Below are 108,633 nucleotides of genomic sequence, written 5' to 3' on the forward strand. Positions count from 1 at the left end.
GCTCTAGAGCGCGAGGGTTTCGAGGTCCACGGAATCGGCCATGGCCTGGGCGCCTCTGTCATTGAGATGCATGCCATCACCGCCGTCCAGCGCGGGATGGATGTAGTCGGGGGCCGCGGGATTCTCAACGGCGCGAGCCACATCGAAGACCGCGTCGAACGCATCGGTGGTACGGATCCAGTCGTTCACCTCACGCCGGGCGGCCAGGCCCGCAGGCGTACTGATCCCCGGGTAGGCGGCGCCCGCGAAGGGACCGATGGTGGCACCCAGAATCTTCAGATCGGCCGCGTGGGCGCGGTGGGCCAGGGCCGTGAAGCCCTCGATCAGGGCACCGGCGGTAGCGGGAGGCTCACCGAGCATGCCGGGCAGGCCAAGATCGTTGATACCGAAGTGCACCAGCACATGGGTCAGGCCGGGAACCGAGAGCACGTCGCGGTCGAAGCGTGCCAGCGCGTGCTCGCCGACCTCGTCTGTCAGAAGGCGGTTTCCGGCGATGCCCTGGTTGACGACCCACCCCCGCTGCAGGCGCCGGTTGAGGAAGTCCACAGAGCGGTTGTTCGCGCCGATGGTGGAGCCGACCCCCTCGAACCAGGAGTCGCCGAACGCCACGGCGATCGCGGTGTCGTCCGGGGCGAGCACGTCGACGCCCGAGACGTAGAACCGGGCGTCCACCGGCTCGGCCTCGGAGAGTGCGGCGGAGGTGACGTGGTTGCCGCTCACGATGTGCGCGGTCTGCATGGGTTTGTGGGAGGAGGTGGCCAGGCCGGTCTCCTGGGGGAGGTAGAGGCTGAGGACCAGGTCGGCGCCGGAGGCGACGGACAGATCCATCGGGTCACTGGTGGCTTCTTGGCCGGGTGGGATGGTGAGGTTTTTGACGCCGTCGAAGGTGAGGGTGGCCTGTCCGTGCTCGGTGGCGGCCGTCGCGGCGGCGATGGTCAGGGGGGTGCGGCCGTAGCGGTTTGTCAGGTGTATTCGGAGGCGTTCTCCGCCGCCGGCCATGTAAAGCACCTGACGTACCGTCTGGTCGGCGAAGCCGCGCGGTTGGGTGAGCTGGATCTGCTCGTAGGGACTGATCACGGCCGTACGGAAACCGGCTGTCCAGATCATGCTCATTCCATTCGTTGCCATGGGGGATGTCGCCGCTCAGGCGGGGGTCAGTATGGTCTTTCCGGCCAGTCGTCCGGCGGCGGCCTCGTCGTGGACGGCGGCCAGGTCGGCCAGGGGACGCCGCTCGGCCACCTCGATCTTCAACTCGCCGGCGTCGACGCGGGTGACCAGTTCGGTGAGCTGGGTGGCGTCGCTGCGCGTGAGCACCCGCACCGTCCGCACCCCGCGCCCGGCGTCGTCGGGGCCGGGGGTGGTGGTGCTGACGAAGACCGCGCCGTCGGCGACCAGGTCGACCAGCCGCGCGGTCTCCTGCGGACTGGTGGTAGCAAGGTTCAGCACCACGTCGAATCGCTGTCCGGCCACCGCCTCCAGAACGGGGGTGGAGGTGTAGTCGATGATCCGATCCGCGCCGTAGGAGCGGATGCGGTCGAGGCTGCGCGCACTGGCGGTCGCGGTCACACTGGCACCGGCCCGCTTGGCGAGCTGAACCGCGTATCCGCCGACCGCGCCGCCCGCGCCGTTGACCAGCACCGACTGCCCCGCCTTCACCTCGGCATGCTCGAACAGCGCCTGCCAGGCCGTCAGGCCGGACGACGGCAGCGCCGCGGCGTCCGCGAGGTCGACCGTGCGCGGGGCGGCGGCCAGGATCTCGGCCGGGGCGGAGACGTACTCGGCGGCGGCACCGGGTGCGGTCATCGGCAGGAACGCCACCACCGCGTCTCCGGCCTGCCAGCCGCTGACCCCCTCGCCGACCTCGGTGATGACGCCGGCCACGTCGATGTTCGGAATGTGCGGGAAGGTCACCGGAAACACCTCCCGCAGGAAACCGGCGCGGATCACGGCGTCCACCGGGTTGAACGGGGTGCCGGCGACCTGCACCACCACCTGCCCCGCTCCCGCCACCGGACGGTCGGCGTCCTCGTAGACCAGGACGTCGCTGTCTCCGTAGGAGTGGTAACGCACTGCCTTCATGATCTCTCCTCGCTCGATGCTTTGGAATTGAAGCATGTGGCGACAGTAACTTGCTTCAACTTCAAAGCAATACCCATCGGACGAGTGACCTTCCTCACAGTGCTTTGAATTCGAACATATACGGTGGGGGCATGACCGACACCCGCCCCGCCCCCGACGCCGACGCCGGTCAGGCGCTCGATCCCCAGCAGCTGGGGGCCTACTTTGTGCTCATGGAAGCCGTCAGCCTGCTCCAGCACCAGGTCGAACAGCAGCTACGTACCGAGGGCGACATCAGCTACGTGCAGTTCCAGCTCCTGGCCCGCCTCGCTCACGCGCCCGGCCACCTGACCATGACGCAGCTGGCCGACGGCGTCGTCTACAGCCGTAGCGGCCTGACCTACCAGGCCGGCCTGCTGGAAAAGGCCGGTCTCATCACTCGCGGCCCCAGCCCCGACGACGAGCGCGCCACCCTGGTCGCCATCACCGGAAACGGCCGGGCTCTCTTGGACAGCGTTCTGCCCGGCCATATCCAGGTCACCCGCAGCCTGCTGTTCGACCCCCTGACCGGCGACGACCTGCACCACCTCGGCGACATCATGACCCGCGTCCGCGACCACATGCGCACCCAGCCACCCCGCTCCGCCGCCCCCCGCAAACGCCGCCCCAGCTCGACGCAGGCCTGAACCGGAATCCCAACCCGGCGCGTCCTTGTCTCGGAGAGCGTTACGGTCGCGTCATGCATGATGTCCGGATGATGAGGATCGAGACGCCGTGGGGGCCCTGGGAAGCTGCGCCGCTTGGCGAGGTCGTCGCGCTGATGCGCGGGCTGGCCGTGCCGTGGTGGGTGAGTGGCGGGTACGCGATCGAGCTGGCTGTGGGCCATTCGTATCGCGAGCACGGGGACGTGGATCTCGCACTGCTGCGTCGGGATCAGCTCGCCGTCCGGCGGCTGCTGGACGGCTGGGATGTTCATGCCGCGGTCGTGGCCGGGACGCTGCTGCCGTGGACGCTGGACGAGGTGCTGCCCGAGCAGGCGCACGACATCTGGGTGCGCGAGCATCCGGACGGGCCATGGCGGTTTCAGCTCATGCTGGACGAGGCCGATGGGGAAGAATGGATCTATCGGCGTGACCCTCGGATCCGCCGCCCGCTGGCCGGGCTGACCATCGAAGACGACGGTTTCCACCGGCTTGCCCCAGAGGTTCAACTGCTTTACAAGGCCACGGACACGCGGCCGAAGGACGAGGCCGATTTCGAGGCGGTTCTCCCGCTGCTGAGCGACGAGCAACGGCGCTGGCTGGACGAGGCGCTGGAGATCGAACACACCGCACATCCCTGGCGCGAGCGCCTGAACCACCCCGGCTGCGACATTCCGGCGGCGCCATGATCCATGAGTTGGACTGCGACGGCAGCGGATCCCCCTGGTGGCGAGCAGCACTTCGATGCTCTCCTCTACAGCAAGGACCTGGGTGTTACCGCATTCCCCGGCTGGACCCGTCAGCGGTCCAGCGGGTTGGCCTCGATGCGCTCGGCGACGCCCGCGTGGACGAACGCGGGCTCCCAGACTGTCCGGTTTCCGCTCCGCCTGATCCCTGAAGCACGCGGCGAACACCGCGCCTGGAAATTACGGACCGGTGGTCCCGGGATCACGGCTTGCGCGCCACCGCGCCATACGCGTCAATCGGCTCGGCGTCGCCGACGTCTGCCCGCCAAAGAGTGATCGGCGCCAGCCCGGGGTCCACCATCTCCAGTCCCTCGAAGTACTGGCCGATCTCCTCCAGACTGCGCAGGTTGTAGGGGACGGCTCCGGTTTCCGCGAGCTTCTCACCACCCTCGTTAACGGCCTCGCCGGTGTCGGTGCTGTCCCATGCCACCAGGTAACTGCCGGAGGGGACCTCCGCCATCACCCGCGCCACGATGGAACGCAACTCGTCGAAGTCGGCGACGTAGCCGAGCACGCCCATGAACATGACCACGATCGGCTTGGTGAAGTCGAGCACGTTACGAGCATCGGCGATGATCACGTCCGGGTCGTGCAGATCGGCGTCCACGTAGGTGGTCACCCCCTCGGGGGTGGTGTTGACCAGCAGCGCGCGGGCGTGCGCCAGCACCAGCGGGTCGTTGTCGACGTAGACGATGCGGGACTCGGGCACGTGCCGCTGAGCGATCTCATGGGTGTTCTGCATCGTCGGCAGCCCCGTGCCGATGTCGAGGAACTGATGCATCCCGACCTCACCGGCCAGGAAGCTCACCGCACGGATAAGGAACTGACGCGACTCCTTGGCCGTCGTGACGATATCCGGATATACCTCGGCGACCGCATCCCCGGCCGCACGGTCCACCGCGTAGTTGTCCTTGCCGCCCATCCAGTAATTCCAGATCCGCGCCGCATGCGGTACGTCAAACCGGATCTCGGACGCTGACCCTGCGCGCGGGTTATACGGCCCATCAGTCATGTTCAGGCTCCATATATAACGATCATGGGAAACGCAAAGGATCATACACTTTGCTCATATTTCAGGATGGAATTTCCCCATTCGCCGCATCTACGGTCCCGAGAAGGAAGCTCTCGGCGTCCTTGCGATCGACATCGAACTCCTTGACCCGCCAACCGGCCACCGGCACAATCCCGCCTGAGTCAGGGCGGGGTGCCGGCGGCGGACTCCACGAGCCGGGCGGCCAGGGCCCTGACCTCCTCGCGCAGTTCGTCCGGGGTGATCACGGTGAACGGCCAGCCGAGGCCGGCCAGCATCTGTGCCATCCCGTCCAGTCGCTCGGCCCTGGTGGTCAGCAGCACCCCGTCGGGGGTCTCGGCCAGCCTCGCCGCCGAGGCCGGAACCCGCCTGGCCGCCTCCTCCAGGGTGACGGTCAGCAGCACCTTCACCTCATGCCGGTACGGCACCGCCGACAACGACCCGACCACGTGCGCCACCGGGTCGAAGCCGTCGGGGGCGTCGAACACCCGCTCGGTGCGCGCGGCGCTCGCCACCCGATCGACCCGGAAGGTCCGTACCTCCCCGCTGTCATGGTCGAAGCCGGCGACATACCAGCGCCCGGCGTGGAAGACGAGGCCGTAGGGGTCCAGGTCACGCTCGGAGGCGTCTCCGCGCCAGGACCGGTAGGTCAGCCGTAGGGTGACCCGGTTCCGGGCGGCGTCGGCGAGCGCGAGCAGCGGCCCGGCCTGCGGCGCGCTCGCCCGCGTCACGGCCCCGGTGTGGCCCAGCGTCGCCGGCACCGCGTCGACGCGCTCGCGCAGCGGCCCCGGGAGCACCCGCTGGATCTTGGCCAGCGCGCTCTCGGTCGCCGTCTCCCCCACCGCCAGCCCGGTCCGCCGTCCGGCCATCAGCCCCAGCACCACGGCCGTGGCCTCGTCGTCGGTGAGCATGAGCGGCGGCAGCTTGTAGCCGGGCAGGAGGCGGTAACCGCCGTAGCGGCCCCGCTCGGCCTCCACGGGCACCCCGATCTCCGACAGCCTCACCGCGTAGCGGCGCACCGTCCGCTCGTCGACCTCCAGCCGGGCGGCGAGCTCCGGACCGGTCAGGCCGGGGGCGGCCTGCAGCAACTCCAGCAGCGCGAGCACTCGGGTGACGGTCATCAAAGATCCTCAAAAATCAGGGCCGATTCTGTCCGGATTCAATTTTAGGGTAAAGCCAAGCGACAGAGGAGAGATCGAAAAATGAGCACATATGTTCTGGTCCCCGGCTTCTGGCTCGGTGCGTGGGCCTGGGAGAAGGTCGCCCGGCCGCTGCGCGAGGCCGGTCACGACGTCCACGCGGTGACCCTCACCGGACTCGGTGACCGGGTGCACCTGGCCGGGCCCGGCGTTGACCTGGAGACCCACATCCAGGACATCGTCAACGTCATCGTCTTCGCGGATCTGCACGAGGTGATCCTCGTCGGCCACAGCGGAGCGGGCACCCCGATCACGGGAGTGGCCGACCGGATCCCCGAGCGCGTCGCCCGAGTGGTCTACGTCGACAGCGGCCCACCGGCCGAAGGCATGACCCAGATGGACCTCAACGAGCCCGATTGGCAGGCCTTCATCGAGCGGCGGGTCGCCGAGCAGGGCGAGGGGAAGGGCTACCCGCTCATCTCCTGGGAGGAGCAGGAGCGGGCCGGGGCCAGTCTGGAGGGCCTTGGCGAGGCCGAGCGCGCGTGGTTCGCCTCCCGCGCGACGCCCCAGCCGTACGGCACCATGACCCAGCCGCTGATCCTCACGGGCGGCGCGGACAAGCTGCCCAAAACGCTCATAGCGTGCTCGTTCCCACTGGAGCAGGTCCACGCCATGATCGCCGCCGGCCATCCTTTCTTCGCGGCGCTCGCCGGACCGGAGTGGAGTTTCGACGCGGTGCCCACCGGCCATTGGCCGATGTTCTCCAAGCCCGCGGAGACCGCGGCCGCTCTCGCCGCGCTGTCGGGCTGAACTCCGGCGGTCGAGTGCCGGGAGGGAGCGCGGTCCGTCCGCCCTCCCTCCCGGTCCGGCGCCTGTCGTTCCGTTGCGCCGGATGCGTCTCATCCCCGGAGACGTGCGGGAATCCTCCGCCCGGGCCCGGCGCTTGGTCCGCACACTTCATCCCTGGAGACGGGCAGAAATCCCCCGCCCGCTCGGCACCTGCCGTCCGGCTGTGCCGGCCGTCACCCACAAGCAGTTCATCATTGTGTAATGACATGACTACTTAGAGTTACTAGGATGACGGAGGATCGGTCAGGGACGACAGCGAACGGATTCGAGGGGCCACAGTGAGAGCAAACGTTCAGAGGGCACGCGTCGCAGCGGCGGCGGCCGCCATCGGGCTTCTGTGCGCGGGGTTCAGCGCGCCGGCGCAAGCGGAGCCGAATTCCTCCGCCGAGCGGTCCGCGGCGCTGCAGCGCGCGGACGAGAACTGCGGGAACGGCGAGATCTGCTTCTGGCACGACAGAAACTACTCGGGCACCCCTTGGCGCTGGACGCCCGGGAGCGGCTATCGCGACATGCCGTCCAACCTGCACGACCACGTCTACTCGTTCAAAGCGAACGCCTCCGGCTGCTTCATCGACTGGAATCCACAGGAGAAGCGCGCGGTAAGCAACGGCGACTACGCCAAGGCCTACGACACCAACTTCGGCAAGAGGATCGACGCCGTGGGTCCCACCTGCTGATCGAGCCGACGACCCGATCGGGTGGGCATCCCCACCCGGTCAGAGGGCGACCGGTGACCTTCGCCGCGCCACGGGGGCCGTGGCCGGTCAGGATTGTCCATCGTCGCCGACGAACACAAGAGCGTCGTCGCGCATTGTAGTTATTCATGTGCTTAAAGTGATATGGCCTGGTCGGACGCCATCGCGACTCCCACGCACCAGCACGTGCCGGGGACAGATGGCGTGCCGATGCCGGGGACACACGCCACCGGCCCATGTCACACCACGTGCCGGGGCCCAGCGCCAAGACAGAGGAGCCCCTTATGTCCCGTATATACCGCGCCGCTCTGGCCACGGCCACCACAGCCGCCGCGATCGCCATTCCATTCGCCCTCACGCCCGCCGCCCACGCCGACATTCCACCAGCCCACTACAAATGTGCCGGCGGACCGGTCCCCGGACCGGGATTCACCGTCGACCGCCTCGAGCCCGTGGTCAAGGGAAGCGAGTGCACGGTCAATCCTCGTGGCACGGCGAACGTCATCGGCTTCAGCTCCAAGCGCTCCCCCGTCTACAAATGCGCCTCGGTCCAGTTCCCCAGCAAACTCGGCATGGTCATGGGCCAGTCCTGCAGAAGGCTGCGCTGAACCTCACCGCTCCCACCCCGGCGAGCGGCACGCCGAGCGTCCGCCCGGACCACCCGTGAACGGCTTCCCCTCCAGCGGCCGTCTCGGGCCTTCTCCCCGCGGGCGCCTTATGGATGACCATGATCGAAATACCGTAGGCGTCGATCGGCTCGCTGGAGAACGGTAACGATCCGCCGGGCGGACGGTGGCCGCCCGGCGATTACCCACAATGGCCGGCTCTGAGCCGGACCGCCCGGGGATCGCCAGACGGTCAGGGGATCGACATGCGGCCAGAGAGTGCACGGGCGGTCAGGGGATCACAGGTGGTCGGCGAGGTGCTCGGGCGGTCAGGAAATCGTGTGCGGCCGGAAAGTCGCGCGGGCGGTCAGGGGACGAGGAGCGGCTGCCGGTCGTCCTGCGTGATCCATCCGCGGGTCGCCTCGAAGGTCCTCTGCGCGATCAGCTTCTGACCCGCCTCGTTGGGGTGGAAGTAGTCCCATTTGCTGAGGTGGCCCAGCGTGAACGACTGGTTGAACACGGCGTTGCCGTCGGACCTGCAGGCTGGGCCGTACGCGGCGCAGACCCTGGCGAGGGCGGCGTTGTAGGCGGCGATCCGGCCTCGCACGCGGTCGCGCCGCGCCCGGTCGGCGGCGGACGTCGAGGCGGGTTTGGCCAGCATGGTGGGGCAGATGTGCCCGACGGCCCAGAACCCGCGCGCTATCACGTCGTTCTTGCCGACCCGCCACAGCCGCTTGACGTCGGGGATGCTCGCCACGAACACCTTGCCGCCGGGCCGCCCGGTCCGGAACAGCGACAGGGCCTCGTACATCCGCCTCTCGTAGACGTTCACGGGGGTCATCAGGCGCTCTTCGGACACGCAGGCGTCCTGGGCGCCGATCAGGATCGTCACGTAGTCCGCGCCGCGGGCGACCGCCTTCGCGACCTGCCCGGCGAGGTCGGCGCTGGTCGCTCCGGGGACGGCGAAGTTCAGGTTGTGACCGGAGATGATCTGGTCCAGGCTCCGCAGCTTCAGGTAGTGGCTCTGGACGAACGAATGGTCACCCGTCGACCAGGAGCGCGAGGGGCAGGGGACGTACCAGCCGCAGGCGTTGAATCCGGCACTGATCGAGTCTCCGAGCGCCGCCATGATCACCGGCCGCCACGGCTGGGTCGTGGTGCTCCCGACGGGGGTCGCCAAGGTGGCCGTAAGCGCCGTCACCCCTGTGAAAACGGTCACAGTCCTACGGAACGTGGCGCTTGTGAATGCGGTCACAGTCCTGCGAAGCATGGCACCTCCGGCTGAGAGATCACGTCTGCTTCGGATGTATCACCGCAGGACAGCGCCGTGCGCTCCATTGACCGAGTGCCTTGGTTTTCTTGACAGAACGTGGCGGCTGTGCTGGTTCAGGGGCCATCGTCGAACACGTTCAGTTTCCCGCGTAGGGTGGCGGAGGTGAGTGTTGCGCTCGGATTGACCCGTCCCCTCGTGGTGAGAACCACCCTCGTCGGCGACCCCGGCGACCTGTTCGCTCAACTGCCCGAAACCGCCCCTTATGCCTGGATCAGGCATGGTGAGGGGCTGGTCGCCTGGGGCGAGGCCGCACGTGTGACCGTGCCGCCGGGTCCCGGGCGCTTCGACTGGGCTCGCGACTGGCTGTCGACCATCTTCGGTGAGGCCAGCGTCGACGACGACGTACGGACCCCCGGCTCGGGACCGGTCGCCTTCGGCTCATTCACCTTCGACCCGGAGTCCCGCGGTTCCGTCCTCGTCGTGCCCCAGACGATCCTCGCCCGCCGCGACGGCCGCGCCTGGCTGACCACCATCGGCGAAGAACGGCTCGACCTGGTCACCCCGCTCCGCGACCCCGGCAGGATCCGGTACGGCGACGGCAGCCTGACCGCCCCCGAGTGGGAGCACGCCGTGGCCCGGGCCGTCCGGCGGATCAGGTCGGGCCGCCTGGAGAAGACCGTGCTCGCCCGCGACCTGACCGCCACCGCGGAGCGGACGATCGACGTCCGTCTGCTGCTGACCCGCCTGGCCCGCCGCTACCCCGACTGCTACACCTTCTCCTGCGCCGGCCTGATCGGCGCCACCCCCGAGCTGCTGGTACGGCACACCGGGGAGATGATCGAGTCCCTGGTCCTGGCCGGCACGACCCCCAGGGGCACCAGCCGGGCCGACGACATGGCGCGCGGCGCGGCTCTGTTCGCCTCGGCGAAGGATCGTTACGAGCACACCTGCGCGGTGGAGTCGGTGCGCGAGGCGCTGAGCCCGCTCTGCTCCGAGCTGAAGATCCCCGAGGAGCCCGAGCTCCTGATGCTGCCGAACGTCCAGCATCTGGCCAGCCCCGTGACCGGGCGGCTCTCCGCCGGGGCCTCGGTCCTGGACGTGGTGGCGGCCATGCACCCGACCGCCGCCGTCGGCGGCACGCCCACCGAGGCCGCGCTCGACGTCATCCGCGAACTGGAGGGCATGGACCGCGCCGGTTACGCCGGTCCGGTCGGCTGGATCGACGCCCGGGGCGACGGCGAGTGGGGCATCGCGCTGCGCTGCGCCCAGATCGAGGGTCCCCGGGCCCGGCTGTTCGCCGGCTGCGGCATCATGGGCGACTCCGATCCGGCCTCCGAGCTCGCCGAGGCCCAGGCCAAGCTCCGCGTGATGCAGTACGCCCTGGAAGGCTGACCTCCGCGTGACGCGGCATGCCCGGGGCTGACTTCGTGTGACGCGGCACACCCTGGGTCCGGCCTCGCGTGACGCGGCATGCCTTGGGGCCGGCCTCGCATGACGCGGCACGCCCCGGGGCCGGTTTCGCGCGGACGTAGTCGTCCTGAAGGACGGCCTTCCCGTGATGTGACAGTCGCGACATGCCCTGGAAGGCCGACCTTCACAAGGACCGCGCCGACCGGGGCAAATGCCCGAATCCCTACCCGCGGCTGTTGGTCACCCGGCACATGGGCGTACCCTCGCAAGGGCAATACATCGGACATTTCCCGCAAGAAAATCAAAACTTTCTTCTGCTCGACGTTCTTTCTTTCGTCGCCGCGCAGCCGGCCCGCTTGCCAGGGAGAGGAAGATCATGGCCTTACTGACCACCGCCCGCCTCACGGTGCGCGACTGGAGTCCCGACGACGCCACCGAGGCCCTGACCGTCTACGGCGCGCCAGAGGTCACCCGGTGGCTGTCCCCGGCGATGACACAGATCAATGACGAACAGGCGATGCGGACCACGCTCGAGTCGTGGCTGGGCCTCCGCGACGCCCTGATCCCCCCGCTGGGCCGCTGGGCGATCGTCCGCACCTCCGACCAACAGGTCGTCGGCGGTCTCTCCCTGAGATACCTGCCGCCGGACGAGGAGGACATCGAGATCGGCTGGCAGCTCGCCCCCGGCGCCTGGGGGAACGGCTACGCCACCGAGGCCGCCCGGGCCCTGGCCGGGTGGGCGTTCTCCATCGGCGCCCACGAGCTCGTCGCGGTCGTCCGGGTGAACAACGAGCGCGGCGCCGGCACGGCCAAACGCATCGGCATGCAGTGGGTGGGCGAGACGGACAAGTACTACGAGACCCATCTCAACGTCTACCGGCTCTGGCCCAGCGACCTCACCGCCGCCGAAGCGGCCGACACGCTCAAGCTCTGACCTCGAAGACCTCGAAGACCTCGGAGCTGTCGGAGCTGTCGGAGCTGTCGGAACCACCATCGGAAGCCGTCAGGAACCGCCGATGGGAAGCTTCCGGCCGACACTTCGCCGGCCGGAAGCCGTCACCAACCGCCGACCGGAAACTTTCGGTCGGGAACCGTCACGGACCGCCGGCCAGATGCTTTCGGCCGGGAACCGTCACGAATCGTCAGCTGGAGGCTTTCGACCGGGAACCGCCGGCCGGGAGCCGTCAGGAGCCGAGGTAACGCAGCACGGCCAGGACCCGCCGGCTGTAGCCGGTGACGTGCAGGAGCCCGAGTTTGTCGAAGATGGCGTTGACGTGCTTCTCGACGGCACTCTGGGAGACGTGGAGCCGCTCGGCCACGGAGGCGTTGGTGCAGCCCTGCGCCATGTGGTCGAGCACGTCGCGCTCCCGGGGAGTGAGGCGGCTCAGCGGGTCGACGTGGGTGGTGCGGGCGAGGAGCTGCCGCACCACCTCGGGGTCGAAGGCCGCTCCCCCGGCGCCGACCCGGTCGAGCGCGTCGAGGAAGTCGGCGACCTGGGCCACCCGGTCCTTGAGCAGATAGCCCACCCCGTCCACGTCACCGCTCATCAGCTCGGTGGCGTAGTGCTTCTCGACATACTGCGACAGGACCAGCACGCGCGTTCCCGGCCAGCGGCGCCGGATCTCCAGTGCCGCTCGCAGCCCCTCGTCGGTGTGGGTCGGCGGCATCCGGACGTCGGCGACCACGATGTCGGGCCGGTGCTCGGCCACCGCGTCGAGCAGCGCCTCGCCGTCGCCGACCGCGGCCGGGACGTCGTGCCCCTCCTCGACCAGCAGCCGGATCAGCCCCTCGCGCAGCAGCGTGGAGTCCTCCGCCAGGATCACCCGCACGGGAGCTCCGCGGTGATCGTGGTGGGCCCGCCGGTCGGGCTGTCCACCCGGAACCGGCCGTCCAGGGCGGCCACCCTGCGGGCCAGGCCGGACAGACCGCCGCCCGCGGGGTCGGCGCCCCCGCACCCGTCGTCCCGCGTCCGCACAATGATCACTGCGCCTTCCTTGAGGATCTCAACGGTGACCGCTCGGGCCCCCGCGTGCTTGGCGGCGTTCGTGACGGCCTCGCAGACCACGAAGTAGACCGCGGTCTCCACCTGCGTGGCGGGACGCTCCCCCAGGCCGTAACGGACCGTCACCGGCACCCCGGCCCGTTCCGCGACGGTGGCGAGGGCGTCCCTGAGGCCGAGGGAGTCCAGGCCGGTCGGGTAGACCCGCCAGGCCACGTCCCGCAGGTCGCCCAGCGCCTCCTGGGCCTCGTCGTGGGCCTGGCGGAGCAACTCACCGAGGAGTTCCGGCGAGCGGCCCCTGCGTGCGCGGCCGATCAGCATGGCCAGCGCGACCAGACGCTGCTGCACGCCGTCATGGAGATCGCGTTCGATGCGCCTGCGCTCCTGGTCGACGGCCGCCACGATGCCCGCGCGGGTCTCGGCCAGCTCGGTGATGCGGTGTTCGAGCAGCTCGGTGGGGCTCGGCCCGAGTGCCAGCCGGGCGACCCGCCGCTCCAGGGCCACGAGCCCGATGAATCCCATGATCTCCAGGAAGAGCAGGACCAGCCCGCCGACCAGGATGTAGAGCACCAGGAACGCGGTCGGCTCCATGTCGTCGAACGGCCTGCCCCGGCCCCACTGCCAGGCGAGCTGGACACCGAGTCCGGCCCCGAAGACCAGGAGCGTGAGCACCAGGCCGCCCAGCACTCCGATCGGCCAGCGCCTCGCCAGGTAGCGCAGCGCCCGTCGCCCGTCGTAGCCGGACACCTCCACCCCGCCGAACAGCCTCAGCCGTACGACCTCGGCGTCCACCAGCCGTACGGCCCCGGCCAGCACGCCCGGGCGCGCCCGGGGAACGAGCAGGAAGGGGCCCGCGAGGATCAGGAAGGCCAGCTCGGCCAGGGCCGCCGGAACCCCGAGCACGTGTCCGGCCAGCGCCCGGCAGGCCCTGATCACGACGCTCACGACCGCGCGTGGTACTTTCCCTTGCGCTGGTCCCTCAGCCGTATCACCACGAAGGCCACCACGGCGAGCACGACGATGCCCAGTACGACCTTGGACACGATCCCCATGTAGTTCTCGACCAGCGACCAGTTCTCCCCGAGCATGTATCCGGCCATCACGAAGGCCGTGTTCCAGATGAGGCTGCCCAGCGTGGTGAGGAGGGTGAACGTCATGATCGGCATGCGCTCGACCCCGGCCGGGATCGAGATGAGGCTCCGGAAGATGGGGATCATCCGGCCGAAGAAGACGGTCTTCCTGCCGTGTTTGGCGAACCAGGCCTCGGTTTTCTCGATGTCGGAGACCTTGACCAGCGGTAGCTTCGCCGCGATGGCCACCACCCTGTCCCGGCCCAGCAGCGCTCCCAGCCCGTAGAGCACCAGTGCGCCGATCACCGACCCCAGGGTGGTCCAGAGCACCGCGTCGAACAGGCTCATGCTCCCCTTGCTCGCGGTGAACCCGGCGAGCGGGAGGATCACTTCGCTCGGCAGGGGCGGGAACAGGTTCTCCAGCGCGATGGCCAATCCCGCCCCGGGAGCCCCGAGGGTCTCCATGAGGTTGATCGCCCATCCGGCGATCCCGTCGGCGGGGGGTGCACTCATACGCAAGGCGATTCCATCGGCAGTCAGTGAACTCATGGACACAAGGCTACGTAGATCCGCTTATAGCGCGAATGAGGATCACATCACGCCTGCCGCGGACGCACCCCAGCGTCCGGAGTGTGGAAAACCCCAGTACCCGCCAGAGCAGGAGGAAACCATCAGGTGGCACCCGGCCGGGCCGTACGCGGAATCCCGCGTACCCGTCGCCGGGGCAGGACCCGCGGTCCGTCCCCGCTCACCGGCGCCGGGCCAGGGGTTCGACCGATCGACGGGCACGGCCGGGCATGGGCCGATCCCTCCAGAAGGATCACGTTCTCCGGAGATAGAGCGTCTCGCCGGGCTCGACCACCGCGCGGCCCGCGGTCAGCGTGGCGATCCAACTGGGGAAGACGGGCAGGTCCGACTCACGCACCGCGACGCGGAAGCCGACCTCGGCGCCGTAGACGACCTCCCTGACCTCGTACCGCGAGGCATGCAGATCGTTCTCCAGCCGCCCCGCCTGGACGTGGTCCACGGTCACCGTCATGGCCTTCGCGGGCACCATCTCGACCAGGGGTGCGAGGTCCAGCGCCTTGCCGACCGATGAGCCGTACGCCCGGATCAGGCCTCCGGCGCCGAGTTTCACCCCGCCGAAGTAGCGCGTCACCACCGCCACCACGTCACCGAGCCCCCGGCGCAGCAGCGTCTCCAGCATCGGGGTTCCCGCGGTGCCGCCGGGCTCCCCGTCGTCGTCGGCCCGCTGGACCAGCCGGTCCCCGCCGATCACGTAGGCGGAGCAGTTGTGGCTGGCGTCGGCGTAGAGCTCCTTGCACTCGGCGACAAAGGCGCGCGCCTCCTCCTCGGAGGACACCGGCGCCAGGGTGCAGACGAATCGCGACCGCTTGATCTCGGTCTCATGCTCGGTGATGTCTTCCGGTGTTAGGTACGGCACAGCCATTTGGACAGGTTATCGGCCTGTCCGGACGGCCTTCCGCTCGAAAGCCGCGCGGAGAAAAAACCCTCCTGACCTGCGCCTTAGCCCATTCCCATCGGACTGGCCGTTTCTCCGGCCCGCAACCGGTCCCGGGCGGCACGGGCGGAACGCCCGGGTGGGCCACGCCGCACCATGCACCTCGCACAAGGCCTCGGTGGGGCGCTGCGCGTACGGTCCAGGACATGAGTTACCGAGTCGCCATGGACATCGGCGGTACCTTCACCGACGTGGTCCGCTATGACGAAAGGACCGGGGCCGTGGTGGCCTCCAAGGTCCCGAGCACTCCCGGCGACCTGGTCGAGGGTGTGTTCTCCGCGCTCGGGCAGGTCGTGGATGACCTGTCCGGGATCTCCCACTTCGTCCACGGCACCACCCAGGGTCTCAACGCGCTGCTGGAGCGCAAGGGCGGGCGGACGTTGCTGCTGAGCAGCCAGGGGGTCAGGGACGTCTACCAGATCGCCCGGGGCAACGGGGCCGAGGCGGTCGAGCGCTGCCGTAAACCCGAGTCCCTGGTGCCCAGGTCGGACGTCATGGAGATCGCCGGGCAGCTGGACACCCGCGGCGAGGAACTCATACCCCTGAACGAGGACGCCGTCCGCGCGGCCGCCCGGAGGGTCAGAAGCGAGCGGTTCGACGCGATCGCGGTCTGCCTGCTGTTCAGCCACGTCAACCCGGCCCACGAGATCCGCGTGAGGGAGATCCTCATCGAGGAGCTGGGCGAGGACGTGCTCGTCGTCCTGTCCCACGAGGTCGCCCGCGAATGGCGCGAGGCCGAGCGGACCTCCTCCGCCGTGCTGGAGGCCTACACGGGCCCCACGGTCCGCAACTACCTGGGCAGGGTCGAGGAACGGTCCGCCGAGTGCGGCCTGACGGTCCCCGTGCACGTCATGCAGTCCTCCGGTGGCCTGGTCACCGCCGACTACGCTATGCGGCGGCCCCTGCAGACCCTGCTGTCGGGCCCGGTGGGCGGCGCCATGGGCGGCGTCGCGGCGACCTGGCTCCTGGGCCGCGAGAACGCCATCTGCATGGACATGGGCGGCACCTCCTTCGATGTCTCCCTCGTGGTCGGCGGGCGTCCCGACATCAGCGCCGAGGCCCGCGTCGAGGGATTCCCCGTGCTGATGCCGATCGTGAACCTCCACACGATCGGCGCGGGCGGCGGCTCCATCGCCTACGCCGAGGCCGGGACCCTGCGGGTCGGCCCCGAGTCGGCGGGAGCCGTGCCCGGCCCCGCCTGCTACGGCCAGGGCGGCATCCAGCCGACCGTCACCGACGCCAACGTCGTGCTCGGCCGGATGGACCCCGCCTGGTTCGCGGGTGGGCTGATGTCCCTGAACGCCCGGGCGGCCAGTACGGCGATCTGCAACCTGGCGCGCGAGCTCCGCCTGGAGACACGCCAGATCGCCGAAGGCATCTGCAGCGTGGCCAACGCCAAGATGGCCCAGGCCATCCGGACCCTCACCGTCGAGCGCGGCGTCGAGGCTCGCGACTTCGCGCTGGTCGCCTTCGGCGGCGCGGGCGCGATGCACGCGGTCTTCATCGCCCGCGAGCTCGGCATCTCCGAGGTGATCGTCCCCCGGTTCCCCGGCGCGTTCTCCGCCTGGGGCATGCTGGAGGCCGATGTCCGCCGCGACCTCACCCACCCCTACTTCCGCGCGGGCGAGGATCTGAACTGCGCCGACATGTCGGCCCGGCTCCTGGAGCTGGAGGCCCGGACCCTCGATGCGCTGACCGGTCAGGGCGTGGAGGCCTCCCGGATGTGCGTCGAGGTCGCGGTGGACATGCGCTACGAGGGCCAGGACCACGCGCTGACCATCCCCCTGGACAGCGCGGACGAGCCCTGTGTCCCCGGTTTCCTCGACCGGATCACGGCCCGTCACGCCGAGGAGTACACCAGGCGGTACGGCTACACGGCCCCCGAGGTGCCGGTGGAGTTCGTGATGCTGCGCGGCACCGGCTTCGGCACCTTCCCCCGGGGGGTCTCCGCCGTCCTCGACTCCGAGCCGTGCGACGAGGCGCGGGTCGTACGGGATGTGGTCTTCGACGGTGAGGTGCACCCCACCCCGGTGCTGCGCCGCAGCGGCCTGCGCGGCGAGCTCGCCGGTCCGGCGATCGTGGTCGAGGAGACCGCGACCACGGTGATCCCCCCCGGCTGCCTGGCCTCGGTCGACGACAACGGATTCCTGATCATCAGGGTGTGCGATCAAAAATGACGATCGGGCCGGCTCCGTTGATCCGCGTCGACTCACATGATGCGGATCTACCCGACGGGCCGGGACCGGAGGACGTGGGCCGCCAGGTGAAGGGCCAGCCGGGTCCCCGGGTCGTCCACGTCGAAGCCCGCGGCGCGGATCCGCTCCAGGCGGGTGGTGACGGTGTTGCGGTGGACGCCGAGACGCTCGGCGGCGCGGGAGGCCCCGCCCTCGTCCAGGACGGCGGTGAGGGTCTCCAGCAGCGTCCCGTCGCGGTCCACGCTCAGCAGCGGGCCCAGGATCATCTGGGCCGGGGCGCGCAGGACACCACCCGGCAGGGCGGCCAGCAGCTTGGCCGGGCCCATCCGGTCGGCCCGCGCGACCACGCCGGCCGGGGAGACGAACGCCGCGGCCTCCGCTCCGAGCAGCGACTCATCCATGATGCCGAGATCGGGCACCTGAGCGCCGACCCCCGCCGCGCAGGGCATCGGCAGGGCGGCGAGGCACTCGGCCAGGCGGATGGCGAGCCGTTCGGGGGGCAGCGCCGACCATCCCGCCCAGCTCTCCTCCCGGCGCAGCACGGGTCCGGGCCCCACGGTCGCGGCGATGACCGATCCGATCATCTGCAGGTCGTCCAGGTCGGCGTCATGGGGCCGGATGGCGTAGGCGGTGAGCGGGCCGGCGACCGGCCAGCGGAGGGCGACCGCCCGCGCGAGCGTTCCGTCCCCGCTCGCCTCCAGATCCGCTTCCGGCGGCGTTCCCTGCGCCGCTCCCTGCGGCACCGCCCCTTCCCCGCCGTCCCCGATCCGCCCGTAGGGCGACGTCCGCGACGAGGCGAGGGTGAGCAGCCGGGTGGCGAGAGCCGACTGCAGGGCGACATCCCGCTCGGCGGCGAGCCGCTCGATGGCCGCCCACGCGATCAGCGGGGTGACCGCCAGCGCCAGAACGGCGTTCACCACCGACGGCCAGCCGGGAGACTGGAAGGAGCCGTGGGCCACGAGGATCGCCAGCGTGCCGCCGCTCGCGTCGGGGATGTCCACCTCCGCGAGCGAGGGCCCCTGAGCCCGGCGGCCCGCCAGATGCGAACCCCACGGGTCCAGCAGGGCCACCGCGTTCCCCTGCAGTTCGGAGTTGAGCACGCCGAGCACTCGCCGGGCAGAGGGCCCCGCCTCGGCCAGCCTGGTCGCGCAGCGGGCCACGAGCTGGGTCCTGGCCGCCTCGGGGCGGGCCGCCGCCGACGCCACCCGTACGGCTGTCACCAGCGGATCCTCATCCACGAAGATCAACGTCACGCCGAGCCGCTCGGCCAGTCCCGCGCCGGATCCGGCGCTCATTCCGGCCGACGACGCGATGACGCACGCGGCGGCCTGCTCCCAGGCTCTGCGCATGGCCATCTCCACCGCCCAGCCGCCGCTGGCGGCCTGGCCGACCAGCACCACCGCCGTGTGGGGCGGCACCGAACCAAGCGTCGCCAGATCGTCGACGATCCGGACCTGGCGCACCGGATTCTCCCCCGTGCCCCACATCCGGGCCCCGGCCAGCGGTCCCCCGTTGACCAGCTCGGCCACCGTGACCGGGACCTCCCAGTCCCGCCGCCCCCGCGACTCGATCACGGCTCCTCCCCCGGTCCTCTCACGCCGGGCCCGCCCGCCGTCACAACGGCACCCCGAACGCCCGCGGCCCGCCCAGTGCGATGCCCTCCTCGGTGTGCCACACCGGCGCCGCTCTCACCACCATGACCTCCACCTCCAGTCCCGGGGCCACCTTGTCGACGTCGACCACCATGCCGTCCACCGTCGAGATCATGCAGATCTGGTCGGGTGCCATGGCCACCATCGCCCCGTCTGCCAGGGCGAACACGATCTCATTGTGCGCCTCCAGGCGGATGAGCCTGCCGAGCCCCTCGCGCTCCTCGACCACGATGCTGGACGGCAGCGACGGCAGCGTCAGATCCATGCCGTGCCCGGTGCTGCTCTCCACCGCGACGATCCGGCCCCTGCACAGGGTCCGCACGCCGTACGGCGCGGCGACGGAGCGCGGCGCCCCCGGCACGCCCGCCTCCATCAGGCGGCTGACCGTGCCGGGGACCAGGACGCGTGCCAGCACCTCGGCGGTCATCGGATAGCAGGCGGTCACCGTCCAGCCACCCAGGGCCAGGACCAGCGGGCGGATCAGCTCCTCCACCCGGTCCGGCGCGGTGTCCAGCACCACCACGTCATCGGCGGGGCCGGCCATCACGAGTGGCGTGGCGCTGACCCCGCCCAGGGTGTAGCTGCTCTGCTTGATCAGCGGGAAGACCCTCCCGCTGCCGTCTCCGTCCACCAGCGGCACCCCCAGCAGCGCCGCGGTGATCACCGGGAGCAGCGCGCTCTCCGCGTCGAGGTTGAGCGCCACCACGGCGCCGATCTTCTGGCCGAGCCGGCGCTCCAGCCCGCGGATCACTCGCACGGGCTCGTTCCCTCCGGGCAGGCGCTCGCTGAGCGCCGTGCTGGAGCCGACAAGACAGATCGCGGCGCAGATCGTCTGAGGCGGCAGGTCGGCGGCGCGGCTCACCCGCACCCCGTCCCCGAGCACCGACCTGGCCCAGTCGAGCGTGAGGTGGAAGGAGAGCTCGGCCGCGCCGGTGGCGAAGAGCTGTGATCCGGCGGCGAAGGCGTCGAGCGACATCGAGTCGATCTTCGGGTGCGTCCCTTCGACGGTGGGGCTCACAGGATCGCCCCCTCCGCCTTGACCTCGACCCGGAAGAGGCCGTCGGGCAGGTAGGACAGCGGGTTGACGATCGTGCCGGTGACGCGGGCGGAGCCCGGGGCGGCCCCGGCGCTCACCGCGCGGGTCAGTGCCTCGTCCCGGGTGGCGTCGAGCGCGCGGTCGAGCTCGGCGCGGCCCTTGGCCTGCACGATCCGCTCCACGTCGACCGTGGGTCTGGCCAGCGCCGCGCCGTAGGCCACCGCCAGCTCGGCCCGCTCCGGCACCTGCCAGCCCGGACCCGCCTGCCGGGCGTAGGGCCCCACCGCCACCCCCTCCGACGCCGACACGACCAGCGGCAGCCGCACGTTCAGCGGGACGAGCGTGTCGCGCCGATCACCGATCCTGGGCATTCCCCCGGTCACGAGGCCGGTGCGCACCACGGCCCCCCGCTCCTGCACCGCGGTTTCTCCCCGTCCCGCCAGCGCCGCGCCGCCGCGCAGCGCGCAGGTGAAGGCACCCAGATAACAGATCAGCGGATAGCGGCGGAAGTAGTGGGCGGAGACCAGCCCCGCCCCGCTCCTGGCGAAAAAAACGGAGACTCCCGGCAGGTCGCGGGCCATCCGATCGGCGATCCTGGCCGCATGCGGGCCGAGCGCCGCGTTCAGGATCGCGCTGTTCTCCCGTTCCCGCAGCCCGGCCCGGCCGAACTCGTACGACAGGGTGATCCGCGCCCCGGGCACCTCGTCCGCGATGATCTCGGCGACGGCCAGCTCGTGGTGGGGCAGGATGGGCGACCCGGTCGCGGTCACCGCGAAGTCCGTCAGGCCGCACTCCGCCGCGAATCGGGCCACCGCGTCGGTGTCCAGCTCGGTGATCGGCCGGCCGGTGAGGCTGTGCCCGCCCCGCACCACCGTCCCCACCCCCGAGTCCTCGGGCCAGCCGACCAGCGGGCCGAGCCCCGGAGGGCAGGGATTCGAGACCCGGATCACCGCCACCGGCGCCCGCCGTACGCCGTCCAGGTCCACCGCCACCGCCGCGCCCCTGGGCGTCATCGACGGCGCCCGTCGCATCCCGTCCGGGTACGTCACGACCGGTAAGGTCCCGGCCGTCACCTGCACCTCGGTCAGGACGTCACCATGGACGGCCACCGTCACCGTCTCATGTCGTCCGAGATCAACACCGATGATCATTCCAGAACGCGCCCCTCGGTCTCCGGCAGCGGGACGGCCAGCAGGGCGGTGAGCACCATGAACGCGTTGATCACCAGCATGGTCGTGGTGAATCCGGTGGCGTGTGCGAGCAGCATGCCCACGGCGGCGGGAGCGACGGTGGTGGAGACGAGCTGGGCGGCGGTCGCCCAGGAGTAGCCGGTGCCGCGTAGCGCGGTCGGGTAGAACTCGCCGTTCCAGGTGTTCCACACGCCCCAGGCGCCCAGGCTGAAGAACGACAGGATGAAGTTGCCGACGTACAGGCCGGTCATCGTGGACGCGATGGCGAAGTAGAACCCGCCGAGCGCCGCGGCCACCACGTAGACCAGGAAGACCTTCTTGCGGCCGAACCGGCCGGTCAGCAGCGACGCGCTGACGTATCCGGGGATCGTCACGAGCGCGCTGAGCGCGGCGAAGCCGAGGCTCGCGTCCAGGCTCAGGCCTCTCTCCCACAGGAGTGTGGGCAGCCAGGTCTGCAGGCCCCAGTAGCCCCAGTTGAAGGCGAAGTTCAGCACCAGCATCACCAGGGTGATCGGGCGCAGCCTCCCCCGGAGCAGATCCAGGGGGTGGCCCATCCGCTTGACGCCGACGATGAAAACCGCGTCGGAGTCGGGGCTGCCCAGCTCCCGCAGCACCGCCCCTGCCTCGTCCTGACGGTCCCGTGCGGCCAGCCAGTAGGGCGACTCGGGCACCCAGGCCCGGATCACGAACGCCCAGAGTCCGGCCAGCGCGCTGGCGATCGTGACCACGTGCCAGCCCAGGCTGCCCAGGGTCACCGAGGCCGCGATGGCGGCGAGCACCCCGATCGGCCAGCCGATCGACAGGTAGACCGCCGCCCTGCCCCGGCTTCTGGTGGGCAGCAGTTCCAGAAAATAGGGGAAGGTGACGGTGTAGACGCCGGCCAGGGCGAACCCGGAGGCCACCCGCAGCGCCATCAGCGTCACCATGTCCGGCGCGAACGCCGAGGCGAGCGCGATCACCCCGTAGGCGATCAGGGACCAGAAGCAGGTGGGCCGGCGGCCTATCCGGTCCGAGAGCGGACCCCAGATCAGCGTGCCGGGGATCATGCCGAGCGCGACGGCCGACAGCACCATCCCGATCCCGCCCTCGTCGATCCCGAAGGCCCTCCTGAAGTCCCCGGTGACGTAGATGAGGGCGACCTGTTCCCAGGATTCGATGACAAACGCGACGAACAGCGCCAGCGCGATCAGGACGTGCCTGCGAGTGAACGGCATCCGGTCGAAGGCCGCGCCGATCGGCAGCCTCCGGACTTCGGTCGCGATCACGGCGATCTCCGGGAAACAGGCGTGAGGCATTGCGGCGCCACAGGCCCAGCCTCCTCCCTCGGGCCTCTGCTAGGTGGCCCGTCCCAAGATGTCCCGCCATTCAGGATAACCACAGGTCAAGTGGCTTCTCCCCGCCCCGATCCACCGGCGTGCGCCGAGGCGCCCCCGCATGATGCCGAAGGTCGGGGCCGTCGGTCCGACGGCCCCGACCCTCGTTCCGGGTGATCGGTGGCAGGCGGTGGGACCGGTCCGCTATCCGGCGTAGGTCTCGAACTCGGCGACCTTCGGCGCGCCGGTCGATCCGGTGATCTTGAAGGTGATCTTGCTCGGCGAGGTCGCGGCGAAGGTGACGGCGCCCGCCCCGCCGGCGATGAGGTAATGCCCGGGGCCCGCAGGCTGCCGGCTCACACGCCGAAGGCGCCGCCTTCGATGAGGATGAGCGCGCCGATGGCGATCAGAACCACGGGCAGCAGGATGTGGCCCCAGCGGGCGAGGGCCTTGGCGATGACCGGGCGGGTGGCGAAGAACCGCCCGGCCAGGCACCACAGGGCGACCAGGACCAGGAAGACCGCGACGTACACGCTCATCCCGCCGGTGCCCGCGGTGGCGAAGACCGGCACGTAGACGCCGATGTTGTCGCCGCCGTTGGCGAAGGTGACCGCGGCGACCGCCGGCAGACCCGGCCCACCCGGCTTTACCTCCGCCTCCTCGCCCTCCCCGTCACGGTGGTTCTTCCACGCCTGCCAGGCGGCCTTGACGCCAAGGGCGAGCGGGAGCAACCCGAGGTAGGGGATGGCGGACTCGGGGAGGAACGTCGCGCCGAAGGCGGCGGCGACGGCCACGACCAAGATGGCGGCGAAGCCGAGATACTGGCCGCCCACGATCCGCACGGTCGAGCCGCGGTGTCCGGCGCCCTGGGCGAAGAACAGCGCCAGGATCACGATGTCGTCGATGTTGGTGACGGCGAACAGGCCGGCCGCCTGTCCGATGATTCCGAGGTTCACGGGTGACGGTCTTCTCTCGATCGGGGGCGATCCATAGTGCCAGGCGACATGAGAGTGTCGATGCGTGGACGTTCGGCCTGCCGCGCCTGATGCTCCCGAATCCCAGATCGTCGCCTCCGGTGCGACCGGTCGGTTCCGGTTCGGTCGCCGCGCCGGTGGGCGTCGTACATCGCGATGACCGCCCAGACGATCTCACGTTCCACCGCCGCCGCCTCCGCGCACCTCTTCGTCGGGTGACCTGCCTCACGGTAGGGGTGACGGGCGGATGCCGCGGCGGGCGGAGCGATCTCCGTGGCGGTGACGGCTCGGTGGGGTTCCATGGTCGGATACGGATCCGTGCCTCCCGATCCCGCAGGCAGGACGCCATAAAGGCCGATCTCGATTTCGGAAAACAACGAAATCCGAAGGCCAACAAAAAGGGCGCCGGATCCCGCGGGGAATCAGCCGGAGGAACCGGCGGCGAAAACAATGATCTCATGCGTACTGAAATTCGAAAATATATCGACAGCCATGTCTAATTCGGTTTGTTATAGAGCGTTCCGGTCATGGGAAGTCCCATGACAAAAGAGCTACAGCCAATGCCCGATGATTGGACCCGCGCGCTGGCCATCGCCGCCCACCCCGACGACATGGAGTTCGGCGCCGCCGGCGCCGTCGCCGCCTGGACCGCGGCGGGTAAATCAGTCAGCTACCTTCTGGTCAGCCGCGGCGAGGCCGGCATCGACGGCATGCGCCCCGAGGAAGCGACGAAGATCCGGGAGGACGAGCAGCGGGCCAGCGCACGGATCGTCGGCGTCGACGAGGTCGAGTTCCTCGACTACGGCGACGGCACCATCGAGTACGGTCTCGCCCTGCGCCGCGACCTCGCCGCCGCGATCCGCAGGCACCGACCCGAGTTGATCATCACGTTGGCTGGGAGTGGCCTTCACGCGGCTCACCGTGCGGCCCGCCCTCCGGCGCACCGTCCAACTCCTCGATGACACACGCGGCGAGCTGCGCCGGATTGGCACACTCACCCAGCTTCTCGACGGGAAGGTCCAGGGAGAACTCACGCTGGAGCTCGAACCACACCCGGACCGCGGAGATCGAATCAAGCCCGTGCTCCCGCAGGGACGACTGGGGAGTCAGATCCATGCCGCCGGGCAACACGTCGGCCAGCAGCCGGATGACCGTCTCGGTCACGCGCTCGTTCAGCTCCATGTCCATCCCCACGTCGTTTTCCGTCCGTCGTTGCGAGGCTAATGACGGGGAAAGCCGATGCCTGCTCAAGACTGAGCAGGCGGGCGTAGGGGATCGCGTTACCTTGGATCTCACCCTGACGCGGAGGAGGACGACCTTGGCCGGCGATTGGATCGTGGGGGACGCGAACAGAGAGGACGCCGCCGTCAGGTTGTTCTGTTTCGCGCACGCGGGCGGTGGATCGGCGTTGTTTCGGGGGTGGGAAAAACTGCTCTCACCCGAGGTGGACGTATGCCCGGTGGTCCTGCCTGGACGCGAGTCGCGAATTCGTGAGATGCCGTTCAACCGGATGGAGCAGCTGGTCGGCCCGCTGTACGAGGCATTGCGCGAACACGTCGATCGGCCGTTCGCGTTCTTCGGTCACAGCATGGGCGCCGCGGTCGCGTGGGAAATGGCGCGGAAATTCTCCGCGGGCCCTTCCGATGGTCCGATCATTCTTTTCGTCTCCGGCCGCAGGGCCCCGCACCTGCCCACCCGGCGCCGCCTTTTCTCCGATCTGCCGGACGAACAGCTGATGGCCGAGCTGGGCAAGCTGAACGGCACCCCCACGGAGGTGATGGGCCAGCGCAACCTCCTGAAGCTGTTCCTGCCAGGTCTGCGAGCCGACTTCGAGCTGAACGAACGGCACACGCCGCTGCCCGGCCCGGAGCTGTCGTGCCCGGTGTCCGCGCTGTGCGGCGACGCCGATCCCGAGGTCGACCCGGACGAGATCGCCGCCTGGCGGAATGCCACGACCGGCGGTTTCACCCAGCGGGTGTTCGGCGGCGACCACTTCTACCTCAAGGGACCGCGTCCCGAGGTCCTTCAGGCCGTCCAGGAGGACCTCGACCGAGTGATCCTCGCCCATCCCGCGCGCTGACCGTGATCACCATGTGCGTAGAACCTCCGCCTGTCCCAGAAGGATTCATGGAAGCGTTGGCTGGTTGGGCTCATCGTGCTCATGGTCGCGCCCGCAGAAGACACATGCCTTGTAGTAAGACAGCGGGGAAAGGATGCGATCGGTGGACGCTCGCCCTGCGCGGCAGGCGGGTGCCTCGTTGGCTGCCGCTCACCCCCGCGCTGATCGGTGCCGCCACGCTCGCGCCCTACGGAGTGGTCGGAACGGTCCATGCCGCGCTCGGCACGGTAGGTGTGGTGACCATCTCCCGGGGGGATTTCCCCACCCCTGGCGACGCCCTGCTGGTGACCTGGTTCGGGCTCGGCGCCTTCGCCGCGTACGGCATCGCACTGAGCGCGGTCGCCTGGTCTTACCTGCGCCGCACTCAGCCGGTCTGCGCGAACACCAGAGCGGAGGTCCGGTCATGAGTCACGTGGTCCGGTTGTGCTCGACGTGTAGGAGCACGAAACCGGCGTTACCCACCGTCACCCATCGGTTGCCCGGAATGGCTCAGTGATTCGAGCGGAAGGTCGTCGCCAGGCGAGGAGTCAGCTCGGTTTCGACCCGTGTGTGCCCCATCCGGAGACGATGAGGTCACCATCGAAGATCAACACTTCGTTGGACAGCTGTCCCGCCTGGTTCCGGTAGTTGATGACGACGGAGTCGATACCGGCGTAGACCCCGAGGACGTGGAAACGCAGATCCGGGTTATGCCGTAGGCCCTGGGCCCAGTACGCCCGCAGCGCTTCCTTGCCGCGCACCGTCCCGTCCGAACCGTCAAGCAGCCGAGCCGCGAGCGGAGAGCGAAACACCACCTCGTCGGCGTAGTGCTTCATGATGCGATCGACGTCCCGGGAGTTCCAGTCGGCCACCCACTCATCGGCGAACGCCTGCGCGCGATCAAGATCCATGGCCTCATTCAAACATGGATGGTATGTCCTTGTGGGGCTCCGACATCGAACCCCATTGCGGACTCATGTGAAAGTCGCTGAGATCACCTCAATGTCACTGCCCCTGTTCGCCCTATGACTCAAAACGACCAGACCGGGCCAGATCTCCGATACGCCGGGGCCCTGCCCTTCTCAGGACTTTCTCAGTGATCCTCAGTGCCCTCTCAGGTCGTTGGTGATGTTGTTGTGCCATGTTTGGAGCACTTCCCAGATCGACGGCATGGTGGCCCTACGCGGGGGCTGCGTGGACCGCGGCCTACGGCGTGATCCACGTGTGGTGGGCGCTCGGTCACCCGCCGTCCTTCCCATCGCCCGGCGAATCGTACTTCCCCGGAACCTGGACGCCGGTGGGGCTTGCCCTGCTGTCCGCGACAGTGTGTCTGCTGATCGGCGCCGGGGCCGAACGCCGCCGGAGCTCTACCGCACGGTGGGTGCTCGTGGTTCTCGGCTGGTTGGCCGGCGCCGGGATGCTCCTGTACTCATTCATGTTCGCCATCAGCCTCGTGACCCTGATATTCGAGCTTGACGCCGACTGGGTAACCCTGCTCACGCGCGGCAGCGGCGTGGTCGGCGGGGTCGTGACACTGGCCGGCGCCATCGCTGAGCAGCGCCGTGCCCGGCATGCTTGTCCTTATTGCGGCCGTGTCCCCAGTCACACGCCCGCGCGACGCGGTGACCCTGCTCCCCGATGGGCGTACATCGCGGGATATGCCACGGTCGTTGGCTGCGCGGTCCGCGTAGGCGGATTGGTGATCGATTACCTGATGACGGGCAGGCCGCTTTCAGGAGCGCTCGGATGGTCGTTCTCGGTCTTCGTCGTCCTGCTGATCCTCACCGGCACCCTGCTGCCGCTCGCGTTGGTGCACCGCTGGGGCCGGATCTGGCCGCGGTGGGTAATGCCGTTCGCCGGACGTAACGTGCCGCGATGGCTCGTTCTTGGGCCGGCCTTGTTCGTGGGCGCCGGTCTGACCGGGTACTTCGGTGTCGCCGGGATGACGGAGATGGTCCTCCTGGGGCAGGGGAACACGGTCGGAGCTCCACTATGGCGGATCTTGATGGAAATGCTCGGATACACCGTGTGGGGTTTGGGTCTGCTCCTCGCCGCGATCTCCTACCACGCTCTGACCAGATCGGAGTGCCGGTCATGCCGGCATCCCATCCCATCGACGACCCCGAGCACGTACTGATCAAGAAGATCTGAGTTACCACGGTCCCAGGCTCAGGCCGGTCTCGACGATGAAGGCGTCGAGTAGGTCGGGCTGGTACTGCATTTTCACCGAAAGGAGATCTGATCCTTGACGTTGTTGAGGGGCGGATCATGTTCGTGGAGGTCCTGCACTACCCGAAGCCGCCACGTCCGGCGAACTGAAGCCAACAGCTTGGGAAGGAGGTGAGACGGCGGAGTAGGCGTTCGGCCGGTCGTGAGTGACCGTGGTCGGCCCCTCGTCACCCTGGCTGACGGCCCGGCGATCAGAGGCGCATGCCGTGGGGGTGCTGATCGCGACGGCCAGACAGCAAGATCTCTCGCAGGCTGCTTCGGAGGAGTTCGACGCCGTCGTCATCGATCTGGAGATCAACCCGGACGATAGGCTCCACCTGCAGCTCCTTCGTGGCCTCCTCGGTGAAGTGCAGTGTCAGGCGGCCGGAGGCGATCTCGCAGTGAGTCACGCCGCCGTAGGTGGTACCCGCCTGGTCCTCTCGGACGACGCAGTACGTGTCCATGCCCAGCCCGGTCTCCTGCTCGTCCGGTTCCTCGGTGGACATCATAAAGATCAAGGCATTCCCGGTGCCGTCCTCGTGTTCGGCCATTCCAAAAATGATCGTCCCCGGGTCGTCGTCTCGACCGACGGTTCGCGCGACCATGGTCCCCAGAGGAGGCCAGGCCGGGCCGGATACCCTGTCTGCCGGCGAGGTGGGAGTGGAGCCGACTTCTGGCAGGGGCAAACCTTCGGGCCAAGCGGCGTGCATCCATGGCGATGTGAGGGATGGCTTGCGCGGGAATATGGTCAGTTCCTCCGCATAGGCCCAAGCGGGCACCTCGATGTCCTGGGCGAAGGGCGACTCCACGTCGAAGGTTGGACATCATGGAGTTGTACGACTTCCCGCGCGGGCTGTAATCGAGCCGGCAGACGAACCACGTCCCCTCGCCCGGCTTGTACTGGGCCACCTTCAACCGGCGGAAAAGGTCGTCGAGGTCCTCGACATGTCGAATCCGCTGGGAATCGTCCGCCATCCGATAAGTGATCACGGTTGTGCTGAAGGTGCCGAGCTGGCAGCGATGGACATCGACCCATTGCCAGCCGTCTGGGGCGCCGGCCTTCACAGCCCGCCCGATCTCAATGCAGAGTTCGTGCGCGAGGTCGGATGACATACTCACCGTGCCTTTTCCATCGGGCGAACGAGAACAGGAGCTTATTGGGCGTCCTTCCGGGGGGCCACGTCCGATCAGGGATGCGATCCAAGCGCATGCTTCGCGAGCTCGGTCGCGCGGCGGCGCGGAGCGCCACCTTACAGAGAGGGCGACAATGAGGGCGGTTCAGCCGGGGCGTTCGCCCCCGTGGGCCAGCTGCGCCTGAGGGCTCGTACCGTCAGTGAATCCCTCGGGCAAGAAGGTCCTTGACGGCCTGGGATGCTTTCGCGGGAGATCCGGCATCGAACGGTGGTTGCGGGTCGTACTCGATCGCCAGTTGGATCGCCTCGGCGGTGGTCTGATCGGTGATGTGCGCTGCCAGCGCGAGCGCCATGTCGATGCCGGAAGAGACTCCGGCAGCGGTCACGATCTTTCCCTGAAACACCACACGCTCGGCCGTATAGGTGGCCCCGAATGACTCCAGCACATCGATCGCCGCCCAATGGGTCGTCGCCGAGAGTCCCGTCAGCAGTCCGGCGGCTCCCAGCAGCAACGATCCTGTACACACGGAAGTCGTCCAAATGCTTCCCTGGTGCATGCGCCGGATCCAGTCGAGGAGTTCGTCATTTTGCACCAGTCCCCGCGTTCCTGGACCCCCGGGAACCAGTAATACGTCACAGGAGTCAATGTCAGCGAACGTTGCATCGGCGGTGACGGCCAGCGACGTGGGGGCGTCTCGCACCGGTCCGGACTCGGTGGCCGCGAACACGATCTCGGCGCCCGGCAAGAACTTGAGCACCTCGTACGGGCCAACTGCGTCAAGGGCGGTGAACCGGTCGAACAGCGGGATGACGATACGCACAGCGACTCCCTTACCGAACTGCGGTGAACGGCGACCAGGTTATGACGAGTGCGCCAACCCCTGTGGCTCTCATACGAAACATGGTCAACTTCTCGGCTGGCGAAAAGCCAGGGGATGAGTGGAGTAGGTCCGGGGCCAAGGTGAGGGCGGCTGTCGGTTCCGCTACATCTGGGCTTGGACGTGCGAGACCTTCCGGGTGACGTCGGTGTTCGCCCATCGGTCGTGAAGCGTGCGGCCTTCGGGGTCGAGAAACGCCCACATCCCATCCGCGATGAGAATGATCGGCCCGGCGACCGGCATGAAGACCAGGAGCGGGAAGATCAGCGTGCGAAGGGCCGTCCTTCCCGCTGTCGGCCGTACTGTCGTCCGGGTGGAGATGAGGCGGATGCGCAGCAGGCGCTTGCCTGGTGTCTGGCCCCACAGACTGTGCTGCACCCAGAAGTATAGAAACACAACAAACAGGACGAGTAGCCGTCCGGGATCTACGTTGTCCAGCGAGAGCGTCACCTCGTTCAAGAGCCCAAAGCCCAGGTGGATGGAGGGCAAGAACCTGTCGATGCCGGTCAGCCCCAGAATGGGTGAGACGACAAAGATAAGGACCAAAATGACGATCGCGTAGTCGACCAGTAGCGCCACCGGCCGGCGCCAGGTCACACCGGTCGACGAGGCGACCTCCTGCCGGTTCGAGGTGACCCCGCTCATCCTCCGGGTGATAAGCAGGACGAGCGCGGCGGCGCTCAGGAGGCAGAGCTGGGTGCTTCCCCAGCTGCTCATCACCGTGGCGAACCATTCGGTACTGAGGAGGGGGATCGGGCCGCCGCACTCCTCCGCCGAGGCGTAGAGGGGGGTGGCCGGCTTGATGATCGCGATCAGAACGAGAGCGCCTGCCGTTCGCCGGCCTGCGCTCCGTGGATTTCCGCTGCTCAGGCAGGCGAGAAATCCCCCCAGGACCAGCAGCGCGGGGACTGCCCATGCCTCCACGTTCTGCATGATCCCGTCGAGATCACCTCGCAGGGGGTCCAGCGACGACCTCTCCAACCACCCGGAATTCCCCATACATGCATGCGCCTCGACCGGACCGGGGTGAAGCCGAAAGCGCCACTCCTCCCAGGTCGGGAAGGCGGCGACGGCCGTGGCCACCATCCAGGTCAGTAACGCCGGTCTGGACAACGGGGGGAAGTTCGACAAGGCGGTCCTTTCGCAGGCTGAAGCACACCTTAGCGATCTTGGGGCAACACGCGCCGACGACCGGCCGGGGTCGGTGGAGAGGTGCTTCATTCATCGCCAGGTTCCGGCAGCTCTTCCGGTCGACGTCGACCGGCGGCCCTCGCACATACGCACTTGCCGTCTGGAAGGTTCGAGGCACCTCAGACGGAGGTCTCACCGGCCCGGGGGCGGTTCATGCGCCGTCAAGCGCCCTTGAGACCGCAGGCCATGGACGGACGATTCTTAAATCCTCGCCATACGTTTCCATTGCCGGGGCCTGGCCCGGGGAGGGAAGGATTCAGGTCATGAGCGTTCCAGCTGACGGTCCGGGGCGGCGAACGCTGCTGGCAGGTGCCGTGTCCCTTGCGGGGGCGCAGCTTGCCGGTTGCTCGGCGGCCGACGTGGTGAGCAAGGCGGTGCCCGCATCTACCACGCCCACCCCGGGACCGTTTCCAGACTCGCCAAAGGCTGCCTACGAACGGCTGATGAAGGGCAACAGTCGCTGGGTGACCGGCGCACTTGAACATCCTGACCGCGATCCCACACGCCGGGAGCTGCTGGCCGCCAAGCAGCAACCCTACGGAGTGGTGTTGTCGTGCATCGACTCCCGGGTCCCGCCCGAGCTTGTCTTCGACACCGGGCTGGGTGATCTGTACGTGATGCGTACCGGCGGCCTGGCCGTGGGACCGATAGTCACCGGATCCGTCGAGTACGGGCCGATGACCAGCGAGACCCCCCTGATCGTCGTACTCGGTCACCAGCGGTGCGGCGCGGTGGCCGCCGCGTACAAGTCCCTGCGGGAAGGCAAGCCGCTGCCGGGCAACCTGCAGGCGATCGTGGCGGCCCTGCGCCCGGCATACGAGCAGGCCGCGAAGGACGGCGGCGCCGACCCCGTCGAGACGATGGCAAAAGCCCAGGTGAAGCTGACCGCGGATGCCCTGCGCGGCAATCAGGACCTCGCGCCGTTGGTGAGCAAAAGAGACCTGGCGGTGGTCAGCGCCTACTACTCCCTGGACACGGGCCGGGTCGAAATCCTGAACGGTGCCCCCGCCTGAGTCTGAAACATGGCGGGACCGGTGGTCTCGGCCTCCTGGCACCTCGCACGGAGGATGACCGGGTACGCGCCTGGAGCGGCTTCGAACCGCAACAGGTCAGGAGACCCGGCGGATCTGAGCTGCCAGGTCACGCAGTGATTCGAGGGGAAGCTCGAACTCGGTCCAGGGCGGTGTGAGGTCGGTGCCGGTGTAGCGCGGGACAACGTGAATGTGGAAGTGGAAAACGCTCTGCCACGCGCTCTTGCCGCTGGCGTGCCAGAGATTGATCCCGGTGCCCGAAGTGCACGGGTGAGTTGTCTGGACACCTGGACGGTGGCACGCATGACCGCTGCCGCCTCATCGACTTCAATGTCCGTGAGGTCGTTTCGGTGTTTTCGCGGCACGACGAGCGTGTGCCCCCTGGTCGCCTGGGCGATGTTGAGAAAGGCGATCGAGTGGTCGTCTTCGTAGATGGTCTCCGAAGGTTCGCTTCCGTCAGTGATCTCGCAGAACACGCAGGGGGCGGAGCTGTTCACGTTCGGTCCTTGGCCGCAGGATTTCGCCGTCCGGGAATTCGTGGATCATCGGCAGTCTGGTAGGTGCCGATGCGGCCGGTCAAGCACATGCGGCCGAGCCGTTCGACGGACAGGCCGGGTTGCTGAAGAAGCTGACGACCGATGTCAGACGCCGTACGGCCGACGTCCCGTGACCCGGCTCCACCGGTACGACGGTGACAGCGGATCATCAGCCAGGCAGGCGGGACACGGCGTGAACGTCCCTCTGCGGGTCCGCGCCATGTGCGTCCACGGCCGATGGAGCCAGGTCGCGGTGTCGACGGTCCACGCCGCCCGGAGGAGGTCTACTTCGCCGGGGTGGCGAGCATCGCCCGGAACCTGGCGTCGAGCAGGTCGGCGGCTCCGCGCATGAGACGCTCCGCGATCACGTCGACGTGCCGGTTGCGCCAGTCCGCGAGGTCGGTCCCGGCGACGAAGCGGTTGAAGGCCCCCATCGCCGGGCCGCAGTGGACCTGGTAGTCGACCTCCTGACCGGGGGCTCCGCGCATCGCCAGCCGGATGGAGTGGACGAAGTACCATCGGAAGATCAGCGCCATGCGGTGTTTGGGGTTCTGCTCCGCCCTCTCCAGCTCGTACGCCTTGCGCTCGGCCAGGTAGTCCCTGGTCTCCGCCCAGACCTCGTCGAAGGACCGGCCGAAATACTTCTCCTCGATCATCCGCCGGGTCGCCTCGTCGATCTCCTCCAGCGAGCCGTACCGGCGGTAGAGCTGGTAGAGCTTGTTGGCGCGGGCCGGGAACAGCGTGCCCTTCCTGGCCACCTGCACCTTCGCGCCCAGCTCGAACATGTCCCCCGCCGGGGCGTATGCGGTGTCCTGGACGTCGAGGCCGGCCAGCATCTCCTTGACCGCGTCCGACGTGCCGGCCTCCGGCGAGCACTGGTTGACCGAGCCGGTGATGACAAACTCGGCGCCGAGAACGAACGCGGCGGCCACCGCCTCGGGGGCTCCCAACCCACCGGACGCGCCGGCGCGGATCGGCTTGGCGTATCCGTGCCGGGCCATCTCCTCGTCGCGGAGGCTGAGCATCGCGGGCATCAGCGCGTACGCGGATCGGCCGTCGGTGTGACCGGCCGAGTCGGCCTCCACGCAGATGTCCTCGCTGATCGGCAGCTCCCTGGCGATCTCGGCCTCGGCCCGGCTGAGGGCCCCCTCCTGAACGAGCCTGCCGAGGAGGACGCCTGCCGGGGGACGCATGAACGCGGCGGCCACCTCCGGCCGGGAGACCTTGGCCATCACGTGCCTCAGCGAGCGAGTAGCCGAGAATCTCGTCGGCCTGGGCGCACAGGTCGGGGAATCGGTCGAAGACCTCGGCGCCCATACCTCTGCGTTGCGAACCCTGTCCGGGGAAGACCCATGCGACGGCCATCAGACGCTCCTAGCGTTCCCACGGAAACCGCTGCTCCGTGGCGTAGTCGGTGAGACGTTGCCGTACCGTCGGAGACGACATCAGCCGGGCGAACTCCTGAACCGCCTTCTGCTCGACCTCGTCGGAGAGGATCCACATCGCGCGGAAGTAGCGCTTCATGTCGGTGATGATCGACTCATCCAGCTTGGCCAGCCGGAACGCCAGGCGGCGGATGACCGGGTCTGGCGCGTCGGTGAGCTCGTCGACCAGGTGGAACCGTTCGGCCTCCGCCGCGCTGACCGGCTGGGTGCTCAGCGTCATCGTGTAGGCCTTCTGGAAACCCACTCTGCGGATCAGGAACGGCAGCACGCAGCACGGCAGCAGCCCCCACAGCGCCTCGGGCAGGGCGAAGGTGCTGCGCGTGCTCGCGTAGACGAAGTCGCTCGCCGCGACGAGCCCGACACCGCCGCCCGCGACACGATGACGCGGGAGGTCGTGGTGAAGCGCTTGAGCAGCCCGAAGAAGGCCTCCCCGCCCTCCTCGGCCGGTCCGGTCGCCGCTTCGCCGAGGTCCATCCCGGTGCAGAAGACGCCGTCGCCTCCCTCCAGCAGGACGATCCGGCAGTCCGGCCTGCGCTCCGCGTCGTCGAGCGCGCGGTGCAGCTCCTCGATGACCTCCGCGTCGATGCTGTTCTGACGCTCCGGCCCGTCGATCGTGAGCCGCACGATGTCTCGTACGGTGTCCACCCAGATGGAGTCCGCCATCGTCAGCTCCACCTGTATTCGCGGTGGAAGTCCGCGATGCGCTCCAGCACGAGCAGGCCGCGGTCCTCGAAGTGGCTGCCGAAGACGTCGCCGTAGGGCTCGGGGTCGAACACGGCGTCCCGGACGCCGAACGCCCGGTCCTCGTTGAGATCGGCCATGGCGTCGAACTCCTTCACGGTGAGCTGCCTGCGGTCGTCGAGCGCCGCACCCAGCCCGCGCTTCGCCAGTTTCTCCTGCGCGGCCTGGGTGATCACTCCGCTGAAGAACTCCGAGGCGCATCCCGATCCGTACGAGAACAGGCCGACGCGTTTGGGGCCGGCGAACCGGCCGTTGTCGATCAGCGAGCACAGGGCCATGTAGAGCGCGGCCGAGTAGGTGTTGCCCATCCGGACGCCGTAGGCGAGCGACGGTGAGATCCGCGACGCGAAGTCGGCCTCGACGTCGCGGGCCGACGCTCTCTTCTGCTTGCGCAGCAGCATCCGGTGCGCGCCCTTGACCATTCCGGCGAACGGCGTGTGCAGGGCCAGGTAGTCGAAGGTGTCCACGATGTCCGCTCCGGCGACCCGGTCACGATAGGCCGTGAAGCTCTCCTCCAGGCAGCGCATGTAGGACAGCAGCGACAGGTCGGGATTGACCGAGTCCATGTCGTGGCGGGGACGCAGCGTGTCCATCACCTCGAACGTGTGATATCCGCTGGCGCCGGCGTCCAGTTCCAGGATCTCGGGCCTGTCGCTGACGAGCATCGCGACCGCGCCCGCTCCCTCGGAGGGTTCCCAGTAGCTGGCCTTGGCGGTGGCGCTGGCCGCGTCGGTGGCGACGGCCAGCGCCTTGATCCCGGGAACCGGACTCGACGCCACGATCCCCGCGGCGCTCATCAGCGCCGCCGTACCGCCGTAGCAGGCGTGTTTGACCTCGAAGGACCGGCAGCGGGGGCTGAGCCCGAGGTGGTGGTGGACGTAGGTGCTGATCGGCTTGCCGAAGTCCAGGCCCGACTCGGTGCCGACGATCAGCAGTTCGATCCGGTCGCGCTCGGCCGGGCTCATCGCGTCCACGATGGGCTTGGCGGCGTTGACCGCGTTGGTGACCGGGTCCTCGCAGGGCAGGTTGACCGACCGCTGGTCCATCATCAGGTTCGCGAAACGGTTCATGTCGAGATCGCGGTCCTCGAACAGTTCCCGCACGCCCACCGACGCCCTGCCGACGTAGGCGTTGATCGACTCGACGCCCGTGCCCATCGGCTATGACCCGTCGGCGTCGACGAGATGCGGGACCATCAGGACGTCGTTGATGCTGATGGGGATGAACAACCGGTCCCAGGCGCCGCCGCCCTTGGACTGCGGTGCGCGTTCGCGGTCGTAGACCTCCTTCTGCATGCCCTCGCCGCGGTCCACCTCGGAGACGGCCCTGTAGTCCTCCAGCTCACGTAGGTGGATCAGCCAGTGGATGGTCCTGCCGCCCCCAGGTCTGCTCGTAGAGGTACGACGTCACCTGACCCGGCAACGTCGCGTTGAGGTGGGTCTGCCAGTCGTAGGCGAACTGACGGCCCTCCTCGCGGAACTCGTACCTGACGTCCGCCGAGCGCAGGATCACCGCACCCGCGTTGGCCGAGTTGAGCTACTGGTCCCGTGGCTGCGGCCCCTGATACATCGCGGGCGGGACGAAGGTGTCGCTCGGGTCGTAGTCGTCGGGTTCGTGCGTGAAACCATGCTGCGCGCACAGGATCGTCTCCTGGAAGCTGCGCAGGACGAACATCTTCTCCCAGTTGCCGCCGCCTTTCTTCGGGAGGCGGTCATTCAGCGAGATGTCCTGGAAATCTGCGTCGTGATCGACCATTTTCAGAAGCCTGCGATATTCGTCGGGCCTCTTCAGGTGAACGAGCCAGTGCAGGCGGTCGTGAATTCCGAAGATCTCTTCGTAGCAGAACGTGGTGGCGACGCCTGCCTGCGCGCGATTCATGTATCCGAGAAGATCTACGCTGAAGTCGCGCCCCTCCCGGGCCATTTCGTATTCGAGCATGCCGACCCGGTGAATGATAATCCCGGCGTTACCCGAATGCAGAAGTTCGTCGGCCGGAAGGGAGGTTTGGTGCTGGGCCGATCGTGGAGACGACCAGACGTCCGTCATTGGGAATCTCTCCTCTGTCATTGGCTTCCCGATGAACATTTCTCGATCGGCGCCGGCCCGTCTACTCAATATTGAGCAGACGGACCGCTCCCCTCGCCGGGAACATTGGCCAGACCATCGGCGCTCCATCGCCGAAACCGACGCCCCGCCGACCAGCGCTCACCACCGGAAGCCACCGGAGGCCACCGGAAGCCACTGCCGTCCACTCCCACTCGCCGGCAACCTGCCCGATCCACCCATCGGAGATCTCGCAGTGCTCGCTCTACAGCCCGTCATGCCTCTCGGCGCCCACCAGTTGCTGATCTTCGTGCTTCAGGTGGGCCTGCTTCTCATGCTCGCGGTCCTCCTCGGACGTCTCGCCGTACGGCTCGGCATGCCCGCGATCGTCGGGGAGCTGGCCGTGGGCGTGCTACTGGGCCCGTCGCTGCTGGCGCACGTCGCCCCCGCAGTCTCCGACTGGCTGCTGCCTCGCGAGGCCGGCCAGTTCCATCTGCTGGACGCGGTGGCCCAGATCGGCGTGCTGTTGCTGGTCGGCCTCACCGGCATCCAGATGGACTTCAAACTGGTACGGCGCCGCGGCGCCACCGCGGCCAAGATCAGCATCGCGGGGCTCGTCATACCACTGGGGTTCGGCATCGCCACGGGATACCTGCTGCCCGCCTCACTGCTCGCCGACAACGTGGACGTCACCGTCTTCGCGATGTTCCTCGGCGTCGCCATGTGCGTCAGCGCGATCCCCGTGATCGCCAAAACGTTGATGGACATGAACCTGCTGCATCGCAACGTCGGGCAGCTGTGCCTGACCGCCGGCATGCTGGACGACGCCTTCGGCTGGTTCATGCTCTCGGTCGTCTCCGGCATGGCCACCACCGGCATACGCGCGAGCGGGATCGCGCTCTCGCTGCTCTTCCTGGTCGTGGTCTTCGCGATCGTCGTCGGGCGCCCGCTGGTCCGCGTGGTGATGCGGCACGCGCGCGAACCCGGGACCGCCGTCGTCACCGTCGTCGTCATGGTGCTGCTCTCGGCCGCGGGCACCCACGCCCTGGGGCTGGAGGCCATCCTCGGCGCGTTCGTGTGCGGCATCCTCATCGGCCGCTCGGGCCGGGTGGAGGCCGCCTGGCTGGCCCCGCTCAACACGGTCGTGCTGAGCGTGCTCGCGCCGCTGTTCTTCGCCACCGCCGGCCTGCGGATGGACCTCACGAGACTCACCGAGCCGTCCGTGCTCGCCGCCGCCGCGGTGGTCCTGGTCGTGGCCGTCGCCGGCAAGTTCCTCGGCGCCTACATCGGGGCCAGGCTGAGCCGGCTCACCCGCTGGGAGGCACTCGCCCTGGGGGCGGGTATGAACGCGCGCGGGGTCGTCGAGGTCATCGTCGCGATGGTGGGACTGCGGCTCGGCGTGCTCAACGACGAGACCTACACGATCATCGTCCTCGTCGCCATCGTGACCTCGCTCATGGCCCCGCCGATCCTGCGGTTCACGATGAACCGCGTCGAGCAGACCGCCGAGGAGAGACTACGCCTCGCCGAACACGACGAGCTGGTCCGCTGAGTCCGCCGGCGGCACGCCGTGATATCGGAGCGCCCGGCCGGAGCGGGAGTGCCGCCCCGGCCGGAGCGCTCAGCCGAGGCCGTTCTTCACGGCGGTGACCGGCTCACCGTCGGCCGCAATGATCGAAGGGCCCGTTCCCAACGGTCCCCGCAACGGCAAAATTGCCGAATGACGTCGAATATAAGTGAGAGTGTCGGAGAACCTTCTCGCCTCCCGATGCCCTCACCTTCGCAGCGGCCGGTTGGTGCTCGTCATTTCATGCCCGGCTCCCACCGCCCGGTGACGTGCCGCCCCGGATCATCGGGATGAGACCTCGGCGTCCAGAGCCGCGACGACGCCGTCATAGGTCCGGCGGGCACGTTCAGGGGTCCCGTGAATGGCTATGATCCCGACCTTCCCCGTGTGCGCGATTCCTCCGAGCATGTAGAAGATCGCGCCGCATCTGGTGGCACTGCTGTAGCCCAGCCCATGCCGGAGAGCGATGTCGATGACATCGTCGGGGCCGAACATCCGATACTCGTCGCGTTGCAGCCTGTCACTCGCGTAGTAACACCGAGGTTCTCCCTCGGGAGTGAGATACTCGGCTGAATCGCGGCTGTAGCGACCCTCGACCAGGCCGTGCAGATGGAAATAGGGCGTCGTTCCGCCGCCGATGCGCAGATTCGTTTCGAGTGCGTGGTGACTCCAACCGGCAGGGGTGCGCTCTGACACGAAGTCGATGCTGAGCAGTCCGAGAGCGGACCTGTCGGCAAGGGCTTTACCCGCTCGCAAGGCGAGTTCCTGGATATCCATCCGATACGACGGGTGAGCGGGAAACGCCGAGGCGACGAAGACCTGCTTCGCGGCCCCGCCGAGTATCTGGTCGTGGGTCGTCAGAACGCGTACCTCGCCTGTCGGGGTGATGTCGAGCTGCGCGGCCGGGGACCGAGTCTCCGCGGCGTCGACATGACGTTCTACGATCCCGCCCATCTCCTGCCACTTGGTCATATAGCTTTCCCAGGTGTCCGTGCCCGTCCCGAACACGACACGTTGCGGAAGCTCTCGCTTGACCCAGTCCCCCAGGCCGGCATCGGGGGCGCCGTCAAAGGAGAAGAGCCCGTTCCCGCCACCGGCGAAGCTCTCGTTCAACTTGATGACGGCGCCGCGCACTTTCGGGTGTACGGACTTCAGCTCGGCCAGCGCCTGTATCAGGTCGCCTTCGTCTCTCAGGTCCTCGTACCCTTCCAGGACCGGGACGCCGGCCGCTCGGAAGAACCGTCGCGCTCCGCTCTTGGAACCCAGGTACGACAGGGCCGGATCGCACGCATAAAGAGGTATCCCCAGGCGCACAGCCAGCGTGCGCTCGGGTGCCCCGCTGCTGTAGGTCACCAGGCAGGCCTGGGACGAGCCCGAGACTTCCCGCCTGATCTTCTCGATCAGGTCCGGCCGATCCAGAACCTTCTGGGAGAGGGGCACCGGATCACCGTCGGCACAGTCCAGAAAGGTGAGACGGCGACGGGCATGGGAATTGGGCAGAGAGGTAACGGTGTCGAGTGCGTACTCGATGACCGTCGGATGAAGCCGCCTGTTGGTCACATAGATGACCCGCGTATCTGGATCGCGGAGCAACTGCATGGCGAAGAGGAGTCGCTCCTCATAGTGGATCATGCCCGGAATCTTCCGCAGCTCGTCACCGTCCAGGCTCACGCTGGGAACCACGACGACAACCCGCGGTCCTTGGCTCCCGACGGCCGTATACAGGGGCCAGAGCCGCTGCTGCAACCGGTCGAAGGCCTGTAGCTCCTGCGCGTCACCCTGTGTCATGAAGACCTCGGCTTCTCCAGCGGCGCCACCCCTTTGACGCCGCGGGCCATCGCGAAATACGAACCGTTCCTATCCGAGGCAAGTCGACATTTACCGACAAGTTGGACTTACCTTGCAGGGTCGACATACAAACGCAAAGTGTAGCAAATGTTGAAAAGTAGATCAATCCTCAATCGATTGGCAAATTTTCTTAAATTTTATGTTTATCTCCGTTTTTTACGGATCTCGCATACGAGAAAACGGCAGGCCTCATCGGCATTGACATCAAGATGTTTCGCGACGACGGTCGGGTCCGCCGCATGGCGCGCTCCCCTCAGCTCGCCGGATCGGCACGGAAACCGTAAAAACACCGGAGAATCCGGAATCACAGACCTCGAAGACGCGCAACATTCTTGACCGCCGAAACGAGGAAATTTTCGTTTACCCTTCCGGAAAACAAATCCCTCACCTCACGAAAGGACGGTCTATATATTTCCTGTGCCATCAGTCGCGCCACAGAAAGAAACACCAACAAATCCCACCGTGGCGCGAAAATATGCATAGGAGCACGCCATATGTCATCGAAGCGAAGATTCGCTCGAACCGCTGTCAGCTTCGCTTTCGCGGCGGCCGCCGTGTTCGGTCTCGGGGGGTTCTCTCCCGTCCCGCCGAACACCCCGGCCATCGCTCCCGCACCTCAGCCCCGAGCGGCGGAGCCGCCCCCGAAGCCCAAGGTCAAGGCTCTGACAGCCGTCGAGATCCGGGACAGGGGGCTGGACAACTACATCGACATGTCCCGCCAGAAGGAGACCGCTCCCACCCTGATCGACGGCGCCCAGGCCAAATCCGCCGCGAGCCCTCCTGACCCCACCCAGGAAAACTCCAAGAGCAGTAACAAAAGCCTCGCGTCAGGCTGCTGGTCTCTGGAGACCTACGATTCGGCCGCCCGCGCGGGAATCGCCTACCACACATGGTGCGGCGACGGCGTCAGCATCACCCACACCTCGACAAGCTGCGCCGGAAACTCGGCGCCCAACTACGTGTATGAGGGCTGCACGAGCGGTTCCAATTACGGAGTGGGCTGGAACGCCTGGGATGTCATAGAGGGATGGAATTTCTGCACTTCCTATGACTCCTCCACGGGGGCGTGCGCCACCCGAACAGACCCGTGGCAGGAGAACCGCTATGGCGCGGATGGGCAGGTCTGGCTCCTCAGGTGGGGTAGCTAGTACTCCAGCCGCAGATCGTGAGGCTGGGCAGGTTCGTGCGCCTGTGAACCTGTGGGGATAGGGCCACAACCACGACAGACGGCCACCGCTGTGATCATTCAGGTGTGATGGAACTGAAGATCGTACGGTGGCCGCGTTGGCCGGAGTAGAACACCTCAGCGCCACCCGCCTACAGGCCGGGTTGGATGACGCGTTCGCCCATGTGGCAGGCCGGTTCAGGCGACGGGAGGTACGCCTACGCGCCCGAGCCTTCACCGAGGGGCTGCCGTCGGGTGTGGAGCGTAAAACCGGCTGGTCGCTGGCCGAATACGCCGGAGAGGTCACCCCTGATGGCATGCAACGGCTGCTGACCAACGCTAAACGGGACGTTGAAAGGGTCCGTGACGATGTCCGCGACTACGTGATCGACCACTGGGCACCGCCGACGGGGTGCTGGTTGGCGACGACACCGGCTTCGAGAAGAAAGGCCGGTGCTCGGCCGGAGTGCAGCGCCAGTACACCGGCGAGGGCATGCCCTTAACCTGGACATGGGCATCGTCGTGGACCGGGAGACGGTGCCGGATGTATGGGACTTCACCGACTACATGCGGGACGCCCTCGCGGAGCTCTGATACTCAAGAGTCGAGGAAGGTGACGATCCTTCCAAGCGCGTAGTGGCGGTCGATGTCCCTGTTCTCCTCGCTGAGGTAGGTGCCGCCGGACTGGTTGACGACCTGCTGGGTCCGCCAGAACAGATCCATGTTCGGGTTCACCGCCGTCATCAGCGCCTCGGCGGCGGCCCCCTTCACCATCCATCGGCCATAGTCGGTGTCATGGCCCGGCGAGGGGTACCGCTCCCGGGCGCTGTCGGGCGAGGCCTGAAACGCCTCCGACGCCCGTCGCGCGAACTCCGCTCGGAAGACGCCCAGCCGCCCGGCCAGCTCGGCGGAGCACTCGCCGGTCGCGATCAGGCCCAGCGCCTCCTCGACCAGGGGGCCGTCGATGCCCGCCGTGGCCACGGCCAGACCGGTCGCGATGCCGACGATCTCCGGCAGCCGGTCGGGTGTGGGTTCGGCGATGATGTGGGCGATGCGGGGTCGATGGCCGCGATGGCCCGCATGCGCCCGTCGACTTGGAGGGCCGGGCGCGCGCCGCCGGTCACCGGGCGTAACCAGTGGAGGGCGTGGGGTCGAACCGTCCAGTCGTCGTCGATGACGACTCCGGACAGGTGCTCCGCCACGGCGAACGCGGTGGACTTCCAGTCGGCGCGCCAGTCGGCCTCACTCACCGGCAGGCCGTCGAGCCACTCCCGGCCACGAGCGCCGTCGAGGTCCAGGGCGTCAAACGAGGCGACGACCTCGCCGTCACGGACGTAGCTGACGAAGGTGGCCATGTTGATGGTCCACGCCACCCGGAACGCCTCACCCTTGGCTGCGACCTGGCCTAGCAGCGTCTCGCTCAGCCCGCGGAACGCGAACGGCTCGACGATCACGGCCCACTCCCCGTGGCGGGCCACCAGGGCCACGCCGGTGGCGTCGTCGGGCAGGTCCTCTGGGGCGATGCCGAACAGGCCGTCGAAGGTTTCCGGTTCCGCCACGAGGGGGTGTCCGCCGAATGCTTGGACCGCCTGGTCGAGATCGCCGGTCCTGATCCAGGTGAAGCAAGCGGTCTCGATCTCGATCATGTGAAAGCTCCAGTAAATAGCAGGGTGAGGGCGGTGAACAATCCGCCCTCACCCTGGTCATCTATCAGGCGGGGGGAATGGGGCCGATGATGTTGGCTCCTCAGAGCCGTGGAAGTAGGTGACGCCGTGGGTGCGGCGGTAGGTGGCCGGATGCCGCTTGGGGTGTCCCTGCGCGGCCCAGCCCGAGCCGCCGGTGGGCCGGATCCCGAGTGGGCCGAACTCATCAAAGGCGAATACCCGATCCGCAAAGCGGTCCAGGACCTCCTCGATCCGGTCCAGCTTCGTCTCCCGGTCGGGGTCTGGGGACTCCTTCCACGTCTTGGTGCGCTGGAAGGTGACGCCGCGGCGGGCGAGCAGGCAGCGTGAGGCCTCGCGGCCGATGCGGATGATGCGCCCGTGCACCTTCCGCAGATAGGCGACGAGCTTGTGCAGCGACCAGTGGGTGAAAGGCTGGCCGAGCTTGGTCGGTCGGGTGGTGGCCGTCGCGACGGTGAACTCCTCGCCGTCAGGACTGAGCAGGCGGGGACGGCCTCCCGCCCAGCGAGGGTCCAGGCAGGCCAGGCCGATATCTCGTTGAACCGGTGGATCACATCACGGACCGTGTCCTCATCGGCCTGGACCAGCTGGGCGATCACCGGGACGCGGTTTCCGCCGGCCGAGGCCGGCAGCATCATCGCGCGCCGGTATCGCACCGAACTGGTGCTGGCGCGGCGCACAATCTGCTGCAGTCGCTGCCCCTCCTGGTCGGTCAGTCCGCGCACACGGACAGGCTCGGCCATCGCACCTCCAGCGGTCGGATCGGACGTCACCACACATCCAACCGCCACGACCACCAACCCGGTGAACCTATGCGGTCACAGCTAGCGGTCCTTGACCGTGGGCCGTCGGTATCCCGCCACGTTTCAGGTCCGATCAAGGCAGGCTGCCGCGCCGACTGGCCGTCAAAATACCCGATAAGTACAACAATGTGATCTTTATACTATTTTTCGCCGTCTTGGGGTCGGGGCCGAAGGCGAGAGTGGAAGCGATCTATGGCACGGGACGGGCAGGACCCACTCCTGGAGACCTTGAAGAAAGCCGCCAGGGCGCTCAAGCATGCCGATATCCGCTTCGCGCTCGCCGGAAGCCTCGCGGCGTACGCACGAGGTGGAGTGCTCTCCCGACTTCGACCACGCCGACTACCGCATCCTCTGATCCTCGGCGACTTCCTCCGCGTCACCGCCATCAACGCTCCCATCACCACGGACTCGCCGTAATCCAGCGCGGGCCGCTCCCCGGTCGCTCTGTGATCCTGATCCGGCCGTGGTCTCGTACCGGCCGTTGCTCGTCGAAGACGGCGCCGATAAGCGTCTCCCCTACTTCGCGGGGCCGGCGGCTTCCCGGGACCGATGGCGCGGACCCGGGCGGAGGGCCGTCGTGACCGCGAGGCTGCCCAGTTGGGTCAGGGCATGCTCGGAGGGACTGCCGGGCTCGGCATGCAAGATGACCAGTTGCAGGCCGGAGGCGCCGACGGCATTGAACATCTCGCAGGTAAGGGTCAAATCGCCGACCTTACGGTGGCGGAGGGGCTTGGCCTGCCGGGTTACCTCGGATACGTCGTGGCGGGCCCACAACCGGCGGAAGTCCGTGCTTTCGCGCGAAAGTTCACCGACCAGCTCGGTCAGGCGCGGGTCGTCGAGGTCTGCTCCCGCGAAAGCGCGCAGGTGGGCGACCCGGGAGCGGGCGACATGCTCCCAGTCCCGATGGAACTCGCGCGCGGCAGGGTTCAGGAAGGCCAGCCGGAGCAGGTTCTCCATGGATCCCAGGTCGCTGTGGAGGGCGACGCTCAGCGGGTTCATGGCCAGTATGTCCATCCAACGACTGATCACCATCGCCGGGGTGTGCGACCAGCCGTGCATCAGCCGGATCAGGTCCGGATTCACCTGCTCCGGCCAGATGGTCGTTCCGCGCTGCCGCGACCCGGGGTGGGCGAGTTCGTACAGGTGCGTCGTGGCGTCGGGGCCGAGATCCAGCGCCCGCACCAGGGCGTCGACCACCCGATCGGACGGATGGCGTTCGCGTCCCTGTTCCAGGCGGATGTAGTAGTCGACGCTGACCCCGGCCAGCCTCGCCACCTCTTCCCGGCGTAGTCCCGGGGTCCGGCAGTGACCGGAGCGCAGCAGCCCCACCTGTTCGGGGGTGGTGACCTGACGCCGAGCGCGCAGGAACTCACCGAGGAGATTATGGCCGTCCATTTCGTCACGGTATGTCACTAATTGATTAACGAGGTGGACGCGCCAACACCAGGAACGGCCGTCCTAGTCACCGAACCCGGCCGAGCCCGCTCTCCCCGGCATCGCCGCGCGCTTCCCCCTCGACGAGGTGGCCGCGGCGCTGACCCCTCGCCGAATCCCGCACGCTCAACGGCAAAGTGATCCCGTTGCCGTGAACTCCGGGCTCTTCAGGAGCTGTGATCCGTGAAGGGACCGTTGGCGGTGAAGGCGAGCTTGGCGAAGCGCTCGCCGATGCGGCGGTGGGTGGCGGCGTCGGGGTGAAGTTCGTCTGGCAGCGGCAGCTCGGCGGAGTCAGCCTCACCGTAGAGGTCGCGGCCGTCGAGATAGTGCAGGTTCGGGTCCTCGGCCGCCCGTTGCTCCACGATCCGGGCCAGCTCGTCCCGGATGACGCCCAGGGTCAGTTTCCCGCTCGCGCGCTCCGCCGGGTCGCCCATGGCCCGGAACCGCAGTCGACCGGTGCCGAAGTCGGTGAAGTCCGGGGCGCTGGGGCCGGGTGTGTCTTCGTGGATGGGACAGTAGATGGGCGAGGCGACCAGCAGCGGCGTGGTGGGGTGGCCTTCTCGGATGGTGTCAAGGAAGCCGTGGACGGCCGGGGCGAAAGCGCGCAGGCGCATCAGGTCGGTGTTGACCAGGTTGATGCCGATCTTGAGGCTGATCAGGTCGGCGGGGGTGTCGCGCAGGGCGCGGGCGGTGAACGGGTCGAGCAGGGCGCTGCCGCTCAGGCCCAGGTTGATCAGTTCCACGCCGCCGAGGGAGGCGGCGAGTGCGGGCCAGGTGGTGGTGGGGCTTGCGGCGTCGGAGCCCTGGCTGATCGAACTGCCGTGGTGCAGCCACACCTTGCGGCCCCGGTCCGGTGCGGGCTCGATGGGGGCGTCGGCGCGCAGGGCGATGAGTTCGGTGGTCTCGTCGTGCGGCAGCCAGATCTCGACGTCCTTCACCCGGTCGGGCAGGCCGGTGAAGCGGAGGGTGCCGGCCGGGCCGGGCCGGTGCTCGGCGGTCCCGGTGGTCATGTCGATGGTCAGGGTGTTTCCACCGGTCACGGTCGCCTGGCCGGCCAGGCGACCGTCGACGAGCAGGTCGTACACGCCGTCCGGGCGGGGCGGGGCACCGACGTAGACCCGTTTGGTGGGCAGCGTGTCCAGTTCGACGATGGTGGCCCGGGTGCGGAAGACCAGTCGTACACCGGAGGGCTGGGCCTCCGCCATGGCGAGTTGTCCGTCGGCGCACTGAGCGCGGGCACGGGCGGGCAGCCGGTGCGGCAGCACACCGTGTGCGGTCTCCTGCAGGTCGAGGGCGCCGTGCAGGAGGTCCGCGATGACGGGCGCGGTGATCCAGTCGGGCTTGGTGTGCATGATCTCATCCTGTTGATCGAGGTTTTCGGGTTGTTCGGATTCGCCGAGGCGCCGCACGGTCGGCGGCGTCCGGCCGGTGTGGGGGTCCCGGGTCAGGGCGCGGGCCAGTTCCGCAGCAGGGCGTCGAGGGCGTCCAGGACCCGTGACCAGGTTTCCTGCGTGTCGGGGGCGCTGTGGCTGAACCCTCCCCCCATCTCCAGACTGACGTAGCCGTGGAAGACGCTGCCCAGCAGTCGGACCGCGTGCGTCTGGTCCGGTTCCGTCAGGTCGTAGCCGCGCAGGATCGCCCGCGTCATCTGTGCGTGTCTGCCGCCGGCGCTGGCGGCCGCCGCCTCCGGAGTCAGCCTCAGCTGGGCTGCGGCGTAGCGGCCGGGATGCTCCCGGGCGTAGTCGCGGTAGACGTTGGCGAAGGCGGCCAGAGCGTCCTTGCCGGCCCGCCCGGCCAGGGCGGCGGCGACCCGGTCGGCGAGTTCCTCCAGGGCGAACAGGGCGATCTTGGTCTTGAGGTCCTGGGAGTTCTTCAGGTGCGAGTACAGACTCGCGACCTTCACATCGAACCGCCTGGCGAGCACCGAGACGGTCACCTGGTCGAAGCCGACCTCGTCGGCCAGCTCCGCCCCGGCCCGGGTCAGGCGTTCCGCGGTCAGTCCTACGCGTGCCATGACCTCCCCCTCATTCGGCAGACTCGATTATGTATTTTCCTAATACCTTTAGGTAAACTAGCACAATATTTAGGAAGTTGCCGACCGAGCAAGAGATCTGGGCCGCGTTCGCGAACCGCACCAAGGGCGGGGCGAAGCGCCTGCCCGTCCCGCGTGACCTGGCCGATCGGCCCTGGGACGACCTGGGCCACCTCGGCTGCGAGATCCCCGGGCGCTCCTGGGTGCGCGGTAAGACCCTCACCCTCGATTGGGTGGAGGCGCCGTTATGTCACGGTGTGCTGGCAAAACGACGCTCATGGCCAACCTGCACCGTGGGCCAGCCGTCTCACCACCGCCCCATCTCTTCCAGCTTGAGGATTCAAAGGTGCGTGTTCTCCCCCTGGCCCTGTCGGCTGCCGCTCTGGCCGTGGTGCTCGTCCCCGTTGTGCCGGCGCAGGCCGCCGCGCTTCCGGCGATCCAGCTCGTGAAGGTCTACTACGACTCGCCCGGGTCACCGGACAACGGCGCGAACAGCAGCCTGAACGGCGAGTACGCGCAGATCAAGAACACCACCCGGAAAGCGGTCAGCCTCAAGGGCTGGACCCTTCGCGACAAGACGTCCGCGGCGGATCACGTCTACACGTTCGGCGCGTTCACCCTCGGCGCGGGGAAGACGGTCACCGTGCGGACCGGCAAGGGTACGGACACCTCCGCCATCCGCTACTGGGGCAGGAGCGGGGGGACGTTCGCGTACATCTGGAACCAGACCGCGGACACGGCGTACGTGAGGAACGCGTCCGGCAAGCTCATCGACTCCTGCTCGTACAACAGCTCCCGGGTCGCCTACAAGAGCTGCCTGTAGCCCCGCGCCAATCGGAACACACCAACTGCCCGTTTTGGCGCACTTGTCAACCTTTATGCACTGTGTGGCGTCTCACGTTTGCGGTGTCCGGTCTCGGTGAGAGGGACCGGGCCCCGTAATGGCGCGATAGGCCCCCGCCTCTTCCCCGGCGGGGGCCTCGCCGTTTCTTCCGTCAGGCCCCGGCCGCCATCTCTGCGCGGTGTTCGACGTGACCTCGAGGTTGGTGGCCATGGCCCCGGGAGACGTTACGTCTCCCTTGAGTGCGTCCCCCGGAGATCGATGATCTGTCCCGGGGCCACGGCGTTTTACCTGGCAGACCTCAGCGGCAGGTCACACGGAAGCGACCATGACGCGGGCAGGGAAGGGGAAGCCTGCCAGAGCTCCAGTTCGACTTCTTGCATGCGGTCGCACAGCTCGGCGACTGTGGGGGCCTCGATGATCCGGACCTGCTGAGGGTCGCGGCATTCCCAGGCGGTGAAACAGCGCCGCCACTGTCTCCACATCACCAACCATCCGTACGCGCCGGCCTGTACCTGGGCGGCGGCTTCGATCTTCGCGGCGTCATACTCGGAGCGCATGCCGGGCCACGACGAGGTCCGCGGGTGACCGGCTGTGGGGCAGCTCGGTCAATTCGGCCAAAGGGCGGGACTGCACGACTTCGTGGTGGATCGCGAGCCTGGCGGCGGCCCTCGCCGGACTCCTGGCGTAGGTGCGCAGCAGGCCGCCGCCGCGACTGGGTTCCGGGCTGATCCACCAGATGAACCGGCCGTTCGTGTGGGCCACGAGCCCGTAGTACACGGAGACCAGCGCCTGGCCCTGGATGACCTCGTGCACGTCCGCCGGGATGTTCCGCAGGGCCAGCTCACCCTGCAGCGCTTCGGCGACTCGAATGATCTCGTCTCGGGAGGGACCGTTATGGAAAAAGTGGGGGGGCACACAAATTACGCTAAATACCAGATAACGCCCCTCTCAACAGTGTTGCGTCATGTTGCGTGGAATTTGTTGGCAGCGGTTTCCAGCAGATTACGAGCATCTTCGCCGTATACGGCGGCACCGCTCAACGTCTCGAACGCCTTTTCATACACGGCGATGTCGCTGGGCGCCTTGTGCTGGATCTGACCGGGTACGGTGTCGACGCGGACGCGGTCGTCGTCGTAGATCCAGAAGTTCTCCGGCGGCATGATCAGCGGCCGCGAGGCCGAGGGGACGATGCCGAAGCTGACATTGGCGACACCGGACGTCAGCTCGGCGAGCCGGCCCAGCTGGACGGTCATCGGCCCCGGCTCGACCACCGGGGTGCGGAGGGCCTGCTCGCCGATGATGAACGCGAACCGCTTGCCACCGCTCCGCAGGATCTCCTGCTGCTTCAGCCGGGCGGTCACCGCGGCGTCGATGTCGTCGGGGATACCCCGGAAGTCGATGATGGCCCGCAGGTGCGCGCGCACGTAGTCCGGCGTCTGGATCAGGCCGGGGACGGCCGAGTGCTGCCAGACGCGGAACTGACGGGTCTTCTCGTACAGCGGCAGGAACGACGACTGCACGTGGCGGAGTCCGGTCTCCTCCAGCCGACGCCACTCGGTGTACATGGCCTCGATGTTCTGTGCGGCCGCGATGAGATCAACCACCTGCTCCTCGGCCTCGCACGCCCCGCACCACATCTTGATGTCTGCCTGGTTCGGCATCTGGACGGCATTCTCGATCTTGGAAATCTTCGTGTGGTCCATACCGGTCTTGCTGGCCAGCGCTCGGCCGGTCAGGCCGGCGTCGGCGCGGATCGCACGTAGCCGTGCGGCGAGGATGCCTTTGGCCTCGTTGATTCGGGCTGTGGAGGTCGCCATCTGCCATCACCTCGTCATCGGCAGGTCAATATCTTTTGATGACGGTACGCCAGCCTTTGCCCCCAATTGCATAATGTTGCGAATCATTGCGAGGATCTATCTTTTCAGCCGGCGGGATCTCCCCGGCTCAGCTCGTGGGCGAGCTGCTCCAGCTCGGCTCCACCCGCCATCAGCGAGGTCAGCTCCTCGCGGGTGATGTCCGCCTTGCCGTACTCACCGAGGCTGGCACCCCGGTTGAGCAGCAGGAACCGGTCACCGATCGGGTAGGCGTGGTGCGGGTTGTGGGTGATGAAGACGACGCCCAGGCCCCGGTCACGGGCCTGGGCGATGTAACGCAGGACGACTCCGGCCTGCTTGACGCCCAGGGCGGAGGTGGGCTCGTCCAGGATGAGCACGCGAGCGCCGAAATGGACCGCGCGGGCGATGGCCACCGACTGGCGCTCACCGCCGGACAGGGTGCCCACGGGCTGGTCGACGTCGCGGATGTCGATGCCCATGGAGCGGAGCTCCTCGCGGACCACGTGTTTGGCCCTGGCCACGTCGAAGCGGCGGAACGGACCCCAGCCGAGCCTCGGCTCGGAGCCGAGGAAGAAGTTCCGCCAGACCGACATCAGCGGGATCATCGCCAGATCCTGGTAGAGGGTGGCGATGCCCCGGTCGAGGGCGTCCCGGGGGCTGGTGAAGGCGGCGGGGACGCCGTCCACGAGATACTCACCGGAGTCGGGGGCGTGCATGCCCGAGAGGATCTTGATCAGCGTGGACTTGCCCGCTCCGTTGTCGCCGAGAACGCAGGTCACCTCCCCGGCGCACACCCGCATCGAGACGTCCCTCAGCGCAATCACACCGCCGAACGTCTTTCCCGCGGCACGGACCTCCAGCAGGGCGGAGGCGGCGCCCGCCGGGGTCTTCTCATCGATCGCGGTCAATGTCTCACCTCCTCCGCGTAGCGGCGGACGAACCGGTTGGCGAGGGTGGCCAGCAGCAGCATCGCGCCCAGGAAGAACTTGAACCAGTCGGCGTCCCAGCCGGCGAAGACGATGCCCTTGTCCGCCATGCCGAAGATCACGGCGCCGAGGGCCGCCCCGATCGCGGAGCCGTACCCGCCGGTCAGCAGGCAGCCGCCGATCACCGCCGCGATGATGTAGATGAACTCCTGGCCGATGCCGGAGTTGGCCTGCACCGAGGTGAAGCGCAGCGCCATGATCGAGCCGACCAGCCAGGCGGCCACGGCGGTGGTCATGAACAGTGCGATCTTCGTCCGTTCGGCGGGAACCCCGACGGCGCGGGCCGCCTGGTCGTCGCCGCCCACCGCGAAGATCCAGTTTCCGGCCCTGGTCCGGGTGAGCACCCAGGTGGCCAGGGCGGTGACGCCTATCCACCACAGGATGGCCACCCGGAAGTCGGTCCCGCCGACCGGGATCGTCCCGGCGAGCAGGGCCCGCGCCTCCTCGTACCCCTCGGCCTTGCGCAGACCGCTGACCTGCACGGTCCCGGTGAGAGCCTTGGTGACGCCCAGGTTGACGCCCTGGAGCATCAGGAACGTGCCGAGCGTGACGATGAAGCTCGGCAGCTTGGTGCGGACCACGATCAGCCCGTTCACGAACCCGATCAGCAGGGCGACGACGAGGGCGACGAGCATCGCCGCCCAGATCGGAAGGCCGTACCGGGTGGCGAGGATGACCATGATGAGGCCGGTGGTGCCGGTGAGCACCCCGGCCGACAGGTCGAACTCCCCGCCGATCATCAGCAGCGCGATCGCCACCGCCATGATCCCGAGTGTGGAGGCCGGGTCCAGCCAGTTGGCCACGCCCTCGATCGAACGGAACGTGGCCGACTGGCTCGCGAAGAACCCGAAGACCGCGACCGCGCCGACCACCGCGCCGAGCTCCGGCCGGATCAGCAGCCGCCGGGCCACCCCGGTCCGGACGAGCCGCTCGTCCGCCACCGTCACCGCGTGCCGCTCTCAGCCAGCTTGGCGACCTGCTCGGCGTTGTCCTTGGTGACAAAACCGGGTCCGGTGTTGACCGGCAGGCCGCCGCCGACGGTGTTGAGGTTGTTCTTGTAGAGGGTCAGGAAGGTGATCGGCAGCCAGCCCTGGAGATACTGCTGCTGGTCCACCGCGAACAGGATCTCGTCGTCCTTGATGGCGGTGACCACGTCGGCCGACAGGTCGAAGGTACCGAGCTTGGCCTTGGAGCCGCCGTCGGCGATCGCGTCACGGGCGGCCACCGCCACGGCCGGGTTGAGGGTGAGCACGCCGTTGACGGAGGTGTCCGACTGGAGCCTGGCCTTGATCTTGGAGGTGGCGTCGGCGAGGTTGCCCACGTCCACCTGGAGCCGCTCGACCGCGGCGCCCAGTCCTTCGGTCGCACCGTTGCACCGCTGGTCGAGGCCCACGTTCCCGGCCTCGTGGATCACACAGAGCAACTTGGTGACCCCCTCGGCCTTGAGCTTCTCCCCCGCGCCGCGCCCCGCCACGTCCTCGGACTGCCCGACGTGGGTGATCGCGCCGAACTCGCGGGACCTGTCACCGCCGGAGTTGATGGTGATCACCGGGATCTTGGCGGCGACGGCCTTTCCGACCGCCTCCTTCAGCGCGTCCGGGTTGGCCATGGAGACCACGATGCCGTCGACCTTCTGGCTCACGGCCTGGTCGATGAGCTGGGACTGCCGGGCGGGATCCCCGTCACCCTGGTAACTCACCGTGACCCCGTACTGCCTGCCGGCGGCCTCAGCGCCGTTCTTGACCACGTCCCAGAAGGCGTCTCCCGAGCCCGCGTGAGTGATGACGGCGAAGGTGCCGCCCCCGGCCGCCGGGGCCGGGGCCGTCGCCGCACCCGCCGACGCTCTGCCGTCCTGCCCGCCTGAGCCGCTCGAGCAGCCGGTCAGAGCGGAGAACCCCATCATGGCCGCCACGACCAGCCCTGTTGTCCACTTCATCGGTAACCTCCGTGCGTTGCCTCGCCGGATCCCCCCGCCCCTGGTTTGTAACCAACGCATTACCTGCATGTCAATAATTTGTCGTGACATTAAGACTTATAAATGCGGTGTCATCTCCGGGCGGGCGCATTAACGACATCCCCGGCCAGGCGCATTGACGGAATCTCCGGATGTACGCATTGATGGCGCCGAGGTGGGTAGAGCAATGCCGCCCGACGTGCAACCGGACGCGAAATGCGATGAAGGTATCCTGGTTTCTGACGATGACGTCACCCTTGCGGCTACGGCTCCCCGGAAGGACACCAATGTCACGTCCGTCAACTGAAACGAGGTAGCCGGCTTCCACGACCTGAGCGTCGACGCCGACGACTCAAGCTCTCCCCACGGTCAGCGGATCCCCCGCCATGCGGCGATTCTCTCTGCCGCCGGCCCCTTGCCTTCACCCCAAAAAAGATTATATTTACCATAATATCAGTAGGAATTAGGGGTAATAAGATGCCCATGCCGGATTTCCTCACGATTGGTACCCCGAAGTCTGGGACCACCGCACTGCACGCGGCGCTGGCCCGGCATCCGGGGCTCTTCCTGTCGCCGGTGAAGGAACCGAAGTTCTTCCTGACCGACGGCCCGCCCCCGACCCGCGGCGGTCCCGGCGACGTCCAGACATACCGCGAGCACATCTGGCGGCGAGAGGACTACGAGGCCCTTTTCGACGCCGCCCCGCCGGGCACGCTGACCGGCGAATCCACCCCGCTCTACCTCTACGACCTGGCCGCGCAGCGGCGCATCCGCGCAGCGATCCCCGACGCCAGGCTCATCGTGGTGCTGCGTGACCCGGTGGAGCGGGCCCACTCCAACTGGACGCACCTGTGGTCTGCCGGGCTGGAGCCGATCGGCGACATCCTGCGGGCCTGCGAGGAGGAGCAACGGCGGATCGAGGCGGGCTGGGCGCCGTTCTGGCACTACCGCGGGCTCGGCAGGTACGGCGAGCAGCTGGCGCACCTGTTCACCCTGTTCCCCCGCGAGCAGGTTCTGGTCTACCGCTATCGGGACCTGGTGGACCGGCCCGCCGAGACCCTGGACCGGATCTGCCGCTTCCTCGGGGTCGAGACCGGCGTCATCACCGAGGTTCCCCGTGAGAACGTGACCGCGCACCCGGAGCCGACACGCGGGCACCGCGTGCTGTCCAGGGCGCTGCGCGTCGGATCGGCGGTCGGCCGGTTCCTGCCGGCGCGAGTGAGCGGGGCGCTGACCGATCCGCTGGAGCAACGGCTGCAACAGCGGGCGCGCTCCCGCCAGCCGCTGACCTGGGATCAGCGGGAGCAGCTGATCGGCTACTTCGCCGAGGACGTGGCACTGCTGCAGAAGGTGACCGGCGAGGACTTCAGCGACTGGCTGCGTCCCCGCGAGCGGTCCGGCGGCCTGGTGGGCGTCCGCCCCGCCGGCCAGCGCCAGGCCCGGAACGGCCGCCCGCAGACGTGACGCGGGGTGCCCGTCAGCGCAGCTCGGTACGGAGATCGTGCGCCCCGTCGGCGCGGGTGTACTCGTAGTAGAGCCGCCGCCCGCCCTCCGGCAGGTCCACGATGTCCAGGTAGCGCAGGCCGCCACCCGCGTGCGGTGAGGCGGCGGCGGGCACGACGCCGACCGGGGTCAGCACGGCCGGGTCGACTCCGACGGCCACGCCGGTCTTCTCCTCGTAGTTCTCCGCCGCGGTGGCTCGGCCGTCGTAGAAGGCCAGCACCTGCCCGTCCAGAAAGCGGACCGCGGCGATCCGCGCGCCCCGGGCGTCCCAGAGGCCGGGACGGCCGCTGAGCGCCGTGCCCTGCCAGATCCATTCGAGCCCGTCGGCGCTGGTGGCGTAGTCGCTCACCATCTGGTCGGCCTCATCGGGCTCGGCCAGCGGATGGCAGGAGGCCCACAGGTGCCACATGCCGCCCTGCCGTACGATCACCGGGTCCTTGACGCCCGTCTTCGGGTCGCCGGGCAGCACGGTCTGGCGGTGCCCGGGGTGGAAACCGGACGGGTCGTCGGCCTCCAGCACCTCCACGCGCCAGTGCTTGGTGCCGTAGGTGGCGCAGCTCAGATAGAGCCGCCAGCGGCCCTCCGGAGTACGGATCAGGGTGGGCCGCTCCAGCGACTCGGTGTCCATCTCCTGCCTGCCGATCGTGACCAGGGTCTCGAACCGCACGCCGTCGGAGGACCGGGCGACGACGACGGCATAACCGCGTCCCTCGCCGATGGGCCGGCGCAGCCGATACGCGAGATAGATCATCCCGTCGCTCGCCACCGCGCTCGGGGCACCCGCCCAGTGGCCTGCGGCCGACTCGGCCGGCTCGATCGCGACCACCGAACGCTCGGGGTCGGGAAGGAAATCCTCGATAGTCACGGCACCGACGGTAGGCAAAGCTTGCGCATCACTCACAGAGAATCACCAATCATGGTCACGAGTTTGGTCACCCTTTGACGATCGATTAGGGCTGATCGCCTCAGGGCCTCCGCACGAGGGTCGTCGGCGGCCGCCGCCCATCCTTGAGGAGGAGTGGCACGATCCGGCACGCCGAATTTGATGGCGAGGGGCAGGTGCGGGGGGCCGAGCCCGGGGAAGGACCCGATGTTTGACGGTACCCCCTGGTGAGGGGTGCCTCGAAGCGGGAATCGACGGCGGTTACACTGTGCCCCCCGCGTCCCCTATGTCCCCTGTGAGGGTGATCTCTGCTCTCCCGCGGCATGGTCGCACGATCCTCAGGAACGGCGGAGCGTCGCGCTGGGCACGGGGATGGCCGGAAAGGGGTTGTCGGGCGGCAGGATGAGCCGCCGTGCCTCCGCCGGGCGCGTGGTGGCGTCCAGGTGGAGGAGCGCGGCCCCGATCCCGGCCGCGCCGACCATGTAGCCGGTGTCGGCGGTGACCTCCCAGGGCCGCAGCCGCCGGTAGGCCTGGTACCAGCGGGACCCCTGCTCATCGTGGCCGGCGGCGCGTCCGATCAAATTCGCCCCCAGCGCCTGGGCGAGCTCCAGATGCGTCTGGCTGCCGGTCGCCGCCCAGAGGCCGACGAACAGCTCCAGCAGCCCGGCCGCGCCGCAGCACTGGCAGGCCGCGTTCCAGTAGCCGTTCGTCTGGCGGGCGGGAACACCGCTGACGGCGATCCCCCTGGCCAGCCGCTCGACCCAGTCGAAGTCGGCGGCGTCGCCCGCCACCCGGTGCAGCTCGTAGAACATCCGCGCGACCCCGGCGGAGCCCGAGCAAAAGCCCAGATAGTGCAGGTCACGACCCTGGGGAATGTGGTGCGGGATCATCGCGCACCGTTCGGTCACGGTGCTGATCGCCCGGACGAAGTCGGCCCCTCTCCTGGCGGCGCTCAGGAAGTGGCTCTCCCCGGTCACGCCGTACAGGCGGGCGAGCAGGAAGGCGGTGCCGGCCGTGCCGGACAGGAAGCCCGGCGTGACGGCGTCCAGCGGCAGGTCCGCGCAGGCGCCCTCGCCGAAGCGGTGGCCGGGCACGACGAGCGTGGCGATACGGGCGCCGGCCTCGACGGCGATCTCCTGGTAGGCGGGCACCCCCAGGATGCCCCCGGCGTGCAGGAGACCGAGAATGATCCCGCCGTCGCCACGCTGGGCGGGATCGCCGGTCCAGCCCAGGCCTCCGTCGATCGGGCGCGCGCTGCGCACGATCTGGTCGGCGACGGCCCCGGCCTCGATCTCGAAGGAGTCGTCGCCGGTGGCCCATCCGGCCTCGGCGAGCACGAACATCACTCCGGCCAGGCCGTGGTGGAGGGAGAGATCGGCCTGCTCGCGCCAGGTGGCGGCCAGGTATCGGGCTCCGGCCCTCGCGTCGACGAGATAGCTCTCGTCTCCGGTGGCGGCGGCGAGCTCGAGGAAGAACAGGACGATCCCCGCCGCCCCGGAGTACAGAGACAGCGGATGGTCGGGCATGGCGGCCCGGCCTCGCGGGTCGGGGTTGGCTCGCCAGTGCCGGCCGCGCTCGTCGTCCACGGCCGCCGACCGGATCCAGCGCGCGGCCCCGACCGCGGTGGCCAGCGGGTTCTCGGCCCCCGGTTCCGGGCTCATGGCGGCTCCTTCGTGTGGCGAGACCATTACCTTACCCGCATTTCCTACAGGATCAATGGGTAATTCTGATACCCAGGATACTCGCCGCGTCGCACGGCGTCACTCTCCCGGTTATACCCGCTGCCCACCCCCGGCAGGCCACGCTCGACCGCCTCCGGCCACATCGCATGAAACGACCCTACTGCCGCGGGCGGGCTCCGCCCACTTGGGCGTGTCGCCGTAAGCAGAAGCGGCTATTTGTCATGACATTCTGATGTCCGCTAGCCTGATCACGGAGCGTATGTACCGGGAGGGCGAATGACAGCGAAGCTCGCCATCGACCTCGACCGGTCCAGCCCGATCCCCCTGTACTTCCAGGTGGCGGAGCAGATCTCCGAGGCCATCCGGCGTGGCGACCTGACCCCCGGCTCCCGGCTCGACAACGAGATCCTGCTCGCCGACCGGCTCGGCCTGTCCCGGCCGACCGTGCGCCAGGCGATCCAGTATCTCGTCGACAAGGGCCTGCTGGTGCGCAAGCGAGGCGTCGGCACCCAGGTGGTGCACGGCCAGGTCAAGCGCTCGGTGGAGCTCACCAGCCTCTACGACGACCTGCGCAGGGCCGGTCAGGAGCCGGCCACCCGGGTGCTGTCCCTGGAGCGCGCGCCGGTCCAGGAGGACGTCGCCGCGATCCTCGGGGTCACGATCGGCACGGAGATGCTGCGCCTGGAGCGGATCCGCTACGCCTCCGGCGAGCCGCTGGCGCTGCTGCACAACTGGCTTCCCCTCGGCCTCGCCCCGCTGACCGCCGAGAACCTCTCGGAACGCGGGCTCTACGAGCTGCTGCGCGCGGCCGGGGTGCGAATGCGCGTGGCGAACCAGCGCATCGGAGCGCGCGCGGCCACCGCGGCCGAGGCCAGGCTGCTCGACGAGCGGCGCGGCGCGCCGCTGCTCACCCTGCTCCGCACCACCTACGACGACCAGGGCAGGGCCGTGGAGCACGGCTCACACGTCTACCGGGCCTCGCACTACTCCCTGGAGGTCACGCTCATCGAGCGCTGACCGGCTCGGACACCCGCCGACCGGCTCCGCCCCGAAGTGCCGAGCCCCGATCGGATCAGCCGCGGGACGGCTCCCGCGCAACCCGGCGCCACGCTCACACCGACCTGAGTGCCCTCCAGGCCGTGTACGACAACCGGATCAGCGTGGCGGACGCGGCCCGATCCGGCGGCCCGCACCTTGACGGCGACGAGGTCTGACGGACGTTCACGACTCGCGGAGCCATGCCCATGGGGCGTGGCGCCCGCCATCCGCGCCGGACCATTCCCCGTGAGGAATTGCCGCTATTCACCGGCCGCCTGCAGGGTGTGACGCATGGACGACGACGTCCGCTTCGGCCAGGCGATGCGGTCTCTCGTCATCAAGCGCCGGTGACCCGGACTTCCAACGAACAGAAAGAGGACACGATGCGGGCCTATCAGCTCGACCGGTTCGAAAGCCTCGACGGTCTCGTCCTTCGAGAGCGTGAGGTGCCGCAGCCCGGCCCTGGCGAGGCCGTTGTACGGATTCACGCCCGGTCGCTGAACTACCGGGATCTGCTCATCATGCACAGGCGGTATCCGGTCCCGGGCACGGCCGGAGTCGTGCCGGTGAGCGACGGCGCCGGCGAGGTCGTGGCCGTCGGCGAGGGGGTGACCCGCGTCGCCGTCGGCGACCGTGTCGCCGCCACCTATTTCCCGCGCTGGCGGGACGGCCGCTTCGCCGTCGAGATGGTGGCCGAGCAGTTCGGCTGCACCCGCGACGGCATGCTGGCCGAGTTCACGGTCGCCGACCAGGAGGCGCTGGTCACGATCCCGGCGCACCTCTCGTACGAGGAGGCGTCGACGCTGCCCTGTGCCGGGGTAATGGCCTGGTCCGCGCTCACGGGCCTCCGGCCGGTGCTGCCATCGGAGACCGTGCTCACGATCGGTTCCGGGGGTGTGGCGCTGTTCGCGCTACAGTTCGCCACGCTGTTCGGCGCGCGCGTCATCGCGGTCACCTCGAACGACTCGAAAGCCGAGTTGCTCAAGCGACACGGCGCGAGCGTGGTCGTGAACTCCTCCCGGTCTCCCGACTGGGAGCGCGCGGTGCGCGACGCGACGGACGGTCGCGGCGTCGACCACGTGGTCGAGACCGGTGGGCTCGACACGCTGCCCAGATCGCTGGCCAGTTGCGGAGCCGACGCGCACGTCGCGTTGGTCGCCGCCCTCGGGGCCGGCGCCCTCGACGCGCCGGCGCTGGGTGCGCCCACCACCATCCGCCGGCTCTACGTCGGCAGCCGCGCGAGCTTCGAGGCGATGAACCGGGCGATCTCCCACCACATGGTGCGTCCGGTCATCGGCAGCGTGTTCCCGTTCGACGAAGCGAAGGACGCCTACACGCACTTCGCCGCCAAGCGTCATGTCGGCAAGGTGGTGATCGGAACATGAGATCCATCGCCGACGCTCCGGCCCGGGATCGCGGCGCCGACGACGCGGGGCGTCGGCCGAGGCAGGGATCCGGCTGCCGGTCACGCGGGGCCGGCGCGCTCCGGCGAGAAGCGTGCGCGGGCGGAAGGTAATCGGATTGCCCGGGCGTCCGGGGCTGTGGAAGTGTTGGCCGGGCCGTCGGCGGCGGCTTTTTCGGATACGGGATGCAAGGACTTGGGGGGTCTGGTGACGAGCGCCGAGGTGGCCGAGGTGGGCCTGCTGGCCGAGATGTTGACGCGGTATCGGCCGTCCTCGGCGGTGGAGGCCGCCGATCTGGACCGGGTGCGGGCGCTGCTGGCCGCGGGCGACGACCCGTGGAGCCGGTCGACACCTCTGCACGTGACGGTGTCGGCGACGATCGTCCACCGGGCCACGCGCCGGGTGCTGTTGCGCTGGCACGCCCGCCAGCAGGCCTGGCTGCAGGTCGGCGGGCACGCCGACCCGGGGGAGACCGACCCCCTGCGCGTCCTGTTGCGCGAGAGCGAGGAGGAGACCGGGCTTTCTGATCTCACCCCCTGGCCGGATTCCTCCATGATCCATCTGGTGATCGTGCCGGTCGCCGCAGGAGGGCACGAACCCTCACACGAGCACGCCGACCTGCGCTTCGTCCTGCAGACCCGCACACCGCAGGCGGTGCGGCCGGAGAACGCCTCCGCACCGCTGCGGTGGCTGTCGGTGGAGCAGGCCCGGGAGGCGACGGCGGAGGCCAACGTTCGCGAGACCCTGTCACGAGTGGAGCACCTGTTGGAGCACGCTCCGGGAAACACGCGCTGAACGCGTCGCCCGCGCCAGGCCGTCGTCACCGGCGGCGCCTCCGGCATCCGTGCCCGCGGCGCCGCCAGGACCTGGCGGGCCTGCCGCTCGGTGACGCGGCGACGGCCCGGCTCCACATCATGATCGTCGGTGCGCGCCACCGGCACCGGGTGCCCGTGAGCCGTTCGCCGAAAGGACGGTCCCGGTACGGCAAACCCGGCGCCATGATCAGGCCGCCCAGGCCAAACCCAGGGAAAATAGCTCTGAGGTGCGGGGTTATTCCGTGCACCGCTTCATCTTCCGGGAACGTGACACCTAGGATCACCGAGGAGGAAGCTTGGCCATGACCTCAGATCCGGGACAGGGCGATGCGCGGCCGGAGGCGTGAGTGGTCGGCGGTCCTCAAACTGCTGAGAACCGTCGCGGGCGTGAGCCAGAACGTCATGCTCGTCGAGGGCGAGCCGGGGATAGGGAAAAGTCTTCTTCTCCTCGAAGCCGCGAGCGTCGCGTCCGCGCGAGGAGTCGCGGTGGCCACCGGACGGGCCGACCAGCTGGGACGGCTGATGCCGCTGGGACCGCTGCTGTCCGCCCTGGAGGAGTCACCGGCGCCCATCACCGTCGCCAGGCACGCCTTCCCCTTTCCCGAGGGGTCCGGTCTGCTGCTGTGGCTGGCCGAACAGGTTCAGACCTCGCTGGAGGAGAGAACCGGCTCCGGACCGCTGCTCGTCACCCTGGACGATCTCCAGTGGGCCGATCCGGCCACGCTCATGGCCCTGCGAACCCTGCCCTCGCGACTGGCGTCCCGTCCCGTGGCCTGGCTCCTGGCCCGCCGTACCGCCTCGGGCCACGACGACGCCGACCGGCTGTTCGACCTGCTGGAAGAGGAGGGGGCCGTCCGGATCCTCCTGCAACCGCTCGACGACGACGCGGTGGCCGAGATGTCCGCCGACGCGCTGGGTGTGCCCGCCGGGGAGGAGCTGGCCGTGCTGGCCGCCCAGGCCGGCGGCAATCCGCTCCTTCTCGCCGAACTCCTCAGGGGGCTACACGAGGAGGACCACGTCCGCGTCGAAGGCGGCGTCGCCCGGCCGACCGGGGCCGCGCTGCCCCGGCGCGTCCACACCGCCGTACGGCGACGCCTGGACGAGCTCGACACCAAGACCCGGCACCTGCTGGAGGCCACCGCGGTGCTCGGGCGCTCGTTCTCGCCGACGTACGCGGCCGAACTGCTCGGCGAGACTCCGGTCGCGCTGCTTCCCGCGCTCCGGGAGGCGCTGGCGGCGGGCGTGCTCGTCGCCACCTCCGACGAGCTGGAGTTCCGGCACGAGCTGCTGTGGCGGTCGGTCGTCGAGAAGGTGCCCGTGCCGGTACGGCAGGCGTTGCACCACCAGATCGAGCGCAACCCGCCCACCCGTCCGGCCCCCGTGTACCGGCACACCGACGATGCCACGGCCGAGGCGCTGGTGGCCCTGTCGCTGCTCGCCTGGGACGAGGGCAGGCTCTCCCGCGGCCTTGACCTGGCCCGCGAAGCCGTGGAACTCCCGGCAGGCGGGTGCCATCCACGGCCCCGGACCGTCCTGGCGAGGATGCTGACCGACCTCTGGCTGCTCGACGAGGCGGAGGCGATGACGGCGAGCGCCGAGGCGGAGGAGGGGGAGGGACAGTCCCTGTGGGCCGCCGAGATCTCCGTCCTCCGCGCCCGTCTGGCCCTCGCCGCGGGGCGGCCGGGCAGCGCGATCGAGCAGGCCGAGGCCGGCCTGGCCGCCGCGAGTGTCCTGGATGCCCCGGCCCTCGTCTCCTCGGCCGTCTCGGTGCTCGGCACGGCGTCACTGCGAGCGGGCGATCTTCCCGGCGCCGCCAGATACCTGGAGAGGGATCCGGCCAGGTCGGCGCGGGGCGTGCCGCCGTGCACGCGGCTCCACTCGGAGCTGATGGCCGGGCGGATCAGCGAGGCGCTCGGCGGAGCCGCGGCCGCGATGGGCTCGCTCGGCCTCATCTACGACGCGCTGCCCAGGCACACCGGCGCGCTGACCGGCGATCCCGCCGCCGCGGCGTGGCTGGTACGGGTGGCGATGGCGACCGGCGACCCGCGGCGGGCCGACGCCGTCGTCGACGCGGCCGAGGGCATCGCCTGGCGTAATCCCTCCCTGTCCGGCCCCTCGGTGGCCGCCTGCCACGCGCGGGGGCTGCGCGACCATGACCCCGACGCGCTGAGCCGGGCCGCGGCCGAACACACCGACCCGTGGGCCAGGGCCTCGGCGGCGGAGGATCTCGGCGTGCTGTTCAGCGCGGACGGCGGCTCCCGCGATCTGGCCGTCGACAGTCTCAACGACGCGCTCACCTGTTACGGGACCGCGGAGGCCACCCGTGACGCGGCACGGGTGCGGGGCAGGCTGCGGGCGCTGGGCGAGCGCCGCCGTCACTGGGTCAGGACCGATCACCCCGTGTCGGGATGGGCCAGCCTGACCGGTACCGAGCACGCGGTCTGCGATCTGGTCGCCCAGGGGCTGACGAACCGGCAGACCGCCGAGCAGATGTTCATCAGCGAGCACACCGTCGCCTTCCACCTGCGCCAGGTCTTCCGCAAGCTGAACATCCGCTCGCGGGTCGAGCTGGCCAGGCGCTCCGGAGAGGAGAGCGTTCATCCGACCGGCTGAGGCACCACGCGTGCGACGTGCTCGTGCACCAGCCGGACCGCCATCGCGCCCTCACCCACGGCCGAGGCGACCCGCTTGACCGACTGGCTTCTGACGTCGCCCACCGCGAAGACGCCCGGCAGGCTGGTCTCCAGGGGCAGGCTGTCGTCGAAACCGGTGAGGACGAATCCCTTGTCGTCGAGGGCGAGGGAGGGGGCGAGCCAGTTCGTGCACGGATCGGCGCCGATGAGCACGAACATCGCCCGGGTGTGCAGACGCGTCCGCGCCCCGGTCTGGTTGTCCTCGGCGACGACGGCCTCCAGGCCATCGGTGCCGACGAGTTTGCGCACCTCGGTGTGGAGCATCACCTCCACCCGGGGGTTGTTCTCGATCCGGTCGGTGAGATAGTGCGACATGTTCTGCCCGAGGCTCTCCTCGCGGATGAGCAGGCGCACCGAGGAGGCGTGCTCGGACAGGAAGATCGTCGCCTGGCCGGCCGAGTTCCCGCCGCCCACCACCACGACCGGGCCGCCCTTGCAAAACTCGGTCTCGGCCAGGGTCGCGGCGTAGTACACGCCGTTGCCCTCGAAGTCCTCCAGGTTCGGCACATCGAGCTTGCGGTAGCGCGCTCCGGTGGCGATGATCACCGTGCGGCCGTGGACCGGCCGCCCCTCGCCGAGACCGATGATGTAGTGGCCGTCCCGCTGCTCCAGTGAGGCGGCCTCGGCCGGGACGCCGAGGGACGCGCCGAACTTCCTGGCCTGGATGACGGCCCGCTCGGTGAGCTCGGCGCCGGAGATGCCCGTGGGGAAACCGAGATAGTTCTCGATGCACGAGGAGGTGCCCGCCTGGCCGCCGAGCGCGACCGCGTCGAGCACCACCGTGCTCAGACCCTCCGACGCCCCGTACACCGCGGCCGCCAGGCCCGCCGGGCCCGCTCCCACGATGACAAGATCGACGACGCTCTCCGGCATGGCCGGTGCGGGCAGGCCGACGGCGCGCGCCAGCTCGGCGTTGCCGGGATTGCGCAGAACCCGGGTCCCGCCCACGATCACGATCGGGGTCTGATCCGACGTGATGCCGAGGTTCCGGATCAGCGCCTCCGCGTCCTCGTCCTCCTCCAGATCGATCCACCGGTGCGGCAACCGGTTTCTGGCGGCGAACTCGCGCAACCTCCGGGTGCCGGGCGAGTAGCGGGAGCCGATGATCCTCAGCCCACTCCCCTGGACGATCAGCAACGAGCGGCGGACCATGTAGGCCCGCAGGATCAGGTCCCCCAGCTCGCAGTCATGGGCGACGATCTCCCGCAGGCGCCAGGTCGGAACCGCCAGGACCTCGCCCGCCTCGCAGACGACCGACGTCAAGAACGACTTCAGGCCCGTGAGCAGTCCCAGCTCACCGAGGAAGCGTCCGGGCCCGTGCACCCAGGTGACCTGCTCGTCGTCGACGCCGGCCACCTTCCCCGTCAGGATGACGAAGAATTCCGGGCAGACCTCGCCCTGCCGGATCAGGACGTCGCCCACCCGGGTGGGCCGGCGGGTTCCGTAGGGTGCGAGCCTGTCGATCTGCCCGTCGCTCAACCGAGGAAATGCCCCATGATGGTCGGGCGTCTCCGTGAACGCGTCCATCTCAACCACCCTCCCCTCCTGTCGCCGCACCCGCCGAGGCGAGCGCGCCCTCCACCCAGGTGCGCAGTTCGGCGACCGGCGCGGCGCCCGCCCGCTCGGCCACGACGCGCCCACCGCTCACGACCATCAGGTACGGCACGGCGCGGATCGTGAAGCGGTCGGAGAGCTTCGGCGCCCGGTCGATGTCCACCTTGACGAGCTTCACCCTGCCGGCGAAGTCCTGGGCCACCTGGTCGAGGGCGGGGCTGACCATCCGGCAGGGCCCGCACCACGTCGCCCAGAAGTCGACGATCACCGGGGTCGTCGAGCCTTCGACCACCTCGGCGAAGTCGTCGTCACCGGCCTCGGCGATCCACGGCAGCGACCGATGGCAGGAGCCGCAGTGCGGAACGCCCGCCGCGATCGCGGGCACGCGGTTCTTCTTCCCGCAGTTCCCGCACTGCACGATGCGCGATGACATGGCCGGTCCTCCTCATTCGTAGGTGACGACGAGCTCTCCCTCGGCGAGGCCGACCCGGATCACGGCGCCCTCCTGGGCCTCCCCGGTGATCAGCGCACGTCCGATGCGGGTCTCGACCTCCCTGGCGATGAACCGGCGCAGCGGGCGGGCGCCGTACACGGGGTCATACCCCTGCTCGGCGATGTACCTGAGCGCGTCCTCGGTGATCTCCAGCCGGATCCCCCGCTGGTCGAGCCGGGCGCGCAGCTCACCGAGCATGAGGCCGACGATGCGCTCGATCTCGTCGGGGGTGAGCGGCTTGAAGATCACGATGTCGTCCACCCGGTTGAGGAACTCCGGACGGAAGCGGGAGCGCAGCTCCGCCATGACCTGCTGCTTGGCGTCCTGCTTGATCTCGCCGCCCGGCGTGACGCCTTCGAGGAGGTACACGGAGCCGATGTTGGAGGTCATGATCAGGACGGTGTTGCGGAAGTCGACGGTCCTGCCTTGCGCGTCGGTGAGCCGCCCGTCGTCCAGCACCTGCAGCAGCGTGTTGAAGACGTCGGAGTGCGCCTTCTCCACCTCGTCGAACAGCACGACGGAGTAGGGCTTGCGCCGTACGGCCTCGGTCAGCTGGCCGCCCTCCTCGTACCCGACGTAGCCCGGAGGCGCGCCGACGAGGCGGCTGACGGTGTGCCGCTCCTGGTATTCGCTCATGTCGATGCGGACCATGTTGTCCTCGGTGTCGAACAGCGCCTCCGCGAGGGCCCTGGCCAGCTCGGTCTTGCCGACCCCCGTCGGACCCAGGAAGATGAACGATCCGATCGGGCGGCGCGGGTCCTTGATGCCGGAACGGGCCCGGATGACCGCGTCGGCCACCAGCTGCACCGCCTCGTCCTGGCCGACCACCCGCTCGTGCAGGATCTCGTCGAGGCGCAGCAGCTTCTCCCGCTCCCCCTCCTGCAGGCGGCTCACCGGGATGCCCGTCCATCTGGAGACGATCATCGAGATCTCGTCGTCGGTGACGACCTCGCGCAGCAGGCGTGCGACGCCCTGCTTGCTGAGCAGGCGTTCCTCCTCGGTCTGCAGTCGCCGTTCGAGCTCGGGCAGCCTGCCGTGCCGCAGCTCGGCCGCGCGGTTGAGGTCGTAGTCGCGCTCGGCCCGCTCGGCCTCGGCCCGCACCTGCTCGATCTCCACGCGCAGGGCCTGGACCGTGCGCAGCGCCTGCCGTTCGGCCTCCCACTGCGCGCGCATGGCATCGGCCTCGGCGCGCAGGTCGGAGAGCTCCCTGCGCAGCTCCTCCAGGCGGGCCCCGCTCGCGGCGTCCTCCTCCTTGGCGAGCGCGGTCTCCTCGATCTCCAGCCGCATCACCCGGCGGGTGAGCTCGTCGAGCTCGGCGGGCATGGAGTCGATCTCCGTACGGAGCATCGCGCAGGCCTCGTCCACCAGGTCGATGGCCTTGTCGGGAAGGAATCTGTCGGAGATGTAGCGGTGGCTCAGCACGACGGCGGCCACCAGGGCGCTGTCCTGGATCTTCACCCCGTGGAAGACCTCCAGCCGCTCGCGCAGGCCCCGCAGGATCGAAACGGCGTCCTCGACCGAGGGCTCGTCGATCATCACCGGCTGGAAGCGGCGCTCCAGGGCGGCGTCCTTCTCGATGTGCTTGCGATACTCCCCGAGGGTCGTCGCCCCGATCATGTGCAGCTCACCGCGGGCGAGCATGGGCTTGAGCATGTTGCCCGCGTCCATGGCGCCCTCCGCCGCGCCGGCGCCCACCACCGTGTGCATCTCGTCGACGAAGAGCAGGATCCGCCCCTCAGCCGCCTTGACCTCGTTGAGCACCGCCTTCAGCCGTTCCTCGAACTCACCCCGGTATTTGGCGCCGGCCACGAGCGAGCCCATGTCAAGGCTGAAGACCGTCTTGCCCTTGAGCCCCTCGGGCACGTCCCCGTTGCCGATCCGCTGGGCGAGGCCCTCCACGATGGCGGTCTTGCCCACTCCGGGATCGCCGACCAGGACGGGGTTGTTCTTGGTCTTGCGGGACAGGATCTGTATGACGCGGCGGATCTCGGCATCGCGGCCGATGACCGGGTCGAGCTTGCCCGCCACCGCGTCGGCCACCAGGTCGCGCCCGTACTTCTCCAGCGCCTCGTAGGCGACCTCGGGCATCGCCGACGTCACCCGCTGGTTACCCCGGATCGAGGTGAGCGCCTTGAGGAAGGTGTCCCTGCTCAGGCCCGCCTCGTGCAGCAGCCGTCCGGCGGCGGTCTCGCTCCCCTCCTCGATCAGGGCGATGAGCAGATGCTCGACCGAGACATACTCGTCCTTGAGCCGGTCGGCCTCGCGCTTGGCCGCCTCCAGCAGGCGTGACAGCCTCTGCGTCACGTAGACCTGGCCGGGTTCGACCCCGGGCCCGCTGACCCGGGGCCTGCGGTTCAGCTCGGCCTCCAGCTCCTCCCTGAGCCGGTTGGGGTCGGCGTCGGCGGCGAGCATCAGCCGGGGGATCAGCCCCTCCGGCTGGTCGATCAACGCCAGCAGCAGATGCTCACCGTCGATCTCGGTGTGGCCGAAGCGAAGCGCCTTGGTCTGGGCGTCGTGCAGCGCCTCCTGCGACTTCTGCGTCAGCTGGTTCAGGTCCACGAAGAGCCTCCTGTGAGTCGGGAACGGTCGCGCAGGGCGGCCTCCAGTTCGGCGATACGGTCCAGCAGATGCACCACGAGGCCGAGGGCGGCGTAGTTGAGGGAGAACCCCGCGCGCAGGCGCTGGACCCGCGCCATGACCTGCAGCTCAGGTGCCGGGAACCAGAGGCGGCCGGCGGCGTCATGCTGCGCTTCGAGCACGCCGAGGACGACGAGGCGGCGCACCAGCTCCGGATGCGTCCCGGTGGCCCTGGCGAACGCCTCCAGGTTCAGACGGTCGGGCCTGGTGAGGGAGTAGGTCATCACCGCCTCCTCGGATCGAATGTCGAGACCGCGGCGAGCTGCTCGAACAGGCGCCGCTCCTCCTCCGACAGCTGTGGCGGAACCATGATCCGCACCTCGGCATACAGGTCGCCCGGCTTGCCTCGGGCGCCCGGCATCCCCCTGCCGCGCAGCCGCAGCCGCCGCCCGCTGGACGTGCCCGCGGGCACCTTGACCTTGGCCTCGCCCCCCGGGGTCTCGACCACGACGGGCGCCCCGAGCGCCGCCTCCCACGGGGTGACGGGGAGATGGACGTAGATGTCGCGGCCCTCGACCCGGTAGCGGGGATGCGGCGCGATCCTGACGATCAGGTAGAGGTCCCCGGCGGGAGCCCCGTCACCGCCCCTGCCTCCCTGCCCGGCCAGCCTGATGCGCTGCCCGTCGGTCACGCCCGCGGGAATCTCGACGTCCAGCCTGCGCGAGTCGCCCAGGGTGATCGAACGCCGGCCGCCGTGGTAGGCCTCCTCCACGGTCAGCTCGATCTCGGCTTCCTGGTCGGCGCCGGGGATCGGCCCCCAGCCGCGGCCCGCCCGGCCCCCTCGGCCGGTGAAGATACCGCCGAGGAGGTCGTCGAGGTCGACGTCCTGGCCGAAGCCGCCGAAGCCCCCGGTCCCGGCCTGGCCCGCCCTGCCCTGCCTGGCTCCGCGGCCTCGGGCACGCGCCCAGGTCTCCGGGTCCACGTCGTCGGGCACCTGGCGGAAATCGGCGCCGAACGCGTCATAGCGGCGCCGGGTGGCCGGATCCGACAGGACGCTGTACGCCTCCGAGGCCTCCTTGAACCGGTCCTCGGCGGCCGGGTCCTTGTTGACGTCGGGGTGGTTGTCGCGCGCCAGCTTCCGGTAGGCGCGCTGGATCTCGTCCTGGCTCGCGCCTCTCGGCACCCCGAGGATCTCGTAGAAGTCACGGCGGGGGGGCATCATTCCCCCTTGGCCACCACGACCAGCGCGGGTCGCAGCTGCTGTTCGCCGTCTCCGTAGGCGGGCCGCAGCACGTGCAGGACGGTCCCGTCGGGCGCGTCCTCCTGCGCGAGTACGGCCACCGCCTCGTGCCTGGCCGGGTCGAACGTCGCTCCGGTGTCGTCACGGCGGGCGAAGCCGAGACGGGCGAGCACGTCCTGGGCCTGGTCCCGGATCGCCTTCAGCCCCTCGACGATCGACGCGGGATCGGTCTCCGCGTGTTCCAGGGCGCGTTCCAGGTTGTCCAGCACGGGCAGCCATTCGGCGGCCGCCCGCGCGCGTTCGTCGGCCCGCACCCGCTCGACGTCCCGGACGACGCGTTTGCGGAGATTGTCCAGGTCTGCCAGAGCACGCCGCCAGCGGTCCTCCAAGTCGGCGACCTGTGCCTGGAGCTCCTCGATCCGCGCCTGGAGCTCTGCCACGCCCGGCGCGGTGCTCTCGTCCGGCCCAGCCCTCTGGTCCGGCGCGGTGCTCTGGTCAGAGACGGCGCGTTCGGTGCGCTCGGTTCCCTTCCGTTCGGATGGCTCATTCATTGGTCGTGAACTCCGCGTCGATGACATCGTCGTCGTTCCCGCCCTGAGCGCCCTGAGCGCCCTGAGCGCCCTGAGCGCTTTCCGGTTGGCCGGGACCGCCCGAGGGGCCGGAGGCCGACGTTCCGAGGCTCTGGTAGACCTGCTGCAGGTCGGTCGTGAGAGACCGGAGCCGGTCGAGCGGGGCCTCCTGCTTGATCGCCTCACGGGCGTCGGTCACCAGCATCTCGGCCCGCGCCTTCTCGTGGACGGGCACCGCGTCCCCCAGCTCCGCCAGACGCCGTTCCACCTGGTAGGCGGCGCTGTCGAGCTCGTTGCGCGCGTCGACCATCTGCCGCAGCCGCTGGTCCTCGTCGCGGTGCCGCTCGGCGTCGGCGACCATCCGCTCGATCTCGCTCTGGTCCAGGGTCGAGCTCTCGGTGATGGTGATGCGCTGCTCGGCGCCGGTGTCCTTGTCCTTGGCGGAGACGTTCAGGATCCCGTTGGCGTCGATGTCGAAGGTCACTTCGATCTGGGGTACGCCGCGCGGCGCCGGCCTGATGTTCTCCAGCCGGAATCGGCCGAGGACCCGGTTGTCGGCGGCGCGCTCGCGCTCGCCCTGCAGCACCACGACGTCCACGGCGGTCTGGTTGTCCTCCGCGGTGCTGAACACCTCGGAGCGGCGGGCCGGAATCGTGGTGTTCCGCTCGATGACCTTGGTCATGATCCCGCCGAGTGTCTCGATGCCCAGCGAGAGCGGTGTCACGTCGAGCAGGACGACGTCCTTCACCTCGCCCTTGATGACGGCCGCCTGCACCGCGGCGCCCAGCGCCACGACCTCGTCCGGGTTGACCGTCATGTTCGGGTCCTTTCCGCCCGTCATGCGGCGCACCAGGTTCTGTACGGCGGGCATCCTGGTCGAGCCGCCCACCAGGATCACCTCGTCGATGTCGTCGGCGGTGAGCTTGGCGTCGGACATGGCCTGCTGGACCGGACCCTTGCAGCGCTCGACGAGATCGGCGGTGATCTCCTCGAACGTCGCCCGCCTGAGCGTGGTGTTCAGGTGCTTGGGCCCCGAGGCGTCCGCGGTGATGAAGGGCAGGCTGATCTGCGTCTGGGTGACCGAGGACAGCTCGACCTTGGCCTTCTCCGCCGCCTCGAACAGCCTCTGCAGGGCCTGGGGGTCGCCGCGCAGGTCGATGCCGTTGTCCCGCTGGAACTCGTCGGCGAGATTGTCGACGATGCGCCGGTCGAAGTCGTCCCCGCCCAGGTGGGCGTCGCCCGCGGTCGCGAGCACCTCGACGACGCCCTCACCGACGGTGAGGACACTGACATCGAAGGTCCCGCCGCCCAGGTCGAAGACGAGCACGGTCTCGTTCTCCTTGCGGTCCAGGCCGTAGGCGAGGGCCGCCGCGGTCGGCTCGTTGATGATCCGCAGCACCTCCAGACCCGCGATCTTCCCCGCGTCCTTGGTCGCCTGGCGCTGGGAGTCGTTGAAGTAGGCGGGCACGGTGATGACGGCCTCGGTGACCTTCTCGCCGAGGAACTTCGAAGCGTCGTCCACGAGCTTGCGCAGGACCGCGGCGGCGATCTCCTCGGGCGCGTACAACTTTTCGTGGATCTTGAAGCGGACGGCCCCGTCGGGCCCCGAGACCACGTCGAACGACACGGCGTTCATCTCGCTGGTGACCTCGTCATAGCGGCGGCCGATGAAGCGCTTGGCCGAATAGATCGTTCCCTTGGGATTGAGGATCGCCTGGCGGCGGGCCAGCTGCCCCACCAGCCGCTCTCCCTGCTCGGTGAACGCCACGACCGACGGTGTCGTGCGCGACCCCTCGGTGTTGGGAATCACCGTGGGTTTGTCGCCTTCCATCGCGGCGATGACCGAGTTGGTGGTGCCCAGGTCGATTCCAACTGCTTTAGCCATTTTGGCCTCCTCGATGCGCTGACCCTTCCGCGCCGGCCCATCCGTGTGAGCCTCTTGATCTGATTGCGGCGAACGGCAAACCCAACCCCCGGCTCCGGGGGTGCGGGACTGCCCGCACCCCCGTCCCCCGCCGGAGACCCTTCCCTTCGCGGAGGCCCCGTCAGGCGAGGTCTCCCGGATTGACGGAGCTCTCCCGCTGCACCTGAGGCATGCCGGCGTCGAGCAGCTTGCGCGCCTCGGCCGCGTGATCGGCCGTGACCAGAACCTCGTAACGATCGGCGACCAGGGAACTGGAGGAGAGGAAGTCCCGCTTCCCGCCGCTGAACGCGTGGGCGATCAGCCCGAAGATCGCTCCTGCTATCGCGCCCCAGATCAGACCCCACAGGGGCAGGACGATCGGAAAACCTCTCGCGAAGATCGCAAAGAACAGGCCGATCAGCAGACCGAACCAGGCACCCGACGCCGCGCCCATCCCCGCCGCGCGCAGAGGGGTCAGCCGTCCGAGCACCTGCTCGATGAGCCGGAGGTCCACTCCGACGATCATCGTGTGCTCGACCGGGAACCGCTGGTCCGACAGCTGGTCCACGGCCCGCTGGGCCTCGGCGTAGGTATGGAAGGTGGCGATGGGCTCGTGCCCGGTCAAAGTGATATCAGGTCGCATGGCGCTTCCCTTCACAGTGCTTCTTCATACTCACCGTGACCGCACCAGCGCGGCTGCACATCCCCAGACCTGATAATCAGTCCGCGGTCACCGGCTCCAGGGCCTCCTGCGCGGCCATCTTGGCCGCCCTGCGCTTGACGATCAGCATGGTCGCGGCGCCGAACAGCACCGCGGCCGCCAGCCCTGCCCAGGAGAAGCCCTTGAGCCACTTCTCGGCGACCCTGCCCAGGTAGTAGACGACGGCGGTGGTCCCGCCCGCCCAGGCGATCCCGCCGAGCACGTTGGCGATCAGGAACTTCCAGTACGGCATGCGCACCGCGCCCGCGATCGGACCGGCCAGGATACGCAGAAGCGCGATGAACCGGCCGAAGAACACCGTCCACATGCCGTAACGCTGGAAATAACGCTCGGCCTTGTCGATGTGGTCCGGACCGAAGTGCTTGGGGAACCTGCGGCCCAGCCGGTCGAACATGGGCTTGCCGCCCTTGCGTCCGATGGCGTAGCCGATCGAGTCGCCGATGATGGCCCCGGCGCTCGCGCAGACGCCCACCCAGAACGGATCGACCACTCCCTGCGCCGCCATCAGCGCGGCACTGACCAGGACGATCTCTCCGGGCAGCGGGATGCCGAGACTCTCCACCCCGATCACCAGCCCGACCAGGAGACAGATCCACAACGGAGATATCGCCTGAAGCCACGCGTCGACATGCATGACAGACACTTTATTGCGACGCCCGGACCGTCCTCGCCCTTATGCGCAGGGCCGGTCCGCGGCGAATCCCGGTGGCGAGGTCAGGGGGAGGTGCGAAGGGCGGCGCCCAGCTCCGATCGCGAGGTGACCCCCAGCTTCGGGAAGATCCGGTAGAGGTGAGAGCTGACGGTCCGGTGCGAGAGGTACAGCTTCTGGCCGATCTCCCTGTTGGTCAGGCCCTCGGCGGCCATCTGGACGATCTGGAGCTCCTGCGGCGTGAGCTTGTCCCGTGCCTCGCTGTTCCGGCTGCGGCTCGTCTCCCCGGAGGCCCGCAGCTCCTGGCGCGCCCGCTCGCTCCAGGGAATGACGCCGAGGGCGTCGAACGTCTCGCGGGCGGCGCGCAGGGGCACTCGTGATTCGGCCGTACGCCGCTGCCGCCGGAGCCACTCTCCGTAGGCGAGCTGGACACGCGCGCGCACGAAGGACCACCGCTCCGTGTCCGCCCGAAGGGCCGCTTCGAAGAAGGGCTCCGCCTCGGCGTCGTCGGCCAGCACCGCCCGGGCGTAGCGCAGGCCGGCGTGCAGCGACGGCGACGGCGTTGTGAGAGCCAACGCCTCCATCTCCTCCACGATGCCCGCGATCGCGGCGCCCTGCCCGCTGTGCACGGCGGCGTCGGCGAGGTCCCCGACGGCACAGCAGTGCAGCGAGACGTCGCAGGCCGGGTCGGCGGGGTCGTACATCCGCCGCAGTTGCTCGTACGCTTCGCCGTAGCGTCCGCCGCCGAGGGCGGCGAGGCCGCGCGCATGCCGTACGGTGGCCAGCACCGGGCGTATGCCGACGGGCAGAATCTCCTGCTCGGCCTCCGCCGCGAGCACCTCGGCCCCGTCCAGGTCGCCGCGGAGCGCGGCGAGCATGGCCCCGAGGGCCTGTGAGATGGCGTGCAGATGCGGCTGGGCCGTCTCCCGCACCAGCCGGACGGCCTCCTCGACGGCGGGGATGGCCACGCTCAGGTCGGCGAGATGGACCGCGTTCCGCGCCTGCACCACGAGCGCCCGCGCCAGGATCCCGAGCCGGCCCTGCTCACGCAGGCCGACGAGCGAGGCGGCGCACAACTCCTCCGCGAGATCGAACGCCCCCACCCTGACCGCCGCGCTGCCCAGCAGGCGAGCCGTCTGCGCGTCACCCGGCGGGCTCGCGACCAGGCGGCGGAGGCGTTCGATCACGACCGCGCCCCGCTCGATCGGGGCGGCGTACGCCAGGATCGCCAGGAGCCCCGCGTCCAGCTCGTCGATCGGCAGGCTCTCGGCCACGGTGACGACGCGCTCCCGGGCTCGGGGATCGATCTGAGTCCAGGCGCACTGCAGGGCCGCGCTCCACAGGAGCTTCAGCGCGAAATCGATGTCCCCGTCCACCGCCACGCCCTCGGCGAACTCGGCCAGCGAAAGCGCCTGCGCGCTGTCGTCGCGGATGCCGTCGGTGAAGCTTCCCCGGATCCACAGCATCCGCGCCCGCTGCCGTGGTGACGGTTCAAGGGGTTCGGCGTCGCGCAGGAGTCGGATGACCACGTCCTGCCGTCCCAGCTCGACCGCGTACTCGGCGGCCCGCAGCAGCCGCCGGACCCGGTGGGCGGGATCGTCGCTGAGCCGGGCGGCACCCTCCAGCGCCGCGGCGGCCGTCATGATCGCGCCCTGGCGGTGCGCCCGCGCCGCCGCCTCCTCCAGCTCCGACGCGATGGCCTCGTCGGGCCCGGCGCTGGAGGCCGCCCGATGCCAGACACCCCGCTCCGGCCGGTCGCCGAGCACATCGGCCAGCGCGGCATGGGCCATGTGACGCTGCGACAGGCTCGAACTCTGACGGATCGCCGAGCGCATCAGCGGATGCCGGAACGCCACCCCCGCCTCGTCCGCGTCGACCAGCCCCACGGCGATCGCCGGCATCAGATCGTCCGCGGTGACGGCCCCTCCGACGACCGTCGACGTGGCGTTCAACGTCTCGCTCAGCGAGGCGCCGTCGTTGAGCGCGGCGACCAGCAACAGCGCGCGAGTGACCGAGGGCAATCCCGACACCCGGGCGGTGAACGCCCGCTCCAGACGGGTCGTCAGCGGAAGCCATGCCAGCAGGGCGCCCTCGCCGGCCTGCCGGTCCGAGGCCAGCGGCAACTCCACCAGGGCCAGGGGGTTGCCCGCCGACTCCTTCAGCAACCGGCGGCGCACCGCCGGCGTCAGGTCCGGGCTACGGGCGTCCAGCAACGCCGCCGCGGCCTCGTCGTCGAGCCGTTTGAGCTGCAGCTCCCGCAGCCCCGCCCCGTCGAAGGAGCTGTAGAAACCGTCCCGGATCGCGGCCAGCATCACCACCGGCTCCGCGTCCAGCCGCCGTGCGACGAACGCCAGCACATCGGCGCTGGGGCGATCCAGCCAGTGCGCGTCCTCGATGAGAAGCAGCACCGGCGAGCCGGTGGCCGCCTCCCCCAGAACATTCAGCACCGCCAGGGCGACCAGGAACAGATCCGGCACCGCCGCGTCCGTCGTCCCGAACGCCGCCCCCAGCGCGTCACGCTGCGGACCGGGCAACGCATCGATCTCCGCACGGATCGGCAGCAACAGCTGATGCAGACCGGCGAAGGGCATGTGCGTCTCCGACTCCACTCCGGCCGCCTTCAGGATCCGCATACCGTGAGCGGCCGCCACCCCCGCGCACTCCCTCAGCAGTGCGGACTTGCCGATCCCGGCCTCCCCCCGCACCACCATCGCCGACCCGTCCCCGCCCAGGCGCCCCACGAAATCACCCAGCAGCCGCGTCTCGGACTCCCGCCCGTACAGCGAGGACACCGGCTGACCCGCCGACCCGCGAACGGCCCCCGGACCCGGCTCACCCGCGGCCGGACGCGACCGCGCACCTCCACGAGCGCCGGGAGATCGCCCGGTGCTCAGGACGGTGGTGCCGGGCGGATACGAACCCATCGCGAGCTCCTCAGGTCATTCATGGGCGGATCGGGGACAACGGGCCGTTCGGCGAGAGGCGGGAAGAGGCCGGGAGACACTGCGAGAAGGTTCAGAACTCCTGCGCCCTCAACCAGGACAGGGCGATATATCGCGACCATCCTCCAGCCGCCGTCGATGGTCAAGGAGTGGGCCCGGTCGGGGAGGTTCTTGATGTCGGTGACCGCGTGCGGGTGGCGGTACCGCCTCAGGGTGGCCCGGACCGTCAGCTCGGACACGGCGTGGTCGCGGCCGCCCGTGATCAGCAGCAACGGGCCGCGCATCGCGGGGACGGCGGCGGCCCCGGCGGGCGGCTGCGGGTCGAAGCCGGCGGCGCCGGCCTCGCACAGAACCTTGCCCGGCGCCGGGATCGCCCATAGGTCGGGTGCTGGAATCCCCGGTTTTCAAACCGGGGAGGACGTCAAGTCCTCGATGCCGTGGTCGGCGATGCTCTCGGGGTTGGCCTGGGATTCCTCGACCGTGTCGGGGTCACCGGGCCAGCCCGGTGCCAGCGGCGCATGACCCGCCTCCCCGAAGAGCTTCACCCAGGGCTCCCAGGAGGCGGCGTGCAGCCACAGCCCATGGATGAAGATGACGGGGATGGGGGTCGTCATGGTCGCCTCTCGAGTCGGGCCGGAGCGCCTCCCGCGCACGTCCGGTCATACTCCAGGACACCACAGCCGGGTGCCCGCTCGCCCCGGGGAAAGTCCCCAGTCCCGGATCACTCCCGCTGGGATGACCGGACCCGGATCACTCCCGCTGGGGTAACCGAATCCGGTTCACTCCCGCGCCAGCCCGTGCCGGAAGGCGTAGGTCACCGCCTGGGCGCGGTCCCGCAGGCCCGCCTTGGCGAACAGGTTGTTGACGTGGGTCTTGACCGTCGCCTCGGAGATGAACAGCTCACCGGCGATCTCCCCGTTCGACCGGCCCGCCGCGATCAACCGCAGCACCTCGCCCTCACGGGGCGTGAGCCCGTCGGGCAGGCCGGGCACGTGGCGGACCCTGGTCACCACCTCGGCCAGCCGCCGCTGGATCCCGGGGTCGAACTGGGCCTGACCCCCGACCACGGTGGCGATGGCGCAGGCCAGGGACTCGGCGTCGGTGTCCTTCGTCAGGTAACCCCGCGCCCCCGCGCCCAGCGCGGCGAACACCGACTCGTCGGAGTAGGTCGTCAGGACCACCACCTGAACGTCCGGGTGAGCCGCCCATCCGGCGGGTGGCCTCACCGTCTCCAGGGCACTCCTGCGGCCGGACACCGTACGAGCCCCGAAGCCACACACCCCCACCGTTGCCGCGAAAGACGCCGACCCTGCGGAGACGCCCGCGCGAGGTGCCCCTCCCCTGTCGTACGGGCACCCATCGCCATACGGGCACCCGCAGCAACACGCTGCACCCCCCAGCGCCCAACCCCGCAACCTCCCTGGCCAACCGAGTCCGCTCGGCGGATACGGCCTCTCGCGCCCTCGCATCGGCGATCTCCGCGCTCTGCCGCCGAACCTCTTCAAGCCGTCAGGTCAGGAAAGCGGGAAATGCCAAATAGATCAGGTCCGCAACGTTTCCCCACAGAGCTCCCCCTCCATGACAGTCAGGAGGGAGATGACCACGAAGCCGACTCCGACCTTGAAGAGCTCTACCTGGAGTTGACATCCTCCCCTGCCTGAAGAGCAGAGGATTCCAACGGCGACTACCCCACAAGGAGGAGGTCGCGTTGAGGTTCGCGGTTCACCGGCCCGCCCAACGGCAAGCCTCCCCGCGCAGCCACCGCGAAGCCCTGCGGCGGTATCTCGATGGTTCTTCGCCGCGTTAATGTCGGCGTTGTCCTGATGCTGGCAGGCCACGCACAGGAAAAGAGCTTGGCTCTCGCGACTCTCCCTGGCGATGTGCCCACAGGCGTTACAGGTCTGCGACGTATACCGCGGATCGATCATCTGCACCCGACCCGGAGCCTTGTGCCCCGTCCGGATCACCAACTGGCCCCAGCCGTTGGCGAGAATGCCCTGATTCAACCCCGCCTTCTGCCGCACATTCGTGCCCGGCGCCTCCAGGGTGCCTTTCGCCGACCGGGTCATGTTCGAGATCTTCAGATCCTCGACCGCGATCACATCGAAGCGGCGGGCCAGATCGGTACTGGTCTTCTCCACCCAGTCCTTACGCCGATCACCCTCCCGCGCCTTCAACTTCGCGATCGCGGTTTTGGCTTTGCTGCGCCGTTTGGATCCGCGCTTGGCCCGGGCCAGGCGGCGCTGCAACCGCAGCAACCGCTTCTTCTCCGTCTCCCACAGGGGCGGCACATTCAACAGCTCACCGGTGGACAGCGCGGCCGACGCGGTAACGCCCCGGTCCACGCCGACGGCCGCACCCGTGCCCGGTCCGGAGATCGGGGCAGGGATGACAGCGAACGCCACATGCCAACGCCCCGCCACATCCCGACTCACCCGAAAGGATTTGGCCTGCTCCACCGGGCGCGACCAGCGAAACCGCACCCACCCCACCTTGGGGATCCGCACCTCACCCACCTTGCGCGACAGACGGCGCACATCGCCCGGTTTGACCGCGACGATCCGGAAACCCTCGCTTCGGCCGCGCCGACGCCAGGTCGGCCGTTTATGGGTTTTGCCAAAAAGTTCGCCATCGCCTGGTGGAAGTCCTTCAGCGCCTGCTGCTGGACGATGATCGATCCCGCGGCCAGCCACTCGCAGGCGGCGCGCGCCTCGGTGAGCTGACGGCACTGCTCGGCGAACCCCGGGGCCGTTGCGCGTCCGCGCTGCCAGTGGGCGTGTTGTTCCACAGCAAGGTTCCACACATATCGGGCATGTCCGCAGTGCTCCAGCAGCGCCGCCTCTTGAGCGGGCGACGGCTGCAGCCGGTAGCGCGACACACCGAGCAACCTACCGATCCCCACCGACAAAAACCGGAAGACCACCAGGTCCGCCCGCTCCGCGGTTCCTCCCGTCCTGAAGGACGGGGCTCCACGCTGTACGCAGTCAGTGACCTGGGGTGACACGGAGGCCGCCCCAGGTCACATGAGGTCGCGGATCGCGCCGTGGGCCGCGTCGCGCATCATGGCGTGCAGATCCGCGTTGGACTCCCGGTCGGTGCGCACCTCGACGATCCGCAGCCCGTCCCCGCGCAGCGCCTTGGACAGCTGACCGGGCTCGTTCACGAAGGTGTACGGCGTGCCGGTGGAGGCGGCCACGTAGCCCAGGTCCACCCCGTGCGCGGTGCCGAAGATCCGCTCGAACGGATCACGCAGCGCGGCCTGGGGCAGCAGCGAGAAGATCCCGCCACCGTCGTTGTTGACCACGACCAGGCACAGGTCGGGCCGGGGCTCGCGGGGCCCGAGGATCAGCCCGTTCTGGTCGTGCAGGAAGGTCAGGTCACCCATCAGGGCGTAGGCGGGGCCGTTGTGGGACAGCGCCGCGCCCATGGCGGTGGACACCACGCCGTCGATCCCGGCGGCGCCCCGGTTGGCCAGGATCCGCAGGCCCCTGCGGGGACGCATCGCCTGGTCCAGGTCGCGGATCGGCATGGAGGACCCGGAGAACAGCAGCGATCCGTTGGGCAGCGCGTCCACCAGGTCACGGGCCAGGCGCGGCTCGCTGAGCCCGGTCCCGTCCATCACCTCGTCGATCGCGCCCCTGGCCGCCGTGTCGGCGCGACGCCAGGAGTGCAGCCACTCGTCGTCCCCCGCGGGGATGGGGATCTCCACCTCCTGGGCCACCTGGGTGGCCGAACGGGTCGGATCGGGCCAGCGGGTCATGTCGCGGGCGACCACGACGTGCTCGTCGGCGTGCTTGAGCCAGTTCAGCAGCGGCCGGGACAGGCTGGGGCGGCCCAGGGTGACCACCACCTCCGGCCGGTGCCTGTCGGCGAACTCGGGGGTGCCGAGGAGGAAGTGGTAGGCGGACATGGCGTGGTCGCCGTAGCGGGCGCCGCCGTTGGGCTCCGACAGGACCGGCCATCCGGCCATGCCCGCCGCCGCCACGTATCTGCGCACGTTGGACGCGCCGTCACCGACGACCAGCACACCCCGCCGGGTCGGCTGCAGGTGAAGCGCCACGGGAGGCGAGGCCACCCTGGCCCGGACCCACGGCCCTGCCGCGTCTCCCTCCAGCGACTCGCACCAGGAGGTGTCGCCGTCCGGGATCAGCGGCTCGCGGAAGGGCACGTTCAGGTGGACCGGCCCCGGGTCGTAGGGGCCCAGCGAGCGCTGGTAGGCGCGGCAGGCCAGGGAACGCCAGTAGGCGACCTGACCCGGGCGGTCCTCGGGCACGCCGACCTCGCTGAACCAGCGGACGGCCGCGCCGTACAGCTTGATCTGGTCGATGGTCTGGCTGGCACCGGTGTCGCGCAGTTCGGGGGGCCGGTCGGCGGTGAGCACCAGCAGCGGCACCCCCGACTCGTGCGCCTCGATGACCGCCGGGTGGAAGTTGGCCGCCGCGGTGCCCGAGGTGCAGATCAGGGCGACCGGACGCTCACTGCGCCGGGCCAGGCCCAGCGCCAGGAACGAGGCGGAGCGCTCGTCCACGCGCACGTGCAGCCGGATACGGCTGTCGGCGTGCACGGCCAGGGCCAGGGGGGTCGAGCGCGAGCCTGGTGCGAGCACCACGTCCGTGAGTCCACAGCGCGCAAGCTCGTCGACCAGTACCGTCGCGAGCGCGGTCGCGGGGTTCACCGCAGCGCCTCCTTGAGCATTCGCATACGCACCGGCGGGCCCGCCTTGCGGCGGGCCGACGCCGTCTCGTCCACCACTGGACGACGCACCCCAGGACCGTACCCCGCGCGGATCGCCTCTGCCATTACGGGCGGCGCGGGAACTGGCCGAAGTCGGGAGCGCGCTTCTCCTTGAACGCGTTGCGGCCCTCCTGCGCCTCCTCGCTCATGTAGTAGAGCAGGGTGGCGTCTCCGGCGAACTGCTGCATCCCCGCGGCGCCGTCGGTCACCGCGTTCAGCGCGCCCTTGAGCATGCGCAGGGCCAGTGGCGACTTGTCCAGCATCTCCCTGGCCCAGCTGACCGTCTCCTCCTCCAGTCGGGCGAGGGGGACGACGGCGTTGACCAGACCCCAGTTGAGGGCCGTCTGCGCGTCGTACTGGCGGCAGAGGTACCAGATCTCGCGGGCCCGCTTCAGGCCGACGGTCTCGGCCAGCAGCCAGGAGCCGTAGCCGCCGTCGAAGGAGCCGACCTTCGGGCCGGTCTGCCCGAAGACCGCGTTGTCGGCGGCGATGGACAGGTCGCAGCAGACGTGCAGCACGTGGCCGCCGCCGATGGCGTAACCCGCGATCATCGCGATGACCGGCTTGGGACAGCGGCGGATCTGCACCTGCAGGTCCAGCACGTTGAGCCGGCCCACGTGCGGGGTCGACTTGTCGACGTAGCCGTCGTCTCCGCGGATCTTCTGGTCGCCGCCCGAGCAGAAGGCCCTGTCGCCCGCGCCGGTGAAAATGATCACACCGACCTCGGGGTCCTCCTGCGCGAGGTTGAAGGCGTCCTTGAGCTCGAAGAGCGTCGTCGGGCGGAAGGCGTTGTGCCGTTCGGGGCGGTTGATCGTGATCTTCGCGATGCCCTCGCCGGTCTCGTAGATGATGTCTTCGTACTGCCCCGCCGCCTTCCAGTCGACCTTGCCTCCGGTCGCGCTCGCCGGCTCGGGAGTCGCCTCGCTCGCTGCTCGCTCATCCGTGCCCGGCTCGACTGGCTCCGTGCTCACGATCGCCTCGCCCTCTCCGCTGTGCCGGGGCCGCTCCCCGGCATTGTCGGCACTAACCTTACGACTGTGATGACCATTCCTATGCACGGGGAGTGGCCTTCCGTGGACCGAGAGCTGCATGCCATCGTGTCTCCGGCCGGGCCCGAGCTGTTCCGGGCCGTCGGCGCGGCGCTCGACGGCAGCGGCCCCGCCGTCCTGCCCCTCCCCTCCGACCTGCCCGTCTCCGCGCTGCGGGCGACGCTCGACGCGCTGCGTCCCACCCACGTCGACGGCGTACGGCACCCCGGCGGCACGGGGGTCTCCCCCGAGGTGGCCGTGGTCATCGCCACCAGCGGATCGACCGGCGTCCCCAAGGGCGTGCAGCTCTCCGCCGATGCCCTGAGGGCCTCCGCGGCGGCCTCCCTGCGCCGCCTGGACGCCCGCCCGGGCGAGCGGTGGCTGTGCTGCCTGCCCCCCTCGCACGTCTCCGGCCTTCAGGTGCTCGTCCGATCGCTGCTGGGCGAGACCGAGCCGATCGTGCACGACGGATTCTCCCCCGAGGCGGTGCTCGCCAGCGGCGCCGATCACGTCTCGCTGGTGCCGACCCAGCTCCGCCGCCTGCTCCATGCGGATCTGTCGGTCTTCAGGACGATCCTGCTCGGCGGCGCCGCCGCTCCGGCGGAGCTGCTCGCGGCGGCCGGGGCGGCCGGCGCCCGGGTCGTCACCACGTACGGCATGAGCGAGACCTGCGGCGGGTGCGTCTACGACGGCGCCCCTCTGGACGGGGTGGATCTCGCCGTCGGCGCCGACGGCCGGATCCGCATTTCCGGCCCCGTGCTGTTCCACGGTTACCGGCTCCGCCCCGACCTCACCCGGGCCGCCCGCGACGGCGGCTGGTTCCTCACCTCCGACCTCGGCGCCCTGGACGGCGGACGGCTGCGCGTGCTGGGGCGGGCCGACGACGTCATCAACACCGGCGGCGAGAAGGTCGTCGCCGCGACCGTGGCGGCCGTCGTGGCCGAGCATCCCGCGATCGTCGACGTCGCCGTGGTCGGCCGCCCCGATCCCGAGTGGGGCGAGCGGGTGGTGGCCGTCGTGGTCTCCCCCACGCCCCCGTCCCTGGCCGAGCTCCGCGCCTTCGCCAAGGAACGGCTACCCGCCTACGCGGCCCCCGCCGAACTGGTCGTCCTGCCCGAAATACCGCTTTTGCCCAATGGCAAGCCAGACCTCGCGGCCCTCCGTTATGGTCTTCAACGGGAACCATGAAGGTGCTCCCACACGTCCAAGAGACAGCCGGAGCAGGAAGGACGAGCCCGATGAACGTAACCCGCAAGACGTGGATCTCCGCTGGGATCGTCGGCGCGGTCCTCATCGGCGGCATGTCCGTCGCGGCGGCCGCCGCGGACGGCGGGATCGAGAAGATCGAGGGCGAGACCCGGAAGATCGAGAAGATCGACGAGCCCGCGCCCATCCCTCCGCGGCAGCCGGGCACACCGTCGGCCCAGGAACCGTCCCCCTCACAGGAGACCGCTCCCCCGAAGGACGACAACGTGGTGTCCCGGGAGATCAATCCGGACCCGGGGCAGACAGGGCACTACTGGACCGACGCCCGCCTGGAGGGCGCGCAGCCCATGCCCATGCCGGAAGGCCCGGTGAACGCGACCGAATAGGCCCCGCCACACGCCCCTGACCGGGGCGGATTGCAAAGGCGAGGACCTGCCCGGCATATTTTCCGGGTAAAGCCGGGAACAGAAAGTTCTTGGTCGGGGTTATTGGTACTGGTGCGTTGAGGGACCCCCAGACCACCCCACCCAACAAACTGTACGTAGACGACTCCGTGATGGAGGAGGTGTCCTCATGCCCCAAACCGCCGTGGCGACCTCATCTGAGGCCCCGACGACCCTTGAACAGTTCCTTGACCGAGGGCGAGTCCAGGGCCACCTTTCTCTCGCGGAGCTGCGCCGTGCCTTCGCCGAGGCGGGCATCAGCCCTGCCGAGGGCCGGTCGATCCTGCGAGAGCTCACCGAGGCGGGTGTCAGCCTGGCGGCCGAGAACGAGCCGGCTCTCGCCGCCGCCACGAAGAAGCCCGCGGCCAAGACCACCACCCGCAAGACCGCCGAGCGCAAGACCAAGGCCGCGCCCGCGAAGAAGACGACGACCGCCAAGGTCGAGGCGGCGCCCAAGAACCCCAAGGACGCCGAGACGGAGATCGACGACGAGGAGTGGACCCCCTCCGACGACGTCGAGGTCGAAGTCGAGCCCACCATCGACCTGGACGACCAGTCGTCGGTCATGGGCGACTCGGTGCACACCTACCTGAAGTCGATCGGCCGCCGCACCCTGCTCACCGCCGCCCAGGAGGTCGAGCTCGCCAAGCGCATCGAGGCCGGTCTGTACGCCGAGGCCAAGCTGGAGGCCCAGCCGGGCCTGTCGGCCGCCATGCGCGACGACCTGGAGTGGGTGGCCGAGGACGGCCGCCGCGCCAAGGACCACATGCTGGAGGCCAACCTCCGCCTGGTCGTCTCCGTCGCCAAGAAATACACCGACCGCGGCATGGCCCTGCTCGACGTGGTCCAGGAGGGCAACCTCGGCCTGATCCGCGCGGTGGAGAAGTTCGACTACACCAAGGGCTACAAGTTCTCCACCTACGCCATGTGGTGGATCCGCCAGGCCATCCAGCGGGGTTTCGCCGACTCCGCCCGCACCATCCGCCTGCCCGTCCACGTGCTCGAGATGCTCTCCAAGCTGTCGCGCGTCGAGCGCGACATGCACCAGCGCCTGGGCCGCGAACCCACGGCGGAGGAGCTGGGATTCGAGCTGGACAAGAGCCCCGACCAGATCGAGGAACTGCTCCGCACCAGCCGCCAGCCGATCAGCCTCAACGCCACCATCGGCGAGGACGGCGAGACCACCATCGGCGACCTCATCGAGGACGTCGACTCCCCCGAGGCCTCCGAGGTGGTGGATCGCCAGCTGCTCGGAGAGCAGCTGCGCGGCGTGCTCGGCAACCTCTCTCCCCGGGAGGCCAAGATCATGGCCCTGCGCTTCGGCCTCGTCGACGGCAAGCCCCACACCCTCGACGAGATCGGCAAGCACCTCGGCCTGACCCGCGAGCGCATCCGCCAGCTGGAGAAGGAGTCCCTCTCCAAGCTCCGCCACCCCAGCAACACGCGCCCGCTGCTCGACTGGGCCAGCTGACCGCTACGCAGAACGCCGCCGCGAACTTCAAGTTCGCGGCGGCGTTCTGCGTTGTCGCCGTCACTACGGCGGGGAAGCGGTCACCTCGCGCCGGCGACCCGGAGGGGAGCGGCGGCGGCCTCCGGGCGCTCCGAGGCCGGGACCAGGCGCGGAACCCGGACGATGCCGGTCAGGCGGTTCTGCTCGCGAAGGGTGCGCAGGCGGTTGACCTCGGCGGTCCACTCGGCGCCCTTCGGGGTGGCCCTGCCCTTGCGGCGGCGGATCCGGTCGTCATAGGACTTGATCCCGAACGCCGCCCGCTGGCTGGCCTCGGCGCCTCGCAGCGCCTCGGTCAGCGCCCTGTCAAAGGCCAGACCGGCGGCCCGGAGCTCCTCCGGGGATGCATGGGAGGCCTGCGCCTGGCGCAGAGCGACCTCCGCCGCCCGCGCCTTCTCCAGAAGCTCGGGGAAGCTCTTCCCGACCTCCTGGTCAGCGTGGTGACGAACCTCCGCCTCCCGGCTCACGCGCGGTCGGAAAAACGCCATCTTCTGCCCTCTCTCGCCTGTTCGCCGGACCTTCCCGGCAGGTTACGGCTCGTAGCTTACGCCGTTCCTCCCCGCCCCACGTACTCAGGGATCGAGCTGTCCGGCGCGTCCGCCTTTACACAGTAAGGTAAACGGTGGCAGGATGCCACCATGCCTGCCAAGCGACCACCCATCCCGCTCTCCAGGGAGCGCATCATCGACGCGGCCCTGCACATCGCCGACAGCCAGGGGCTGCGGCGGCTGACGATGCGCCGACTGGGCGACGCGCTCCAGGTGGAGGCGATGGCCATCTACCACCACCTGCCGCGCGGCAAGGACGCCCTCATGGACGCGCTCGCCGAGCACGTCACCGCCGTTCACGTCGAGCCCGGCGGGAGCTGGCAGGAGAGCGCGAAGGCGTGGTGCCGGGCGAGCCGGGCCGCGCTCAGGGAGCATCCGGGGGTGCTGGCGCTGGCTCTGACCAAGCCCCCCAAGGGGCGCACGGCGATCGCCATCAGGGAGCAGACCGACCAGCTGGCCGAGGCGGGGCTCGGCGACGCGCCGGGGGCCGTGCGGGCGCTGCGAGCCTATGTCTTCGGCGCGGTGGCGGTGGAGGTGCAGCAGTCAGGTTGGGCCGAGGCGGCAGATGATCATGATGAGCCATGGCGCCCGCCCTCGAAGGGCGGAGGCAGCCCGGGGGCCGACGCCGACTTCGAACTCGGTCTGGACGCACTCCTGGTGGGGTTGACCAGGCACTGAGTCATGTCGGAGACTTGTAAGCGAGGTTTAAGCGTCTGGCGGCGTGTCACGCTTGGCCCGGTATCATTCCATGAGGCATGCTGTGCGATAGGTCACACCCCCCGAAAAGCTTCCGAGGGACTCACCCGATAGCAGTTCGCAAACAGTCCTAACGGGCTATGTCGCCGGGGTGGGATCAGATCGCACACTTGTTCTTGATGTGCGGGCCTCACCTTGTTCGAGGCACGCATGGCCATATGTCAACCATCAGATGCTCGTCTCCCCGTCATGCGTGGAAACGGGGTCCCATCGGGACGGCACCCACCGGCCACCCGATATCGACTCCGGCGAGCCGACACGAGAGATCCGGAGGCACGCCGATGTGCCCGCACGAGCCGTCCTGTCCGTCCGCCGACGCGCTGGACCGCGAAGCCGCCCGCACGATGGCAGCCCACCCCGAGCAGGGATGGAGCCTGCTCTGCAACGGTGTGGTGTTGTTCGAGGACACCGGCGAGCTCCTGCCCGACGGCGCCGTCATCGAGCCGCACCGGCCCCTGGCCGGCGTCGCCTGATCATCACGCCCCGATCGTCACGCCTTGATCATCGCGCTGAGCCTGGCCGCATCCTCACGTCGAGCCACTCCGCGACGGCCTCGCCGACCCGGGCGGGGGTTTTCTTGAGATCGTGACCCTCCCCCGGCAGCACCACCAGGCGTGCGGCATCCGCCGCCTCGGGCACGCCGAAGGGGTCCCGGTCTCCACTCACCACCAGTACGTCCACGCCCGCCGCGCGCAGCTCCCCGGCGCGGGACCGTTCCGGTCTGCCCGGCGGGTGCAACGGGAACGCCAGCGCGACGACCGCCTCGGCCTCGACCCGCGGAGCCGTACGGCAGGCGACCCTGGCCCCGTTGCTCCGCCCGCCCTGCACCAGCGGCAGCCCCGGATAGCGCCCGCGGAGCTCGGCCACCAGCGCCTCCCAGGCCTCGTCCTGCTTGACCGCAGATCCCGGCGCGCGGGCACCCCGCAGCCGGAACGGCTGGAGCACCCGCGCCACCACGCCGCCGATCCCCACCACGGCGTCCCGTACGGCCAGCAGGTCCGGGGCGTCCACTCCCCCGGCCGAACCGTGGGTGAGCACCAGCAGGAAGCGCGCCGCGCCGGCTTCGTCGATCTCCGCCACGGCCGGGCCGTGCGGGGTCACGATCTCCATGGGCGCCGTGGGGGCCCAGGGCTCGGGTGGAGGCCCCGCGGCCGGGATGGACACGGAGTTCGATCTCGAGGTGGACACAGATCTCGTCCTAACGACTGATGCCGGTGACCCGGCTCGCGTGGAGAATCGGAGAATGCCGGACTACCAAGATATTCGCCAGGACATGCGAGCCACCATCGAGGCCCGCCGGGACCTCGGCCCGGAGTACGAGGCCGCCCTGGTCGAGTCGTTCGTCGAGCGCCTCGACCAGAGCATCGCCCACCGCGTGCGAGCCGAGATGCACGCCACCGGGGCCCAGCCCTACTCCCCTCCCTCCGCCCCTCCCCGCAAGGGCGGCAACGGCTCGATCCCGATCGCACTGGGCTCGATGGCCCTCGGCATCCCGCTGACCGCCATCGCCTCGCAGAGCTCGGGGACTCTGGGACTGCTCCTGGTCTGGGGCGGCATCGTGGCGATCAACCTCGCCCACGCGCTCGGCCGTCTGCGCGGCCGCGACTGAGGACGCGAGTCTTCGCCAGAGGCCGGAGCGTCGCGGTCAGGAGTGCGAGCCCTCACCGGGGCCCAGGCGTCACCTTCGAGGGAGGCGATCCCCTCATCGGGACTCAGGGCGTCCATTCGAGGGATGCGAGCCCCTCATCGGGGCTCGGGCGTCCGTTCGAGGGAAAACCCCGCTCACCGGTTGGGAGCGTGGGCCCCCGTCCGGGTTCGGGCCTCGTGATCGAGGGAGACGGGCCCTCGTCGGGGCTCAGGCGTCGCGGTCGAGCCGGAGACGGACCTCGGCGGCGAGGTCCTCGTCGGTGCTCTCCAGGCCGTAACGCCACACCCGCTCGGCGTCCTCGTCGCGGCCCCTGAGCGGGAGCGTGCGCGCCAGAAGCTCGATGGCCAGCGCGCTGGTCTCGACGTCGCCGCCCTCCTCGATCGCCGCGGAGAGCTCGGCGCACGCCAGCTCCAGATGGGCGATGCCGAGCATCACCCGCAATCTGGGCACATCGGCCACCTCCGGCACCGAGAGCGCCTCCAGAAGCACCTCGGCGGCCTCGCCCGCCTCGCCCTCCTCCAGAAACACCTCGGCCAGCCGCTGAGCCGCCCGAGAGGCGACCTCCGGGTCCGCGGTGGCCAGGGCGGCCCGCAGCGCCTCCTCCGCCTCCTGGTCCCCCGTGGCGAGCCGTGCGAGCGCCATGTGCGCCAGCGGGACGTAGGCCGGGTTGCCGACGCCGAGCGCGGCCTGCCAGGCCGCTCGGGCCTGGTCGGTCAGGTCCTCCCGCTCGAAGCTCCCCGCGAGCAGGCAGGCGGCCTGCGCGGCGAACTCCGGATGACCGGTCCCCAGAGCCGTGCGCGCGGCCGTACGGGCTCCCGGCACGTCCCCGCTCTCCTCCAGCACCACCGCCAGGCCCACCGCCGCCTGGGCCCGGTCCGGCTCCGCCGGATCGGCGGCCAGCTCCGCGAAGATCGTGGCGGCGCCGGCGAGATCACCCGCCTCGGCCAGCTTCCGCGCGGTGTCCAAGGGACGCGTGTCCACCTCTGGCATGCAAGGTCCTTCCCCGGAGTAAGGAAACGACCCCGAGCCTAACGACTCGGGGCCGCGTCCGTCCCCCTCCATGCGCGACGGATGTGCGGCTCTTCCGCCGCGCGCGGAAGGGGACCGCCGCACGGGGTGGATCAGTCCTCGTAGGCCTCCAGCGGTGGGCAGGAGCACACCAGGTTGCGGTCGCCGTAGGCCTGGTCGATGCGGCGGACCGGCGACCAGTATTTGCCGTCGCGCAGGGAGGCCAGCGGGTAGGCCGCCTCGGTGCGGGTGTAGGGGTGGGCCCACTCGTCGGCGACCAGGCAGTCGGCCGTGTGCGGAGCGTTGCGCAGCGGGTTGTCGACCTTGTCGTACGCCCCGGTGGCGACCTTCTCGATCTCGCCCCGGATCGCGGTCATCGCCTCGCAGAACCTGTCGAGCTCGGCCAGGTCCTCGCTCTCGGTGGGTTCGATCATCAGCGTGCCGGCCACGGGGAAGGACATGGTCGGCGCGTGGAAGCCGTAGTCGACGAGGCGCTTGGCCACGTCGTCCACGGTCACGCCGGTCTCCTTGGTGATCTGGCGCAGGTCGATGATGCACTCGTGGGCGACCAGGCCGCCGCGGCCGGTGTAGAGGACCGGGTAGTGCGGGCTGAGCCTGCGGGCCAGGTAGTTGGCCGACAGGATGGCCTGCTCGGTGGCCGCCTTGAGGCCGTCGGCGCCCATCATCCGGATGTACGCCCAGGAGATGGGCAGGATGCCCGCCGAGCCGTACGGCGCCGCCGAGACCGGGCCGACCACGGAGTCGTCGCGCAGCGGGTGACCGGGCAGGTAGTCGGCGAGATGCGCGCGGACCGCGACCGGGCCCACGCCGGGGCCGCCGCCGCCGTGCGGGATGCAGAAGGTCTTGTGCAGGTTCAGGTGGGAGACGTCCGCCCCGAACTCGCCCAGCTTGGCCAGGCCGACCAGCGCGTTGAGGTTGGCGCCGTCGACGTAGACCTGGCCGCCCGCCTCGTGCACCATCTCGCAGATCTGGACGATCGTCTCCTCGTACACGCCGTGCGTGGACGGGTAGGTCACCATGATCGCGGCGAGCCGGTCACGGTGCTTCTCGATCTTCGCGGTGAGGTCGGCGAGGTCCACGTTGCCGTTGTCGTCGCAGGCGACGACGGTCACGCGCATGCCCGCCATGACGGCGCTGGCGGCGTTGGTGCCGTGCGCGGAGGACGGGATCAGGCAGACGTCCCGGCTCCCCTCGCCACGCGCCTTGTGGTAGGCGTGGATCGCCAGGAGGCCGGCGAACTCGCCCTGGGAGCCCGCGTTGGGCTGGATCGACACGGCGTCGTAGCCGGTGACCTCGGCCAGCCAGCCCTCCAGCTCCTTGATCAGCTCGATGTAGCCCCTGGCCTGGTCCTCCGGAGCGTAGGGGTGCAGCCCGGCGAACTCCGGCCAGGTGATCGGCTCCATCTCGGTGGTCGCGTTGAGCTTCATGGTGCAGGAGCCCAGCGGGATCATCGACCGGTCGAGCGCGATGTCCTTGTCCTGGAGCTTGCGCAGGTAACGCAGCAGCGCCGTCTCGGAGCGGTGGCTGTGGAAGACCGGGTGGGTCAGGTAGTCGCTCACGCGCACCAGGGCGGCGGGCAGGGCGTCGTGCGCGGTGGAGTCGAGGTCGGCCAGGACCGCGCCGTTGACCTCGAAGGCCGCCAGGACCTGCTCCAGGTGGATGAGCTCGGTCTTCTCGTCGCAGGTGATGCCCACGTGGTCGGCGTCGGCCAGGCGCAGGTTGATCCCGTTGTCGCGGGCGGCGGCGACGATCTCGGCCGCGCGGCCCGGAACCCTGGCCAGCACGGTGTCGAAGAAGGTGTCGTGCACGACCTCGACACCGCCCTGGCGGAGGCCCTCGGCGAGCACGACGGCGTGCCGGTGGGTGCGGCGGCCGATCCGGCGCAGCCCCTCGGGGCCGTGGTAGACGGCGTACATGCCCGCGATCACGGCGAGCAGCACCTGCGCGGTGCAGATGTTGCTGGTCGCCTTCTCCCTGCGGATGTGCTGCTCGCGGGTCTGCAGCGCGAGGCGGTAGGCGGGGCGTCTGTCGGCGTCCTGGGAGACTCCGACCAGGCGGCCGGGCATCTGGCGCTGCAGTCCCTCGCGAACCGCCATGTAGGCCGCGTGGGGGCCGCCGAAGCCGAGCGGGACGCCGAAGCGCTGCGAGGAGCCGATCGCGATGTCGGCGCCGAGCTCGCCGGGCGCGGCGAGCATGGTGAGGGCGAGCAGGTCGGCGGCGGCGACCATCTGGGCGCCGCGCGCGTGGGCGGCGGCGGCGATGGCGCGGAAATCCCTGACCCGGCCGCTGGCGCCCGGGTACTGGACGAGCACGCCGAAGCACTCGGGGAGCTCGCCGGTGAAGTCACTCTCGACCAGCTCGATGCCGATCGGCTCGGCCCGGGTCCGCAGCACCGCCTTGGTCTGCGGCAGCGCGTCGGCGTCGACCACGAACACGTTCGCGGCGCCGCGGCTCGCGCGGCGGGCCAGGGTCATGGCCTCGGCCGCGGCGGTGGCCTCGTCCAGCAGGGAGGCGCCGGCGACGTCGAGCGCGGTCAGGTCGGAGATGACCGTCTGGAAGTTGATCAGGGCCTCCAGCCGGCCCTGGGAGATCTCCGGCTGGTAGGGCGTGTACGCGGTGTACCAGCCCGGGTTCTCCAGGAGGTTGCGGCGGATGACGCCCGGGGTGATCGTGTCGTGGTAGCCGAGGCCGATCATCGAGGTGAGCACGCTGTTGCGCTCGGCGAGGGCGCGCAGCTCGGCGATGGCCTCGGGCTCGCTCGCCGCCGGGGGCAGGCTCAGCCGGTCGGAGAAGCGGATCGCCTCCGGCACGGCCACCGCGATCATGTCGGCGGTGGAGGCGAATCCGACCGCTTCCAACATGCGGGTCTGGTCTGCGTCGTCAGGTCCGATATGACGGGTCGCGAACGGCGGAGAGCTGAGCTCGCTGAGCAGTGACAGGTCGGTCATGGAGAGCCTCCCGAGGCGGTGGAGACCGGCGCAGGGCGCGGGCCTATGCCGGATTCCCCCTCTGTCACCTCGACCTGAGAGCTTCGCCTCCCCTGCCGGGGAGGCTTTCACCGTCGGTGAGACGCGACTGGCGGACGCGTCTTCTTTCCAGAGTTGCCTCGTCCGCGCGGTACATGGTGCCTGAGAGATTCCGGGGAGGTTGCTCCTTCGGCGCCCCGATCTTGTCGGGGTCTCTCCCGCACGGTGTCAGTGGCGAGACAACTTTACCCCGTTCTGCGAGCTCTGCGACGACGGGCTAGCTCATCGGCGTGATGATCTTCTAAAGGGCTCTCGCTCGACTCCGCGGGTTCGCCGGGAAGATCTGCGAGGGAGCCCTCCACCTCCTGCCACACCCGGCCGAGCGCGATGCCGAAGACGCCCTGACCTCCCTGGAGCAGGTCGATGACCTCGTCGGGCGAGGTGCACTCGTAGACGCTCACCCCGTCGCTCATCAACGTGATCTGGGCGAGGTGGTTGACGCCGCGGTCGCGCAGGTGCTGCACCGCGATGCGGATCTGCTGGAGGGAGACGCCGGTGTCGAGCAACCGTTTGACGACCTTGAGCACCAGGATGTCGCGGAAGCCGTACAGCCGTTGGGAACCCGAGCCGTGAGCGGCTCGGACGGTGGGCTCGACCAGTCCGGTGCGTGCCCAGTAATCCAGTTGCCGGTAGGTGATGCCGACCGCGGCACAGGCCGTCGCACCCTTGTATCCGAGGTCGGCGGGCACTTTCACCGGTTGCCCGTCGAACAGCAGACCTTCTTCACCCGCGCGCTGACGTGCCGATTGGCGCCGTTCCGGGTCATCCTGATCGGCGTTTCTATCCTCGCCGCTGCTGACCGCCACGCGGACCTCCGGCTTTCTCTCATCCCACGGCCTGATCTGGGGGTTTGCGCACGGCCGCAGGTTTCACTTGCACCGTAAGACTGGGGCCAAGCTCAGTCAACGACCCCACCCGGCGCGTCGTGAAGCGTAAATGCACCGAAATACCTACCCCGCGCGACCAAAGTCCTCGGGTGTGATCGTGTCAAGGAATTCCCTGAACTTCTCCACTTCGTCCTCCTGGTCGTCGGGGATGATCACCCCGGCTTCCCGGACCACCTCCTCACTCGCGAAGATGCGTGCGCCGGTGCGCAGTGCCAAGGCGATCGAGTCCGAAGGACGGGCGCTCACCTCGACCCCGTTCGAGAACACGAGATCGGCAAAGAAGATCCCGTCACGCAGCGCGACGATGTTGACCGTGCTCAACCGGATCCCGAGTCCGTCGAGCACGTCACGGAAAAGGTCATGGGTGAGCGGCCTGGGTGGCGGCTCCTCAGCCTGGGCCATGGCGATCGCCGTGGCCTCCGTCATACCAATCCAGATCGGTAGATAGCGCTCCCCTTGCGCCTCCTTGAGCAGGACGATCGGCTGGTTGGAGGGCATCTCAACCCGAACGCCCACGACGTCCATCTGCAACACGGGCTGCTCCGTCTTCGCTGGATTCCGACCGGTTTGTTCAACGTAACACTCGTGGGGGTACGAGTGCCTGGTCAGGTTCTCACCGGCCCAGGACCCCACGAACGCCCGAACGCAGAAGTGAGGCGTGCAATTCCAGCAGCAGGCCCGTTATCTCCCTGGCCGTCTCGTCGGCCTGGTCGATCGCGCCCGGCCCGCGGCGGTGCAGCAGCGGGGCGACGGCCTGCTCCACGAGCCCGGCCTCGCGCTCGGCGGCGGCCTTGACGGCCCGTAGGTGACGTGCGTGCAGGCCGAAGGCCGCGAGGGCGCCGACGCTGCGGGCCACGGCCAGTGCCTCGGCGCTGTAGTAGCGGGCCACCGCGGCCAGCAGGCCATAGTCCTCCAGCTCGGTGAGGGTCTCCTCGTCGAGCTCGGCGGCGGCGAGCAGCTCCTCGCGGCTGAGACGGACCTCGGAGGGCGCGTCGTCGGGGACGGCCCGCGGTTTCGAGGCCGGCCGATCATCGCGGTCGGCCGCCTCGAGGTGATCCTTGATCACACGCAGTGGCAGGTAGCGGTCACGCTGCTCACTGAGGATGTAGCGCAGACGCTCGACGTCGGCGTAGGTGAACTTGCGGTAGCCGGAAGGACTGCGCTCCGGCTCGATCAGCCCCTCGCCCTCCAGGAAACGAATCTTGGAGATGCTGACGTCGGGGAACTCGCTCTGCAGGAGAGCGAGCACCTCCCCGATGCTCATGTGCGCACGAGCGGCCTGCGAGCTCATCATCCTCCAGCGGCGCCACGGGTGAGGAAGACCAGGCGGAACTTGCCGATCTGCACTTCGTCCCCGCCGTACAGGGGGACCTCCTCGATCCGCTCACGGTTGACATAGGTGCCGTTCAGGCTGCCGACGTCGCAGACGGTGAACACCCCGCCACCGTGCCGGCGGAACTCCACGTGACGGCGCGAGACGGTGACGTCGTCGAGGAAGATGTCGCTCGCGGGATGGCGGCCCACGGTGGTGAGGTCGCTGTCCAGCAGGAAGCGGCTGCCCGCGTTGGGACCGTGCCTGGCGACCAGCAGGGCGGTGCCCGGAGGCAGCCGATCCACGTCCTGTCGGTCGGCGAGAGGCGCCTCTCCGATCTCCGGCTCGTAGGTCTCGATCCTGGAGAGGGAAATGGTCGACGTGCTGACTTCGGGTGCTTCGACCCTACTCAGCGGCGACCCGCAGTGTGAACAGAAACGGGCATCCTCAGGGTTGGCATGACCGCACTGCGTGCAGTAGACGCTCGGCATCGATCGGCTCGGCCTCCTACCGCGAAGACGCGGCAACGGTGCTCAGGATGCGCGCCTCGCTTCTTCGCTTCTCAAGTATTTGTTCAGACTGCGAATGTCGCAACCTACAGTGATGAGAGTCGAAGGTCAAGGCTGACGCTGGACCGCGGGTTCGGTCGGTGACAAAGTTACAGCCGGTACTGCCTCCGGTCCATGCCGCCGCGCTGGATTCGCTGTGTTTACCGTGTCTTCCGCGTGTTGATGTGTGCTGCCGCATCCGTGTGGTTCCACTGTGTTTACCGTGCGTGCCGTACACGCCGTTTACTGTGTGCATGCCGTGCGCTCCGTGTTCACCGTGTTCACCGTGTTCACCGGGATCGGACGAGTGCCCCTCAGCCGCCGGCGGCCTCCTCCACCACCCGCGCCCAGTGCTCGATCATGACCTGCGCGGAGTCGACGTCGAACCCCTCGGCCCACAGGTGGGTGACGGCCTCGGCCGGGTCGGGCAGCACCAGGGCCCAGCTCCCGTCCTCGGCGACGACCCGCACCCCGTCGGTGGTGTCGATGCGGTAGTGCTCGGCGGCCTCGATGACCGAGCGCATCACCGCGCCCTTGGCCGCCCACGGGGTCGGCACCGTCCGGCGCAGCAGCTTGGCCTCGGGGATCCTGGCGTCGATCTGGCTGAGCGACAGCCGGGTCCTGGCCACCAGGCCGAGCAGGCGCAGGAACACCGCCAGGCCGTCCACCGTGGGCCCGAACTCGGGCACGATGAAGCCGCCCCGCCCGTCGGCCGCGAAGACCATCTCCGGCCTTCTGGCGGCCGCGGTGAGCGCGTCGATCGCGGTGGAGGTCCACTCCGCCTGCACCCCGTGGAACCGGCAGACCTGCTCGGCCACCCGGGTGGTGGTGACCGGCAGCGCCACCCGGCCGCCGCGCCGCTCGGCCGCGACCAGGTCCAGCACCACCAGCAGGGCCCGCTCCTCGCTGATCAGCTGGCCCATCTCGTCCACGAGCGCGACCCGCTCCCCCACCGGGTCGAACCGCACCCCGAAGGCCGCCCTGGAGGAGCTGACGAGCTCCGCGAGGCGCTGGAGGTCGCGGCGGCGCTCGGCGAAGGTCTCGGTGGGCGAGGCGTCGTCCAGCCGGTTGTTGACGGTGAGCACGTCCACCCCGACCCTGCCGAGGAGGCTGGGCAACACCAGCGAGGAGGTGCCGCCCGCGCAGTCGACCACGACCTTCATGTCGGCGTCGCGGACGCCGGTGATGTCCACGCAGCGCAACAGCTCGTGGGTGTAGTCCTCCACGGCCCTCGCGGGGAAGCTGAGCTCGGCGATCTCGCCGGGGAAGGCCCTGCGGAACTCCTGCCGGGCGAAGACCCGGTCCAGCTTGCGCTGGGCCGCCGGGGACAGGTCGGCGCCGTGCTCGTCCATGAAGACGATGTCCACGCTCTGGGGGTCGCCGGGGGTGGTGCGCAGCGCGATGCCACCGACGGCCTTCTCCCTGGCGGTGTGGAAGCGGGCGACGGGAAGCGCGGCGGCCTCCAGGTCGAGCACGTTGATCGCGCTGGCGTTCAGGGCGCTGATCGCGGCCCGCTTGAACGCCCGCGCGGCGCGGGAGGAGTCACGGGAGGTGATGACCGAGGCGCCCTTCTTCAGGGTGGTGGCGTAGGCGCTGGCCAGCCGGACGCACAGCTCGGGGGTGATCTCCACGTTGACCAGCCCGGACACCCCTCGCGGGCCGAACAGGTTGCGCTGGCCCCTCGGCTCCCAGATGACGCTGTTGTTGATCACCGCCCCGGCCTCGATGGTCTTGAACGGGTAGATTTTGACGCCGGAGGAGATGTACGCCTCGGCCTCGATGATGCACTCGTCGCCGACGACGGCGCCCTCCTCGACCCGGGCGCCGGTCATCAGGTCGGTGTTCTTGCCGATGACGCAGCCGCGCAGGTGGGCGCTCGGCCCCACGTAGACGTTGTCGTGAACGGCCGCGCGATGCAGGAAGGCGCCCTCGCGGACCACGGCGTTGCTGCCCAGCACGGAGTATTCGCGCAGCTCGGCCCCGGCCTCGACCTTGGCGTAGTCGCCGATGTAGAGGGGACCCTTGAGGATGGCGTCGGCGTCCACCGAAGCGCCCTCGGCCACCCAGATGCCCGGGGAGACCTCGAAGGCGTCGATGTCCACCTTGACGCGGCCCGAGAGCACGTCGGCCTGGGCCTTGAGGTAGCTCTCGTGGGTGCCGACGTCCTCCCAGTAGCCGTCGGCGACGTAACCGTACAGGGGGGCGCCGCGCTCCAGCAGCTTCGGGAACACGTCGCCCGACCAGTCGACGGACTCGCCGGCGGCGATCTCGTCGAGGACCTCCGGCTCCATCACGTAGATGCCGGTGTTGACGGTGTCGGAGAAGACCTGGCCCCAGGTGGGCTTCTCCAGGAAGCGCTCCACCCGGCCCTGGTCGTCCACGATGACGATGCCGAACTCCAGCGGGTTGGGGACGCGCTTGAGCCCGATGGTGACCATCGCGCCGTTCTCACGGTGGAACCTGACCATGTCGGTCAGGTCGATGTCGGTCAGCGCGTCGCCGGAGATGACCAGGAAGCGCTCGTCACGGAGCTTGTCCGCGGCGTTCTTGACGCTGCCGGCGGTGCCGAGCGGCGTGTCCTCGGTGGCGTAGTACAGGCTCATGCCGAGCTCGTCGCCGTCGCCGAAGTAGTTTCGGACCAGGGCGGCCAGAAACTGCACGGTCACCACGGTCTCGGTGAACCCGTGCCGTTTCAGCAGCCGCAGCACATGCTCCATGATCGGCCGGTTGATCACAGGTAATAGAGGTTTGGGCTGGTTCGCGGTCATCGGCCGGAGCCGAGTTCCCTCCCCGCCCGCCATCACAACGGCCTTCACAGATCACCTCTTAAGGCGTTTGGCCTCGCTCATGAGCTGACGCACCTGTACCCAATACAGCACCCCCGACCACCAGTACAGACCTGTTCCCCAGATCGCGAGCGACCAGCCGACGAATTGGGCCGGATCTGCGTACCAGGCGTCGTAGTGGGCGAGGAAGAGCAGTGGGAAGGCGTAGAGCAGATTGGCGGTGGCCGCCTTGCCGAGGAAGTGCACCGGCAGTGCCGGGCCGTACCCGAGGCGGCGCAGGATGAGGGGGATGCCCAGAAGCATGACGTCCCGCAGCGGGATCGCCAGCGCGAGCCACCAGGGGATGATCCCGCGCATGGCCAGGCCGAACAGCGTGGCCAGGATGTAGAGCCGGTCGGCCAGCGGATCGAGCAGGCGGCCGAGCCTGCTGGTCTGGTTCCAGGCCCGTGCGATCTTGCCGTCGAGCCAGTCGGAGAACCCCGCCAGCATCAGCAACGCGACGGCCCAGCCATCGGCCTTCGGGCCCAGTACCAGCCAGAGGAAGACCGGTACGCCGAGAAGCCTCGCCAAGCTCAACGCGTTGGGAACCGTCCAAATTCGATCTTCGGCTCCCGATGCTTCCGGATTCACCGATATGTCTCCCTCCCCGTACCTGATGGTGAGACTACTGCGTCGGCTGCGACCGGGGGGATGGCGGGCGCACAGGTGAGCGTCTATGGTTTTGATCAACCAACGCGGGAGCCCGGATGACCGGGCTGAGAGGACGGCTACTGCGGCCGCCGACCGCCAGAACCTGCTCCGGGTAATGCCGGCGAAGGGAGTTTGCGCGATGACTTCCGCGCGTATTTCCAGCTTCAAGATCTATCAGGGCGACCTGCGCGTCCCCATGCGCGAGGTGCGCCTGACCAACGGGGAGACGGTCACGCTGTACGACACCTCGGGCCCCTACACCGACCCCTCCCACACCACCGACATCACCCGCGGCCTGCCGCGCCTGCGTGCACGCGGCCGACCTCGCCAAGGGCCATCCGGGAGCGCAGGCCTGGGACGACGCCCTGTCCGACGCCCGGTTCGAGTTTCGCTGGGAGGACCAGTTCGACCTCTCCCTGGATCCCGGGACCGCCCGGTCCTTCCACGACGAGACGCTGCCCGCCGCCCCCGCCAAGACCGCGCACTTCTGCTCGATGTGCGGCCCGAAATTCTGCTCCATGAAGATCAGCCATGACGTGCGCAGGTTCGCCGAGGAACGCGGCCTGACCGATGCCGAGGCCCTGGAGGCCGGGATGAGAGAGAAGTCCGAGGAGTTCTCCCGTGAGGGCGGCCGGGTCTATCTGCCCGTCGAGAGCCTCTGAGGACGCCTGACGAGGCGTGGGGCGGGCGGCCGTGCCGTCCCGCCCCGCGCACCCTCTACCCTTCACATCATGACCAATGACACCACGCTCTTCCTGGGCCAGTGGCTGCGCTCCCCGGGGACCGTCGGAGCGGTGGCGCCGAGTTCGCGACGGCTGGCGGAGGCGGTGACGGCACCGGTCCCGCACCGGGGCGATCCTGTGATCGTCGAGCTCGGCCCCGGCACGGGCGCGTTCACGGCTGAGATCCAGCGCCGGCTGGACGGCCGGGGGCACCACCTGGCCGTCGAGATCAACCCGAAGCTGGCCGAGTTCCTCTCCGCCCGGAACCCGAAGGTGGACGTCGTGGTCGACGACGCGGTGCGGCTGCCGCAGCTGCTCCAGGAGCGCGGTCTCGGCAAGGCCGACGTGATCGTCAGCGGGCTCCCCTGGGCGGCGTTCTCCTCCGAGACGCAGACCAACCTGCTGAACGCCGTCATCGCGATCATGGGTCCCCAGACGGCCTTCACCACTTTCGCCTACAGCTTCGCCAAGCGCCTGCCGCCCGCGCGGCGCTTCAAGAAGCGCCTGACCGACACCTTCGAGGAGGTCGTCCTGGGCCGGACCGTGTGGGGCAACGTGCCGCCGGCCTTCGTCTATCACGCGCGCAGGCCTCACGGGCACGCGGGCGCCCCGGCCTGATCGGCCCCGCGAGACGGTAGAGCTTGATCGAACTTCGTTCTACGATTGCGCCCGCAATCAGAATGGAGTTGATCACGGTGGATTTCACCCTTCCCGAGAGCGCGCTCGCCGTCCAGCGCGGCATCGCCGACATCTGCGCGCGCTACGACCTGGACTACTGGCAGCGGTGCGAGACCGAGAAACGCTGGCCGGAGGAGGTCTGGGCGGAGCTGGCCAAGGGGGGCTGGCTCGGCTTGGCCGTGCCCGAGGAGTACGGCGGGGGCGGGCAGGGTCTCCTGGAGCTGGCCGTGGCCACCGAGACCCTGTCCGCGTCCGGCTCGGCCGGCGGTTCGGCGTTCACCTACGTGCTCACCCCCGGTTTCGGCGCCCTGACCCTGGCCAGGCACGGCAGCCCTCGGCAGCGCGGCGAGCTGCTGCCCAAGCTCGCCACCGGCGAGCTGGAGACCTGCTTCGCCCTGACCGAGCCGGACGCCGGATCCAACGCCCTGGGCATCTCCACCTTCGCCCGCCGCGACGGTGAGGAGTTCGTGGTCAAGGGTCAGAAGGTCTGGATCACCGGCGTGCAGCGCGCCACCTGGATGCTCCTGGTCACCCGGACCATCCCGGCCGCCGAGGCCAAACCCCGCAGCAACGGCCTGACGGTCCTGCTGGTGAACGTCCCCGAGGCGGTCGCCGCCGGGCGGCTCACCTTCCAGCCGATCCCGAAGATGGGCGCCAACACCACCCCGTCCAACACGGTCTTCATCGACGAACTGCGGGTGCCCGCGGCGAACGTGGTGGGCGAGGTCGACCAGGGCGCGCGGGTGCTGTGGGACATCCTCAATCCCGAACGGATCCTGCTGGCCGCCTCCGCGCTGGGCGGCGCCGAGGTCGCCTTGAGAGTGGCCGTGCAGTACGCCAAGGAGCGCGAGGTCTTCGGCCGCCCGATCGGCGCCAACCAGGCCATCGCCTTCCCGCTCGCCCAGGTCAAGGCCAAGATCGAGCTGGCCAGGCTGATGCTCTACAAGGCCGCGTGGCTGTTCGACCGGCAGCGGCCGTGCGGCACCGAGGCCAACATCGCCAAGCTGACCGCCTCCCAGGCCGCCTGGGAGGCGGCCGACCACGCGTTCCAGACCTACGGCGGCATGGCCTACTCCCTGGAGTATCCGGTCGCCCGCCTGCTGGCCGACGCCCGCATCGGCAGGGTCGCCCCCGTCACCGAGGAACTCCTGCTGAACCATCTCGCCACCCAGGTGCTCGGACTGCCCAGAAGTTTCTGAGCCGGTTGCCACGCGCGCCGCGGGGAAAGACCATTGAGCAGATCTGAGCGAGCACAAGGGAGTGGTCGATGTCCGTCTACGCCAGCACCGTGGTCAACACCCCCGCCGACGAGGTGTGGAGCTACCTGAGGGACTTCGGCAACCTGGCCGAGTGGCTGCCCGGGATGACCTCCTGCGAGGTCGAGGAGGGCGTGGCCACGCAACCGGGAGCGGTGCGCAGGATGGAGGGACCGGGCGGGAGCTTCAGGGAGCGGCTGCTCGTCCTCGACGACGACGCCCGCTCCGCGACCTACGAGATCCTGGAGTCCCCGCTGGCGGTCACGAACTACCGGGCCACCTATCGGGTCGCCCCCGTCACCGACAGCGGCCAGGCGTTCATCGAGTGGCAGGCCACCTTCGAGGCCGACGACGAGGCGAAGCTCAACAAGATCCTCACCCGCGGCGTCTTCGAGCCCGGCCTGGCCTCCCTGCACAAGCGTTTCCAGGACGGCCTCTCGTGAGGTGACGCCGGTGATACCCAGCTGACCTGCCATTATCGGTGATGTCATAGCATCGAGACCGATGATATCGACGGATCTGCCATGACCCGGCAGCCATCACCGATGCGCCGTCCGGCCGAGATCTTCGCGCGCAGCCTCCTGGCGGAGCGTGCTCTCCCCGCACGCCGGGAGCTGTGCAGCGGCAAGCTGGGCTGGCAGACCATCCTCGCCCGCATCTATCGCGATCCCATCGAGGCCGCGCAGTTCGCCACCGCGCAGTCTCCCGACCTGCTGGTCGTGCTCATCACCAGCGGGGCGTACACGATCGAAAGCCGCAAAGGGCGATTCTGGCAGAAGGCGAACTACCATCCCGGGTCAATCGGCGTGACCGCACCCGGGAACATCAGCATGCTGCGCTGGCGCGCCGATCCCGGTCAGCAACTGGAGTCTCTGCACATCCATCTGTCCGCGGACCTCATCGACGAGTCCTGCGAGGCTCTCGGCGGGAAGGGCCCATGGTCGCGCCGGCTGCCGGACGCGCTGCTGCTGGAGGACCCTCTCCTCACGGCGGCGGGCCGGGCCGTCTGCAGGGCGCTGCGGCTTGGCGCCCCACCCCTGTACGCGGACTCGATCGCGCAGTTGCTCGCCACGCATCTGCTGTACGGGCTATACGGGTCAGCGGCGAGCATGAGGGAGGACGTCCATCCCTCCGCGCTCGGCGACACCGCGATGCGGCGCATCACCGCTTACATGCATGAGCACCTGCATGAGGAGGTGAGCCTCGACGACCTCGCCGCCCAGACGAACATCAGCAAGTATCACCTCCTGCGCTCCTTCGCGAAGGCGACGGGGTTCACCCCGTACCGCTACCTGGTTCGCCTGCGCATGCGCCGGGCCGCCGACCTGCTCCGGGACACCGGTCAGCCGGTTCTCCAGATCTCCGCGGCGTGCGGTTACCGCAGCCCGGGGCAGTTCACGGCCGCCTTCCGCCGCCGGTTCGGGGCCTCACCGACCGAGTTCCGCAGGCGGTTCCAGGGGGATCGCGCGGCAGACCCGGAACCGTTGTCGTTCCTGTAACGCAATCCGGGGCCAATACGGGGCAATCCTCGGAGAGTCACCGGAGGGCAGGACCGGCATTCTTGGATACCGTGCTTTTGTCCATATATGAGCGAATTGTCCATATTTGTCCCGACGTTTCCATCGAAGCGCCATGACCGAGGCCGGACTGACCGTATCCTCCGGCGGTGCCACGGGTGGGTCCAAGCGGCTCCGCGGGTACCGCACGATGCCCCCGCTGCCCGAACGCCCAGGGATCAGCGCCCCCGACGCGCCGGCCGAACCGCCGGCCAGGCTGGGGCCGAACCAGCCGCGGCTCGCCCTGAGTGGCCTGATCCTCATCGTGCCGTTGTTCGTCCTGCTCGCCTTCGGAGCGGGCGGCCCGGAAAGATCCCTGCAGATACTCGCGCCGGTGACCACGTTCGCGCTGCCCCCCATCGCGATGGTCGCGTTCTACTGGGAGGACTGGCCGGGAAGCTCGCTGCGGGCGGGCTGGGCCGGGCTGACCGACACGCTCCTCCTCGTGGTCGCCGCGCTGGTCCTCAGCGTCGTAGGGCAGGCCGTCGTGGCGGAGGTCGACCTGCCCGCGCTGTTCGGCGCCGGTCACGTGGCGATGTTCCCGCACACGATGCCCCTGGCCGCCGGAGCCTTCACGGTGATCCTGCAACTGACCCTGGTGACGGAAGGCTGGCCGCTGCGCGGGCTCGGCCGGGTCCGCTCGGGCATCGTGGCACTGCTGATCAGCTGGGTGATCGGAGCGGCACTCTACTTCACCCTGCTCGACGTGCACGGCGAACCGGCGGCGGCGCCGGGCGGTCTGCACGAGCTCAGTGGGCCCGTGGCGCCGGGGGCGTACGGCGCCTGGCTGACCTCGGTGGGCGCCTGGCAGCTGGTGTTCTTCCTCGCGCTGCGGGGCCGGCCCTTCTCCGGCATCCGCCGACGCGCCCCTCGCCTGCTGGCCGGCAACGTCGCGGTGATCGCCTGCGGATGGGTGACCTACCTGATCCTGCGCCACGGGCTCGACTGGACCCCGAACCGGGTCTTCGCGGTCTGCGGTTCGGTCATCGCCGCGATCCTGGTGGTAGCGATGTTGTTCGAGGCGTGGCCGTGGACCCGGTTGTTCTCCCCGCTGCCCGGCCGTCTCTCCGTACTGATCACGGCGCTGGTGCTCACGGGCGTGCTGTACGGCGTGCTGTCGGCCGTCGCCCAGCACACGCGCTGGTCGCATGAGAACCCGGACGACTGGATCGGGTACGCGGTACTGAACGCGCTCGGCATGAGCGTGATCCTCCATGTGGCGATCTGGAGACGCTGGCCGGTGGCCACGGGAACGACAGGAAACAAGACCACATGACACAGCAGACACATCCGGCTGTCCAAGCCCTGCTCGACGGCGTCAACAACGGCGACGTCGACGCATTCCTCGGGTGCTTCACCGAAGACGGCGTGGTGGATGACTGGGGCAGGGAGTTTCACGGTACGGCCCGGATCCGGGCCTGGAGCGACGCGGAGCTCATCGGCGCGCGGGCGATCATCGGCGTCAGGAACGTGGAGCTGAGGAGCGGCGAGATCATCGTCACCGCCCGGGTCGGCGGCACCGGGTTCAACGGCCCGAGCCATTTCTTCTTCCGTATCAGAGGAGACCGGGTGTCCCGCATGACCATTCGCGTCTAGCGGGCACAGGGAAGGAAAAAGACCATGGATCAGGAAATCACTCTGCGAGTGGACGGGAAGGAGCACACGCTCACCGTCGACACCCGTACGACTCTGCTGGACGCGCTGCGTGAGCGGCTCGGCATCACCAGCGCCAAGAAGGGATGCGATCACGGACAGTGCGGGGCCTGTACCGTCCTGCTCGACGGCCGGCGCGCGAACAGCTGTCTCGTGCTCGCGGTGGCCAACGCCGGAGCGGAGGTCGTCACGGCCGCGGGTCTAGCCGACGGCGACGAGCTGCACCCCATGCAGCGATCGTTCATCTCCCACGACGCCTTCCAGTGCGGTTACTGCACCCCCGGCCAGATCGTCTCCGCGGTGGCGATGCTGCGCGAGGCGGAGGCGGGCTGGCCGAGTGTGGTGAGCGAGGACCTCGACGCCGACGAGGTCGTGCTCGACCACGGGGAGATCGCCGAGCGGATGAGCGGCAACCTGTGCCGTTGCGCGGCCTACGCCAACATCGTGCCCGCCATCGCGGAGGTGGCGCGGTCATGAAGCCCTTCACCTATCAGCGCGCCGGCGACATGTCGTCCGCCGTCGCCACCGTGGCCGAGCGGCCGGAGGCGAGCTTCCTCGCCGGCGGGACGAACCTGGTGGACCTGATGAAGATGGAGGTGCTGACTCCCGAACTGCTGGTCGACGTCAGGCATCTCGTCTCCCACCAGATCCAGGACCTCCCCGGGGGCGGCCTGCGGATCGGCGCGGGCGTGTCCAACAGCGAGCTGGCCGCCGACCGGCGGGTCCGCCGCGGTTACCCGATGCTGTCCCAGGCGATCCTCGCGGGCGCCTCGTACCAGCTGCGCAATCTCGCCACGGTCGGCGGCAACTTCCTGCAGCGCACCCGCTGCATGTACTTCCGCGACGTCACCATGCCCTGCAACAAGCGGGAGCCGGGAACGGGCTGCTCGGCCCGGGACGGCCAGCAGCGTGACCTGGCGATCCTCGGCGCCTCGAAGTTGTGCGTCGCCACGCACCCGTCCGATATGGCGGTGGCCATGGCCGCACTCGACGCGGTGGTCCACACCGTCGGGCCCGCGGGCGAGCGGACGGTCCCGGTGAACAGGTTGTACCGGTCCCCGTCCGACGGGCCCGAGCGCGACACCGTCCTCGATCGGGGCGAGCTGATCACCGCCGTCGAGATCCCGGCGGCGCCGATCGCCGCCAGGTCGCGCTATCGCAAGGTACGTGACCGCGCGTCGTACGCGTTCGCGCTCGTCTCGGTCGCCGCCGCGATCGAGGTCGGCGACGGGGCCGTGAGCGGTGTGCGCATCGCCCTGGGTGGCGTGGCGCACAGACCCTGGCGGGCGACCACGGCCGAGCGGGAACTGTTCGGCATGCCTGCGACCGAGGAGAGTTTCCGTGCCGCCGCCGAGGCCGAGCTGGCCGCGGCATGGCCGCTGCCGGGCAACGCGTTCAAGGTGCCGCTGGCCCGCAACACCGTCGTCGGCATGCTGCGTGCCCTGACCGAGGAGGCACGATGAGCGGCCGCGGCGCGGTGGGCGCGCCCCTGGACCGCGTGGAAGGGCACCTGAAGGTACGGGGGGCGGCCACCTACGCCAACGAGTGGCCGGTCGAGAACCCCGCCTACCTGTATCCGCTGCTGTCGACGATCGCCTCCGGACGCGTCACCGGTGTCGACGCGAGCGCCGCGACGGCCGAACCCGGCGTGCTGGGCGTGCTCACCCACCTGAACGCCCCCAAGCTGGCGTGGCCGAACGACCCCGAGGTGGCGGCCCTGCAATCCGGCGAGGTCGCCTTCCACGGCCAGTTCGTCGGCGCCGTCGTCGCCGAGAGCATCGAGATCGCCCGCTATGCGGCCGGCCTGGTCACGTTGGAGTACGAGAAGCGGCCGGTCGACGTCGACATGCGGGCCGACCGCGACGATCTCCTCAAGCCCCAGCACGCGGCCATATTCGGCTCCCAGCCGGGAGACCTCCAGGACGGCTCGTCCGCCGACTCGGCCGTGGGGGACTTCGAGGCCGGCATGGACTCGGCGATCCACACGCTCGACGCGACGTACAGCACGCCGATCCAGCACCATCACCCGTTGGAGCCGCACACCGCCATCGCCGTCTGGACCGACGACGAGATCACGCTCTACTGCTCCTCGCAGGGCGTCCACCTGCACCGGACGCTGCTGGCGAACGCGTTCGGCATCGACGCGTCGCGGATCCGCGTCATCTCCCCGCACGTCGGCGGCGCGTTCGGCTCGAAGGTGTTCCCCGTCACCTGGGCCACCCTGGCGTTCATGGGCGCGCAGCTGGTCCCCGGCCGCCCGGTGAAGTTCGCGCTCACCCGCCAGCAGATGTTCACGCTGGTCGGCCACCGCCCCGCCACCATCCAGCGGATCCGGCTCGGCGCCGACGCCGACGGCAGGCTCGTCGCACTCGGGCACGATGTCGTCCAGGAGACGGCCAGGGCCAAGCAGTACGCCGAGCAGACCGTGGCGGCGAGCCGGTTGATGTACGCCGCGCCCCACCGGCGTACGACCACCCGGATCGCCACCCTGGATCTCCCGGTGCCGACGATCATGCGGGGTCCCGGTGAGGCGACGGGCATGTTCGCGCTGGAGTCGGCGATGGACGAGTTCGCCGTCTCGATGGGGATGGACCCGATCGAGTTCCGCGTCCTCAACGAGCCCGCGGTCCATCCCGAGTCCGGGTTGCCGTTCTCCAGCCGCCACCTGGTGACCTGCCTGCGGGAGGGCTCCCGCAGGTTCGGCTGGGAGCACCGCGCCCCGGCCACGCCGGCGCGGAGCGAGAACGGCTGGCTGATCGGGACCGGCGTGGCCTCCTCGACCTACCCGTCCCCTCGCCTGCCGGGGAACACCGCGACCATCCGTGTCGGCGCCGACGGGCGCCACACCGTGCGGATCGCCGCCGCCGACATCGGTACCGGCACCTGGACGACGCTCGCCCAGATCGCCGCGGAGGCGCTGGACGTCGCCGTCGAGGACGTGACCCTGCAGATCGGTGACACCGACCACCCCCTCGCTTCGAGCGCCGGCTTCTCCTCGGGCATCAACTGCTGGGGTACGACGATCCACGCGGCGGCGGGCGAGTTGCGCGCGGCCCTGAACGAGAACGGCGGCGCGGTGCCCGACGAGGGCCTTGAGGTCACCACCGACATCCCCGACAACCCGTACATAGCGCAGTACGCGATGTACAGCTTCGGCGCCCAGTTCGCCGAGGTCCGGGTGCACGAGGACACCGGCGAGGTGCGGGTGCCGCGCTTGCTCGGCGTGTTCGACGTGGGCCGGGTCATCAACCCGAAGACGGCTCGCTCGCAGTTGCTCGGTGGAATGACCCAGGGTCTGTCGATGGCCCTGCACGAGGCGGCCGCGATCGACCCCCGTTACGGGCACGTGGTGAACAACGATCTCGGCGGGTACCACTTCGCGGCCAACGCCGACGTGGGCTCGATCGAGGTGCACTGCCTGGAGGAACGAGACCCCTACGTCAACCCGATGGGTTCCAAGGGAGCCGGAGAGGTGTGCATCGTCGGCACGGCCGCGGCCATCGCCAACGCCGTGTGCCACGCCACCGGCATCCGCGTACGCGATCTGCCGATCACCCTCGACAAGCTCCTTCGCTAGGAACGCGCCCTTCGGAGCGGCGAGATCCGGATCCGGATCGAGGCGCTAGGCCGTGTAGACCTCGAACTCGGAGAGCTGGCCGGCGGGCCAGCCGGTGTTGCCGGTGAAGTTGAGCCGGACGTAGCGGGCGGAGGTCTGGGCGAACGTGATCGTCACCGTGTTGCCCGACGCGGGATTGAACGTCTGACCGGCCGGACCGGTGATCGTCGAAAACGACGACCCGTTGGTGCTGCCCTGCACCGACACCGTCTGCGTACGAGCACCCCACGCCGACGACGGCGGCAACTTCAGCACGATCCGGCCGATCGCCGCCGCCGAACCGAGATCCACCTGCACCCACTGCGGGAACGCGCCACCGGCGCTCTCCCAGTAGCTGTTGGCGTCGCCGTCCACCACGTTCGACGATCCGTAGCTCTGCACATGGCTGCTCTCCGACGTCGCCCTGCCCCGCGCCAGGTTGGTGTTCGCCGCCGCGTTCGTGGTCACGGTCACGGCGCTCGACGCGGGCGAGGTGTTGCCGGCCGCGTCCTGCGCGGTGACGGTGAAGCTGTACGCCATCGCGGGACTCAGTCCGGTGACCGTGTAGGAGGTGCCCGGCGTGGAGGCCACGACCGTGCCACCCTGGCGCACCTGGTAGCCGCTCACTCCGGTGTTGTCGGTGGCGGCCGACCACGAGAGCGACACGCTGGTGGCCGTCTTCGCCGTCACGGTGAGGCCGCCCGGTGCGGCCGGCGCCTGCGTGTCCTCGTTGCCGGAGACTCCGTACACCTCGAACTCGGAGAGCTGGGCGGCGGGCCAGCCGGTGTTGCCGGTGATGTTCAGCCGGACGTAACGGGCGGAGGTCTGGGCGAACGTGATCGTCACCGTGTTACCCGACGCCGGGTTGAACGTGTAGCCGGCCGGACCGGTGATCGTCGAAAACGACGACCCGTTGGTGCTGCCCTGCACCGACACCGTCTGCGTACGAGCACCCCACGCCGACGACGGCGGCAACTTCAGCACGATCCGGCCGATCGCCGCCGCCGAACCGAGATCCACCTGCACCCACTGCGGGAACGTACCACCGGCACTCTCCCAGTAGCTGCTGGCGTCGCCGTCCACCGCGTTCGACGGGAGGAAGTTCGCGTTCTGGCTGCTCGCCGAGGTCGCCTTGCCCCGCGCCAGGTTGCCGGTGCCACCGTCTCCTCCTCCGAGAGTGGGTGGGGTGGGGCGGGTCGCCGTCAGCGGGATCTGCCCCTTGAGCATCCGCCCGCCATCACCGGTCAGCCGCAGATAATAATCCGACGAACACGCGGTGCCGTCGGCATCCAGCGCCCGCATCCCGGAATTGGCCGGGACACCGGCCAGGGTTTCGGCGGTCTTGGCGATCTGGTTGCCCTCATTGAACTCATCGAACATGGAAATGTAGATGCCGGCCGCGCCGACTCTGACCATGTTGTAGAACTGCCGCCACATGAAGTCGCCGTG

The 108,633-nt window shown here is 69.2% G+C and carries 100 protein-coding genes, 8 pseudogenes and 2 riboswitches; of the genes and pseudogenes, 41 read left to right on the forward strand and 67 right to left on the reverse strand.

The window, feature by feature from the left end; all coding sequences use genetic code 11:
• Positions 1 to 3: 3 nt before the first annotated feature.
• Complete coding sequence (locus CHC08_RS23835; protein ID WP_218825438.1) at positions 4 to 1,107, reverse strand: SGNH/GDSL hydrolase family protein; 1,104 nt, start codon at positions 1,105 to 1,107, stop codon at positions 4 to 6.
• A 36-nt stretch (positions 1,108 to 1,143) separates the two neighbouring features.
• Positions 1,144 to 2,079 (reverse strand): NADP-dependent oxidoreductase, encoded by a 936-nt coding sequence (locus tag CHC08_RS23840; protein ID WP_089209593.1) that lies wholly within the window; start codon positions 2,077 to 2,079, stop codon positions 1,144 to 1,146.
• A gap of 131 nt (positions 2,080 to 2,210) precedes the next feature.
• On the opposite strand from CHC08_RS23840, the gene CHC08_RS23845 reads away from it, so the two are divergent.
• Positions 2,211 to 2,744, forward strand: a complete 534-nt coding sequence (locus CHC08_RS23845) for a MarR family winged helix-turn-helix transcriptional regulator (protein WP_089209594.1) — start codon at positions 2,211 to 2,213, stop codon at positions 2,742 to 2,744.
• 68 nt (positions 2,745 to 2,812) lie between these two features.
• A complete protein-coding gene (locus tag CHC08_RS23850) occupies positions 2,813 to 3,448 on the forward strand; it encodes a nucleotidyltransferase domain-containing protein (RefSeq protein ID WP_179282180.1) in 636 nt (211 codons plus the stop codon).
• A gap of 259 nt (positions 3,449 to 3,707) precedes the next feature.
• Here CHC08_RS23850 and CHC08_RS23855 read toward each other — a convergent pair whose 3' ends face one another.
• Together CHC08_RS23855 and CHC08_RS23860 are read right to left on the reverse strand one after the other, a co-directional pair.
• The gene (locus CHC08_RS23855; protein ID WP_089209595.1) at positions 3,708 to 4,517 is read right to left on the reverse strand and encodes an SAM-dependent methyltransferase; all 810 of its coding nucleotides are present in this window, start codon (positions 4,515 to 4,517) and stop codon (positions 3,708 to 3,710) included.
• Between the two features lie 182 nt (positions 4,518 to 4,699).
• Entirely contained in the window at positions 4,700 to 5,656 is a 957-nt protein-coding gene (locus CHC08_RS23860) for a helix-turn-helix transcriptional regulator (RefSeq protein ID WP_089209596.1), read from the reverse strand.
• 81 nt (positions 5,657 to 5,737) lie between these two features.
• On the opposite strand from CHC08_RS23860, the gene CHC08_RS23865 reads away from it, so the two are divergent.
• The 3 genes from CHC08_RS23865 to CHC08_RS23875 all read left to right on the forward strand — a co-directional run bounded on the left by CHC08_RS23865 (position 5,738) and on the right by CHC08_RS23875 (position 7,826).
• Positions 5,738 to 6,484, forward strand: a complete 747-nt coding sequence (locus CHC08_RS23865; protein WP_089209597.1) for an alpha/beta fold hydrolase — start codon at positions 5,738 to 5,740, stop codon at positions 6,482 to 6,484.
• 317 nt (positions 6,485 to 6,801) lie between these two features.
• Positions 6,802 to 7,200: a peptidase inhibitor family I36 protein gene (locus CHC08_RS23870; protein WP_089209598.1), complete on the forward strand. Its 399-nt coding sequence runs from the start codon at positions 6,802 to 6,804 to the stop codon at positions 7,198 to 7,200.
• 302 nt (positions 7,201 to 7,502) lie between these two features.
• Positions 7,503 to 7,826: a hypothetical protein gene (locus CHC08_RS23875; protein ID WP_089209599.1), complete on the forward strand. Its 324-nt coding sequence runs from the start codon at positions 7,503 to 7,505 to the stop codon at positions 7,824 to 7,826.
• Positions 7,827 to 8,190: 364 nt separating this feature from the next.
• Here the strand turns inward: CHC08_RS23875 and CHC08_RS23880 are convergent, their stop codons facing one another.
• Positions 8,191 to 9,042: a GDSL-type esterase/lipase family protein gene (locus tag CHC08_RS23880; RefSeq protein WP_245878516.1), complete on the reverse strand. Its 852-nt coding sequence runs from the start codon at positions 9,040 to 9,042 to the stop codon at positions 8,191 to 8,193.
• A gap of 216 nt (positions 9,043 to 9,258) precedes the next feature.
• On the opposite strand from CHC08_RS23880, the gene CHC08_RS23885 reads away from it, so the two are divergent.
• Complete coding sequence (locus tag CHC08_RS23885) at positions 9,259 to 10,488, forward strand: isochorismate synthase (RefSeq protein ID WP_179282181.1); 1,230 nt, start codon at positions 9,259 to 9,261, stop codon at positions 10,486 to 10,488.
• 394 nt (positions 10,489 to 10,882) lie between these two features.
• Positions 10,883 to 11,440 (forward strand): GNAT family N-acetyltransferase, encoded by a 558-nt coding sequence (locus CHC08_RS23890; protein WP_089209602.1) that lies wholly within the window; start codon positions 10,883 to 10,885, stop codon positions 11,438 to 11,440.
• A 250-nt stretch (positions 11,441 to 11,690) separates the two neighbouring features.
• Here CHC08_RS23890 and CHC08_RS23895 read toward each other — a convergent pair whose 3' ends face one another.
• From CHC08_RS23895 to CHC08_RS23910, 4 genes are all read right to left on the reverse strand, one after another.
• Positions 11,691 to 12,335, reverse strand: coding sequence for a response regulator (locus CHC08_RS23895; protein WP_089209603.1), 645 nt, complete (start codon positions 12,333 to 12,335; stop codon positions 11,691 to 11,693).
• Positions 12,326 to 13,450 carry a sensor histidine kinase gene (locus CHC08_RS23900; RefSeq protein ID WP_089209604.1) on the reverse strand — a complete coding sequence of 375 codons (1,125 nt, stop codon included), beginning with the start codon at positions 13,448 to 13,450 and terminating at the stop codon, positions 12,326 to 12,328. The genes CHC08_RS23895 and CHC08_RS23900 overlap by 10 nt, the downstream gene beginning before the upstream one ends.
• Positions 13,447 to 14,088, reverse strand: coding sequence for a DedA family protein (locus CHC08_RS23905; protein WP_179282182.1), 642 nt, complete (start codon positions 14,086 to 14,088; stop codon positions 13,447 to 13,449). Before CHC08_RS23905 ends, CHC08_RS23900 begins: the two co-directional genes overlap by 4 nt.
• Positions 14,089 to 14,395: 307 nt before the next feature.
• Complete coding sequence (locus tag CHC08_RS23910; RefSeq protein WP_089209606.1) at positions 14,396 to 15,025, reverse strand: YigZ family protein; 630 nt, start codon at positions 15,023 to 15,025, stop codon at positions 14,396 to 14,398.
• A gap of 218 nt (positions 15,026 to 15,243) precedes the next feature.
• Between CHC08_RS23910 and CHC08_RS23915 the strand changes: the two genes are divergently transcribed.
• Positions 15,244 to 17,274: a hydantoinase/oxoprolinase family protein gene (locus tag CHC08_RS23915; protein ID WP_089209607.1), complete on the forward strand. Its 2,031-nt coding sequence runs from the start codon at positions 15,244 to 15,246 to the stop codon at positions 17,272 to 17,274.
• Between the two features lie 47 nt (positions 17,275 to 17,321).
• On the opposite strand, the gene CHC08_RS23920 is transcribed toward CHC08_RS23915, so the two are convergent.
• The 6 genes from CHC08_RS23920 to CHC08_RS23940 all read right to left on the reverse strand — a co-directional run bounded on the left by CHC08_RS23920 (position 17,322) and on the right by CHC08_RS23940 (position 23,439).
• Positions 17,322 to 18,866: a PucR family transcriptional regulator gene (locus tag CHC08_RS23920; protein WP_089209608.1), complete on the reverse strand. Its 1,545-nt coding sequence runs from the start codon at positions 18,864 to 18,866 to the stop codon at positions 17,322 to 17,324.
• A gap of 40 nt (positions 18,867 to 18,906) precedes the next feature.
• Complete coding sequence (locus tag CHC08_RS23925) at positions 18,907 to 19,962, reverse strand: DUF917 domain-containing protein (protein WP_089209609.1); 1,056 nt, start codon at positions 19,960 to 19,962, stop codon at positions 18,907 to 18,909.
• Positions 19,959 to 21,131: a hypothetical protein gene (locus tag CHC08_RS23930; RefSeq protein ID WP_089209610.1), complete on the reverse strand. Its 1,173-nt coding sequence runs from the start codon at positions 21,129 to 21,131 to the stop codon at positions 19,959 to 19,961. The genes CHC08_RS23925 and CHC08_RS23930 overlap by 4 nt, the downstream gene beginning before the upstream one ends.
• Entirely contained in the window at positions 21,128 to 22,435 is a 1,308-nt protein-coding gene (locus CHC08_RS23935) for an MFS transporter (RefSeq protein WP_089209682.1), read from the reverse strand. The genes CHC08_RS23930 and CHC08_RS23935 overlap by 4 nt, the downstream gene beginning before the upstream one ends.
• Positions 22,436 to 22,687: 252 nt before the next feature.
• Entirely contained in the window at positions 22,688 to 22,843 is a 156-nt protein-coding gene (locus CHC08_RS49705; RefSeq protein WP_179282179.1) for a hypothetical protein, read from the reverse strand.
• Positions 22,840 to 23,439 (reverse strand): cadmium resistance transporter, encoded by a 600-nt coding sequence (locus CHC08_RS23940; RefSeq protein ID WP_089209611.1) that lies wholly within the window; start codon positions 23,437 to 23,439, stop codon positions 22,840 to 22,842. Before CHC08_RS23940 ends, CHC08_RS49705 begins: the two co-directional genes overlap by 4 nt.
• Positions 23,440 to 24,017: 578 nt before the next feature.
• Here CHC08_RS23940 and CHC08_RS23945 point away from each other — a divergent pair.
• Positions 24,018 to 24,419, forward strand: coding sequence for a PIG-L deacetylase family protein (locus CHC08_RS23945; RefSeq protein ID WP_338055700.1), 402 nt, complete (start codon positions 24,018 to 24,020; stop codon positions 24,417 to 24,419).
• On the opposite strand, the gene CHC08_RS23950 is transcribed toward CHC08_RS23945, so the two are convergent.
• Positions 24,343 to 24,645, reverse strand: a complete 303-nt coding sequence (locus tag CHC08_RS23950) for a phosphopantetheine-binding protein (protein ID WP_089209613.1) — start codon at positions 24,643 to 24,645, stop codon at positions 24,343 to 24,345. The two genes, CHC08_RS23945 and CHC08_RS23950, sit on opposite strands and share 77 nt — an antisense overlap.
• Positions 24,646 to 24,775: 130 nt before the next feature.
• Here CHC08_RS23950 and CHC08_RS23955 point away from each other — a divergent pair, with 130 nt between their 5' ends.
• Positions 24,776 to 25,537 (forward strand): thioesterase II family protein, encoded by a 762-nt coding sequence (locus tag CHC08_RS23955; protein ID WP_089209614.1) that lies wholly within the window; start codon positions 24,776 to 24,778, stop codon positions 25,535 to 25,537.
• A 170-nt stretch (positions 25,538 to 25,707) separates the two neighbouring features.
• Positions 25,708 to 25,983, forward strand: coding sequence for a hypothetical protein (locus tag CHC08_RS23960; protein ID WP_089209615.1), 276 nt, complete (start codon positions 25,708 to 25,710; stop codon positions 25,981 to 25,983).
• Between the two features lie 120 nt (positions 25,984 to 26,103).
• Here the strand turns inward: CHC08_RS23960 and CHC08_RS23965 are convergent, their stop codons facing one another.
• The gene (locus CHC08_RS23965) at positions 26,104 to 26,466 is read right to left on the reverse strand and encodes a nuclear transport factor 2 family protein (RefSeq protein ID WP_089209616.1); all 363 of its coding nucleotides are present in this window, start codon (positions 26,464 to 26,466) and stop codon (positions 26,104 to 26,106) included.
• A gap of 230 nt (positions 26,467 to 26,696) precedes the next feature.
• Here CHC08_RS23965 and CHC08_RS23970 point away from each other — a divergent pair, with 230 nt between their 5' ends.
• Entirely contained in the window at positions 26,697 to 27,692 is a 996-nt protein-coding gene (locus CHC08_RS23970) for a zinc metallopeptidase (protein WP_143653330.1), read from the forward strand.
• A gap of 283 nt (positions 27,693 to 27,975) precedes the next feature.
• On the opposite strand, the gene CHC08_RS23975 is transcribed toward CHC08_RS23970, so the two are convergent.
• A complete protein-coding gene (locus CHC08_RS23975) occupies positions 27,976 to 28,368 on the reverse strand; it encodes an Imm10 family immunity protein (protein ID WP_179282184.1) in 393 nt (130 codons plus the stop codon).
• A gap of 340 nt (positions 28,369 to 28,708) precedes the next feature.
• Between CHC08_RS23975 and CHC08_RS49710 the strand changes: the two genes are divergently transcribed.
• Positions 28,709 to 28,873: a hypothetical protein gene (locus CHC08_RS49710; RefSeq protein ID WP_179282185.1), complete on the forward strand. Its 165-nt coding sequence runs from the start codon at positions 28,709 to 28,711 to the stop codon at positions 28,871 to 28,873.
• A 220-nt stretch (positions 28,874 to 29,093) separates the two neighbouring features.
• Here the strand turns inward: CHC08_RS49710 and CHC08_RS23980 are convergent, their stop codons facing one another.
• Together CHC08_RS23980 and CHC08_RS23985 are read right to left on the reverse strand one after the other, a co-directional pair.
• On the reverse strand, positions 29,094 to 29,717 hold the full coding sequence (locus tag CHC08_RS23980) for a DJ-1/PfpI family protein (RefSeq protein WP_089209619.1): 624 nt from the start codon (positions 29,715 to 29,717) through the stop codon (positions 29,094 to 29,096).
• A 162-nt stretch (positions 29,718 to 29,879) separates the two neighbouring features.
• Positions 29,880 to 30,698, reverse strand: coding sequence for an RDD family protein (locus CHC08_RS23985; RefSeq protein WP_179282186.1), 819 nt, complete (start codon positions 30,696 to 30,698; stop codon positions 29,880 to 29,882).
• A 530-nt stretch (positions 30,699 to 31,228) separates the two neighbouring features.
• On the opposite strand from CHC08_RS23985, the gene CHC08_RS23990 reads away from it, so the two are divergent.
• On the forward strand, positions 31,229 to 31,978 hold the full coding sequence (locus tag CHC08_RS23990) for a carbonic anhydrase (protein ID WP_179282187.1): 750 nt from the start codon (positions 31,229 to 31,231) through the stop codon (positions 31,976 to 31,978).
• Between the two features lie 96 nt (positions 31,979 to 32,074).
• Here CHC08_RS23990 and CHC08_RS52940 read toward each other — a convergent pair.
• From CHC08_RS52940 to CHC08_RS52945, 5 genes and pseudogenes are all read right to left on the reverse strand, one after another.
• Positions 32,075 to 32,493, reverse strand: a pseudogene (locus CHC08_RS52940) (HIT family protein).
• 323 nt (positions 32,494 to 32,816) lie between these two features.
• Positions 32,817 to 33,764: a PfaD family polyunsaturated fatty acid/polyketide biosynthesis protein gene (locus CHC08_RS24000; protein WP_089209623.1), complete on the reverse strand. Its 948-nt coding sequence runs from the start codon at positions 33,762 to 33,764 to the stop codon at positions 32,817 to 32,819.
• A gap of 142 nt (positions 33,765 to 33,906) precedes the next feature.
• Positions 33,907 to 34,640, reverse strand: a pseudogene (locus CHC08_RS24005) (enoyl-CoA hydratase-related protein).
• Between the two features lie 2 nt (positions 34,641 to 34,642).
• The gene (locus CHC08_RS24010; protein ID WP_089209624.1) at positions 34,643 to 35,875 is read right to left on the reverse strand and encodes a hydroxymethylglutaryl-CoA synthase family protein; all 1,233 of its coding nucleotides are present in this window, start codon (positions 35,873 to 35,875) and stop codon (positions 34,643 to 34,645) included.
• A gap of 3 nt (positions 35,876 to 35,878) precedes the next feature.
• Positions 35,879 to 36,893 (reverse strand): annotated as a pseudogene (locus tag CHC08_RS52945) (DUF6039 family protein).
• Positions 36,894 to 37,017: 124 nt separating this feature from the next.
• On the opposite strand from CHC08_RS52945, the gene CHC08_RS24020 reads away from it, so the two are divergent.
• Entirely contained in the window at positions 37,018 to 38,313 is a 1,296-nt protein-coding gene (locus tag CHC08_RS24020) for a cation:proton antiporter (protein WP_245878517.1), read from the forward strand.
• Positions 38,314 to 38,610: 297 nt separating this feature from the next.
• Here the strand turns inward: CHC08_RS24020 and CHC08_RS24025 are convergent, their stop codons facing one another.
• A complete protein-coding gene (locus tag CHC08_RS24025; RefSeq protein ID WP_089209626.1) occupies positions 38,611 to 40,116 on the reverse strand; it encodes a peptide ligase PGM1-related protein in 1,506 nt (501 codons plus the stop codon).
• Between the two features lie 554 nt (positions 40,117 to 40,670).
• Here CHC08_RS24025 and CHC08_RS24030 point away from each other — a divergent pair.
• From CHC08_RS24030 to CHC08_RS52955, 3 genes and pseudogenes are all read left to right on the forward strand, one after another.
• The gene (locus CHC08_RS24030) at positions 40,671 to 41,324 is read left to right on the forward strand and encodes a hypothetical protein (protein WP_089209627.1); all 654 of its coding nucleotides are present in this window, start codon (positions 40,671 to 40,673) and stop codon (positions 41,322 to 41,324) included.
• Between the two features lie 136 nt (positions 41,325 to 41,460).
• Positions 41,461 to 41,828, forward strand: a pseudogene (locus CHC08_RS52950) (transposase); the annotation flags it as partial.
• Positions 41,829 to 41,851: 23 nt separating this feature from the next.
• Positions 41,852 to 41,935: a WS/DGAT domain-containing protein gene (locus CHC08_RS52955; protein WP_420823586.1), complete on the forward strand. Its 84-nt coding sequence runs from the start codon at positions 41,852 to 41,854 to the stop codon at positions 41,933 to 41,935.
• A 3-nt stretch (positions 41,936 to 41,938) separates the two neighbouring features.
• Here CHC08_RS52955 and CHC08_RS24040 read toward each other — a convergent pair whose 3' ends face one another.
• The 6 genes and pseudogenes from CHC08_RS24040 to CHC08_RS24070 form a co-directional block, all read right to left on the reverse strand.
• Complete coding sequence (locus CHC08_RS24040; protein ID WP_089209629.1) at positions 41,939 to 42,322, reverse strand: hypothetical protein; 384 nt, start codon at positions 42,320 to 42,322, stop codon at positions 41,939 to 41,941.
• Complete coding sequence (locus CHC08_RS24045) at positions 42,271 to 42,987, reverse strand: DUF6461 domain-containing protein (protein WP_089209630.1); 717 nt, start codon at positions 42,985 to 42,987, stop codon at positions 42,271 to 42,273. Before CHC08_RS24045 ends, CHC08_RS24040 begins: the two co-directional genes overlap by 52 nt.
• 105 nt (positions 42,988 to 43,092) lie before the next feature.
• Positions 43,093 to 43,766: pseudogene (locus CHC08_RS52795) on the reverse strand (helix-turn-helix domain-containing protein); the annotation flags it as partial.
• Positions 43,767 to 44,342: 576 nt separating this feature from the next.
• Entirely contained in the window at positions 44,343 to 45,221 is an 879-nt protein-coding gene (locus tag CHC08_RS24060) for a helix-turn-helix transcriptional regulator (RefSeq protein ID WP_089209632.1), read from the reverse strand.
• Positions 45,222 to 45,427: 206 nt separating this feature from the next.
• Entirely contained in the window at positions 45,428 to 46,612 is a 1,185-nt protein-coding gene (locus tag CHC08_RS24065) for a GDSL-type esterase/lipase family protein (RefSeq protein ID WP_089209633.1), read from the reverse strand.
• Positions 46,613 to 46,704: 92 nt separating this feature from the next.
• Positions 46,705 to 47,274: a TetR/AcrR family transcriptional regulator gene (locus CHC08_RS24070; protein ID WP_089209634.1), complete on the reverse strand. Its 570-nt coding sequence runs from the start codon at positions 47,272 to 47,274 to the stop codon at positions 46,705 to 46,707.
• Between the two features lie 364 nt (positions 47,275 to 47,638).
• On the opposite strand from CHC08_RS24070, the gene CHC08_RS24080 reads away from it, so the two are divergent.
• Positions 47,639 to 48,115: a lamin tail domain-containing protein gene (locus CHC08_RS24080; RefSeq protein ID WP_089209635.1), complete on the forward strand. Its 477-nt coding sequence runs from the start codon at positions 47,639 to 47,641 to the stop codon at positions 48,113 to 48,115.
• A 305-nt stretch (positions 48,116 to 48,420) separates the two neighbouring features.
• On the opposite strand, the gene CHC08_RS24085 is transcribed toward CHC08_RS24080, so the two are convergent.
• From CHC08_RS24085 to CHC08_RS24110, 6 genes are all read right to left on the reverse strand, one after another.
• Entirely contained in the window at positions 48,421 to 48,693 is a 273-nt protein-coding gene (locus CHC08_RS24085; RefSeq protein ID WP_089209636.1) for a hypothetical protein, read from the reverse strand.
• Positions 48,677 to 49,051 (reverse strand): hypothetical protein, encoded by a 375-nt coding sequence (locus tag CHC08_RS24090; RefSeq protein WP_089209637.1) that lies wholly within the window; start codon positions 49,049 to 49,051, stop codon positions 48,677 to 48,679. The genes CHC08_RS24085 and CHC08_RS24090 overlap by 17 nt, the downstream gene beginning before the upstream one ends.
• Before the next feature lie 47 nt (positions 49,052 to 49,098).
• On the reverse strand, positions 49,099 to 49,953 hold the full coding sequence (locus CHC08_RS24095; RefSeq protein ID WP_089209638.1) for a helix-turn-helix domain-containing protein: 855 nt from the start codon (positions 49,951 to 49,953) through the stop codon (positions 49,099 to 49,101).
• A gap of 104 nt (positions 49,954 to 50,057) precedes the next feature.
• Positions 50,058 to 50,879 carry an ATP-binding cassette domain-containing protein gene (locus CHC08_RS24100; protein WP_245878519.1) on the reverse strand — a complete coding sequence of 274 codons (822 nt, stop codon included), beginning with the start codon at positions 50,877 to 50,879 and terminating at the stop codon, positions 50,058 to 50,060.
• Positions 50,876 to 51,904, reverse strand: a complete 1,029-nt coding sequence (locus CHC08_RS24105) for an ABC transporter permease (protein WP_089209639.1) — start codon at positions 51,902 to 51,904, stop codon at positions 50,876 to 50,878. Before CHC08_RS24105 ends, CHC08_RS24100 begins: the two co-directional genes overlap by 4 nt.
• A complete protein-coding gene (locus tag CHC08_RS24110; RefSeq protein WP_089209640.1) occupies positions 51,901 to 52,893 on the reverse strand; it encodes a sugar ABC transporter substrate-binding protein in 993 nt (330 codons plus the stop codon). Before CHC08_RS24110 ends, CHC08_RS24105 begins: the two co-directional genes overlap by 4 nt.
• A gap of 501 nt (positions 52,894 to 53,394) precedes the next feature.
• Between CHC08_RS24110 and CHC08_RS24115 the strand changes: the two genes are divergently transcribed.
• On the forward strand, positions 53,395 to 54,375 hold the full coding sequence (locus tag CHC08_RS24115) for a sulfotransferase family protein (RefSeq protein WP_245878520.1): 981 nt from the start codon (positions 53,395 to 53,397) through the stop codon (positions 54,373 to 54,375).
• Between the two features lie 13 nt (positions 54,376 to 54,388).
• Here the strand turns inward: CHC08_RS24115 and CHC08_RS24120 are convergent, their stop codons facing one another.
• Complete coding sequence (locus CHC08_RS24120; RefSeq protein WP_245878521.1) at positions 54,389 to 55,279, reverse strand: glycoside hydrolase family protein; 891 nt, start codon at positions 55,277 to 55,279, stop codon at positions 54,389 to 54,391.
• A 356-nt stretch (positions 55,280 to 55,635) separates the two neighbouring features.
• A complete protein-coding gene (locus tag CHC08_RS24125; protein WP_089209642.1) occupies positions 55,636 to 56,958 on the reverse strand; it encodes a lanthionine synthetase LanC family protein in 1,323 nt (440 codons plus the stop codon).
• 297 nt (positions 56,959 to 57,255) lie between these two features.
• Between CHC08_RS24125 and CHC08_RS24130 the strand changes: the two genes are divergently transcribed.
• From CHC08_RS24130 to CHC08_RS24145, 4 genes are all read left to right on the forward strand, one after another.
• Entirely contained in the window at positions 57,256 to 57,996 is a 741-nt protein-coding gene (locus CHC08_RS24130) for a GntR family transcriptional regulator (protein ID WP_089209643.1), read from the forward strand.
• A gap of 404 nt (positions 57,997 to 58,400) precedes the next feature.
• Complete coding sequence (locus CHC08_RS24135; RefSeq protein WP_089209644.1) at positions 58,401 to 59,402, forward strand: zinc-dependent alcohol dehydrogenase family protein; 1,002 nt, start codon at positions 58,401 to 58,403, stop codon at positions 59,400 to 59,402.
• Between the two features lie 225 nt (positions 59,403 to 59,627).
• Positions 59,628 to 60,215, forward strand: a complete 588-nt coding sequence (locus tag CHC08_RS24140; protein WP_218825442.1) for an NUDIX hydrolase — start codon at positions 59,628 to 59,630, stop codon at positions 60,213 to 60,215.
• Positions 60,216 to 60,562: 347 nt separating this feature from the next.
• Positions 60,563 to 62,848, forward strand: coding sequence for a helix-turn-helix transcriptional regulator (locus CHC08_RS24145; protein ID WP_089209645.1), 2,286 nt, complete (start codon positions 60,563 to 60,565; stop codon positions 62,846 to 62,848).
• Here CHC08_RS24145 and CHC08_RS24150 read toward each other — a convergent pair.
• The 16 genes and pseudogenes from CHC08_RS24150 to menB all read right to left on the reverse strand — a co-directional run bounded on the left by CHC08_RS24150 (position 62,833) and on the right by menB (position 81,281).
• A complete protein-coding gene (locus CHC08_RS24150) occupies positions 62,833 to 64,455 on the reverse strand; it encodes an FAD-dependent oxidoreductase (RefSeq protein WP_089209646.1) in 1,623 nt (540 codons plus the stop codon). The two genes, CHC08_RS24145 and CHC08_RS24150, sit on opposite strands and share 16 nt — an antisense overlap.
• A 1-nt stretch (position 64,456) precedes the next feature.
• On the reverse strand, positions 64,457 to 64,915 hold the full coding sequence (trxA, locus tag CHC08_RS24155) for a thioredoxin (protein WP_089209647.1): 459 nt from the start codon (positions 64,913 to 64,915) through the stop codon (positions 64,457 to 64,459).
• A gap of 12 nt (positions 64,916 to 64,927) precedes the next feature.
• Positions 64,928 to 67,534: an ATP-dependent chaperone ClpB gene (clpB, locus tag CHC08_RS24160; RefSeq protein ID WP_089209648.1), complete on the reverse strand. Its 2,607-nt coding sequence runs from the start codon at positions 67,532 to 67,534 to the stop codon at positions 64,928 to 64,930.
• Complete coding sequence (locus tag CHC08_RS24165; RefSeq protein WP_089209649.1) at positions 67,525 to 67,836, reverse strand: chaperone modulator CbpM; 312 nt, start codon at positions 67,834 to 67,836, stop codon at positions 67,525 to 67,527. The genes clpB and CHC08_RS24165 overlap by 10 nt, the downstream gene beginning before the upstream one ends.
• On the reverse strand, positions 67,836 to 68,774 hold the full coding sequence (locus tag CHC08_RS24170) for a DnaJ C-terminal domain-containing protein (protein ID WP_245878523.1): 939 nt from the start codon (positions 68,772 to 68,774) through the stop codon (positions 67,836 to 67,838). The genes CHC08_RS24165 and CHC08_RS24170 overlap by 1 nt, the downstream gene beginning before the upstream one ends.
• Positions 68,771 to 69,343 carry a nucleotide exchange factor GrpE gene (locus tag CHC08_RS24175; protein WP_089209651.1) on the reverse strand — a complete coding sequence of 191 codons (573 nt, stop codon included), beginning with the start codon at positions 69,341 to 69,343 and terminating at the stop codon, positions 68,771 to 68,773. Before CHC08_RS24175 ends, CHC08_RS24170 begins: the two co-directional genes overlap by 4 nt.
• The gene (gene dnaK, locus CHC08_RS24180) at positions 69,336 to 71,246 is read right to left on the reverse strand and encodes a molecular chaperone DnaK (RefSeq protein WP_089209652.1); all 1,911 of its coding nucleotides are present in this window, start codon (positions 71,244 to 71,246) and stop codon (positions 69,336 to 69,338) included. Before dnaK ends, CHC08_RS24175 begins: the two co-directional genes overlap by 8 nt.
• A gap of 160 nt (positions 71,247 to 71,406) precedes the next feature.
• On the reverse strand, positions 71,407 to 71,907 hold the full coding sequence (locus CHC08_RS24185; RefSeq protein WP_089209653.1) for a YflT domain-containing protein: 501 nt from the start codon (positions 71,905 to 71,907) through the stop codon (positions 71,407 to 71,409).
• A 76-nt stretch (positions 71,908 to 71,983) separates the two neighbouring features.
• Positions 71,984 to 72,619, reverse strand: a complete 636-nt coding sequence (locus CHC08_RS24190; RefSeq protein ID WP_089209654.1) for a DedA family protein — start codon at positions 72,617 to 72,619, stop codon at positions 71,984 to 71,986.
• Between the two features lie 80 nt (positions 72,620 to 72,699).
• A complete protein-coding gene (locus tag CHC08_RS24195; RefSeq protein WP_089209655.1) occupies positions 72,700 to 75,558 on the reverse strand; it encodes an ATP-binding protein in 2,859 nt (952 codons plus the stop codon).
• Positions 75,559 to 75,980: 422 nt separating this feature from the next.
• Complete coding sequence (locus CHC08_RS50785) at positions 75,981 to 76,190, reverse strand: lipase family protein (protein ID WP_218825443.1); 210 nt, start codon at positions 76,188 to 76,190, stop codon at positions 75,981 to 75,983.
• A gap of 165 nt (positions 76,191 to 76,355) precedes the next feature.
• Positions 76,356 to 76,802, reverse strand: coding sequence for a response regulator transcription factor (locus CHC08_RS51655; RefSeq protein ID WP_143653332.1), 447 nt, complete (start codon positions 76,800 to 76,802; stop codon positions 76,356 to 76,358).
• Between the two features lie 315 nt (positions 76,803 to 77,117).
• Positions 77,118 to 78,137: an RNA-guided endonuclease InsQ/TnpB family protein gene (locus CHC08_RS50790; RefSeq protein WP_245878527.1), complete on the reverse strand. Its 1,020-nt coding sequence runs from the start codon at positions 78,135 to 78,137 to the stop codon at positions 77,118 to 77,120.
• A gap of 257 nt (positions 78,138 to 78,394) precedes the next feature.
• Positions 78,395 to 78,580, reverse strand: a pseudogene (locus CHC08_RS52960) (hypothetical protein); the annotation flags it as partial.
• 15 nt (positions 78,581 to 78,595) lie between these two features.
• Positions 78,596 to 80,251, reverse strand: coding sequence for a 2-succinyl-5-enolpyruvyl-6-hydroxy-3-cyclohexene-1-carboxylic-acid synthase (gene menD / locus CHC08_RS24215; RefSeq protein WP_089209657.1), 1,656 nt, complete (start codon positions 80,249 to 80,251; stop codon positions 78,596 to 78,598).
• Positions 80,252 to 80,375: 124 nt separating this feature from the next.
• On the reverse strand, positions 80,376 to 81,281 hold the full coding sequence (gene menB, locus CHC08_RS24220; protein WP_089209658.1) for a 1,4-dihydroxy-2-naphthoyl-CoA synthase: 906 nt from the start codon (positions 81,279 to 81,281) through the stop codon (positions 80,376 to 80,378).
• Between the two features lie 102 nt (positions 81,282 to 81,383).
• Here menB and CHC08_RS24225 point away from each other — a divergent pair, with 102 nt between their 5' ends.
• From CHC08_RS24225 to CHC08_RS24235, 3 genes are all read left to right on the forward strand, one after another.
• Positions 81,384 to 82,526 (forward strand): AMP-binding protein, encoded by a 1,143-nt coding sequence (locus CHC08_RS24225; protein WP_245878524.1) that lies wholly within the window; start codon positions 81,384 to 81,386, stop codon positions 82,524 to 82,526.
• 50 nt (positions 82,527 to 82,576) lie between these two features.
• On the forward strand, positions 82,577 to 82,930 hold the full coding sequence (locus CHC08_RS24230; RefSeq protein ID WP_089209660.1) for a hypothetical protein: 354 nt from the start codon (positions 82,577 to 82,579) through the stop codon (positions 82,928 to 82,930).
• Positions 82,931 to 83,117: 187 nt separating this feature from the next.
• Positions 83,118 to 84,458, forward strand: coding sequence for an RNA polymerase sigma factor (locus CHC08_RS24235; protein ID WP_089209661.1), 1,341 nt, complete (start codon positions 83,118 to 83,120; stop codon positions 84,456 to 84,458).
• A gap of 80 nt (positions 84,459 to 84,538) precedes the next feature.
• Here the strand turns inward: CHC08_RS24235 and CHC08_RS24240 are convergent, their stop codons facing one another.
• Positions 84,539 to 84,982: a hypothetical protein gene (locus CHC08_RS24240; protein ID WP_089209662.1), complete on the reverse strand. Its 444-nt coding sequence runs from the start codon at positions 84,980 to 84,982 to the stop codon at positions 84,539 to 84,541.
• Between the two features lie 150 nt (positions 84,983 to 85,132).
• Here CHC08_RS24240 and CHC08_RS24245 point away from each other — a divergent pair, with 150 nt between their 5' ends.
• Positions 85,133 to 85,720 (forward strand): TetR/AcrR family transcriptional regulator C-terminal domain-containing protein, encoded by a 588-nt coding sequence (locus tag CHC08_RS24245; RefSeq protein ID WP_089209663.1) that lies wholly within the window; start codon positions 85,133 to 85,135, stop codon positions 85,718 to 85,720.
• Positions 85,721 to 86,079: 359 nt separating this feature from the next.
• Complete coding sequence (locus CHC08_RS24250) at positions 86,080 to 86,271, forward strand: DUF5999 family protein (protein WP_089209664.1); 192 nt, start codon at positions 86,080 to 86,082, stop codon at positions 86,269 to 86,271.
• Positions 86,272 to 86,299: 28 nt separating this feature from the next.
• Here CHC08_RS24250 and CHC08_RS24255 read toward each other — a convergent pair whose 3' ends face one another.
• Positions 86,300 to 86,908: an alpha/beta hydrolase family protein gene (locus CHC08_RS24255; protein WP_089209665.1), complete on the reverse strand. Its 609-nt coding sequence runs from the start codon at positions 86,906 to 86,908 to the stop codon at positions 86,300 to 86,302.
• Positions 86,909 to 87,071: 163 nt separating this feature from the next.
• Here CHC08_RS24255 and CHC08_RS24260 point away from each other — a divergent pair, with 163 nt between their 5' ends.
• Complete coding sequence (locus CHC08_RS24260; RefSeq protein WP_089209666.1) at positions 87,072 to 87,407, forward strand: hypothetical protein; 336 nt, start codon at positions 87,072 to 87,074, stop codon at positions 87,405 to 87,407.
• 246 nt (positions 87,408 to 87,653) lie between these two features.
• Here the strand turns inward: CHC08_RS24260 and CHC08_RS24265 are convergent, their stop codons facing one another.
• The 8 genes from CHC08_RS24265 to clsA form a co-directional block, all read right to left on the reverse strand.
• Complete coding sequence (locus tag CHC08_RS24265) at positions 87,654 to 88,436, reverse strand: YfgM family protein (protein WP_089209667.1); 783 nt, start codon at positions 88,434 to 88,436, stop codon at positions 87,654 to 87,656.
• A gap of 131 nt (positions 88,437 to 88,567) precedes the next feature.
• Positions 88,568 to 91,423 (reverse strand): aminomethyl-transferring glycine dehydrogenase, encoded by a 2,856-nt coding sequence (gene gcvP / locus CHC08_RS24270; protein WP_089209668.1) that lies wholly within the window; start codon positions 91,421 to 91,423, stop codon positions 88,568 to 88,570.
• Positions 91,424 to 91,580: 157 nt separating this feature from the next.
• Positions 91,581 to 91,672: riboswitch (glycine riboswitch) on the reverse strand.
• A 14-nt stretch (positions 91,673 to 91,686) separates the two neighbouring features.
• Entirely contained in the window at positions 91,687 to 92,307 is a 621-nt protein-coding gene (locus CHC08_RS24275) for a MerR family transcriptional regulator (RefSeq protein WP_089209669.1), read from the reverse strand.
• 144 nt (positions 92,308 to 92,451) lie between these two features.
• Positions 92,452 to 92,922 (reverse strand): bifunctional nuclease family protein, encoded by a 471-nt coding sequence (locus CHC08_RS24280; RefSeq protein ID WP_089209686.1) that lies wholly within the window; start codon positions 92,920 to 92,922, stop codon positions 92,452 to 92,454.
• Between the two features lie 79 nt (positions 92,923 to 93,001).
• Entirely contained in the window at positions 93,002 to 93,652 is a 651-nt protein-coding gene (ftsR, locus tag CHC08_RS24285) for a transcriptional regulator FtsR (protein WP_245878525.1), read from the reverse strand.
• A gap of 26 nt (positions 93,653 to 93,678) precedes the next feature.
• The gene (locus tag CHC08_RS24290) at positions 93,679 to 94,191 is read right to left on the reverse strand and encodes an FHA domain-containing protein (protein ID WP_089209671.1); all 513 of its coding nucleotides are present in this window, start codon (positions 94,189 to 94,191) and stop codon (positions 93,679 to 93,681) included.
• 371 nt (positions 94,192 to 94,562) lie between these two features.
• Entirely contained in the window at positions 94,563 to 97,064 is a 2,502-nt protein-coding gene (locus CHC08_RS24295) for a mannose-1-phosphate guanyltransferase (protein ID WP_089209672.1), read from the reverse strand.
• A gap of 3 nt (positions 97,065 to 97,067) precedes the next feature.
• A complete protein-coding gene (clsA, locus tag CHC08_RS24300; RefSeq protein WP_420823585.1) occupies positions 97,068 to 97,604 on the reverse strand; it encodes a cardiolipin synthase ClsA in 537 nt (178 codons plus the stop codon).
• 154 nt (positions 97,605 to 97,758) lie between these two features.
• A riboswitch (TPP riboswitch) is annotated at positions 97,759 to 97,871 on the forward strand.
• Positions 97,872 to 97,920: 49 nt separating this feature from the next.
• Here clsA and CHC08_RS52965 point away from each other — a divergent pair.
• The 11 genes and pseudogenes from CHC08_RS52965 to CHC08_RS24355 form a co-directional block, all read left to right on the forward strand.
• A pseudogene (locus tag CHC08_RS52965) lies at positions 97,921 to 97,977 on the forward strand (hypothetical protein); the annotation flags it as partial.
• A 46-nt stretch (positions 97,978 to 98,023) separates the two neighbouring features.
• A pseudogene (locus tag CHC08_RS24310) lies at positions 98,024 to 98,386 on the forward strand (phosphomethylpyrimidine synthase ThiC); the annotation flags it as partial.
• A gap of 69 nt (positions 98,387 to 98,455) precedes the next feature.
• On the forward strand, positions 98,456 to 99,064 hold the full coding sequence (locus tag CHC08_RS24315) for a class I SAM-dependent methyltransferase (protein ID WP_089209674.1): 609 nt from the start codon (positions 98,456 to 98,458) through the stop codon (positions 99,062 to 99,064).
• Between the two features lie 77 nt (positions 99,065 to 99,141).
• Positions 99,142 to 100,323 (forward strand): acyl-CoA dehydrogenase family protein, encoded by a 1,182-nt coding sequence (locus tag CHC08_RS24320; protein WP_089209687.1) that lies wholly within the window; start codon positions 99,142 to 99,144, stop codon positions 100,321 to 100,323.
• 68 nt (positions 100,324 to 100,391) lie between these two features.
• Positions 100,392 to 100,823: an SRPBCC family protein gene (locus CHC08_RS24325; RefSeq protein WP_089209675.1), complete on the forward strand. Its 432-nt coding sequence runs from the start codon at positions 100,392 to 100,394 to the stop codon at positions 100,821 to 100,823.
• Positions 100,824 to 100,904: 81 nt separating this feature from the next.
• On the forward strand, positions 100,905 to 101,879 hold the full coding sequence (locus CHC08_RS24330; protein WP_089209676.1) for a helix-turn-helix domain-containing protein: 975 nt from the start codon (positions 100,905 to 100,907) through the stop codon (positions 101,877 to 101,879).
• A 133-nt stretch (positions 101,880 to 102,012) separates the two neighbouring features.
• The gene (locus CHC08_RS24335; RefSeq protein ID WP_143653333.1) at positions 102,013 to 103,212 is read left to right on the forward strand and encodes a hypothetical protein; all 1,200 of its coding nucleotides are present in this window, start codon (positions 102,013 to 102,015) and stop codon (positions 103,210 to 103,212) included.
• A complete protein-coding gene (locus CHC08_RS24340; RefSeq protein WP_089209677.1) occupies positions 103,209 to 103,532 on the forward strand; it encodes a nuclear transport factor 2 family protein in 324 nt (107 codons plus the stop codon). Before CHC08_RS24335 ends, CHC08_RS24340 begins: the two co-directional genes overlap by 4 nt.
• Positions 103,533 to 103,556: 24 nt before the next feature.
• The gene (locus CHC08_RS24345) at positions 103,557 to 104,066 is read left to right on the forward strand and encodes a 2Fe-2S iron-sulfur cluster-binding protein (RefSeq protein ID WP_089209678.1); all 510 of its coding nucleotides are present in this window, start codon (positions 103,557 to 103,559) and stop codon (positions 104,064 to 104,066) included.
• Positions 104,063 to 105,052 (forward strand): FAD binding domain-containing protein, encoded by a 990-nt coding sequence (locus CHC08_RS24350; RefSeq protein WP_089209679.1) that lies wholly within the window; start codon positions 104,063 to 104,065, stop codon positions 105,050 to 105,052. Before CHC08_RS24345 ends, CHC08_RS24350 begins: the two co-directional genes overlap by 4 nt.
• Positions 105,049 to 107,166 (forward strand): xanthine dehydrogenase family protein molybdopterin-binding subunit, encoded by a 2,118-nt coding sequence (locus CHC08_RS24355; protein WP_089209680.1) that lies wholly within the window; start codon positions 105,049 to 105,051, stop codon positions 107,164 to 107,166. Before CHC08_RS24350 ends, CHC08_RS24355 begins: the two co-directional genes overlap by 4 nt.
• A gap of 45 nt (positions 107,167 to 107,211) precedes the next feature.
• On the opposite strand, the gene CHC08_RS24360 is transcribed toward CHC08_RS24355, so the two are convergent.
• The coding region (locus CHC08_RS24360; protein ID WP_179282190.1) for a galactose-binding domain-containing protein at positions 107,212 to 108,633 on the reverse strand (1,422 nt) is incomplete at its 5' end.

It is taken from the genome of Streptosporangium subroseum (assembly GCF_900188345.1).
In the GTDB taxonomy this organism is placed as follows: domain Bacteria; phylum Actinomycetota; class Actinomycetes; order Streptosporangiales; family Streptosporangiaceae; genus Streptosporangium; species Streptosporangium subroseum.

Coding starts and splice junctions, on each gene's coding strand:
- CHC08_RS23845 (WP_089209594.1), top strand. CDS start 2,211: ATGACCGACACCCGCCCCGCCCCCGACGCCGACGCCGGTCAGGCGCTC.
- CHC08_RS24065 (WP_089209633.1), bottom strand. CDS start 46,612: ATGCACACCAAGCCCGACTGGATCACCGCGCCCGTCATCGCGGACCTC.
- CHC08_RS23965 (WP_089209616.1), bottom strand. CDS start 26,466: ATGGATCTTGATCGCGCGCAGGCGTTCGCCGATGAGTGGGTGGCCGAC.
- CHC08_RS24265 (WP_089209667.1), bottom strand. CDS start 88,436: ATGCCAGAGGTGGACACGCGTCCCTTGGACACCGCGCGGAAGCTGGCC.
- CHC08_RS24345 (WP_089209678.1), top strand. CDS start 103,557: ATGGATCAGGAAATCACTCTGCGAGTGGACGGGAAGGAGCACACGCTC.
- CHC08_RS24030 (WP_089209627.1), top strand. CDS start 40,671: ATGTCATCGAAGCGAAGATTCGCTCGAACCGCTGTCAGCTTCGCTTTC.
- CHC08_RS23875 (WP_089209599.1), top strand. CDS start 7,503: ATGTCCCGTATATACCGCGCCGCTCTGGCCACGGCCACCACAGCCGCC.
- CHC08_RS24130 (WP_089209643.1), top strand. CDS start 57,256: ATGACAGCGAAGCTCGCCATCGACCTCGACCGGTCCAGCCCGATCCCC.
- CHC08_RS23835 (WP_218825438.1), bottom strand. CDS start 1,107: ATGATCTGGACAGCCGGTTTCCGTACGGCCGTGATCAGTCCCTACGAG.
- CHC08_RS24115 (WP_245878520.1), top strand. CDS start 53,395: ATGCCGGATTTCCTCACGATTGGTACCCCGAAGTCTGGGACCACCGCA.
- CHC08_RS24235 (WP_089209661.1), top strand. CDS start 83,118: ATGCCCCAAACCGCCGTGGCGACCTCATCTGAGGCCCCGACGACCCTT.
- CHC08_RS24255 (WP_089209665.1), bottom strand. CDS start 86,908: ATGGAGATCGTGACCCCGCACGGCCCGGCCGTGGCGGAGATCGACGAA.
- CHC08_RS24175 (WP_089209651.1), bottom strand. CDS start 69,343: ATGAATGAGCCATCCGAACGGAAGGGAACCGAGCGCACCGAACGCGCC.
- dnaK (WP_089209652.1), bottom strand. CDS start 71,246: ATGGCTAAAGCAGTTGGAATCGACCTGGGCACCACCAACTCGGTCATC.
- CHC08_RS24355 (WP_089209680.1), top strand. CDS start 105,049: ATGAGCGGCCGCGGCGCGGTGGGCGCGCCCCTGGACCGCGTGGAAGGG.
- CHC08_RS23915 (WP_089209607.1), top strand. CDS start 15,244: ATGAGTTACCGAGTCGCCATGGACATCGGCGGTACCTTCACCGACGTG.
- CHC08_RS24085 (WP_089209636.1), bottom strand. CDS start 48,693: ATGCGCTCCGAGTATGACGCCGCGAAGATCGAAGCCGCCGCCCAGGTA.
- CHC08_RS24170 (WP_245878523.1), bottom strand. CDS start 68,774: ATGATGCCCCCCCGCCGTGACTTCTACGAGATCCTCGGGGTGCCGAGA.
- CHC08_RS23890 (WP_089209602.1), top strand. CDS start 10,883: ATGGCCTTACTGACCACCGCCCGCCTCACGGTGCGCGACTGGAGTCCC.
- CHC08_RS24095 (WP_089209638.1), bottom strand. CDS start 49,953: ATGGCGACCTCCACAGCCCGAATCAACGAGGCCAAAGGCATCCTCGCC.
- CHC08_RS24000 (WP_089209623.1), bottom strand. CDS start 33,764: ATGGCCAAGGTCTCCCGGCCGGAGGTGGCCGCCGCGTTCATGCGTCCC.
- CHC08_RS24110 (WP_089209640.1), bottom strand. CDS start 52,893: ATGAAGTGGACAACAGGGCTGGTCGTGGCGGCCATGATGGGGTTCTCC.
- trxA (WP_089209647.1), bottom strand. CDS start 64,915: ATGTCATCGCGCATCGTGCAGTGCGGGAACTGCGGGAAGAAGAACCGC.
- CHC08_RS24330 (WP_089209676.1), top strand. CDS start 100,905: ATGACCCGGCAGCCATCACCGATGCGCCGTCCGGCCGAGATCTTCGCG.
- CHC08_RS23970 (WP_143653330.1), top strand. CDS start 26,697: ATGTTTGGAGCACTTCCCAGATCGACGGCATGGTGGCCCTACGCGGGG.
- CHC08_RS24145 (WP_089209645.1), top strand. CDS start 60,563: ATGCGCGGCCGGAGGCGTGAGTGGTCGGCGGTCCTCAAACTGCTGAGA.
- CHC08_RS24010 (WP_089209624.1), bottom strand. CDS start 35,875: ATGGGCACGGGCGTCGAGTCGATCAACGCCTACGTCGGCAGGGCGTCG.
- CHC08_RS24165 (WP_089209649.1), bottom strand. CDS start 67,836: ATGACCTACTCCCTCACCAGGCCCGACCGTCTGAACCTGGAGGCGTTC.
- CHC08_RS24230 (WP_089209660.1), top strand. CDS start 82,577: ATGAACGTAACCCGCAAGACGTGGATCTCCGCTGGGATCGTCGGCGCG.
- CHC08_RS24290 (WP_089209671.1), bottom strand. CDS start 94,191: ATGCCGAGCGTCTACTGCACGCAGTGCGGTCATGCCAACCCTGAGGAT.
- CHC08_RS24150 (WP_089209646.1), bottom strand. CDS start 64,455: ATGGACGCGTTCACGGAGACGCCCGACCATCATGGGGCATTTCCTCGG.
- CHC08_RS24185 (WP_089209653.1), bottom strand. CDS start 71,907: ATGCGACCTGATATCACTTTGACCGGGCACGAGCCCATCGCCACCTTC.
- CHC08_RS23930 (WP_089209610.1), bottom strand. CDS start 21,131: ATGATCATCGGTGTTGATCTCGGACGACATGAGACGGTGACGGTGGCC.
- CHC08_RS24195 (WP_089209655.1), bottom strand. CDS start 75,558: ATGGGTTCGTATCCGCCCGGCACCACCGTCCTGAGCACCGGGCGATCT.
- CHC08_RS23850 (WP_179282180.1), top strand. CDS start 2,813: ATGATGAGGATCGAGACGCCGTGGGGGCCCTGGGAAGCTGCGCCGCTT.
- CHC08_RS24335 (WP_143653333.1), top strand. CDS start 102,013: ATGACCGAGGCCGGACTGACCGTATCCTCCGGCGGTGCCACGGGTGGG.
- gcvP (WP_089209668.1), bottom strand. CDS start 91,423: ATGACCGACCTGTCACTGCTCAGCGAGCTCAGCTCTCCGCCGTTCGCG.
- CHC08_RS24045 (WP_089209630.1), bottom strand. CDS start 42,987: ATGATCGAGATCGAGACCGCTTGCTTCACCTGGATCAGGACCGGCGAT.
- CHC08_RS24245 (WP_089209663.1), top strand. CDS start 85,133: ATGCCTGCCAAGCGACCACCCATCCCGCTCTCCAGGGAGCGCATCATC.
- CHC08_RS24070 (WP_089209634.1), bottom strand. CDS start 47,274: ATGGCACGCGTAGGACTGACCGCGGAACGCCTGACCCGGGCCGGGGCG.
- CHC08_RS24325 (WP_089209675.1), top strand. CDS start 100,392: ATGTCCGTCTACGCCAGCACCGTGGTCAACACCCCCGCCGACGAGGTG.
- ftsR (WP_245878525.1), bottom strand. CDS start 93,652: ATGAGCATCGGGGAGGTGCTCGCTCTCCTGCAGAGCGAGTTCCCCGAC.
- CHC08_RS23975 (WP_179282184.1), bottom strand. CDS start 28,368: ATGGTCGCGCGAACCGTCGGTCGAGACGACGACCCGGGGACGATCATT.
- CHC08_RS23865 (WP_089209597.1), top strand. CDS start 5,738: ATGAGCACATATGTTCTGGTCCCCGGCTTCTGGCTCGGTGCGTGGGCC.
- CHC08_RS52955 (WP_420823586.1), top strand. CDS start 41,852: ATGGGCATCGTCGTGGACCGGGAGACGGTGCCGGATGTATGGGACTTC.
- CHC08_RS23910 (WP_089209606.1), bottom strand. CDS start 15,025: ATGGCTGTGCCGTACCTAACACCGGAAGACATCACCGAGCATGAGACC.
- CHC08_RS24190 (WP_089209654.1), bottom strand. CDS start 72,619: ATGCATGTCGACGCGTGGCTTCAGGCGATATCTCCGTTGTGGATCTGT.
- CHC08_RS23990 (WP_179282187.1), top strand. CDS start 31,229: ATGAGCGTTCCAGCTGACGGTCCGGGGCGGCGAACGCTGCTGGCAGGT.
- CHC08_RS23950 (WP_089209613.1), bottom strand. CDS start 24,645: ATGGACATGGAGCTGAACGAGCGCGTGACCGAGACGGTCATCCGGCTG.
- CHC08_RS50785 (WP_218825443.1), bottom strand. CDS start 76,190: ATGACGACCCCCATCCCCGTCATCTTCATCCATGGGCTGTGGCTGCAC.
- CHC08_RS23945 (WP_338055700.1), top strand. CDS start 24,018: ATGCCCGATGATTGGACCCGCGCGCTGGCCATCGCCGCCCACCCCGAC.
- CHC08_RS24125 (WP_089209642.1), bottom strand. CDS start 56,958: ATGAGCCCGGAACCGGGGGCCGAGAACCCGCTGGCCACCGCGGTCGGG.
- CHC08_RS24025 (WP_089209626.1), bottom strand. CDS start 40,116: ATGACACAGGGTGACGCGCAGGAGCTACAGGCCTTCGACCGGTTGCAG.
- CHC08_RS23905 (WP_179282182.1), bottom strand. CDS start 14,088: ATGAGTGCACCCCCCGCCGACGGGATCGCCGGATGGGCGATCAACCTC.
- CHC08_RS23860 (WP_089209596.1), bottom strand. CDS start 5,656: ATGACCGTCACCCGAGTGCTCGCGCTGCTGGAGTTGCTGCAGGCCGCC.
- CHC08_RS24350 (WP_089209679.1), top strand. CDS start 104,063: ATGAAGCCCTTCACCTATCAGCGCGCCGGCGACATGTCGTCCGCCGTC.
- CHC08_RS49710 (WP_179282185.1), top strand. CDS start 28,709: ATGTCGAATCCGCTGGGAATCGTCCGCCATCCGATAAGTGATCACGGT.
- CHC08_RS24135 (WP_089209644.1), top strand. CDS start 58,401: ATGCGGGCCTATCAGCTCGACCGGTTCGAAAGCCTCGACGGTCTCGTC.
- CHC08_RS24340 (WP_089209677.1), top strand. CDS start 103,209: ATGACACAGCAGACACATCCGGCTGTCCAAGCCCTGCTCGACGGCGTC.
- CHC08_RS24240 (WP_089209662.1), bottom strand. CDS start 84,982: ATGGCGTTTTTCCGACCGCGCGTGAGCCGGGAGGCGGAGGTTCGTCAC.
- CHC08_RS24060 (WP_089209632.1), bottom strand. CDS start 45,221: ATGGACGGCCATAATCTCCTCGGTGAGTTCCTGCGCGCTCGGCGTCAG.
- CHC08_RS23855 (WP_089209595.1), bottom strand. CDS start 4,517: ATGACTGATGGGCCGTATAACCCGCGCGCAGGGTCAGCGTCCGAGATC.
- CHC08_RS24260 (WP_089209666.1), top strand. CDS start 87,072: ATGCGAGCCACCATCGAGGCCCGCCGGGACCTCGGCCCGGAGTACGAG.
- CHC08_RS24250 (WP_089209664.1), top strand. CDS start 86,080: ATGTGCCCGCACGAGCCGTCCTGTCCGTCCGCCGACGCGCTGGACCGC.
- CHC08_RS24315 (WP_089209674.1), top strand. CDS start 98,456: ATGACCAATGACACCACGCTCTTCCTGGGCCAGTGGCTGCGCTCCCCG.
- CHC08_RS23840 (WP_089209593.1), bottom strand. CDS start 2,079: ATGAAGGCAGTGCGTTACCACTCCTACGGAGACAGCGACGTCCTGGTC.